General features: G+C 67.0%; 85 protein-coding genes, 1 tRNA gene and 1 pseudogene (1 of these 87 running past the window's edge). 47 read left to right on the top strand and 40 right to left on the bottom strand.

Features of this window, described 5'->3' with window-relative positions:
* Both KEG38_RS32505 and KEG38_RS32500 read left to right on the top strand, forming a co-directional pair.
* Window positions 1-154, top strand: the end of a protein-coding gene (locus tag KEG38_RS32505; RefSeq protein ID WP_272423892.1) for a long-chain fatty acid--CoA ligase. It extends 1,490 nt beyond the left edge of the window; only the last 154 of its 1,644 coding nucleotides appear in the window; its start codon lies beyond the left edge, outside the window; the stop codon is at window positions 152-154.
* Window positions 155-280: 126 nt separating this feature from the next.
* Window positions 281-1,036: a class I SAM-dependent methyltransferase gene (locus KEG38_RS32500; RefSeq protein ID WP_272423890.1), complete on the top strand. Its 756-nt coding sequence runs from the start codon at window positions 281-283 to the stop codon at window positions 1,034-1,036.
* Here the strand turns inward: KEG38_RS32500 and KEG38_RS32495 are convergent.
* Entirely contained in the window at window positions 1,033-1,494 is a 462-nt protein-coding gene (locus KEG38_RS32495; RefSeq protein WP_272423889.1) for a GreA/GreB family elongation factor, read from the bottom strand. The genes KEG38_RS32500 and KEG38_RS32495 overlap by 4 nt on opposite strands.
* A gap of 48 nt (window positions 1,495-1,542) precedes the next feature.
* Window positions 1,543-2,235, bottom strand: coding sequence for a class I SAM-dependent methyltransferase (locus KEG38_RS32490; RefSeq protein ID WP_272423887.1), 693 nt, complete (start codon window positions 2,233-2,235; stop codon window positions 1,543-1,545).
* A 63-nt stretch (window positions 2,236-2,298) separates the two neighbouring features.
* On the opposite strand from KEG38_RS32490, the gene KEG38_RS32485 reads away from it, so the two are divergent.
* The 5 genes from KEG38_RS32485 to KEG38_RS32465 all read left to right on the top strand — a co-directional run bounded on the left by KEG38_RS32485 (window position 2,299) and on the right by KEG38_RS32465 (window position 11,186).
* Complete coding sequence (locus tag KEG38_RS32485; protein ID WP_272423886.1) at window positions 2,299-3,012, top strand: hypothetical protein; 714 nt, start codon at window positions 2,299-2,301, stop codon at window positions 3,010-3,012.
* Between the two features lie 40 nt (window positions 3,013-3,052).
* Entirely contained in the window at window positions 3,053-4,066 is a 1,014-nt protein-coding gene (locus KEG38_RS32480; protein WP_272423885.1) for a lysylphosphatidylglycerol synthase transmembrane domain-containing protein, read from the top strand.
* Between the two features lie 118 nt (window positions 4,067-4,184).
* Window positions 4,185-6,191 (top strand): sulfatase family protein, encoded by a 2,007-nt coding sequence (locus KEG38_RS55725; RefSeq protein WP_272423884.1) that lies wholly within the window; start codon window positions 4,185-4,187, stop codon window positions 6,189-6,191.
* 46 nt (window positions 6,192-6,237) lie between these two features.
* Window positions 6,238-8,673: a hypothetical protein gene (locus KEG38_RS32470; RefSeq protein ID WP_272423882.1), complete on the top strand. Its 2,436-nt coding sequence runs from the start codon at window positions 6,238-6,240 to the stop codon at window positions 8,671-8,673.
* A gap of 50 nt (window positions 8,674-8,723) precedes the next feature.
* On the top strand, window positions 8,724-11,186 hold the full coding sequence (locus KEG38_RS32465) for a glycosyltransferase family protein (protein WP_272423880.1): 2,463 nt from the start codon (window positions 8,724-8,726) through the stop codon (window positions 11,184-11,186).
* 337 nt (window positions 11,187-11,523) lie between these two features.
* Here KEG38_RS32465 and KEG38_RS32460 read toward each other — a convergent pair whose 3' ends face one another.
* From KEG38_RS32460 to KEG38_RS32450, 3 genes are all read right to left on the bottom strand, one after another.
* Complete coding sequence (locus tag KEG38_RS32460) at window positions 11,524-14,313, bottom strand: glycosyltransferase family protein (protein ID WP_272423878.1); 2,790 nt, start codon at window positions 14,311-14,313, stop codon at window positions 11,524-11,526.
* Between the two features lie 120 nt (window positions 14,314-14,433).
* Window positions 14,434-16,131: a hypothetical protein gene (locus KEG38_RS32455; protein WP_272423877.1), complete on the bottom strand. Its 1,698-nt coding sequence runs from the start codon at window positions 16,129-16,131 to the stop codon at window positions 14,434-14,436.
* Between the two features lie 330 nt (window positions 16,132-16,461).
* Window positions 16,462-17,424, bottom strand: coding sequence for a GDP-L-fucose synthase family protein (locus tag KEG38_RS32450; protein ID WP_272423875.1), 963 nt, complete (start codon window positions 17,422-17,424; stop codon window positions 16,462-16,464).
* An 80-nt stretch (window positions 17,425-17,504) separates the two neighbouring features.
* Here KEG38_RS32450 and KEG38_RS32445 point away from each other — a divergent pair, with 80 nt between their 5' ends.
* On the top strand, window positions 17,505-17,915 hold the full coding sequence (locus KEG38_RS32445; RefSeq protein WP_272423873.1) for a helix-turn-helix domain-containing protein: 411 nt from the start codon (window positions 17,505-17,507) through the stop codon (window positions 17,913-17,915).
* On the opposite strand, the gene KEG38_RS32440 is transcribed toward KEG38_RS32445, so the two are convergent.
* Entirely contained in the window at window positions 17,916-18,860 is a 945-nt protein-coding gene (locus KEG38_RS32440) for an NAD-dependent epimerase/dehydratase family protein (protein WP_272423872.1), read from the bottom strand.
* An 87-nt stretch (window positions 18,861-18,947) separates the two neighbouring features.
* Between KEG38_RS32440 and KEG38_RS32435 the strand changes: the two genes are divergently transcribed.
* The gene (locus KEG38_RS32435) at window positions 18,948-19,970 is read left to right on the top strand and encodes a glycosyltransferase family 2 protein (RefSeq protein ID WP_272423870.1); all 1,023 of its coding nucleotides are present in this window, start codon (window positions 18,948-18,950) and stop codon (window positions 19,968-19,970) included.
* Between the two features lie 444 nt (window positions 19,971-20,414).
* Window positions 20,415-20,609: a hypothetical protein gene (locus KEG38_RS32430; RefSeq protein WP_272423869.1), complete on the top strand. Its 195-nt coding sequence runs from the start codon at window positions 20,415-20,417 to the stop codon at window positions 20,607-20,609.
* Between the two features lie 19 nt (window positions 20,610-20,628).
* On the opposite strand, the gene KEG38_RS32425 is transcribed toward KEG38_RS32430, so the two are convergent.
* Entirely contained in the window at window positions 20,629-23,253 is a 2,625-nt protein-coding gene (locus KEG38_RS32425) for a hypothetical protein (RefSeq protein ID WP_272423868.1), read from the bottom strand.
* Between the two features lie 136 nt (window positions 23,254-23,389).
* Between KEG38_RS32425 and KEG38_RS32420 the strand changes: the two genes are divergently transcribed.
* The 4 genes from KEG38_RS32420 to KEG38_RS32405 all read left to right on the top strand — a co-directional run bounded on the left by KEG38_RS32420 (window position 23,390) and on the right by KEG38_RS32405 (window position 27,537).
* Window positions 23,390-23,542 carry a hypothetical protein gene (locus tag KEG38_RS32420; protein ID WP_272423867.1) on the top strand — a complete coding sequence of 51 codons (153 nt, stop codon included), beginning with the start codon at window positions 23,390-23,392 and terminating at the stop codon, window positions 23,540-23,542.
* Between the two features lie 162 nt (window positions 23,543-23,704).
* Window positions 23,705-24,862, top strand: coding sequence for a hypothetical protein (locus tag KEG38_RS32415; protein ID WP_272423866.1), 1,158 nt, complete (start codon window positions 23,705-23,707; stop codon window positions 24,860-24,862).
* Window positions 24,863-24,930: 68 nt separating this feature from the next.
* On the top strand, window positions 24,931-26,727 hold the full coding sequence (locus tag KEG38_RS32410) for an AMP-dependent synthetase/ligase (RefSeq protein WP_272423865.1): 1,797 nt from the start codon (window positions 24,931-24,933) through the stop codon (window positions 26,725-26,727).
* A gap of 54 nt (window positions 26,728-26,781) precedes the next feature.
* On the top strand, window positions 26,782-27,537 hold the full coding sequence (locus KEG38_RS32405) for an HAD family hydrolase (RefSeq protein ID WP_272423862.1): 756 nt from the start codon (window positions 26,782-26,784) through the stop codon (window positions 27,535-27,537).
* Here KEG38_RS32405 and KEG38_RS32400 read toward each other — a convergent pair.
* The 3 genes from KEG38_RS32400 to KEG38_RS55720 all read right to left on the bottom strand — a co-directional run bounded on the left by KEG38_RS32400 (window position 27,491) and on the right by KEG38_RS55720 (window position 32,797).
* Window positions 27,491-28,831, bottom strand: a complete 1,341-nt coding sequence (locus tag KEG38_RS32400; RefSeq protein WP_272423860.1) for a hypothetical protein — start codon at window positions 28,829-28,831, stop codon at window positions 27,491-27,493. The genes KEG38_RS32405 and KEG38_RS32400 overlap by 47 nt on opposite strands.
* Before the next feature lie 214 nt (window positions 28,832-29,045).
* Entirely contained in the window at window positions 29,046-31,280 is a 2,235-nt protein-coding gene (locus KEG38_RS32395; protein ID WP_272423859.1) for a hypothetical protein, read from the bottom strand.
* Entirely contained in the window at window positions 31,277-32,797 is a 1,521-nt protein-coding gene (locus tag KEG38_RS55720) for a DUF1501 domain-containing protein (RefSeq protein ID WP_272423857.1), read from the bottom strand. The genes KEG38_RS32395 and KEG38_RS55720 overlap by 4 nt, the downstream gene beginning before the upstream one ends.
* Window positions 32,798-33,202: 405 nt before the next feature.
* Here KEG38_RS55720 and KEG38_RS32385 point away from each other — a divergent pair, with 405 nt between their 5' ends.
* The 4 genes and pseudogenes from KEG38_RS32385 (at window position 33,203) to KEG38_RS32370 (ending at window position 37,623) form a co-directional block, all read left to right on the top strand.
* The gene (locus KEG38_RS32385; RefSeq protein ID WP_272423856.1) at window positions 33,203-34,144 is read left to right on the top strand and encodes an AgmX/PglI C-terminal domain-containing protein; all 942 of its coding nucleotides are present in this window, start codon (window positions 33,203-33,205) and stop codon (window positions 34,142-34,144) included.
* Between the two features lie 50 nt (window positions 34,145-34,194).
* The gene (locus tag KEG38_RS32380) at window positions 34,195-34,416 is read left to right on the top strand and encodes a thioredoxin domain-containing protein (RefSeq protein WP_272423855.1); all 222 of its coding nucleotides are present in this window, start codon (window positions 34,195-34,197) and stop codon (window positions 34,414-34,416) included.
* 12 nt (window positions 34,417-34,428) lie between these two features.
* Window positions 34,429-34,764: pseudogene (locus tag KEG38_RS32375) on the top strand (peroxiredoxin family protein); the annotation flags it as partial.
* A gap of 255 nt (window positions 34,765-35,019) precedes the next feature.
* The gene (locus tag KEG38_RS32370) at window positions 35,020-37,623 is read left to right on the top strand and encodes an AAA family ATPase (RefSeq protein WP_272423854.1); all 2,604 of its coding nucleotides are present in this window, start codon (window positions 35,020-35,022) and stop codon (window positions 37,621-37,623) included.
* Window positions 37,624-37,707: 84 nt separating this feature from the next.
* Here the strand turns inward: KEG38_RS32370 and KEG38_RS32365 are convergent, their stop codons facing one another.
* The 3 genes from KEG38_RS32365 to KEG38_RS32355 all read right to left on the bottom strand — a co-directional run bounded on the left by KEG38_RS32365 (window position 37,708) and on the right by KEG38_RS32355 (window position 39,857).
* Window positions 37,708-38,547 (bottom strand): STAS domain-containing protein, encoded by an 840-nt coding sequence (locus KEG38_RS32365; protein ID WP_272423853.1) that lies wholly within the window; start codon window positions 38,545-38,547, stop codon window positions 37,708-37,710.
* A gap of 192 nt (window positions 38,548-38,739) precedes the next feature.
* Complete coding sequence (locus KEG38_RS32360; RefSeq protein WP_272423851.1) at window positions 38,740-39,147, bottom strand: hypothetical protein; 408 nt, start codon at window positions 39,145-39,147, stop codon at window positions 38,740-38,742.
* Window positions 39,144-39,857 (bottom strand): hypothetical protein, encoded by a 714-nt coding sequence (locus KEG38_RS32355; protein WP_272423849.1) that lies wholly within the window; start codon window positions 39,855-39,857, stop codon window positions 39,144-39,146. Before KEG38_RS32355 ends, KEG38_RS32360 begins: the two co-directional genes overlap by 4 nt.
* Window positions 39,858-40,017: 160 nt before the next feature.
* Here KEG38_RS32355 and KEG38_RS32350 point away from each other — a divergent pair, with 160 nt between their 5' ends.
* The 5 genes from KEG38_RS32350 to KEG38_RS32330 all read left to right on the top strand — a co-directional run bounded on the left by KEG38_RS32350 (window position 40,018) and on the right by KEG38_RS32330 (window position 44,105).
* Window positions 40,018-40,896, top strand: coding sequence for a Rieske (2Fe-2S) protein (locus tag KEG38_RS32350; protein ID WP_272423848.1), 879 nt, complete (start codon window positions 40,018-40,020; stop codon window positions 40,894-40,896).
* A gap of 117 nt (window positions 40,897-41,013) precedes the next feature.
* The gene (locus tag KEG38_RS32345; protein WP_272423846.1) at window positions 41,014-41,217 is read left to right on the top strand and encodes a hypothetical protein; all 204 of its coding nucleotides are present in this window, start codon (window positions 41,014-41,016) and stop codon (window positions 41,215-41,217) included.
* 24 nt (window positions 41,218-41,241) lie between these two features.
* Window positions 41,242-41,583, top strand: coding sequence for an SPW repeat domain-containing protein (locus KEG38_RS32340; RefSeq protein ID WP_272423845.1), 342 nt, complete (start codon window positions 41,242-41,244; stop codon window positions 41,581-41,583).
* A gap of 64 nt (window positions 41,584-41,647) precedes the next feature.
* Complete coding sequence (locus tag KEG38_RS32335; RefSeq protein WP_272423843.1) at window positions 41,648-43,510, top strand: hypothetical protein; 1,863 nt, start codon at window positions 41,648-41,650, stop codon at window positions 43,508-43,510.
* A gap of 37 nt (window positions 43,511-43,547) precedes the next feature.
* Window positions 43,548-44,105 (top strand): hypothetical protein, encoded by a 558-nt coding sequence (locus tag KEG38_RS32330; protein ID WP_272423842.1) that lies wholly within the window; start codon window positions 43,548-43,550, stop codon window positions 44,103-44,105.
* Between the two features lie 22 nt (window positions 44,106-44,127).
* Here the strand turns inward: KEG38_RS32330 and KEG38_RS32325 are convergent, their stop codons facing one another.
* From KEG38_RS32325 to KEG38_RS32295, 7 genes are all read right to left on the bottom strand, one after another.
* Window positions 44,128-45,075 carry an RluA family pseudouridine synthase gene (locus tag KEG38_RS32325; protein WP_272423841.1) on the bottom strand — a complete coding sequence of 316 codons (948 nt, stop codon included), beginning with the start codon at window positions 45,073-45,075 and terminating at the stop codon, window positions 44,128-44,130.
* Window positions 45,076-45,118: 43 nt separating this feature from the next.
* Window positions 45,119-46,492, bottom strand: coding sequence for a hypothetical protein (locus tag KEG38_RS32320; protein ID WP_272423840.1), 1,374 nt, complete (start codon window positions 46,490-46,492; stop codon window positions 45,119-45,121).
* 62 nt (window positions 46,493-46,554) lie between these two features.
* Window positions 46,555-48,171, bottom strand: coding sequence for a hypothetical protein (locus KEG38_RS32315; protein ID WP_272423838.1), 1,617 nt, complete (start codon window positions 48,169-48,171; stop codon window positions 46,555-46,557).
* A gap of 98 nt (window positions 48,172-48,269) precedes the next feature.
* Complete coding sequence (locus KEG38_RS32310; RefSeq protein WP_272423837.1) at window positions 48,270-49,661, bottom strand: Stp1/IreP family PP2C-type Ser/Thr phosphatase; 1,392 nt, start codon at window positions 49,659-49,661, stop codon at window positions 48,270-48,272.
* A 113-nt stretch (window positions 49,662-49,774) separates the two neighbouring features.
* A complete protein-coding gene (locus tag KEG38_RS32305; RefSeq protein WP_272423836.1) occupies window positions 49,775-50,566 on the bottom strand; it encodes a thioesterase family protein in 792 nt (263 codons plus the stop codon).
* A gap of 42 nt (window positions 50,567-50,608) precedes the next feature.
* Complete coding sequence (locus KEG38_RS32300; RefSeq protein WP_272423835.1) at window positions 50,609-56,341, bottom strand: hypothetical protein; 5,733 nt, start codon at window positions 56,339-56,341, stop codon at window positions 50,609-50,611.
* A complete protein-coding gene (locus KEG38_RS32295) occupies window positions 56,338-58,152 on the bottom strand; it encodes an ATP-binding protein (RefSeq protein WP_272423833.1) in 1,815 nt (604 codons plus the stop codon). Before KEG38_RS32295 ends, KEG38_RS32300 begins: the two co-directional genes overlap by 4 nt.
* Window positions 58,153-58,250: 98 nt before the next feature.
* Between KEG38_RS32295 and KEG38_RS32290 the strand changes: the two genes are divergently transcribed.
* Window positions 58,251-58,326 (top strand) — tRNA-Arg (locus tag KEG38_RS32290).
* A 94-nt stretch (window positions 58,327-58,420) separates the two neighbouring features.
* Here the strand turns inward: KEG38_RS32290 and KEG38_RS32285 are convergent.
* From KEG38_RS32285 to KEG38_RS32235, 11 genes are all read right to left on the bottom strand, one after another.
* Window positions 58,421-59,614 carry a tyrosine-type recombinase/integrase gene (locus KEG38_RS32285; protein ID WP_272423831.1) on the bottom strand — a complete coding sequence of 398 codons (1,194 nt, stop codon included), beginning with the start codon at window positions 59,612-59,614 and terminating at the stop codon, window positions 58,421-58,423.
* A gap of 340 nt (window positions 59,615-59,954) precedes the next feature.
* Complete coding sequence (locus KEG38_RS32280; protein WP_272423829.1) at window positions 59,955-61,595, bottom strand: RecQ family ATP-dependent DNA helicase; 1,641 nt, start codon at window positions 61,593-61,595, stop codon at window positions 59,955-59,957.
* A 10-nt stretch (window positions 61,596-61,605) separates the two neighbouring features.
* Window positions 61,606-62,607, bottom strand: a complete 1,002-nt coding sequence (locus KEG38_RS32275; RefSeq protein ID WP_272423827.1) for a hypothetical protein — start codon at window positions 62,605-62,607, stop codon at window positions 61,606-61,608.
* Between the two features lie 101 nt (window positions 62,608-62,708).
* Window positions 62,709-63,620, bottom strand: coding sequence for a restriction endonuclease (locus KEG38_RS55715; protein WP_272423825.1), 912 nt, complete (start codon window positions 63,618-63,620; stop codon window positions 62,709-62,711).
* Window positions 63,621-63,747: 127 nt separating this feature from the next.
* Window positions 63,748-65,598: an AAA family ATPase gene (locus tag KEG38_RS32265; protein ID WP_272423823.1), complete on the bottom strand. Its 1,851-nt coding sequence runs from the start codon at window positions 65,596-65,598 to the stop codon at window positions 63,748-63,750.
* Window positions 65,595-66,104: an ABC-three component system middle component 2 gene (locus KEG38_RS32260; protein ID WP_272423822.1), complete on the bottom strand. Its 510-nt coding sequence runs from the start codon at window positions 66,102-66,104 to the stop codon at window positions 65,595-65,597. The genes KEG38_RS32265 and KEG38_RS32260 overlap by 4 nt, the downstream gene beginning before the upstream one ends.
* Window positions 66,101-67,099, bottom strand: a complete 999-nt coding sequence (locus tag KEG38_RS32255) for an ABC-three component system protein (RefSeq protein WP_272423821.1) — start codon at window positions 67,097-67,099, stop codon at window positions 66,101-66,103. Before KEG38_RS32255 ends, KEG38_RS32260 begins: the two co-directional genes overlap by 4 nt.
* A gap of 402 nt (window positions 67,100-67,501) precedes the next feature.
* Complete coding sequence (locus KEG38_RS32250) at window positions 67,502-68,065, bottom strand: hypothetical protein (RefSeq protein ID WP_272423820.1); 564 nt, start codon at window positions 68,063-68,065, stop codon at window positions 67,502-67,504.
* 205 nt (window positions 68,066-68,270) lie between these two features.
* Entirely contained in the window at window positions 68,271-68,438 is a 168-nt protein-coding gene (locus tag KEG38_RS55710; protein ID WP_272423988.1) for a phage integrase N-terminal SAM-like domain-containing protein, read from the bottom strand.
* Between the two features lie 368 nt (window positions 68,439-68,806).
* Window positions 68,807-69,994: a tyrosine-type recombinase/integrase gene (locus tag KEG38_RS32240; RefSeq protein ID WP_272423819.1), complete on the bottom strand. Its 1,188-nt coding sequence runs from the start codon at window positions 69,992-69,994 to the stop codon at window positions 68,807-68,809.
* A complete protein-coding gene (locus KEG38_RS32235) occupies window positions 69,991-70,293 on the bottom strand; it encodes a hypothetical protein (RefSeq protein ID WP_271916188.1) in 303 nt (100 codons plus the stop codon). Before KEG38_RS32235 ends, KEG38_RS32240 begins: the two co-directional genes overlap by 4 nt.
* 1,943 nt (window positions 70,294-72,236) lie before the next feature.
* On the opposite strand from KEG38_RS32235, the gene KEG38_RS32230 reads away from it, so the two are divergent.
* From KEG38_RS32230 to KEG38_RS32155, 16 genes are all read left to right on the top strand, one after another.
* Window positions 72,237-73,946 carry a hypothetical protein gene (locus KEG38_RS32230; protein ID WP_272423817.1) on the top strand — a complete coding sequence of 570 codons (1,710 nt, stop codon included), beginning with the start codon at window positions 72,237-72,239 and terminating at the stop codon, window positions 73,944-73,946.
* Window positions 73,943-74,401 (top strand): transglutaminase-like domain-containing protein, encoded by a 459-nt coding sequence (locus KEG38_RS32225; protein ID WP_272423816.1) that lies wholly within the window; start codon window positions 73,943-73,945, stop codon window positions 74,399-74,401. The genes KEG38_RS32230 and KEG38_RS32225 overlap by 4 nt, the downstream gene beginning before the upstream one ends.
* Window positions 74,402-74,405: 4 nt before the next feature.
* On the top strand, window positions 74,406-75,155 hold the full coding sequence (locus KEG38_RS32220) for a P-loop NTPase family protein (protein ID WP_272423814.1): 750 nt from the start codon (window positions 74,406-74,408) through the stop codon (window positions 75,153-75,155).
* Window positions 75,152-75,787, top strand: coding sequence for a hypothetical protein (locus tag KEG38_RS32215; protein WP_272423813.1), 636 nt, complete (start codon window positions 75,152-75,154; stop codon window positions 75,785-75,787). Before KEG38_RS32220 ends, KEG38_RS32215 begins: the two co-directional genes overlap by 4 nt.
* Window positions 75,784-78,687 carry a hypothetical protein gene (locus KEG38_RS32210; RefSeq protein ID WP_272423812.1) on the top strand — a complete coding sequence of 968 codons (2,904 nt, stop codon included), beginning with the start codon at window positions 75,784-75,786 and terminating at the stop codon, window positions 78,685-78,687. Before KEG38_RS32215 ends, KEG38_RS32210 begins: the two co-directional genes overlap by 4 nt.
* Window positions 78,688-78,830: 143 nt before the next feature.
* Complete coding sequence (locus tag KEG38_RS32205; protein ID WP_272423810.1) at window positions 78,831-79,529, top strand: hypothetical protein; 699 nt, start codon at window positions 78,831-78,833, stop codon at window positions 79,527-79,529.
* Window positions 79,530-79,638: 109 nt separating this feature from the next.
* Window positions 79,639-80,127 (top strand): hypothetical protein, encoded by a 489-nt coding sequence (locus KEG38_RS32200; protein ID WP_272423808.1) that lies wholly within the window; start codon window positions 79,639-79,641, stop codon window positions 80,125-80,127.
* Window positions 80,128-80,146: 19 nt separating this feature from the next.
* Window positions 80,147-81,361, top strand: coding sequence for a hypothetical protein (locus KEG38_RS32195; RefSeq protein ID WP_272423806.1), 1,215 nt, complete (start codon window positions 80,147-80,149; stop codon window positions 81,359-81,361).
* Window positions 81,362-81,390: 29 nt separating this feature from the next.
* Window positions 81,391-81,786, top strand: a complete 396-nt coding sequence (locus tag KEG38_RS32190) for a hypothetical protein (RefSeq protein ID WP_272423805.1) — start codon at window positions 81,391-81,393, stop codon at window positions 81,784-81,786.
* A gap of 18 nt (window positions 81,787-81,804) precedes the next feature.
* Complete coding sequence (locus KEG38_RS32185) at window positions 81,805-82,782, top strand: hypothetical protein (RefSeq protein ID WP_272423804.1); 978 nt, start codon at window positions 81,805-81,807, stop codon at window positions 82,780-82,782.
* Between the two features lie 171 nt (window positions 82,783-82,953).
* On the top strand, window positions 82,954-83,766 hold the full coding sequence (locus KEG38_RS32180; protein ID WP_272423803.1) for a SpoIID/LytB domain-containing protein: 813 nt from the start codon (window positions 82,954-82,956) through the stop codon (window positions 83,764-83,766).
* A gap of 222 nt (window positions 83,767-83,988) precedes the next feature.
* Window positions 83,989-89,286: a DEAD/DEAH box helicase family protein gene (locus KEG38_RS32175; RefSeq protein WP_272423802.1), complete on the top strand. Its 5,298-nt coding sequence runs from the start codon at window positions 83,989-83,991 to the stop codon at window positions 89,284-89,286.
* Between the two features lie 2 nt (window positions 89,287-89,288).
* Window positions 89,289-92,078, top strand: coding sequence for a DUF8741 domain-containing protein (locus KEG38_RS32170; protein WP_272423800.1), 2,790 nt, complete (start codon window positions 89,289-89,291; stop codon window positions 92,076-92,078).
* 5 nt (window positions 92,079-92,083) lie between these two features.
* Window positions 92,084-96,091, top strand: a complete 4,008-nt coding sequence (locus KEG38_RS32165) for an Eco57I restriction-modification methylase domain-containing protein (RefSeq protein WP_272423799.1) — start codon at window positions 92,084-92,086, stop codon at window positions 96,089-96,091.
* Window positions 96,088-96,864 (top strand): HNH endonuclease, encoded by a 777-nt coding sequence (locus tag KEG38_RS32160; RefSeq protein WP_272423798.1) that lies wholly within the window; start codon window positions 96,088-96,090, stop codon window positions 96,862-96,864. The genes KEG38_RS32165 and KEG38_RS32160 overlap by 4 nt, the downstream gene beginning before the upstream one ends.
* The gene (locus KEG38_RS32155; protein ID WP_272423796.1) at window positions 96,861-97,715 is read left to right on the top strand and encodes a hypothetical protein; all 855 of its coding nucleotides are present in this window, start codon (window positions 96,861-96,863) and stop codon (window positions 97,713-97,715) included. Before KEG38_RS32160 ends, KEG38_RS32155 begins: the two co-directional genes overlap by 4 nt.
* A gap of 17 nt (window positions 97,716-97,732) precedes the next feature.
* Here KEG38_RS32155 and KEG38_RS32150 read toward each other — a convergent pair whose 3' ends face one another.
* The 5 genes from KEG38_RS32150 to KEG38_RS32130 form a co-directional block, all read right to left on the bottom strand.
* A complete protein-coding gene (locus KEG38_RS32150) occupies window positions 97,733-98,392 on the bottom strand; it encodes a hypothetical protein (RefSeq protein ID WP_272423795.1) in 660 nt (219 codons plus the stop codon).
* 25 nt (window positions 98,393-98,417) lie between these two features.
* Window positions 98,418-99,530, bottom strand: coding sequence for a restriction endonuclease (locus KEG38_RS32145; RefSeq protein ID WP_272423794.1), 1,113 nt, complete (start codon window positions 99,528-99,530; stop codon window positions 98,418-98,420).
* A 69-nt stretch (window positions 99,531-99,599) separates the two neighbouring features.
* On the bottom strand, window positions 99,600-100,163 hold the full coding sequence (locus tag KEG38_RS32140) for a hypothetical protein (protein ID WP_272423792.1): 564 nt from the start codon (window positions 100,161-100,163) through the stop codon (window positions 99,600-99,602).
* A complete protein-coding gene (locus KEG38_RS32135) occupies window positions 100,153-101,292 on the bottom strand; it encodes a hypothetical protein (protein WP_272423791.1) in 1,140 nt (379 codons plus the stop codon). The genes KEG38_RS32140 and KEG38_RS32135 overlap by 11 nt, the downstream gene beginning before the upstream one ends.
* A gap of 25 nt (window positions 101,293-101,317) precedes the next feature.
* Window positions 101,318-101,785: a hypothetical protein gene (locus tag KEG38_RS32130; RefSeq protein WP_272423790.1), complete on the bottom strand. Its 468-nt coding sequence runs from the start codon at window positions 101,783-101,785 to the stop codon at window positions 101,318-101,320.
* 407 nt (window positions 101,786-102,192) lie between these two features.
* On the opposite strand from KEG38_RS32130, the gene KEG38_RS32125 reads away from it, so the two are divergent.
* The 7 genes from KEG38_RS32125 (at window position 102,193) to KEG38_RS32095 (ending at window position 112,579) form a co-directional block, all read left to right on the top strand.
* On the top strand, window positions 102,193-102,711 hold the full coding sequence (locus KEG38_RS32125; RefSeq protein WP_272423789.1) for a serine/threonine-protein kinase: 519 nt from the start codon (window positions 102,193-102,195) through the stop codon (window positions 102,709-102,711).
* Window positions 102,704-103,333, top strand: a complete 630-nt coding sequence (locus KEG38_RS32120) for a protein kinase domain-containing protein (RefSeq protein ID WP_272423986.1) — start codon at window positions 102,704-102,706, stop codon at window positions 103,331-103,333. The genes KEG38_RS32125 and KEG38_RS32120 overlap by 8 nt, the downstream gene beginning before the upstream one ends.
* Window positions 103,334-103,585: 252 nt before the next feature.
* Window positions 103,586-106,588, top strand: a complete 3,003-nt coding sequence (locus KEG38_RS32115) for a thrombospondin type 3 repeat-containing protein (RefSeq protein ID WP_272423787.1) — start codon at window positions 103,586-103,588, stop codon at window positions 106,586-106,588.
* A 74-nt stretch (window positions 106,589-106,662) separates the two neighbouring features.
* Window positions 106,663-108,468: a thrombospondin type 3 repeat-containing protein gene (locus KEG38_RS55705; RefSeq protein WP_308216891.1), complete on the top strand. Its 1,806-nt coding sequence runs from the start codon at window positions 106,663-106,665 to the stop codon at window positions 108,466-108,468.
* Window positions 108,469-108,474: 6 nt separating this feature from the next.
* On the top strand, window positions 108,475-110,016 hold the full coding sequence (locus KEG38_RS32105; protein WP_272423786.1) for a serine/threonine-protein kinase: 1,542 nt from the start codon (window positions 108,475-108,477) through the stop codon (window positions 110,014-110,016).
* 10 nt (window positions 110,017-110,026) lie between these two features.
* The gene (locus tag KEG38_RS32100; RefSeq protein ID WP_272423784.1) at window positions 110,027-111,154 is read left to right on the top strand and encodes a tetratricopeptide repeat protein; all 1,128 of its coding nucleotides are present in this window, start codon (window positions 110,027-110,029) and stop codon (window positions 111,152-111,154) included.
* A gap of 12 nt (window positions 111,155-111,166) precedes the next feature.
* Window positions 111,167-112,579 (top strand): NHL repeat-containing protein, encoded by a 1,413-nt coding sequence (locus KEG38_RS32095; protein WP_272423782.1) that lies wholly within the window; start codon window positions 111,167-111,169, stop codon window positions 112,577-112,579.
* A 279-nt stretch (window positions 112,580-112,858) separates the two neighbouring features.
* On the opposite strand, the gene KEG38_RS56125 is transcribed toward KEG38_RS32095, so the two are convergent.
* From KEG38_RS56125 to KEG38_RS32080, 4 genes are all read right to left on the bottom strand, one after another.
* Window positions 112,859-113,131, bottom strand: a complete 273-nt coding sequence (locus KEG38_RS56125; protein ID WP_372518204.1) for a DUF6884 domain-containing protein — start codon at window positions 113,129-113,131, stop codon at window positions 112,859-112,861.
* Window positions 113,132-113,138: 7 nt separating this feature from the next.
* Window positions 113,139-113,645: a sigma-70 family RNA polymerase sigma factor gene (locus tag KEG38_RS32090; RefSeq protein ID WP_272423781.1), complete on the bottom strand. Its 507-nt coding sequence runs from the start codon at window positions 113,643-113,645 to the stop codon at window positions 113,139-113,141.
* Window positions 113,646-113,650: 5 nt separating this feature from the next.
* A complete protein-coding gene (locus KEG38_RS32085) occupies window positions 113,651-114,592 on the bottom strand; it encodes an AcrVA2 family anti-CRISPR protein (RefSeq protein WP_272423780.1) in 942 nt (313 codons plus the stop codon).
* A gap of 186 nt (window positions 114,593-114,778) precedes the next feature.
* On the bottom strand, window positions 114,779-115,343 hold a 565-nt coding region (locus tag KEG38_RS32080), incomplete at its 5' end, for a SprT-like domain-containing protein (RefSeq protein ID WP_272423778.1).

The following is a 115,343-nucleotide window of genomic DNA, read 5'->3' as shown; positions in this document are numbered from 1 at the left end:
TGCTCACATCGAGGCGAAATTCGCCAAGTTCTGGCTGCCGGACGATTACGTCTTCATGGCGCAGATCCCGCGCACCTCGACCGGTAAGTTCCTGAAGACGAAGCTCCGCGAGCTCTACGGCGATCACCTGGAGAAGCAGGGATCGTCGGCGTAGGCGCCCGGCCCCCGGGGCGCGGGCGAGCTGCCGGACGAGGTCGCGGGCTCGTGGCGCTGGACCTCGCCCCCGGGGTCCAGTAGAAACCACGCCCCGGAACGCCCCCGCCCGCGAGGTCATCCCATCATGGACCGCTCCGCCTACGACGCCCTGTTCGCCCTCGAAAAAGACCATTTCTGGCGGGTCGCGCGCCGTACCCTGCTCCTCGAGATCCTGGAGAAAGAATTGCCGGCGCGGCGGCCCTTGCGGCTCCTCGACGTGGGCGGCGCGAGCTCCCTCATCACGCGCGAAATGCGTCGGTACGGCGAGGTGATCATGGTGGAGCCGGACGCGCAGACGGCGGCGTTCGCGCGTGACGAGCTCGGCTACGACGCGCGGGTGGGCAGCCTGCCCGACGCGCTGCCGGTGGAAGGGACCTTCGATGGGATCACGCTCCTCGACGTCCTCGAACACCTCGACGAGGAGGTTCCGGCGCTCCTCGCCCTGAAGCGCCTCCTCCGCCCCGATGGGCTCTTGCTCGTGACCGTACCCGCCCTGCCCTTTCTCTGGAGCTCCCACGACGTGTCGGTGCATCACCGGCGGAGATACGTCCGCCACACCTTGCTCGAAGCGCTGCGCGCCGGAGGGTTCGAGGCGGAGAGAATCTCTTATTTCACGTCGCTGCTGTTGCCCGTCCTTGCGGCCCAGCGGATCGGCGATCGGCTGCGGCGAGGCGTGCCGGAAAAGGCGCATTATCGGGTCGCGCCGCCTCCGGCTCCGATCAACGCCGCCTTCGGCGCGGTGATGGACCTCGAACGAGCCCTCCTCCGGCGATTCGATATGCCCATCGGATCGTCGCTCGTGGCGATCTGCCGCCACGCGGAGGCGCGCCCCTCCCGCTAACGCACTTCCGCCACCTCGTACACCTTCGTCCCCTGCGGCGTCGGAACCTCCGCTTCGTCGCCTTCCGACAAACCCATCAACGCCGCGCCGAGCGGGCTCGTCGGCGTCACCACCTGCACCTCGGTACCGCCCACCTTTACGCGTTGCCCGCCCGCCGCGGGCAACACGAAGCAGACGAGCTTCGCTCCCCGGTGCAAAAGCGTCACGAGCGCCGTCGCTGCGATCCCGTCGCCCGGCGCAAACGCGCGCACATGGATCACGCCCAGCAGCGCGAGCGACCGTTCGAGCTCCCGCGCTCGCTCGGCTTGGCCCCGCGCGATGTAGGACGCCTCGGTCGAGCGCATGTCCTTGTCGTTTTCGGGCTTGTTTTCCTCGTGTGACGCGGCCGCGGCCGCCTCGTGGGCGATCCGCGCCATCGTGGCGAGCTCGTCCGCTAGCCGCGTACGAAGCTCCTTCAAGAGTTCCTGTTTGTCGAGCTGCACCATCCGCTCCCCGTGGACGCCCCATCAAGCCACGGACGCCCCACCCCCCGCAAGCGCCACGCGGTACACGACGCCCCATTTGTCCGTCGTCCCCTCCACATCGTCGATCACCGGCACCCGGTACCTCGTGATCTCCTCGATCCCCTCGGATGGCAGATACGCGCGCCCCGGGTCCCCGAGCAGCACCGTCCTCCCCTCGGCCGCGCGCGCCTCGAGCCACGGCCAAACCACGCGCGTCATCGCCGCGTCGTAACAAACGTCCCCCGCCAGCACCACCTCCGCCCCCTCGGCCCACGGCGGCAAACCCGCGCGAACGAGCGCGTCCTCGACGTGCGCTTCCACGGTCACGCCCGCGTCCTCCGCGTTCATCGAGATCGCCACGCCGGCCAGCGGATCCGTATCCACGGCGACGACACGCCTCGCCCCTGCGCGCGCCGCGGCGATCGCGCAGAGGCCCGAGCCCGCGGCCAGATCGAGCACGGCCTTGCCACGCACGAGCTCCGGCTGATCGAGCACGAGCCGCGCGAGCGCTTGCCCGCCGGCCCAGGCAAACGCCCAGAATGGCGGCTCGATCCCGTGCGTCCGGAGAAACGCCTCCGTGGCGCGCCAGAGCGGCGTCACCTCCGTCGCCAGCCGGAGCCGGATCTCGGGCAGGAGCGGCGGCGCGCACGGCGTCGTGTTTTCCTCGATGAATCGCCTCGCATCGGCCTCGTGCATGGACGCGCGCGAGCGTACTCGATGCTTGACGCCCGCGCGGAAAAAAGGTCAGTAGGGGACCCGATGTGGGCAAACGCGCGTCCTGCCATTTACGCCGTCCTCGGTCTTTTTGCCGCGGCTTGCGGGCCCGCGAAGCCTGCGGAGAGCCCGGGCAGCGCGGCGCCCACGGTCGCGGTCGCGGAGGCCGAGCCGAGTGGTGAGCCGGTCGGGCCCGACGTCACGAGCCCCGGGGATCAGTTCGAGCTTTCGATCGGAGGCAAAGTCTACTCCGTGGCCGACGGCAAACCGTTCGAGGTGCAGATCGGCGGCGAGCGCTTCGAGGCCACGATCCGGTCGAAGCAGGTCCTGCAATACCAGGCGAACGGGATCTCCTTCCGGTATCCGAAAGAAATGACCCTGGAGGAGGAGAGGTCCACGGGCGTCACGAGCATCACGGTCGAGGCGGCCGATTCGACGTTCCTGATGATCCAGATCTATTCGGTGGACGTCGACCCCGCGACGCTGAGCCAGTCGCTCGTCGAGGGCATCGAGAAGGAGATGCGCTCGCGCGGCGGCCAGTTTCACCCGGGCAGCGGCACCACCGCGACCCGGCGCCTGCGCGGCGAGAACGTCGAGGGCACGCGGCTCGAGTTCACGCTCGCGAAGGAGTCGATGCGGACCGAGATCTACGTCCTGCGCAAGGGCAAGCTCACCATTTCGGTGCTGATCCAGCGCTCGGACGACGACGCGATCATGGCGGAGCGTCGCTTCAAGGTGATCACGGACTCGCTCCGCTGATCTTGACAGGCGGCGCTTCGTGCGAGAAACCGAGGCGCCCGTGAGCGACCCTTCCCCGAACGAGGCCTCGAAACAAGGCGCACCGCGCTCGCTCGTGCGGCTCGCCGTGCGCCTCGTGGGCCCGGTCTTGCTCGTCGTCGTGCTCCTGCGCGTGCGTGACACGCAAAAGGCGTGGGACGCGCTCCTCTCGGCCTCGCTCCTGCCGCTCGGCCTCGCGTTCTTGCTGAACGCCGGCGTCTGCTGGCTGAAAATGCTGCGCACCGGCGTGCTCCTCGCCGCCCGCGGCTATGAATACCCGCGGAAGCGCGCCTGGCTCAGCTTCCTCGCGACGATCTACGTCGGCCTCTTCACCCCGGGCCGCGTGGGCGACGTGCTCCGCGCGCAATACTTCCGCCACGACCTCGGGATGCCGTATTCCGAGGGCGTCGCCGTCGTCGTGGTCGACAGGCTCTGCGATCTTTACGTGCTCGTCGCGTTCGTGGCGATCGGCGTGGCGCGGTGGAGCTCGGTCGTCGTCGGGGATCTCGCGCTCTTCACCTGGGGCGGCGTCCTCCTCACGGCGCTCGGCCCGCTCGTGCTGTTCGTCCCGTCCTTCGCGCAGACGGCGATGCGGGCCGTTTACAAGAAAATGCCGGGGGATCCCACCGGCGAGGGCTTCGACCGTTTTCTCGTCGCCCTCCGGGCCCAGCGCCCGAGGCACCTCGCGTCCTCGGTGCTCCTCACGATCCTCGCGTTCGGCGTGAATTACCTCCAGGGGTATCTCATCGCGCAATCGCTCCACCTCGACCTCGCGGTCTATGATGTCGTCTGCCTCCTCGCGGTCGCGAGCCTGCTCGGCCTCTTGCCCATCTCGGTCTCGGGCCTCGGCGTGCGCGAGCTCTTTTTTTCGGTCGTCTTCCCGGCGCTCGGCCACCCCGCGGATACGGGCGTGATCTACGGGCTCGTGGTGTTCCTCGTGATCTATGTGGGCGTGGCGGCCATGGGGTTTGTCGGGTGGCACCTGGCGCCGCCACCGTTCGGGGACAAACCGAGTGTTCCTGGACGAACCTCTTGAGGCGACGATGGGCGCATGCCCGACACGTCTCCTCCAGCAACGCGCCCCCTTCCGGGCCAGGTGACGCCCTGCACCTCTCCCCTTGTCCGTCCCCACCCAACGTGCTTTCGTGGCATCCGTGTCCCGTGCCGATGACACGACGTTGAACAAAGCCGAGCCCCAGCGGACTTCCGTCACCGGCCCCGACGCGGTCCTCCTCGCCTGGATCACCGCGGCCGTCACGAATGCGATCACCATCACGCGGTCCTTGGCCATGCCGCCGCGCCTCGTCACGCGCGTCCTGCATCACAGCTTCGACGCCGGGCATTTCCTCGCCCTCGGCCTCGCGTGGGCCGGCCTCGTGGGCCTCCACGTTCGATTCGGCCGAGCGCGACCGCGCGCCTCCGCCGCCCTTCTCGTCGCCCTCTCGCTCGCCTTCGGCGCCCTTCTCTTGCCCGGCGACCTCAGGAACGCGGCCGAGCGGCTCGCCTCGGGCAAGGCCTGGGTGAAGCCTGCCCTGCTCGTGACCTTCGTCGCCCTCTTTTCGCTCGCCGTCCCCGTCGCCGTCCTGCTCGGCCGCCTCGCCGCGCGCCCCTTCCTCCGCTGGATCGCCATTGCCAGTGGCATGGCCGTCCTCTCGGTGAACCCCGTCCTCCTCGAGGGCGATTATGCGAGCGCGCGCCTCTTCGTCGCCTCCGCCGCCGTGGCGCTCGTCGCCGCGGCCCTTGCTGGCGCGGTCTTGCCGGCGCGCCTCGCCTCCCTCGCCTCCCGGCTGCGCCCGCTCCGCGTCCCGCTCCTCGCGGTGGCCTCGCTCGCCGCGGCCACCTCGCTCGTCGTCCCCCCGCGGCCCTCCGTGGTCGTGGCCCTGCTCAGCCCGTCCGGCTCGCTCCTGCCGCCATTCCTCAGCGCGCTCCAGGAGAACATGCTCCCCGAAGACGCCCCCGTGCCTCCCGAAATGGCCCCGTGGTTCGTCGACCGGAAAAACGCGCCCCCCGTCCCGCCCGGCTCGCCCCCGGTATTGCCGCCCCATCCGGCGGTCATTCTCCTCAGCATCGATTGCCTCCGGAACGATTTCCTCGCGTCCGGCAAGTACGACGACCAACTCCCCACGCTCGCCGCCCTCCGCACGCAGGGCGTGTATTTCCAAAATGCTCGCTCCGCCGGCTCGCAGACGGTCTACAGCCTCGCGTCGCTCTTCGCGGGCACGTACTACTCGCAGCAATACTGGACCGAGGTAACCGCCCCCCACGCCCACGGGCTCTGGCCCGAGAAGGACGAATCCACCCGGTTCCCCGAGCTCCTCCGCGCCGGCGGCGTCTCCACGATCACGTTCGCGGCCACGCCCTGGCTCGTCAATCGATTCGGGATCGTGCGGGGCTTCTCGGAGGAGACCTATCTCCGCCCCGGCAAGCACCACTGGCACATGGGGAAGCCCCTCGTCGACGCGGCGCTCGCGCGGCTCGGGCAGGTGCGCGACGAGCCGTTTTTCCTGTACATCCATCTCCTCGATGCGCACGCCCCCTACGACCTCGCCGGCACCTCGGGCACCGCGTTCGAGCGCCACCTCCGCGAGCTCATCCTCGTCGACGGTCACGTCCGCCGCCTGCTCGACGCGATCGAGCGCTCGCCGTTCGCCGCGCGCGCCGCCGTCGTCCTGACGAGTGATCACGGCGAGGCGTTCGGCGAGCACGGGCACTGGACGCACGCGAACTCGCTCTACGACGAGCTTTTGCGCGTTCCGCTCATCGTGCGGGCCAGGAACGTCGCGCCGCGCGTGGTCGACGAGCCCGTCACGCTCGTGGACCTCGGCCCGACGATCCTCGACCTCTTCGGCGCCGAGACCCCCGGCACCTTCATGGGCCAAAGCCTCGTGCCCTTCCTGCGCGGCGAAAGCCCCAGGCTCACGCGCCCCATCGTCGCCGAGACGCGCCTCAAGCGCGCTCTCGTCCTGCGCGACGCGACGAAGCTCATCGTCGACGATCGCAACCGCACCGTGGAGCTCTACGACCTCGCCGCGGATCCAAGCGAGACGAACAGCCTCGCGGACGACCCGGTCCGCCTCATGCCGCCGCTCGCGCTCATGCGCCGCTTGCTCGCCACACACACGCTGCGCCGCGAGGGGTACGTCACCCCGTATCGACGCTGACCCGCGCTTGACGCCGCCCCCTTCGGCGGCTACGCCCTCGCGCTCCATGGTCGAGGGAGATGCTCGGATCCAGGACCGCGTGGGCCCGCGCCTGGCCGGGGCCGCCACGACCCTCGTGCTCCTCGCCGGCACCGTCCTGTTTGGCAGGGTCGTCCACGGCCACTACCCCATTCAGAAGTGGCTCGTCTGGCATTACGCCGGCGCCTGGCTCGGCGTGCTCGTCGTCCTCGCCGCCTCCTACGGCCTCGGCCACGTCCTCGTCCGCCGCGCCTTCTCCTTGCGCCTCCCGCTGTGCGAGCACGCGATCACCGCCCTCGCCGTCGGCGTCTTCGGGTACGAAATCCTCGTTTTCCTCGCCGGCATTTTCCAGCTGTATCGCGCGCCGACCTTTTTCCTTTTGCCGCTCCTCCTCCTCGCGGCCGTCTCCGTGCCCCTCGCGCGCCACCTCGCTCACGTGCGCCGCGTCCTTGCGCGGGCCTCGCGCCGTGCGCCGCGCCTCTCGACCGGGGCGATCCTCGCGCTCGCGTTTGGCCTCCTCGGGCTCGGGCTCGTGTACGTCAACGTCCTCACCCCGCACAATATCCAGTTCGACGCGCGGTGGAAACACATGGCGCTCGCCGAGGATTACGTCCTTCACGGCGGCGTGCACCCCTCGATCGAGGGCTTCGTCTTCTCGGCGCGTCCCCATTTCAGCTCGTACCTCTACACCTGGGCTTTCCTCCTGCCCGGCGGCCGCCTCTTCGACCGCATGGTCCTCGCGGCCCATCTCGAATTCGCGATTTTCCTCGTCACCACCGTCTTCTTCCTCCCCGTGCTCGTCCGGCGCCTCGTCCCGCGCGCCGATCCTCGCTGGATCTGGGCCGTCCGGTTCCTCTTCCCGGGCGTGTTGCTCTACGACAGCTCCGTCAGTGGCGGCGCCGATCACGTCGGGGCCATGTTCGCCGTGCCGATCGCGCTTTGCCTCTTCCGTGTCCTTCGCGACCTCGATCCGCGCCGCGCCGCCCTCCTCGGCCTGCTCGCGGCGGGCGCGGCGCTCACGAAGGAGACCGTGGCGATCATGCTGGTCCCCTTCCCGGCGCTCGCGCTCCTCGTGCAATCGATCCGCGCCGCCAGAAAGGCCCGCAGGGAGGGAAAACCCGCGCGCCCCGCCCTCGCCGCCCCGCTCGTCTTCGGCCTCGCCGCCCTCGTCGCGACGTCGCCGCTCTGGCTGAAGAACTTCGTCTTTTATGGCGACCCGGTCTATCCCCTCTCGCACCGCTTCCTCGACCTGCACCCATTCTCGGAGGACGCGGCCTATCGATTCCAGTACGGATACCTGGAGGGGAAGATGTGGGCGCCTTCGCGGGACCTCCAGGGGCTCGCCGAGACGGTGAGCGCGCTCGGCCTCTTCTCCTTTTTGCCGAATGATTGGAGCAAATTCCACGGCGACGTCCCCGTCTTCGGCTCGCTCTTCACGCTCCTGCTCCCGTCCCTGCTCCTCGTGCGCGTAAACAAGCGCGTCTGGCTCCTCGTCGTGTGGATCCACGTGGCGATCTTCACGTGGTATGCCGTCAACCACCAGGACCGTTACCTCCAGGCGCAGCTCCCGCTGATGGCGGCCGTCACCGCGGCGCTCGCGCTCTCCCTGTACCGCGCATCGGGCCGCCCGGCGCGGGCCGCGCTCTTCGGGCTCGTGGGATTGCAAGTGGTGTGGGGCGGCGACGTCTACTTCTTCCAGACCCACGTTTTCGCGAAATCGCCGCCCAAGCAGGTGATCGACCTGCTCAGCAGCGGATTCGACCAGAAATTCGAGGAGCGTTTCGCCGTCCAGAACCGCTTTCAGACCGTCGGCGCCCAGATCCCGCCCGGATCACGCCTGCTCCTGCACCTCATGCACACCCATCACGGCCACCTCGGCACGGGCGTCCCGACGGTGCTCGACAATTACCTCTGGCAGTTCGGTATCGAATACGGCCGCGCCGGCTCACCCGAGGGTGTACGCAAGCGCCTCCGCGAGCTCGGCGTCACACACGCGTTCGTCGCGCCCGAAAAAGAGAGCGACGGCTCGAACTCGATCGCCGCCGACATCCTGTTCTGGGAATACGCGCGGAGCGGGCTCGAAGAGCGCCGCATCGTGGAGGGCGGCATCCTCGGTCGCGTGACGGACGCGCCGATCACGGCCCTCTTCCGCGACGTGGCCCTCGTCCTCGGCTGCTCGAAGGATGCGCCTCCGCGCGGGCTCTATCGCGTGACGGACCTGCACATCCTGCCTTATGGCCCGAAGGCGCGCGAATTCCCGGCGCCGCAAGCAGAGGCCGCCACGAAAGAGGCGGCGGAGAAGCTTCTCCCGGTCACGGAATACGCGGTCCTCGAGAAGCAATGTTACGAGCAACAAAAGCCCACCGAGCTTCTGGAGCGCTTCGAACAACTCGTCGAGCGCAGGAGCCACGGCGCGTGGAAGAAGCTGGAGATCTGGGCACGCAAGCGCGAGGGCAGCGACTGAGCCGGGATCCAGCTTGACGCAGGCAGGGCCGGCGAGTACCTCCGTCGCCAATGGAATCGGTCGAAACGGCGGAGTCGGTCGGACCTCCCGCGCAGAGCGGACGTCTCGCGCGCTTGCGTCAGGCCCTGGTCACGCTGGCGCTCGTGGCGGGGATCGGCGTCTTCGGTTGGGTGGTCCACCAACACTACCCGATCCCGAAGTGGCTCTTCTGGCGGTACGCCGGCTACTGGCTCGGCACCCTCGTCGTGGGAATCGCCAGCTACGGCCTCGGCCACGTCGCGCTCCATCGGGTCTTCCGGGTGCGGATGCCGCTTCTCGAGCATGCAATGGTCTCGATGGCGCTCGGGGTCTACGGCTTCGAGATCCTGATGTTCATCATCGGCCTGCTCGGACTCTACCGCACGGCCACGTTTTTCGTCCTGCCCGTCGCGCTCCTCGCCGCCGTCGCCCTGCCGCTCTACCAGCACGCGCTTCACATCCGCCGCGTCTTCGCCCGCTCCGCCCCGACCCGGCCCAAACTCGGGCCGGCCGCGCTCGCCCTCGCGTTCGGCCTGCTCGGCCTGGGGATGATTTATTTTTACGTGATCACCCCATCGAACATCCAGTTCGATTCGCGGTGGAAACACCTGGCCCTCGCCGAGCAGTACGTGGTGCAGGGCGCCATACGGCCTGCGGTCGAGGGGTGGGTCTTCACGGCCCGCCCGCATTTCACTTCGTACCTTTACACGTGGGCCTTCCTCGTCCCCGGGCGCCTCTTCGACAAGATGACGCTCGCCGCGCATCTCGAGTTTGGCCTGTTCGTGATGACGACCGTCGTCGGCATCCCGGCCCTCGTGCGGCGGCTCGTGCCGCGCGCCGATCCTCGCTGGATCTGGGCCGCGCGGTTCCTCTTCCCCGGCGTCCTGCTCTACGATAGCTCCGTCTGCGGCGGCGCCGACCACGTCGGTGCGATGTTCGGGACGGCGGTCGTGCTCGTCCTCTTCCGCGCGCTGCGCGACCTCGACCTCCGGTACGTCTCGCTTCTCGGCGTCCTCTGCGCGGCCGCGGCGCTCACGAAGGAGACGGTGGCCATCATGCTCGTGCCGGCGCCGCTCGCGCTCGTCGTGATTCGAGGGGCCATGCTCGGGGTGCAATCGTTCCGGGGGCGCGCCGAGCCCAATCTCGGGCGCCGCTGGCTCGTCGCGCCGCTCTTGCTCGGCGGCGTCGGGCTCGCAGCGAGCTCGCCGCTATGGCTCAAAAACTTCCTCTTCTACGGCGACCCCTTCTATCCGCTGCTCGGCGCCAAGCTGCACGCGCACCCCTTCACGGACCAGGCCGCGTATCGATTCAAATACGGTTATGCCGAGGGCCTGCTCTGGAAGCCGACCCGCGATCTCAAGGGGCTCCTGCAGACCCTCGTCGCGCTCGTCGATTTCTCGTTCGTCCCGAATGACTGGCCCAAGTTCCACGGGAAGGTGCCGGTCTTCGGCTCGATGTTCACGCTGCTGCTCGGCTGTCTCCCCTTCCTGAAGAAGGCGAAACGAATCTGGCTCGTCGTCCTGCTCGTACACGTCGGCATCTTCATCTGGTACTCCGTCCATCACCAGGACCGCTACCTCCAGGCGCTCATGCCCTACATGGCGGCAGTCACGGCGGCGATCGCGCTTTCCGTGTGGCGCTCGTTCGGCACGGGCGCGCGTGTCGCCCTCGCGACTTTGTTCGGGCTGCAAATCGTGTGGGGCGGCGACGTATACTTCATCCAGACGCACGCCCACGCGCGCTCGCCGCTCAAGAACAGCATCGACCTCCTGAGCGCCGGTTTCGAGAAGAAACACGACGCGCGCTTCGGCATCCAGCAGCATTGGCAGGAGGTCGGCCAGGCGACGCCGCCCCAATCGCGGCTGCTGCTGCATATCTGGCCCGACCACCACGCCCACCTCGGGACGATGCGGCACACGGTGCTCGACGCCTACCTCTGGCAATTCGGCGTGGAATACGGCGCGGCAGGCTCGACCGAGGGGGTCCGCACGATGCTGCGCGATCTCGGCGTGACGCACGTCCTCGCCGAGCCCGATAAGGAGAGCGACGGCGCAAACTCGATCGCAGCCGATCTTCTCTTCTGGGACTTCGCCACCCATCTCCGCGAGCGCAAGACCATCGGCCAGGGGCTGCTCGGCAAGGTCCCGGAGGAGCCCATCCAGGCGCCCTTCGACGACCTGACCGCGGTCCTGAGCTGCACGGCAAAGGCGCCGGCCAAGGGCCTCTTCCACGTGCGGGACCTGCGCGTCCTGCCCTTTGGCCCGATCGGCTTCCCCGCACCGATCAAGCCCGCAAAGACCAAGGAAGAGGCCGAAGCCCTCCTCGCACATGCCCACTTCGTGGTCCTGGAAGAGGGCTGCAAAGAAATCGGCAAACCCGCGGGCATCACGCGCGCCTTCGACCTCGTCACGCACCGCCGGCGTTACGGGCCCTTCAATGCGATGGAGCTCTATCGCCGCCGCCCCGGCCTCTCCGCAATCCCCCTCCCGCCCTGAGCGTCTGGGGGGCGCTTCGCTGGGGCGTTGCCCCAGGCCCCACCAGGGGCTATCCGCCCCTGGACCCGGACCAGCGCAAGCGCTGGACCCGGGGTCGATGAACTGCGCAACGCGCAGTTCATCGAACAGGCCGAGTCAAGACCAGCTACAACCCTGCCAACCAAGACCGCCGTGACTGGCAACGTTGTCCCTGGTCTTGCCACCGGCCCGTGGAAGAACTGCGCGGAGCGCAGTTCTTCCCCAATGGTCCAGGGCTTGCCCTGGTTCGGGTCGAGGGGCGAACAGCCCCCGCGGGGCCCGGGGCAGAGCCCCGGCGCGGCGGCCGCCAGAAGAAACCTCAGTTCACGCGTGCGGCCTGCGGGGGTGCGGCCATGAGCACGTCATCCGCGAGGATGTGCCCCCAGTTCCCGTTTGACTCGTCCACGATCACGACGCGCCCTTGCTTGCCTGCGTATGCGCTCGTCGACAGCTCGGTGGGCCGGAGGATCTCGTCGTTCTTGCCGCAGGATCGCGCCACGATGCGCCCGTCGACCTCCAGGCCTACGAACGTCTTCTGACAATCCTTGCCGCCGCCTACGAGCACGTGAATGGGCTGGCCGTCGAGTGTCAGCATCGGGAGCGCGACCTTGCCCTTTGCTGCGTCGCCGCCGTGGTATCCGTTCGCGAGCGCGCGGCCGAGGAAGCCCGTGATCTCCTGCTGATTGCCTGTCGGGCCTGTCGCGGGCGCCTTGCCGAACGCCGTGCCTGTGATTTCGGTCCCCTCGGGGAAGACCTCGTCGAAGCTGTAATGGATGGCGAATCGCGCCGCGAATGCGATCACGTCGGGATCGTTCTCCGGTAGCTCGGTGAGAGCTGCGCGGAACAGCTCGACCCCATTGCCCGGCACGCCCGACCGGAGCCGCGCGCGGATGTCTTCCTTTGTCCCGCTGGACCAGTGAATCCCGTCGATGTAGAGACCGCTCCCGGGCGCCTTGTCCTCGTCGACGATCCGGAGCGACGCGCGGCGACCCTGCAGATCCTCGATTTGCCAGGCCTCGGGCACGAGCTGCCGGTCGGCGCGCGGGCGTGCCGTGCGCTGGGTCGCGCCATCGACCACGAGCTCCACGCGCACGCCGGGGCTCGATTTGCCGCCGAGCGCGAAACGAAGCTCCGGCTTTGCGAGGACGCCGAGATCGATCTCCAGGGTCCCCGTGCCGCCTCCCGCGTCTGGCAGCGAGACGAGCAGACTCTTGCCCGTCGCGCCCATGCGCCGCATCTTCTCGATGCGCAGCCCCGCGCCTTTCATTGCTGCGCCTGCGGGCAGATGGCCCTCGAAATCGGCGACCTCGCCGATTTGCCCCCGGAGCTCGCCGAGCAGCTTCTCCCGGTCCGGATGGCGCTCCAGGAAAACCTCGTAAAACGCGAGCGACTCGAGGAGATCGCTCCGCGTGCCCGTGCGCGCGAGCACCGCGATGTCGCGCGCCGGATCCGGGATCTGGGTGTTCTTGACGGTGCGCAGCGCCTTCACGAGGTCGGGGTCCCAGCGCAGGAAATGGAACGTGCTCCCGTCGACGTTCGCGCGGGTCTCCTCCTTGAACTTCTCGCCCCAGGGATTGCCGAGATCCACCACCGCGCCCTCGGCGAGCAAATCCTCCAGCGAGCCGCGCTTCTCGTGCCCCGGCCGCCCGCGCTTCTCGATCGACTTGTGCGCGATGCGCCGGTTCGCGAGACCGTATGCGTCGACGATCGGCAGATCCGCGTACCAGCCTACGAGGCCGATGCAATCGATCGAGAGCTTGGGCCGGAGCCCGCGGGCGATGAACGTCTTGTGCACGCGCTCGCCCATGCCCGCGTAGATCGAGCCGGATTCGAACGGAAAGACGTTCTTCACCGGGTAGAACGTATTCTCCTCGGCGAGGTTCCAGCGCTTCTCGTAGGGCTTGAGCACGCGGACGGGCAGGACGGCGACCGCGACGGCGAGCGCCGCGACCGAGCCGACGAGCGCCCGCGCTGGCCCGGCGAGCTCGCGCAGCCGATACCGGAGCGAGACCTCGGTCCCGACCGCGAGGATCGGCAGCAGCGAGACGAAGAACCGGTGCTCCATGAAATCGCCGCCGACCTTCACGACGTAGCGGCCATAGACGAGGAGCGAGAGCAGCGCGAAGATCCGGAGGCGCGTCTCGGCCCGATTGCGAGACCGCCCGGCGAGCGCGAGGAGGAAGAGCGGGATCCAGATCACCGCGCCGCTCGTGAAGAGGAAATGCGTCGCGTAGACGAGACCCTGCGACCAGTACGTCAGGTTCCCCGACTTGGCGTAATAGGTATTCGGAAAGAAATCGCCGTACGCGCGCCAGCGCCAGAGGAAATACGGAACGTAGAACAGGACGAGCGGCGCGCCGTACGCGAAATACCGGCGGAGATCGAGCCGCTTCCAGAACGGCCGCTCCTCGTGGTGAATCAGGTCCTCGGCGACGATCGCGAGGCCCATGCATCCGTAGAGGAGCAGGTGATCCGGCCGCGTGAGCGCGGCGGCGATGAATGCGAGCCCCGCTCCGAATGCGCCATTCTTGCGGAGCGAGGCCCACATGCCCACGGCCACGAGCATCGCGGCGGGCATCGTTTCGAGGCCCGACGAGGCGAACGTATAAAACGGCCGACTCCCGGCGAGGCAAAGCGCGGCGAACGGAATGATCGCGGGCTTCGGGCTCGCCTTGCGCACGACGAGCGCCACGAACACGATCGCAAACACGTACGCCGCGAGGTTGCCGAAGAGCCCGGCGTGCGGGATCGAGACCCGGACCTTGGCGAGCAGCCCGAGCACCAGCGTCCACAGAAAATTCGTGTATCCCTCGACCCACTCGCCCGGGTTGAAGACGAGGCCCTCGCCGCGCGAGAAGTTGCGCGCGTATCGGAACGAGATGAACGCGTCGTCACACAGCCATCGGATCTTCCACGCGAGGGCGAGCCCCGCGCCGATCCCACCGAGGAGGACGATCGCGTAAAGGACGCGCTTGACGACCGGGGAGACGCGGCCGGCGAGGAAACGCTCGAGGAAGAGCAAGAGGACCGCGCCGAGGATCAGACCGGCGAGCAGGGGCAGGCTGGCCTTGATGGCTTCGGCCGCGGCGACGACGATTTCGAGGAGCATCGAGGAAAGATCCAGGCAAACGGGCGGGATCCGTCGCCCGCGGGCGGGAGACTAGTACATCCAGGGGCAAGTTGCAGGGGGGTCGTGCGCGCCGCGGCCCGCGCGTATCCCTGACCGCCTCTATTTCCGCAGCCGCTCCGCGACCGAGGTGTGCACCGCGATGTACGCCGGCAGATCCTCGTGGTCGTCGTAGATCACCTGATAGCCGTACTTCGACAGCCACACGGGCGGCCTCCCCGCGTCGAAGATGATCACCGGCGGGGTGAGGTTGCACCTCTGTTCGAGCTCCTTTGCGTGCTCGATGATGTACTTGAGCTCGATATGCACCCCGTGCACGAGGCGCTGCTGCGCGCGCGCGGGCACGCAGTTCGCGAGCTCCTTCGACGATAGGTTGTACTGGTCGAGGAAGTGCAGCGCGCCGTAATACTTCTGCACCACGTGAAACGGCACCATCCCCGCCTGGCCCGAGATGAACGAGAGGGGCTGCTCGCGCGTCGGGCCGAGCTTTTCGAGCGTCTCCAGGAACGCGGGCAAGAGCTTCGCGTCGCGGCGGTGCGGGCGGTTCGCGATCTCCGGGAACGAGAAGGCCGCCATGCCGGGTTTCTCGCGGGCCGCGCGTGCCTGTTTCCTGGCCTCGGCCCACCTGTGGCTCATGTTCAACGGCGACCGACCAAAATCGATCACGGCGTTCACGTTGAGCCAAAGCAGCGTCGCGCCGAACAGAAAGCCCACCGCCGCCGCCCGCTCTTGCGACGCGCGGTCGATCGCGAAGAGCATGAGCACGACGTACGCCGGCATGGCGGGCACGAGGAACCGCGCACCCGTCATCCAATCGCCCCCGCTCATCAGGACGAACGCCGTCGAAGCGAACGCGAGCGCCGCCGTGAGCACCACGGACATCGGCAGCCGGCGCTTCACCACGCCCCAGGCGACCATACCGAGCGCCACGCAAAGGAGGGGCACGTATGCCGAATTCGTCTCTTGGAAGCCCGCTTGCGCGTAACGAAGCCCGTTGTCGAAGTCGAAGCCCCCCGATTTCATGCTCGCGGGGTTCGGCACGGCGCTGCCGAAGGCCACCTTCCGCGACACGGCCAGCACGACCACGGGCGTGATCGCCGCGCCGAGGACGTGCAGGCTCCGAAGAAAACGACGCCGCGCCTCTGCCGTCTTGTCGAGCGTGCGAAGCAAAAACGAATACGTCGCCGCCGTCGCCGCGAGCGCCAGCAAAACGACGGGCGACTCGGGCCGCGCGCCGGCGAAACCCGCGGAGACGAGGACGACGGGCGCGAGGGCGCGAACGGTCTGACCACGCCCGGCCGTTTCGCTCGGCTCGCTCTCGACGTACCGGGCGAGCACGAGCACGGCGAGCACGCCGAAGAGCGCCGTCATCGACGTCTCCATGCCGCTCGTGCTCCAGTACAGAAAACACAGGCTCGTCGCGAGCAGCGGCGCCGCGAGCGGCGAGAGCCGCGGGGACACGCCGCGCGCGAGGACCGTCACGACCCCGAGGGCGAGCGCCGCGCAGCCGATGCTGGTGATCCAGCCGAGGATCGGCGCCCCCGCGCCCGTGAGCTTCTCGGCGAGCGCCAGCCACACCACGAGCGAGAAGCTCGAGCTTTGCTCGATGGGGGCCCCATTGTAGTTGACGATCGCCCCGAACCGGGCGAGCGCATGGGAGACCCAGAACGTGATGTGGCTATCGTCATGCCCGGCCGACGGAAAGTAAGTGGCACCGAACACGACGCCGAGCAGGAGCCCCAGAACGAGCCCGACCCAGGGGGCATGCTCGCGCAGCCGTTGCAAAAGACGCGTGATCATAAGGACCTTCGTTCGTGCGGGACAAGCGGAAGTGCGCGGTCTCTTACCACAAGTTCCTCTCCCCGAGGCCCTCCAGCGTCACCTACCCCCGTGCATCGTCGGGAAGAGGCCGAAACCTCCCTCACCTACCCCCGCTCACGGCGTGAGCTCCTCGAAATTCGGATCGATCCTGCCCCCCGACACCCCGTGACCTCGGCAAGATCACGTCTGCTCTGACCCCGCTCGGCATCCGCGCGGGCAAAGATCGCACATGCCTACCCTCACGTGTTCCCGGGAGCCCACGAGGATCACGCCTCATCTGGCCCCGCGCAGCCGCAGAGCGGACCAGGATCACGATTTTTCGACGATCCGGCCCCGATTCTCCTCGTACCAGCCGATCGTCTTCGCGAGCCCCTCTTCCAGCGCCGTCCGCGCCTCGAACCCGAACCATTCGCGCGCCCGCGACACGTCGAGCATCCGGCGCGGCTGACCGTTCGGGCGCGAGGTATCCCACACGATGTCCCCGTCGTACCCGCACGCCTTCGCGATCGTCGCCGCAAGATCCCGCATCGACACCTCGCGCCCCGCGCCGAGGTTCACCGGCTCCTCGCCGTCGTACCGCTCCGCCGCCCGCACGAGCCCCTCCGCCGCGTCCTCCACATAAAGGAACTCCCGCGTCGGCGACCCGTCGCCCCAGAGCACGACCGACCGCTCCCCACGCAGCCGAGCCTCCACGAACTTCCGGATCATCGCGGGGATCACGTGGGAATCCTCGAGGTCGAAGTTGTCCCGCGGCCCATAGAGGTTCACCGGGAAGACGACGACAAACTTCGACCCGAACTCTTTCCGGTACGCCTGCGCCATCACGAGCAGCGCCTTCTTGGCGATCCCGTACGGCGCATTCGTCTCCTCCGGATACCCGTTCCAGAGGTCCTCCTCCCGGAACGGTACCGGAGCAAATTTCGGATAGGCACAAATGGTACCGGCGACAACAACCTTGGGCGTCCCTGCGCGCCGCGCTTCTTCGAGGACGTGCAGGCCCATGGCCATGTTGTCGCGGAAGAAGGTGCCGGGATGGCGGCGATTCGCGCCGATGCCGCCAACACGCGCGGCCAGATGCAAGACGAGGTCGGGGCGGTGCGTTTCGAAGAGAGATCGCGTCGCGTGGGCGTCCGTCAGATCGAACTCGGCCGAACGGGGGACCACGATCTGCCGCGCGCCACGCGCTTTCAGCACTTCCACGACGTGCGAGCCGAGGAACCCGGCGCCGCCCGTGACGAGGATCTTGGAGTCAGAGAGAGGGAACATCGGCATGGGAAGCACGACCTTAAAGAAGGCGATACCACCCTCACGCGCTCGGCGCAGCACGTCGATCGAGAAGTAGCGAGGAGCACATGCCGCGCAGAGTCCGCCCCAAGAAGCTCTTCCTCACGATCGGCGAGCGCTTGAAGGCATTCCGGCTCGCCGCCGGGCTGACCCAGGAGGAAGTGGCCGAAGGTCACGCGCCCGGCGAGTCGTTCGCCAACAAGGGTCACATTTCGAGCATCGAGCACGGGCTCGCGAACCCCACCGTCGAGACGCTGCAACGTATCGCCGAGGCGCTCGAAGGAGACGTGGAGCTCGTCGACCTGGTCATCGACCCCGACGAGAGTTTACGCCACGCGGTCATCGCGCTCTCGCGGACGCTGCCCGACGAGGTGCTCGGCGAGATTCTGGTGAAATACGGGCCGGTGCCGGAGCTCGTGCCCCGAAAGAGGAAACGCACGCACCATCGGGCAAGCGGGGCGCGGCCGAAGGCGCGGTGACTAGGTCCGGGAATACCAGTCCACGAATTTGCGGATCCCCTCGCGAATCGCCGTCTTCGGCTCGTACCCGAGCGCCGCGCGGGCCGCGCCGATGTCCGCGATCGTGTGCTCGACGTCGCCGACGATCGAAGGACCACGATGCACGCGCGCGGGCTTGCCGAGGGCCTCGGCGAGCAGCGCGACGACCTCGTTCAACGTCGTCGGCGTACCCCCGGCGCCGAGGTTGTAGACGCGGTAGCCCTCGCCGACCTGATCGATCGCGCGCACCGTGCCGTCGATCACGTCGTCGACGTAGGTGTAGTCGCGGCTCGCCTCCCCCGTGCCGTAGAGCTCGATCGTCTCGCCGCGATCGATGGCGCGGCAGAACGCGTGAATGGCCATCTCGGGTCGCTGCCGCGGTCCGTAGACCGTGAAATAACGGAGCGACGTGACCCCGAGGCCGTGCGTGTGCACGAGGGTGCGAAGCACGAGCTCGGCGGCGCGCTTGCTTGCGGCGTACGGGCTCATCGGCTCGTCGGCGCGGTCGTCCTCGGCGAAGGGCAGGCGCTTGCTCGCTCCGTAGACCGACGAGCTCGACGCGAACACGAAACGGGTGACACCCCGCGCGCGGGCGAGCTCGGCGAGGCGTATCGTGCCCTCGACGTTCACGCGCTGGTAACGCGACGGCGCGGCGAGGCTCGGGCGCACGCCCGCGAGGCCCGCGAGGTGAACGACGGCGTCGAAGTCCGTAGCCGAAAGGAGATCCGTGACGGCGGCGTCGTCGAGGAGGTCAGCCTCGACGACGTGGGCGCGGCCTCGGATGCGGGCGAGATTTCGCTCCTTGATCGAGCGTGCGTAGAAGGGATCGAAGCTGTCGAGGCCGACGACGGTGTCGCCTCGATCGAGGAGACGTTCCGCCAGGTGGGATCCGATGAACCCGGCGATGCCGGTCACGAGCAGCTTCATCGCGGGCGCGAGGGTAGCACCCCGATCTCGCCTTGCCTGCACTCCGAGCCCTCGTGCGGACGGACCGTTCTGCTATCCTCCGCCGCCGTGAGCGCCGTGGACATCACCCAGCCCTCTCCGGGCGAGCCTGCTGCCTTCGCCCTGGCCCGAAAGGCGGCCGAGAGCCCGGTGGTCATCCTGCCGCGCGTCTCGCTCGTGGTCCCGGGCCTGAACGAGGGAAAGAGCCTGCCGGAGCTCGCGCGGCGCATCCACGAGGCGCTCGCCGGCAAGGAGCAGTACGAGCTCATCTTCGTGGACGACGGCAGCACGGACGACTCGTGGGCCGTGATCAAGCGCCTCGCCTCGGAGAACCCGACCGTGCGGGGCGTGCGCCTGCGGAAAAACTTCGGCAAGGCCCAGGCCCTCACAGCGGGCTTTCGCAAGGCGCGCGGCACGATCTTCGTGACGATGGATGCCGATCTCCAGGATGACCCGGCGGACCTGCCGAACTTCCTCACCAAGCTGGAGGAAGGTCACGACGTGGTCGTCGGCTGGAAGGTGCAGCGGCTCGATCCGACGAACCGCCTTTTCCTCTCGCGGATCTTCAACGGCACCGTGGGCATGGTGACGGGCGTGAAGCTGCACGACATGAACTGCGGCTTCAAGGCGTACCGGAGCGAGGTGATCCGCTCGATCCCGATCTACGGCGACCTGTTCCGGTTCATCCCGGCGCTCGCGGCGTCGCAGGGCTTCAGCGTCACCGAGATCCCGATCAAGCACCACGCCCGCAAGTACGGCTCTTCGCGTTACGGGCTCGAACGGATCCTGCGGGGCTCGTTCGACCTGCTCAGCGTGCTCTTCCTGACGCGCTACCAGAAAAGGCCGATGCACCTCTTCGGCTTCGCGGGCCTGACCCTCGCGGGGATCGGCATGCTGATCGAGCTCTACCTGACGGTGCTCTGGTGCTTCGGGCACAAGATCGGCGACCGTCCGCTGCTTTTGCTCGGTGTGCTCATGATCGTCACGGGCATCCAGCTCTTCTCGATGGGCTTCATCGGCGAGTTCCTGACGTACCAGAGCCAGACGCGTCACCTCGAAGACGAGCCGCCGATCCGCGAAGAGATCCTCTGATCCCCGCCGCGTAACCACGCGGGCAGGCCGCACGCTCCCGGGCACTGCGCGCTTTTCGCGCACCCCACGATCCGAGCCGCGAGCGTGCAGGATCTCCACTCGCATCCGCATTGGATGCGACCTCTCAGTTCTCCCCAACGTTGACGCGCCGCACGGCAGGCGTCCCCCGACAAACCTTCCGCGCGCGCCCTCGTTCGCGGCGCTCGGCTGCGCCCTGGCTGGATGAACCTTGCTCGAGCGCGCGCGTTTCCACGCGCTGGCCGTGAGCTTGCATGGGCAGATCCCGCGCGCGATCCACGTCCACGAACTGCGAGGCTCAAGCCCATGGCGCTCGATCTATCGATCTCCCACGGACAACGTACGGCCCTTGGTACACAGCCCGACACGAGCGGGCCCAGCGATGCCCGCCCTCCATCGGCGACCCGAGCGGAGGACGTCTCCCCGGTGACGCGAGCGCTGTCCCTCGCGCAAGCGCTGGCCGACGCGCTCGCCGATACCCGTGGCTTCGGGGTCAATGCAGCAGCGCAGCACGAGCTCTCGCTAGCGCACTCGCTCGCCTCGCACGTCGTCGACATTCTCGAGGGCCTGCCGCCCGACTCGGTACGGTCGAGGACGCCCGCCCCCGACGCCGAGGAATGAACTGCACGACGCCCTCACGTCACGACGGCGGCCCCGCCTCGATCGCCCGCCGGTAGCGCTCCCGCCGCGTCCCATCCTTCAAAATCTCGTAGGCCTCGTCGAGCACCTCGATCACGAGGCGCACATCGCTCTGGAGATCGGCCGTCGCCGCCGTGAGCAGGCGCGAGGGCTCGAAGAAGCGCCGGAGCTCCAGGTAAGCCCGCCGGATTTCGTAATTCGTCGCCGTGCGCCCGATGCCGAGCAACGCGAAGTAGTCGCCGTCCTCGACGAGCGCGACCCGCGCCCGCACCCGCATGCGGACCGCCTCCTCGTCGAGCGGATCCTCCGCGAGCCGTCGCTCGGCCGTGGCAGGCCGCACCGGCGTGAGCGCCGCGAGGACCTCCAAACAAACGAGCGCGTAGAGCAGCGGCATCATGTCAGGCCCCGATCGGGCCGCGAGCTCGCCGACGGTCGTGCCCGGCGCCTGCCCCACGAGCGCCGCTTCATCAGGCAAGAGCGCACACTCGGAGAGGAGCGTCATGCGCGTGCCTGCGTCGAACCGCGCAGCCGCGCCGCCGAGGCGCGCGACCGCGACTTCGGGCGGAATCACGCGCCGGACGATCTCCACGAAGACCTCGGCCCCCGTGGCGCCACCAAACACGTTGGGCTCGGCACGCAGGCGGCCCGGCGGCTCGGCTTCGAGCTCGAGGGTGCCGGACTCGATGAGGATCGCCCTGCCGATGATCCACTCGGCATGCGCGCGGAGGACGGGCCAGAGCGCGTCCTGCTGGAGAAATCCGTGCGCGATGAGCGCCGCGCCCGCATGCCGGCCCGAAGGCGGGAGCTTGCCGGCGAGCCGATGCGCGACGTCCCGCTCGAGGTCGCCGCGGGCCGAAAGGAAGGAGAGGAGCGCCTCGTCGGCGACGCCCGATCCAGCCGTGACCACGTCGCCGTCCTGCAAGACGACACGACGCACCGCGCCACCTTCGTGCACCGCGAGCGAGCCCGTGACGCGGCTGGCGATCGCGCGGGCGAGGGCGCGCGGCGCGTCGCCGGGGCCGAGCACCGTGGGTTGCGGGCTGCGCGGGCCCTGCGAGGAATGCGCCGGCTGCGCGGACGGAACCGGCGCCGGCGGCGGGGGCACGGGCGGAGCGAGGCGCACCGACGGCGGCGGGGCATCGGAACCGCGGCCGAGGAGGCTGGGGGCCGTGGGCGGGCTCAGGGGGTTTGGGGGCGTAGCTCCGCTCGCCGGAGCGTAGCCCCCAAGCGTGGGAGGGTTCGAGGGCGTAGCTCCGCTCGCCGGAGCGTAGCCCCCAAGCGTGGGGGGGTTCGAGGGCGTAGCTCCGCTCGCCGGAGCGTAGCCCCCAAGTGTAGAAGCGAGGCGCGGCATGCCACCCGGGACCGTCCACCGGGACGGGAAGACCGTCGGCGGCGCGATGTCGATCAAGGGCTCGATCACGGGCGGCGGCGGGCGCGGCGGCGTGGGCGCGGATGCGGGACGCGGCTCGACCGAGCGGGTGGCCGTGGTCGTCTCCGTCGGCCGGACCGGCGTGCCCGCATCGTCCGCGACCACGATGCGACTCGCGCGCGGCTCCCAGGCCGTCGCGGGGGCCTCCGAGGAAACGGCGCGGACGTCCGGCGAGCGCGGCGTCGATCCCGCGGGCGCGCTCCTCCCTGAAGACTCGCTCGGCTGCGGCGCGGACGGCACGTCGAGCACGAGGTCGCCTACGCTCGGCGGCTCGATGGATCCGGTCGAGGACACGGGCGGGTTTGGCGCGGTCGTGTTCCCTTCGGCCAGGGCAAACGAGCCGGTCGTGATGCTGAGTGCGTTTGGCCCCGTGCCCGGATCGATTCCGCCGGTGCCGAGGTCCGACTGCGAGCTATCCGCCTCGGCGTCGAGCGGCTCTTCGAGGATGGCGAGGAACTCGTCGGCGAGGATGAGGTCGAGCTCCTCCTCGACGGCCGCGGCTTGTGGAGGCGTGGACGACGAAGGCGTCTCCGCGAGCACGCGTTGCTCGGCCGCGGCGAGCATGTTCATGAGCTCGGGCGAGAGCTGCATGGGGTGCGGGGGCAGGAGCGTCGGCGGCGATGGCCCTTCGCTCTCGTCGGGCGGGAAGATCGACACGCCCATCTCGGCGATCTCGGGCGCGCCGGGGAACGCGGACTGGAAGGCTGGCGGGAAGGAGCTGGTACCGTCGTCGAGCAGACCCGGGGGCACGGTCTCGCCGGGGCGGATCGCCCGGGCGCCGCGGTCGTCGACGATCGAGTCTTCGTCGAGCGGGGCTGGGTCGGCGAGCGCGGCGATCTGGGCGACGATGGCGTGGATGTCGAGCGGTCGCGCGAAGGAGCGACCTGCGGCGGAGTGCGCGCCGATCTCGGCGGCGCGCATGCGGCTCCCCAGACAAACGAGCTCGGCGTCTTCTCCACCGGGCAGCTCGCGCAGCCGCTCGATGGCGTCACGCGCGCCGGGTTGATCGATGTCGACGAGCAGGACGCGCGGCGACTCGTCGAGCACGCGTGCTTCGAGCCGCTCGATCGGCGCGAAGGCCACGGCGAAGCCTTGCGCGCGCAGCGCCGACGCGATCGTTTGCCCTTCCGCGGAGGCATCCGCGATCAGGATCACGTCGCGACGCGGCGTGTTCGGGGCTTCCTCCATCGCGGGCACGGCGTGATCCTTCGACCCGATGCGCCAGGCTGTCAACGCGTGGCCCTGGGGTCATCCCTTCCTACGTCCAAGGCGGCGTTCGTTCCAACATTTGGGCCGCCCCGCTCAGTGTATCCGGTGATAAGACGAAAGGCGCATGTCCGCCTTCGGCACCCCCCGAGAGCTCGCGCTGGTGGCCTTCCTGGTCGGGCTCGTGGTCATCCACTCGATCGTCCCGCGGATCGGCGAGGCCATCGGTGGTCACTTCGAGCGCAAAGCCAAGGGGACAGGCCCGTCGAAGGGCGCCTGAGCGAAACATCACCGCCGAACCTAGCATTCTGCATTTGCAGAACGTAGCGTCGGAGCATGAGCACGACGTGGTCTCTCGCGCGGGAAGCAGCCTGGCGCGCGCGACGTGTCCCGCGAAAGCCGACGCGCGCGGTCTCGTGAAAAACGTGGTAGGGCTCGGCCCGTGCAGACGCGCACGCGCAACGCCCTCGTCTTCGCGGCCGCCGCGGCGGTGGTCGTCGCGGCCGTCGTCTGGGTCTGGCAAAAACGCGAGATGGCCCGCCCGCTGCCCGGGACGCTCGACGCCATCCCCGAAGGCGCGCTCCTCGTGGCCACGGCCGACCTCGGCGCCTTGCGGCGCTCGGGCGCCTTCGCGCCCCTGCTCTCCGAGACCCGCGAAATCCCCGGCCTCGGCAAGGTGCGCGACGTCTGCGGCTTCGACCCCATGGCCGGCCTGACGGAGCTCGGCGTGGCCGTGCCCGCGTCGGGCGGCGACGGCGACTTCGGCCTCGTCGCCTCGGGCGCCATCGACCCGGACGCCCTGCTCGCCTGCGCGAGCAAGGTCATCGAGGCGCGCGGCGGCCGCTCCGTGGTGAACCCGATCGGCGCGTTCCGCACGGTGCGCGATGCGAAGCAGTCGACGAGCGGCGCGGAGATCGCCGTGCGCGAGGGCGGGCCCATCCTGCTCGGCGCGGGCAACTACCTGCGATCGATGATCGACGCGGCGGAGGGCCGCGTGCCTTCCGCGCGGGCCGACGGGGATCATACGAAACTCGCGTCGGAAGTGGGCCCGGGCGCGCTGCGCGTGACCGTGGTGCTCACGCCGGAGCAGCGACGCACGCTGCTCGAAGAGATCGCGCTGAGCGGGGCGCAGGGCTCGCCGGCGGCGTCGGTCGTCGGGCTCGGGCTCTCGGTTTCGATCGGCGAACGTGTGGGTTTGTCGGGGGTCGTGGCCTGCGACGCGCCGGCCCCATGTGCCGATCTGGCGAAAATCTTCGACGGAAAACGCGCCGCGCAGGCGGACGACACGCTCGTGCGCCTGATGGGCCTCGGGTCGATCCTCGAGCGGCTGCGGATCGGCTCGGAGGGCTCGCGCATCTCGGCGCGCGTGGACATGTCGACGGACGAGGCGACCGAGCTCGTGACGCGCGTGATCGCCTTGCGCGCCGCGGCAGGACGGCCCAAGTCCCCGATCGAGGAAGACCGGAAGGATCCGCCCCCGCCAAACCCAAAGCCGGCGCCAACGCTCGGGGGCTCCGCTCCGCCGAGCGGAGCTGTGCCCCCGAACCCCCCGTCGGAAAACCCGGCGGCGGAGCCGGCTCCGCCGCCGAAGCCGCGCTGAATCTTACGGCAGCGTTTCCGTTTTCGGGTGGAACGAACGGTGGGCCGCTCGATTAGACTGGCGTCGCCATGACTACGCCGAACGACACCATTCCTTCCCGGCTCTTCAAGCAAGCCGAACGCAGGCCCGACGCGCCTGCCCATCACATCAAATCGGGCGGCGTCTACCGGCCGAAGAGCTACCGGGAGCTCGCGGACGAGGTCAAACGCCTGGGCAAGGCGATGATCGCGCTCGGCCAGAAGCCGGGCTTCACCGTGTGCATCCTCGGCTTCAACCGATCCGAGTGGGTCGCCTTCGACGTCGCGGCCATGGCCGCAGGCGGCGCGCCCGCCGGCATCTACACCACGTGCTCGCCCGAGGAGGTCGCGTACATCGTCCACCACGCCGAGAGCGAGATCGTCCTCGTCGAGAACGCCAGCCAGTGGGCGAAGATCGAGAAGATGCTCGGCGAACTGCCGCACCTCAAGCAGGTCGTCACGATGCGCGACGCGCCGCACATCGATCACCCGCTCGTCGTCTCGTACGAGGCGTTCCTCGACAAGGGGAAGTACGTCTCCGACGCGGACTTTTTCGCGCGCATCGCGGCGCTCGAGCCGCAGGGACTCGCGACGTTGATTTACACCTCGGGCACGACGGGGCCGCCCAAGGGCGTGATGCTCTCGCACCAGAACCTCGTGTGGACCTCGGACACGTCGCAAACGCTCGTGGGCGGTACGGCACAGGACTGCGTGCTCTCGTACTTACCGCTCTCGCACATCGCGGAGCAGATCTTCTCCATCCACGGCAGCATCACGATGGGCGGAGCGGTCTACTTCGCCGAGAACATCGACAAGGTCCCGGACAACCTCAAGGAAGTGCAGCCGACGCTCTTCTTCGGTGTCCCGCGCATCTGGGAGAAGTTCCACGCGGGCGTCCAGGGCAAACTCAAGGAAGCCACGGGTGCGAAGAAGGCGCTCGTCGAGTGGGCGATGGACATCGCGCGCGAGGCGACGGCGGTGAAGATGCGCGGCGGGCAGCCCGCGGGCGCGCTCGGTCTCCAGTACAAGCTCGCGCAGAAGCTCGTGTTCACGAAGCTGAAGAGCGCCATCGGGATGTCGCGCGCGCGCACGTGCGTGTGCGGCGCCGCGCCTGTGTCCAAGGAGATCCTCGAGTTCTTCGCGAGCCTCGACATCATCGTCTCCGAGGTCTACGGCCAGAGCGAAGACACGGGCCCGACCACGTTCAACCGGACGAACAAGACGAAGCTCGGCACGGTCGGCACGACGCTCGACGGGATCGAGGTGAAGATCGCCGAGGATGGCGAGATCCTGGTGAAGGGCCCGAACGTGTTCCTCGGCTACTACAAGGAGCCGCAAGCGACGGCCGACACGCTCGTCGACGGCTGGCTACACTCCGGGGATCTCGGGCAATTCGACAAGGACGGCTTCCTGTCGATCACGGGCCGCAAGAAGGAAATCATCATCACGGCCGGCGGCAAGAACATCGCCCCGAAGAACATCGAGGCGGCCCTGAAGAACCACCCGCCCATCGCCGAGGCCGTGGTCATCGGCGACCGGCGCAAGTACCTCACCGCGCTCGTGGTGCTCGATCCGGCCGCCGCCGGCGAGCTCGCGGGCGCGCCTGGGGCGGATCTGGCGAAGCTGCGCGAAGACCCCGCGGTGGTGGCTGCGGTCCAGAAGGCGGTCGACAGTGTGAATTCCACGCTCGCTCGCGTGGAGACCGTGAAGAAATTTCACATCACGGACCGCCCCTTCACGATCGAGAACGGTGAGCTCACGCCCACGTTGAAGCTCAAGCGCCGCGTGGTCTACGACCGCTACGCCCGCGAGATCGACCGCATGTACGAGGGCGCGCAGGACGCCTGAGGCCAAAGGCAAGCTCGCCGGGGGCCTCCGCTCCGTGCTAACGGAGCGTGCGCCATGCACGCCGTCACCTTCGACTTCGGACAAACCCTCGCCGCCCTCGACGCGGAGCTCACGGCCGCCCGCCTCGCCGAGCGGAGTCTATCGTTCGACCCCCAACGAATCCAGGTCGCCCTCCCCGACGCATGGCGCGTCTACGATGACGCCATCCACCGCGGCCTCGGCGGTCATCCCTGGAAGATCTTCATGCGCGCGCTGCTCGAACGCGCGACCTCGTCGCCACTCGACGAGGAAGCGCTCGCGGGCGCCGTGGACTTCCTCTGGTCCGAGCAGCCGCGGAAAAACCTCTGGCGACGCCCGATCCCCGGCATGCTGGAGCTCGCGGAGGATCTCTCCGACGCGGGTGTGCCCGTGGGCATCATCTCGAACTCGGAGGGGCGACTGGCCGAGCTCGTCGCGGAGCTCGGCTGGGACGATCGGTTCCTTGTGATCGCCGACAGCGGCCGGCTCGGCATGGACAAACCCGGCCGCCCGATCTTCGCGTGGACCGCCGAGCGGCTCGGCAGGTCGCTCGATCGGATCGTGCACATCGGCGACTCGCTCGCCGCCGACGTGGAGGGCGCGCTCGGCGCGGGGATGCGCGCGGTGTGGTTCGGCGGAGATCCGAAGCGCGCGCTCGGCGAGCGAGCGCGCGTCGCGAAGGATGCGAGCGAGGTGCGGAGGGCGCTCGTCGAGTTCGGCGTCGCGGCCGCGAGCGAGCGCGTGCCTACTCGAGTTTCGCCCCGGCCTGGATCCAAGTCGCGATCGACTTGATCTCCGCGTCCGTCAGCGGCTCGCCCGAGAGCGGCATGAGGCTCGTCATGTTCGCACGCCCTTCACAGTGCGGATCGACCTTGCAGAGCAGATAACTCGCCGCCGGTTGTCCCGGCACCACACGCTGCGCGCCCGTCTGCACGCTCGACGCGTTGATCACGTTCGCCAGGAACGTCTCCGCGTCGGGCGACAGATCCAGATCGCCCGCCTTGTCCGTGCTGTCGTGGCACTTCGACGTCGCGCAGCGCGAGCCCATGAGCGTGCGCACGCTCCCCCACGTGCCGGCCGTGTTCGGATCGGGCGCGTCGGGGTCGGGGGGACAATTTCCGTAGTCGATCGGTTCGAGGATCGACGGATCGCCCGGCTTGGTATCCGGCTTCATCCCGCGGATCCAGCACCACACCGCGCGCGTCGAGAGCGCGGTCCACGTGCGCTGGAGGAGCGGCATGCGCGGGCCGAGTTCGTCCGAGAGGAGCCGCTTGTAGAGGTAGCTCCGCCCCGGATCCCCCGGCGCGACGAGCGACCACGGCGTGGCCGAGGGATGCGCGTTGCCGTTGCCGTTCGCGTCGCCGACGCGCACCCGATCGAGATCGGTCACGCGTACGTCGAGGAAACCTTTCAGCGACGCGGGCGACGCGCCGAGGTTCACGATCACGCTCGTCGGCGAACCGCCCGCCGCGAACGACGCGCCGTCGAGCGGCACGCTGAGCACCTCGGCGCCTGCGTCGTCGAGCCTACGGATGCGCGCGCCGTTCGCGTCGAGCGACGGCGGCGCCGCGGCGAGCCGCAGCTCCACGCTCGCCGGCGGGAACGACGCGTTCTTGTCGAGGACGACCTGCAAGATCTCCCGCTCTTGCCCGCCGATCACGAGTTTGTCCCCGGGCCGCTCGCACTCGTCGGGCACGAGGCTCGGCTCGGCCGCCGTGATCTGGCAGGGCGCGTTCACGAGCGCGAGCATGTCCTTCACACCGCCGAGCTCGGGGTACTGCCGCGACGAATGGCACACGCCCTGGTTGAGCGAACACGTCTGCGCGACGCCGAGCGCGTGCAGCGACGCGATGTTCGGGTAGATCGCCTCCGCCGGATCATCGCTGCCGCCCGCGCCGCCGCCGCTTCCGCCGCTGCCGCCCGTGCTGCCGCTGCCACCGGCGCCGCCGCTCGCGCCGGCGCCGCCGCTACCGTTTCCGCCCTCGCCGCCGGTGAGGTCGACGTCCTCGTCGGCTCCGCATCCGACCGTCACCACCAGGGCGATCGAGAGTGCCCCGATCGCCCTGACTGCCCGCGACAAACCCATCCCGGTCGTCCTTTCAACGCTTGGGGCTGCGCTCGGACAAGCCGAGCTACGCCCCAAACCCCTCAACGCTTGGGGCTGCGCTCGGACAAGCCGAGCTACGCCCCAAACCCCTCAACGCTTGGGGCTGCGCTCGGACAAGCCGAGCTACGCCCCAAACCCCTCAACGCTTGGGGCGTAGCTCGGACAAGCCGAGCTACGCCCCAAACCCCTTCCGTCACTGCTTCTTCGCGGTGATCGTACTCGGCCCGCAGGTGATCGTGTACGGCGCGCCGATCTGCCCCGCGACGAACGACACGTATCCGCACGTACCCTCGTACGAGATCTCCGGCGGCGTCAGCTTCGGCACGTCGGTCGCGTCCTTCGCCACGACACCGCCGAGCATGAACTGCGGCGCCGCCACGAGGACGCCGCAGAACGAGCGCAGCTTCGCATCGAGGCCCGAGAGGTTCGTGTCATCGAGCGTCGTCTTCACGAGCGCCTCGATCTGCGGCTTCTCGGTCACCGGCTCGACCCACGGCTCGCCGACGAGCCGATCCTTGAGCGCGATCACCGCGTCGCCGACGGTCGCGCCCGGCGTCGCCTGCGCCCGCGACACGATCTTCGAGACGAAGTCGTTCCCGCTGAGCGCCTTGCACGCGCCGTACGTCGCCTCCCACGAGAGCCGCCCCTGGAAGTCGAGCCCGCGGAAGCCTGGCTCCGCGTCCTTCAGCGCGAACCCGATGGCGAGCTGGAAGCTCTCCTCCGAGCCGTCTTGCGGATACTCGCTGTAGCTCGGCCACTCCATGGCGCGGTGCAGGCTGCGACGCAGCGGGCGCGACGAGATCGCGAAGACGCCGTCCGCGGGGCTGTTGCCGCGCCGGCCGACGTCCTTGTCCGCGATCGTCCACGGATCGAAGATCCGCGGCACCTCGTAGGCCGCGCTCCCGCAGCCCTCTTCCGGCGCCTTCAGGTTGAAGGCCGGGTGCGCGAGGATGTCGGCGAGCAGCTCGCGCAGCGAGAAGTGCGACGCGACGAACTTCTCCGTGAGTCCCATCAGGATGTCGCGCTGCACCTCAGTGCGCGGGAAGTAGTTCGCGATCGTCAGCCGCGTGCCCATCACCTCGGCCCACACGACGTCGACGATGTTCTGCGCGACCATGTACGCGAACGCCTCGTCCGAATCGGCGAGCTCACCCCCGGGCAAACGCACGAGCCCGTGGGCCGCGAGCTGATCCACGCCGCGCTTGAGCGCGCGTTCGAGGTCCCACACGCTCGCGCGGCGGCCCTTGTTCGGTGCTTCGGGTGTCGAACGGATTGAGCCGAAGTACGTGTCGACGCCGAGCGGATCGTCCTCCGTCGGCACGCGGAAGTTGCCGCACGCGTTGCCGCTCCAGCCGTAGGGCGGTGTCCCGCCGCCGTCGCCGACGCCCCAGTAACGCAGCATCGACAGGGCGCGCATCTCGTCCGTGCCCTTCGTCTCCTGCTCCTCTTCGGGATGCACGCCGACCGAGTTTCCGTAGAGCGCGACCTCGAACAGACCCGGCACGGGCCACGCCCGGTTCAGCGCCGGATCGTCGCTGTACGTGACGGAGTACTCGCTGTTGTGGCAGGTCAGACAAACCCGATCACGATGCAGGTAGGCCCGCTCGAAGATCGTGCCGAAGTTCTGCCGCCGCGCGCGCTCCATCTCGTATTCGCCCACGTTCGCGCCCGAGTACGGCTGCGACATCATCGCGAAGAGGTTCGCGCGATACACGGGCGAGAGGTCGTCGAGCTCGAGCGCCGACGAGAGGAGCTGGTTCATCGTGAACCCGGGGTTCGGCGGGTTCTTCGCGTTCGCGTCGTTGTCGCGCACCCACGCGGCGAGGTTGCCGTTGTCGAACGCCGCGGCCGGCGGCGAGCCGTAGCACTGCTGCAGCGACTTCGTTTCGATGCGGTTCACGCGCAACGTGTCCATGAAGAAGTCGCTCCAACGCTGCCGGAACGCGTCCTCGCGCATGAGCGCGCGGGCCACGAGCTTGCGCGCGTTCACGAGGTCCTCGCCGTAGGGCGGAAGCGCGCCGCCGAGCTCGCCGAACTTGCCGGCGGCCTCGAGGTCTGCCTTGCGGATCGCCGTGATCGCGTCGGTGTACGCGTTCACCTCGGCCTGGCCCCACGGCTTGCGGCCGCTCACCGCGACGATCGCGCGGCGCACCCACGCTTGATCACTCGCCTGGCACTCGGTCCACACGTGCTCGGGCGTGTGCGGCGTCGGGTCTCCACCCTCACCGCCGCTTCCACCCGCGCCGCCGACATCGCCTGCGCCGCCTTCACCACCGCTGCCGCCGCTGCCAGCGCTCCCGCCGACGCCGGGTCCCGAAGGCTCGGACGGGTTCGTCCCGCCGCTACATGCGGGCGCTGCGGCCATCGCGGCCGCGCACGTGATCGCCAGGGTGAGCGTCGAGAGCCCGGAAAAACGCCTGGTCTTCATGCCACCACCCCCAGCTGCCGCTGCTGCACGAGTTTCGCGGCCTCGATCTCCGTCGTCGCGCCCGGCACGTCGGAGACGTTGAAGCTCTCCTGCGCGAAGGGCCAGATGCCCAGCGAGAGCAGCGCGGCCATGCGGTTCTCCTGCGGCGTCGACGCGATCGTCGCGCGCCCGTCCTCTCCGCACGCGCCGAACACGCCCTTGCCCGAGGGCCGCACCGGCCCGCCGATGAACACCACCGGGAAGCCGTACGGCCAGTGATTTCGCCCCTCGCTGCCTTGCTTGAACGGCGTACGCCCGAACTCCGTGGTCAGCACGATCAGCGTCTTGTCGAGGTCGAGCTTCGCCGGGTTGTTCTCGCCCGGCGCGTTCACCACCGAGAGCAGCTGCCTCAGCGTGTGCGACAGGTTCCGCGCCTGCGTGAACGAGTTCTCGCCGTGCGTGTCGTACCCGCCGCCGCCGTCGGCCGAGATGAGCCCTGTGTCGACGATGCACACGTACCTCGCGGGCACCGTCGGGTGCCGGAGCAGGTGCGCCGCGAGCTTCAGGTTCATCGTCATCGCGTCGGTGTTCGAGTTGTCCCCGCAGTTCGCCCCGGGGATCTTCGTGAAGAACTGCGGCTCGAGCACGCCCTGGATCGCCTGCGCGTTCGCGATCGAGCTCGACGCCGCTTCGAGCTCGCCGAGGCGCGGCGCGCGCAGCGGATTGCCTTGCCCCCGGAAGCGCAGCCGCTCGTGGTACCGGTCGATGTAGCCCTGCATCAGCGCGTCGTACTGCGCGCGGTTCTGCCCGATCGTCCCGCGGGCGAGCAGGCTCGTGAGGTCACCCGCCGCGTCGACCTTGATGGCGAGCGGACGCGCCGCGCCGGGGTGCATTCCGATCGACACCACGCTGCGAACGTTGTCCGTCGGAAGCCCGTTCGCGCCGTTCGACATGAGCGCATACGAGTACGGCGCGCGCCCCGGCTCGTTGAACCGTTCGAGGAAGTAACGCTGCACGTGCGCGCCGAGCCCCGAAAACGCCGGATGCCCGAGCCCACGGCCGCCGAGCATCATGGGGATCGCGCCCTCGTGTGGCTCGAGGTCGTGCGCCGAGATGGAGACGCGCGTCCGTTCCATCACATCGGGCCGCTCGCGCAGGGGCATCACGAAGGGACCGAGGTGCACGGCTTGGCCCATCGAATCGGCCGCGAAGGGCTCGGTCAGCGGGCCTTGAAACGCACACTGGTCGACGGCGGCCTGCACGTGACCGGACTGCAGGTACGCGTGCCACTGCGTCCCGCTCGCCTCTCCGAGCGACGGGACGCAGTAAAACGACTCGTACTGGCTCACGCCGCCGTAAAGAAAGATCTCGAGGATATTTTCGGCCTGCAGCTCGAGCGGCAGCATGGCGCCCTCGGCTTCCTTCGGCACCTCTCCGAACGCGCGTGCTTGCCGCATGCCCCAGAGCGATACGCCGAGGCCGCTGGCGGCCGTCGCGGCGACGAGCCCTGCGCCCTTGAGAAATTCGCGACGCTTCACGTAAGCCTCCAAGTCAACGTGCCCGGACGAACCCTGCCGTCCGGCACGTGTCTACGTTCTCTTGCGCGGAACGGGTGGTCAATCAAGTTTTCAACGTCCCGCCGGAACGTTCTGAAAACAGCATCGTTGGTGCCGCAACGTCACGCGTACGCCCCCATCCATTCCGACAGGAGCGTGAAATGCCATGCCCATTGAAGGCACACGAAAGCGACGATACGCGCCGCGGCATGCAGCAGGACGGATAACGACGCCACGACGACAACGTGCTCGGGTGCGGCGAGAGCGTGCTCGGCGGGGGCGGGCGGCGCAGGTTCGTGGAAAATCCCGACCGACGGGAAGGGTCTGCATTGCGCATTCCCGGGGTCGCCTTGACGCACCCCGGCGTGCCTCCTAGCATCCGCGCCGATGCTGCGCGTCCTTTGGCCCTCGTCTCTCGCTCTCCTGCTCGTCGGCTGCGCCGGCGCCACGCCGCCGCCCGACGCGCCGCCGAACCCGGAGGCGAAAGCCCCGCCCGCCGAGGCGCCGCCCGCGCCCGAGGCCAAGGCCGAACCCCCGAACAAGGAAACGAACGTGATCGGAGCGCTCGACGCCCCGGTGGGGAAGCTCGAGCCGGCCGAAATCCAGAAGGTCATCCGCGGCAACTTCAAAGCGTTGCGGGCTTGTTACGAGGAGGGCCTGCAAAAAACCCCGAACCTCGAAGGTCGCATCGCGGTCAAGTTCGTCATCGGCAAGGACGGCAAGGTCAGCCAGGCCGCGGAAGATTCGCCTGCAACCCTCCCCGATCCCGATGTCGTGAAGTGTGTCATCGCGGCCGTCGAAACCCTGACGTTCCCCGCGCCCGAGGGCGGCGTCGTCAAGGTCGTCTATCCGATCATGTTCTCCCCGGGCGGCGGCGACGCAATGAGCAATTGCAAGAAAACCGCCGAAGAAAAAGACGGCATTCGCACGGTATCGATCGTCTGCGACAAGCAAACGCTCAAGGTCACGGACATGCCCGTGCGGGCCGTGGATGAGAAATTCGCCGACGCGATCCTGACCGGATTCGAGCAGCAATCGCCGAAGATGCGGAGGACGCGCGGAAAACCGACGATCGCCGACAAACCCGGATGGTCCACGCTCGTCGACGGACAAACCTGGGTCTCGACGCTGCTCGTCACCGAGGTGACGAAGGGACGCGCGCTCGTCGTCTCCTGCCTCGACGAGACCGGCGGCACGAGCTCCGGCCGGTGCGACACGCTGGTCGAGTTCATCGTCAAGCGCGAGGCCACCGCGGGCACCACGCCCTCGCCGTCGCCCACGCCGAAGCGGCCGCTGCCCACGGGGACGGCCACCGGCAGCGGCTTCTGACGTTTTTCCAGGGCTTGCCGCCTCGGGCACGCCCCTGTATGCTCCCGCTCATGTCCGCGCCGATCCGCGCTTCGCGCCGCCTCTTCCTCCTCGGTGCCGCGCTCCTCACCGTCGCTTCCGGCTGCACCCTGAAGACGCGCGGACCCGCGCTCGCGACCTCGGCCCCGGCGCCCGCATTCTCGCTCCCGTCGCACACGGGCGAGACTGTCACCCTGGCGAGCCTCACCCAGAAAGGCCCCGCGGTCGTGGTGTTTTACCGCGGCCACTGGTGACCGTACTGTCGTAGCCAGCTCGGGCAGCTGGCAAGAATGAATGATCGATTCCGGAGGCTCGGCGTGGGCGTCGCGGCGATCAGCGTCGATTCCGAGGAGGAGTCCCGCGAGCTCGCCGCGAAGCTCGACGTACATTACCCGCTCTTGCGGGACGACGGCTTGAAGACCGCGCTCGCGTACGGCGTGGCCATGCAGGGCCAGGACATCGCGGTCCCCTCGACCTTCGTCATCCTGCCGGAGGGTCGGATCTTCTTCCGGCAGATCGGCGAGAGCATGGCCGACCGACCGAGCACCGCCGAGCTGCTCGATATCGTCGACCGCGCGCTCGTGGAATCACGGCGCCATTGAGCCTGGAAGCGCCGGGAGGGGTGGGAGGTAGTTCGAGGCGGGACATCCAGCCGGACACGCGTCGTCCTCCCTCGGCGGTGGCATCCGTTTCGCTGCCGAACACGCGCCATCCGATGACGGGGGACGGTGTCGTCTGTCCAGCATTCCAAGGCCTAACGGGTCGGGTCCGCTCCCTCCTCCGCGCGTGCGCTTCCCCCCCGTCCCCGGCCGAAAACTTGTCCCACGCCCCGCGTCCGTGAGACCCCCCTCCCCACCATGACGATCCCCCGCTCGCAGGCCGAGCTCGTCACGCTGCGCAAGCTCGCCCAGGACCTGGCCGCTGCGCGCAAGGAGCGCCCGACGAGCGTTCACCTCCTCGCCGCCATCGCCTCGCGCGACGGCCAGGCCGGCGAGCTTCTGCGCGAGCGGCGCCTCGACGCGGACGCGCTTCTCAAGGCAGGTCGATCCTTCGACGAGGACACGCCCGATCCCCTCGCCCGCGCCGCCGTCGCGGCCCGCGAGCTCGGCAAGCGCGCACCTCTCGGCGAGCCGAACGCCCTGCACCTGCTCCTCGCCATGCTCGCGGACCGCGCCTCCGCCGCGCACCGCGCCCTCGTGCAGGCCGGCGTGGATACGGGACGGCTGCGCACGGCGGCCATGCAACTCTCGCTCGGGGTCGTCGCAGCCCGGCGCGTGCCGCAAACGGCGGGCGGAAAAACCACGGAGGCCGAGCCCCGGCCGGCCCCGCGTACGCCCAAGCGGATCGACCTCGACAAACCCACGCCGACGCTCCCGAAGCGGCCGACGGGCACGGGCGTGACGGTCCCGCTGTTCCCGCCGCCGGGTCGGCTCGGCCAGGAGCAACGTCCGCCCACGAAGACGCCTCCGGTCCCTCAGGCCGCGACGCCCTCGCCGCCGCCGCCGCAGGCCACCGCGACCGCGACGCCGATCCCGCTCCCCACGCCTGCGCCCGCGAAGCCGGCCGAAAGGGACCGGAAAACCAAGGCGCGCGAAAACCTCGGCCCCGGGCCCACGATTCCGGAAGGCCATCCGCTCGCGCTCGATCGGGCGAAGACGCCGACGCTCGCCGCGCTCGGGAAAAACCTCACGCTCGCGGCTTGCCTCGGGGAAATCGATTCCGTGATCGGCCGGGACGCCGAGGTCGACGCGGCGCTCGATATCCTGGCCAAGAAAAACCAGAATAGCTGCCTGCTCGTGGGTCCGGCCGGCGTCGGAAAAACCTCGGTCGCGCGTGGCATCGCCGAGCGCCTCGCCCGCGAGGCCGATCGAGACCCGTCCGCGGCGCGGCTCTTCGTCGAGGTCGCGGTCTCCGAGCTCGTCGCCGGCACCGGCACGCGCGGCGCGCTCGCCGAGCGCATGAACGCGATTTTGCGCGAGATTCGCGAGGAGGGGCGCGCGATCATCCTCTTCGTCGACGAGATCCACGAGCTCTTCTCCGGCGGCCTCGACGAGGCCACGGCCGAGATCAAGCTCGCCCTCGCCCGCGGCGATCTCCGCCTCGTCGGCGCCACGACGCCCGAGGAGCACCGGCGCACCTTCGAGCCCGACCCCGCCCTCGCGCGGCGCTTCTCGGTCGTCGAAATCGAGGAGCCGGACGAGGAATCGTCCTTCCTCCTCTGCAAACAGGTTTGTCAGGGCCTCGGCGCCCACCACGGGCTCGGGTACACGGACGAATCGATCGCGTCGGCGGTTTCGTGGTCCGTGCGATATCTGCCGGGCCGCGCCTTGCCCGACAAGGCGATCGGGATCCTCGACCTCGCTGGCGCCCGCGCCCGCAGGCGCGCCGGGGCCGGAAAGCTCCCGCCGGTCGGACCTCCCGAGGTCGCCGAGGTCCTCGCGAGCCTCGCCGACATCCCCGAGGAGCGGCTGCTCGAGACCGACCGCGAGCGAATGCTCAATTTGGAAAAACTGCTCGCCGATCGGGTCGTCGGTCACACGGCGCCGCTCGCCCGCATTGCGAGGGTTCTTCGCCGCAATGCCGCGGGCATTCGCGCGGATCGGCCGCTCGGCACGTTCCTCCTGCTCGGTCCGACGGGCGTCGGCAAGACGGAGACCGCGAAAGCCATCGCCGAGGCGCTCTTCCATTCGGCCGACGCGATGACGCGGCTCGACCTCTCCGAGTACAGCGAGGCGCACGCGACGGCCCGGCTCATCGGCGCGCCGCCCGGGTACGTCGGGCACGAGGCCGGCGGTCAGCTCACGGAGGCCGTGCGCCGCCGCGCCTACCAGGTGATCTTGCTCGACGAGATCGAAAAAGCGCACCGCGATGTGCTCGAAGCCTTCCTCCAGGTCTTCGACGAGGGCCGCATGACGGACGGCCGCGGCCGCCGGGTCGATTTCACGAACACGGTCATCGTGCTGACCTCGAACCTCGGCGCGGCCGAGGCCGGGGCGCTGAAGAGCGAACGTTCGGTCGGGTTTTCCCGCGGCGTGACGCAGGTTTCACCGGACAAGCTCGAATCCGCGATGCTCGCCGCCGCACGCGGGGCGCTGCCGCCGGAGCTCTACAACCGCATCGACGAGGTGCTCGTCTTCGGTCCGCTCGGCAAGGCCGAGGTGAAGGAGGTCGCGCGGAGGCTGCTCGCGGGACTCGGCCGCGGGCTCGAGGAGAAGGGCATCCGGCTCGACGTGGAGCCCGCCGTGCTCGACGTGCTCATCGCCGAGGGCGGCTTCGACGAGGGGCTCGGCGCGCGCCCCATGAAGCGCGCGATCATGCGCCACGTCGAGGCGCCGATCGCCGAGATGATCCTGCGCGGCGAGCTGCCTTCGGGATCGGTCGCGCTCCTCTCGGTCGATCGAGGGCAGATCGTCGTCGACGCGGTGGACGAGGCCGCCGGCGAGCTCGCGACGGGCGCTTGAGAAGCACGAAAGCCCTTCCCCAGCAGGGAGAAGGGCTTTCGTGAGAAATTCTTTCGACTTCGTACGAATTGCCGCGCCGCGCGGCTACACCCCGATGTCCTCGGACACGGGCAGCGACGCCGGCACCGTCGACGGACTCGCCGAAGCTTCCGGCCGCGGCGGCCGCTGGCGGCGCTCGCCGCGGCTCACCGTGCGGTCTTGACCTTCGTCCTTCGAGGCTTGCGCCTTCTTGTCCTTCTCGCCTTCGCCGGGCTTCTTGCGCAGGCTGATGCGATCGGCCTCGCGCATGTTGAGGCAGGCGCGCAGGCCGTCCTTCAGCGTGCGCAGCGTCATGAGCCCGCCGAGGTGCACGCCGATCTCCACGAGCGTGCGCGCCACGTCGGGGCGCACGCCCGTCAGCACGCACTTCGCGCCGAGCAGCTTCGCCGCGTGCGTCAGCCGCACGAGGTGCGCGGCCGTCATCGTGTCGACCACGTCGACGCCCGTCAGATCGATGATCACGTACTCCGCGCCGCGATCCGCGATCCGCTGCAGGAGCTTCTCGGTCATCTCGGCGGCGCGCGCGCTGTCGATCGCGCCGACGAGCGGCAGCGTGAGCACGTCGTCCCACACGTCGATGATGGGCACGCTGAGCTCGCGGATCGCGATGCGCTGCCGCTCCACGGTGGCGAGTTGCTCTTCGAGATCGCGCCGCGACGACTCGAGATCACTCATCGCCTTGTCGTGCTCTTCGCGGGTCTGCTTGAGCTCCCGCAAAAGCACGAGCAGGCTCTCTTCGAGCGCCCCGAAGCGGTCCTCGGTCAGCGCGCCGGAGAGCCCGATGGCCTCGTCGAAGGCCCCGACGGAAGCGAGCGAGAGCGCCTCCAGGACGCGCTCGATCCGCTTCCCCTCCACCACTACCGACTCGTCGGTTGTGTCCGTCATCCCCGATGGTCTCCGATGCGTCCCTCCTACATACGGGAAGATGCCCATGAGCATCAAGATCCACCTGATGCCCGCGGTGCGTGAAATTGTGCTTCCCCAGAATTTGCCAGGGACAGCATCCGCAGACAGCGGAAATCCGGCCGAGGGCGGGGGGCAACGGCGGAAGCCGCGGCACCCCCGGGTGGTGGGTCTTCAGGGAAGCGAGAGCACCTTGACGTCGATCGTTGCATTGGCATCGGTCGACGTGAGGGTGACCGTGGCGTCGCCGGGCTTGCCCCCGACGAAGATGAAGACGGAGCGCGGCTCGTCGGCGGGATACCGCTGGTAGGCGTCGCCCGGCGCGAGCAGATCCACGAAGCCGGGCATGACGCGCACGATGTCCGGATCACTCGAGGTCGCGGTCGCGTTCTCGCAAGGGCTGTTCCGGTAGGTGCACTCGATCGCGAGCGCGATGCCTTCCGAGAGGCGCACGTCCTTCTCGGTGCTGTCGAGCTCGGCGACGGCCGTGGGCGGCGCGACGGTGAGCGCGATGAGGTTGGGTTCGCAACCCGCGGCAAACGCGGCGGCGGCGAGGAGCAAAAGGGAGGCGCGAGGGCTCACGGCTTCACCTCCAGCACGGTCAGCGCGACCGCGACCTCGATGTCGAGCGCCTTGACGGTGACCGTCGTCTCGCCCGGGGCCTTGGCGACGATGCGTCGACTGCCGGGCACGCCCTCGTCGAGCATCAGGACCACCTCGGGATCCGCTTCGAACGCTGCGTCGAGCTCGCCGAGCAGCCGCTGCGGGCCGCGGTGCGGCGCCGCGACGAGGGTGAGCTCGTCACCGACGAGCATCTCCATCGCGGCGGGCAGAGGCGAGGTCTGAAGGCCTCCGGTGGTCACGCGGTGGAGCCGCAGCGCGTCCGCCTCCGCGACCCAGACGTGAAGAAAATCCACGACCAGATCGCTGCTCGACGCTTGGGGCTTCGGATCGCCTTCGGCGTCCTGCGCCCCAACCCCCGCCGTCGTGATGAGCATCGACGCGAGCCCGGGCGCCTGGGCGTGGATGCGGGCGTCGTCGATCGTGAAGATGGCCGGGTTTGCCGAGACGAACGAGAGTGGTGGCGTGGCCGCGCCCTCGGAGGTCACGGAGACCTGGATCGGCAAGGCGGCGCCTTTGGCGATGGGGGCGTCGATGCCGGAGACGGCGCAGACGAGCTCGCTCGGGGGGCAAGCCGCGGTCGTGTCGGTCTGGCCGAGCGCGCCGGACGAGCCCTGGGCACATCCGGTCGCGAGCGCGAGGAAAGGAAGCAAAAGTCGGGTGAATGGCATGGCCTGTCGACGATAGCAACCGCCATGCCCCGCACGAAATCACGAAATCGCTCGAGACCGGCGGCCCGGAAGGCAGGGCACGAACGTCATGGCCGGCGCGGTGATTGCACAGCGAGGCGTGTTCGGGGGAGTGGCCCCCGAAGCACGAAAGGGGAACGGGATGGCGACGTCACTCCTTACGACGGTCGAGAATCGATCGGGCGTCGATACACTCGCTGAGGCCGTGCACCGGCCGGTCCAAGCGGTCCTGCAAAAGCGCCCGGAGCTCCGGACCACGCTCGACGGGACGTGGCTCGGGCACCCGCTCCACGCGGCACTCTCCGATTTCCCGGTCGGCGCGTGGGCGACGGGGGTCGTCCTGGACATCGCCGGGCTCGGGCGACGGAAAAAGGGGCTCCACGACGCGGCCTTCACCGCGCACGCCTTCGGTCTGGCGGCCGCGGGCGCGGCAGCGATGGCCGGGCTCGCGGACTGGAGTTACCTCGACGGCAAGCCGCGGCGCGTGGGCTTCGTGCACGCGGCGTTGAACATGGTGGCGGCCAGCCTCTTCGGCATCTCGCTGCTCCTGCGCAAGAACGGGCGGCGCGGGGCGGGCATCGCCGCGTCGACGGCGGGCTTCGGCATCACGCTGGGCAGCGCTTGGCTCGGCGGGGTCATGTCGTACCATTACGGCATCGGCGTGAGCCACCGGGCCTTCGAGCAAGGCGGGCCCTCGGGCTTCGTGCCGGTGCTGCGCAATGACGAGCTCCCCGAAGGGCAGCTCCGCCGCGTCGTGGCCGAGGGCGCGCCGATCCTGCTCGCCCGCGCGAACGGCCGCGTCCACGCGATCGGCGATACCTGCACGCACCTCGGCTGCTCGCTCAGCGCGGGCCGGCTCGACGGCGAGCGCGTCGTGTGCGCCTGCCACGGCTCACAGTTCCGGCTGCGCGACGGCCGGGTGATGGTCGGCCCCGCGACCGACTCGGAGCCCCATTACGAGACGCGCGTCCGCGACGGCCAGATCGAGGTCCGGAAATCGGGCCTCAATGGTGCTTCGTAAAACGCATCCAGCGCATTCCCCAGCCGCAGCCGGGTTCGTCCGCCGCGGCTGGGCCTACGTTTGCATCGGAACGTCGGGGACGCCGCCTCGCGGCACGAATCGCCCACGGAGCAAGGAATGATCCGTACCGAAAGCGTGGCCGATCACCATCGAAAGGCCGCCGAGCATTTCGAGAACGCAGCCGTGCACCATCGGATGGCCGCGGAGCAGCACGAGCGGGGGAACGAGGCCGAGGCCATCCGGCACGCGATCGAGGCTCGGCGGTATCACGAGCAGGGAATGCGGCACGAGCAGGAGGCCGAGAAGCGGCACGCGGCGTGAAACCAATCGCCCGAGGAGAACACCATGACATGGCCCCGATGGATCAATGTCGCACTGGGTATCTGGCTACTCATCGCCCCGGCGGTGCTCGGATACGTCGACGCATACGCAGTGAACAATGACCGTCTGCTCGGCATCCTGATCGCGGCCTCGGCGATCGTCGCCCTCTGGGCGCCGAAAGCGCGCTTCGTGAATGTCGTGCTCGGCATGTGGCTGATCATCGCGCCGTTCGTCCTCGGTTACCTCGGCGGGAAGGCCGTGGCGAACGACATCGTGGTCGGCATCGCCGTCGCGGTCTTCGCCTTCCTCCCGAGCCGCGCCATCACGCGCCCCACCACGAACGCGAGACCGGGCGACTTGAGCTGACCCCGTCAGGCCAGGCGACACCCAGAACTTGGCCCGTGACCTCACCCCGTGGGAGGTCACGGCCATGTCCATTCGTGTCGCCCGGCCTTGGCTCGTGGGCGCAGGCCTCGTCCTCGGCCTCGTCACGCGGTCGGCACCCGCCCTGGCGTGGGTCGACGTGCACGTCGCGGGCGACGACGTGCGGGTCGACGTGAACAAGGACGGCTCGGCCCGCGTCGAGCACAAGATCACGCTGCGTGTCTCCGGCGGGCCGCTCAAGTCGATCGACCTGAAAGGCGTCGACGCCGACGCCGTCCCCGAGCCCGACGGCTACGTGGTCCCGGGCCGCGACGCCGCCACGAACTCGCTCGCCTCGGCCGCGCCCATCACCACGGAGATGCTGCCGCCGCCGAGCCGCCCGCGCGACGACGGCCAGCCAAACCCCTCGGCCATGCGCATCCGCTTCGACGCGGACAAGGGTTTGTCGCGGGGCGTGTTCGTGGTGTTCGTCCGGTACCGCACCGAGCTCTTCCGCCGCGGCCTCGTCCAGCGCGACGGCTCCATGGCCCGCCTCCGCTGGACCGGGCTCGCGTGGGAAGACGGCTTCGACTCCGCGCGCGCCACCTTCGTCCTGCCCGCCGGCCCGACCGAGCCGCGCCCCGACGAGGCCGGCGTCGCCGCCGATCCCGCGGGCGAATCCGCCGCGCCGCCCTCGGTCCTCTCCACCGTCCGCCGCGCCACGGGCCGCGACGAGCTCGAACTTTTGCGGCCGTACGCGCCGAAAGCCGAGACCATCACCTGGCTCGTCCGGTTCGACGCCCGCGCCCTCGACGTCACCGCGCCGAAAGCCGAGCCGACCACCGTCGCGTCCCCGGGCCCTTCGGCGCTCGCCCCGGATCGCCGCACCTTCGTGCTCCTCGGCGGGGGCCTTGCGTTTGTCCTGTACGCCCTGCTCGTCGCGGTCAAGACCCGCGAAGTCGAGCGGGCCGCGCGCGCGGCCGGCGCCGAGCCTCGGCCCTTGATCCCGGCCCCGCTTTTCGTACGCGCCACGGGCGCGGGCCTCGCGCTCGTCGGGGGCCTCGCCTTGCAGCTCACTTTGCCCACGGGCACGGCGGGCGCGCTCCTCGTCGCGCTCGCCTCGGCGTTCGCCGCGTTCCGGGCCCCGCGCTGGATCCGCGCCTCCTCGCTGCGCGGCCCTGGCACGTGGCTCCCCATCTCCGAGGAAGAGGCCTTCGCCCGCGCCGCGCGTCCCCCCGCGCGTGATGGCCTGCTCGACGTCTCCACCCGCGCCGGAAAAGCCCTCTTCGCGCTCGGCCTGCTCCTCCTCGGCGCGGCCGTATATCTCGTCTCGGGCACGTCGATGTACCACGCCGAGCTCTTCGCCTACGACGCCGTGGCCCTGCTCGCGCTCTTCTGCACGGGCCGGCTCGCGGAGTTGCCGCCCGACCCGGTCGCCTCGGCCGCGCCGCTCCTGCGCGACGTGGCCAAGCGCGTCCGCAAGGCGACGAAAAAGGCCGGCGAAGAGGTCCGTATCGTCCCGCGCATCCGGGTACCCGAGGGCAGCGCGAAGGCCGACGAGCTGCGGCTCGCCGTGGTCCCGCGCTCGCCACTCCCGGGCTTTTCCGGGCTCGAGGTGGGCGTGGTGCTCACGCCGGCCGCGGGCTCGACGTTGCGCTCGCCCGAGGTGCTGCTCCGCGTGACGACGGGGACGGCGTGCGAGGAAGCGGTGGAGGCCATCGCGCAGCAGGGCCGATCGCAGCGCGGAAAGCGCTCGACGGAGCGCGCGATCACCCTCGTCCCGCGCTTGCCGACGGCGTGGATGACGGCCGACCTCGTCACGCGGCTCGTGGGCCTTTTGCGTGAAGGTCGCAAGGCGGCGGAGGAGCGCTCGGGCATTCGGCGGTCTGCCCAGGTCGTCGCGGTCTCCGAGGACGGTCGCGCGGCTTGACGCCGGGCAGGTTTTCCCGCTTGCTTCGAGGGCGCCCGTGACCGCCCCTTCCGAAAAACCCCCTCGCCTGTTCGCCCGGATCGCCGCCGCCGCGTTGCTCCTCGGGCTCCTCGGATTCCTGGTGACCGCGCAGAGCGGCTCGAAGACGCCAGCCTCGCCGCCAGGTTCAGCCGAAGCCGACGCGCCCGCGCCGGCCGAGCCGTTCGGCCCGCAACCCGCGCCGCCCGATCCGTCGCTCGTCGCATTGCTGGACGGGCTGACAGTAGGGGCCGAGGTGAATGGGTGGAAGGTGGTGAACTTCTACCCGACGAACGAATCCGTCGTGTGGGTGGAGCTGCAAAAAGGCGAGGTTTTCTTCTCGGTGGGAATCGGCCCGAAAGGAACGGGCAAACCGCCGCCGCCGATCCAGACGGAGACGTACGAGGTGGGGTATGGAATGCCGAGGCCGCGCAATGCGGGGATTCCCACGCAGGAGATGACGGCGGCGGCGGAGCTGGTGGCGGCGAGGATCCGGAAGCGGGAGAAAGAGGTTCCGCGGCCCGAGGGGGTTTGGGGGCGTGGCTCGGCTGGTCCGAGCGAAGCCCCCAAACGTTGAATGCGGCTTTGAAAGGGCCGGCTCAGCCGCCCTCTTCCCCCACGATCCCCGCAATGTCCCCCGGCAGCGGCGAGCTCGCCGTGAACGCCGGCACCTTCGCATCCCCGCCCCACGTGATCCGCGACGCATGCAATGCATGCCGCGAAAGCCCCGGCACGCTCTGCCCGCCGTACAGCGTATCCCCCGCAAGCGGATGCTCGATCGCCGCGAAATGCGCCCGGATCTGGTGCCGCGTCGCCTTCCCGGCCCGCGCCTCCACGAGCGCCCATTCTCCCCGCTCCGACAGCTTCCGGTACGTCGTGTGCGCCGGCCGCGGTGCATACCGCTCCACGTCGCGCGGATGCACGCACGGATACACCCGACGCCGATCCTTCGGGTGCGGCGCCAGCGGAATCTCGATCGTCCCCGTCTCCGGCAAATCCTTCGCCGCGCAGACCAGCAAATACCGTTTGTCGAGGCGCTCCTCCTTGATCGCCCCCGTCAGCACCTCGAACGCCTCCCGCGTCCGCGCCGCCAGCACGAGCCCGCTCGTCTCCGTGTCGAGCCGATGGCACAGCCCCGGCTCCCGCGCCGAAAAACCGATCCCCGCGCACTCCGGATACCGCGCCACGAGCGCGTTCGCGAGCGTCCCACGCTCCCCCGGCTCGAGCGGCGCCGTCGGTTGCCCCGCCGGTTTGTCGAGGACGACCACCTGGCTCGTCTCGAACACCACCACGAGCGGCGCCTCCGCGTCCGGCACCGCGCCGCCTGCGAGCGACGCCGGCTCAAGCTCGACCGAGACCACGTCCCCCGCGCGCGCCACGTCCCCCTTCGACACCCTGCGCCCGCGCTCGCCTCCGCCCTCGTGCAAGCGGACCTTGCCGGCCTCGAACAGCCGCTTCGCCCCCGCTCGTCCGAGCGTCGGCATCACCTCGAGCAGGAGCTTGTCCAAACGAACCCCTGCCTGCGCCTCGTTCACCGTGATCTTCATGGTCTTCCGTGATGTCCGCCGCCCGCGACGAACGATCGCTGCTCTAGCGCAACGTCCCGCTCCACGATAGCCCCACGACGGGCGCGCGCCGCTCTCCCACCTGGCTTTGCCCGATCACCCCGAAGATCGGCAGCATCCCCGGGGCCGCCCCGTGCGCCTGCTTCCGCGATTTTTCTGACGCCTCCGCCTTCGGCCTCGTCATGAACCACCCGATCGCGGCCCCTGCGAGCGCCATGCCGCCCGTCATCCCGATCCAGACCCGCTGCTGCGTCTCGTTCGGCCCGTCGAGCAGGAGCGGGCTGCCGAGCGCCGCGCCGCCGAGCCCGCCGAGCAGCGCCCCGAGGTCCATCGCCACCACCCGGTTCGCCGGAGGCCGCCAGTGCACCGCCAGCGCCGCCGCCCCGAGCCAGCCGAGCCCCGCGCCGTACCCCATCCCCGCGAGCGGAAAGCTGTCCACGTTGCCCCGCACGAGCCCCTCCGTCACGCCCCCGAGCACGAGCCCGAGCCCGCCGCCCGAGTGCGCGAGCAGCGCCCCGCCCTCCGACATCCCGCGCAGCGCCAGGCCCAGCGTCGAGATCGAAAGCCCCATCGTCCCCGCCACGAGCCCCGCCGTCCACTGCTCGCCCTCGGCCCACGCCGTGCCGAACCGGCCCGCGTAGATCAGGTGCCCCGCGATCGACGGCCACCACGCGCCCGACGCGACGAACCACGCGGATCCCACCCCGACGTCCCACTCCTCCGCGGCGAGGATCGACATCACGAGCCCGCCCCCCGCGCCGACCGCGAGCAGCGGATACAGAAGCCGCGGATCCTCCGAGCCACTCGCCCGCTGGATCGAATACCCGAGCACCCCGCCGAAGAGCGTCGCGTTCACCGCGAGCGCCGTACGTCCCGCGCTCTTCGCGGGGACCGTCAGCGTCCCCTCGGGCGCGCGCCCCGGCTCGGCTCGCCGCGCCGGCTGCGAGCGCAGCCCCGTCACGAGATCGCGCAACATCACGACCGCGCGCACCGAAAGCTCGTCGCGGCTCACCCGCTCGATCCGCACCCGGAGCTCGGGCGACGACGCCTCCGCGAGCACGATCCGCAGCTCGATCTCGCCGTCCCGCGCCTTCACGCTCGGCACGATCAGCGTGCCGCCGAGCGAGCTCGAAAGCGCCACGAGTTCGGCCTCGTCGTCGGGCGCTGCGCCGCGCTGTGCGCCGCGCTGATCGAGATCCAGCACGAGCCCGAGATCCTGCGCCGCGTCCGCGAGCAGCGCGTCGAGTTGCCCCGCGATCGGCACGAGCTCCGCGCCTTCGCCGGGTTCGCCCGTGCTCCCCGGACGCCGCCGGATCTTCGTGGGAAACAGGACGGCGGAGCTACGCGAGGGCTCTGCGCTCGCGCTCGCCGTGCCGTTCGTCCGCGGGGCATCGGCCAAGGCGGGGCTCGCGGATCCGAGCGCCGCGACGACCACCAGAAGCCGAGCCGCGCGGCTGCCTCTCAGAACATCACCACGCCGCTCGCGAAGACGTCGAAGGTGTTGCTGTCGCCCACCCAGAACCGCCTCCCGACTGCGTTGATCGTGGGCCGATAGTTCGGGTTCGGAATACCCGTGGCGGTGATCAGCTCACCACCACCCGAAAGATCGGTCTTGAAGTTGCAAGGCCCCGTGGCCCCCGGGTTGTCCTTGAACGACGGGTTGCACGGCTGATCCGCCGTGATCCCGTGCTTCTGGTCATGCGTGAACCCGAAGCCCAGGTTGAACTTCACGTACTCGCTCGCCTGCCACGTCACCGACGCTTGCCCGCGGATCGTCGCGTATTGCTGCACGTCGGTCAGACCCGTCACGTACGTCTTCTGCGACTGCGGATCGATGATCGAGTGCGCCTGCTCCATCCCGGGCTGCGCGTCCGGGTTGTAGGCGGGGTTGGCCATGTACTTCGCCCACTGCGGCTGACGCAGCGAGGCCGCCGTGCTCGCGCCGAGCGCGTCGTAGATCTCCGAGTAATCGCGGCCCTCCGACGTGTACGTGCCCTGCACGCGCAGATCGAAGGTGAGTCGGCCGAACTTCTCGCGGTTCTCCCACGGGATGATCATGAGGCCGAGCGTCATCGTGCCCCGGATCGGCGGACGGTTCACGAGCGAGCCCTCGAGATCCGTGATGCCGTAATCCGAGTCCTCCTGCTGGAACTCGAAGAGCGCGGAGAACCCGCCGTACGGTTCGAGGTACTTGATGCGCTTCGAGACGAGCGTGTGCACCTCGAGCCCGATCGTGCCGCGCGTGACGCCGGCATCACGCTCGGAGACGTCGAAGCCTTCGAGGTTGTTGTTGGGGTCGTTCGGAGCGGTAACGTCCCGCTGCCCGTTGCGGTTGATGTCCGACGGGTGCGCGCACTTGAGCTGTCCCGAGGGCGCGTCGGGGTTGCACGCGTGCATGGGCGTGCCGAGCGAGAAACGACCCTCGACGCCGAAGAGCAGCGTGGGCTTCGTGCGATCGCGCGCCTGGTTCATGAACGCGCTCGTATCGATGCCGACTGCGAGATACTCGAGGCCGCTGCGATCGGGCGAGTTGAACGGCAGGCTGAAGAGCTGCTCGCCCGGCGCGCCCTGAAGCACCACGCTCTGCACGCGATCGCTGCCGTCGAGGCCCGTGAGCTCGCGCGAGTTGTTCAGGATGATCGGCGCGCGGAAGTAGAGCGCGAGATCCTTGTAGAGGCCGATGTCGACGCGCGGGATGAGGCGCGAGGTCTGCTCGCTGAACTGCGCCACGTTCATGAGGTTCGACGTGAACCCGCCCGACGTGAGCCCCGGCCCGAAGACGTTCGTCTCGCGCTGAATCTTCGCGCTCTTCGTCGAGTACTGGAAGCCGAGACTGATCGCGATGTCGAACGCGTCGCCCTCGTCGAAGGCGTCGATCACGTTCACCACCTCGCCGGGCTCCTGCATCACGCGCGGCTCGGTGGCGCTGCGCGGTTCGTCCGCGAACGCGCCCGTCGTCACGAGCGACGACGCGAGCCCCAAAGCGAGGGTGAGCGCGAGCGAGACAGGCGATCCCAGGCCCCGACGCCCGAGGCGAAAGCCATTGCCCTTGCGATCGCAGAACGTTGCGCCTTCCATGGCAGACCTTTCCGTTGGACGGACGCTACCGGCGCTGGGGCGAACGTGTCAATTGGAACTACCAGGAAACCCGTATGCCCCAGGCGGCGCGGCCCTTCTCAGGCCCCGGGGAGGGGCGATGGGTCCGAGGGGGGCTCGGGGAGGAAGCTGTCGCGGGGACGCGGCTCGGTGATGGGCGCGTCGTCCATGCCCGGCTCGATCTCGTCCGGGAAGATCGCGTCCGTGATGTCCTCCGCGTTGAGCTCCTCGCGCGCCGAGCTGAGATCACGCGAGGTCTGATCGAGCCTGTCCGCGAGCACGCCGAGGAACTGCCAGAGCAGCTTCACCGCGAGCTCGTGCTCCTTGCGCAGGATCTCGAAGAAGTCGTTCCGGTGCAGCACGATGAGCTCACTCGGCTCGATCGCGGTCACCGTCGCCGATCGCGGCATCGCGCGGATCAGTGCCATCTCGCCGAAATGCTCGCCCGGGCCGAACTCGTTCAGCACCGTCTCGCCGCGGCTGACGCGCACCTGGCCCGAGAGCACGATGAAGAGCTCGTCGCCGCGATCGCCCTCCTGCACGACGATCTGATCGACGTCGTAGGAGACCACGTCCGCGACCTGCATGATCCGGAGCATCTCGCGCTCGGACAGGCGCGAGAAGAGCGGCATCTTCGCGAGCACCTCGCGCTTGAGGTGCAGGCGCCGCGCCCGCGTATCGTCCTGTTTGTCGCCGGCGCCGAGGCGAACCAGGATCGCGGTGATGTTGTCCTTGCCGCCCTTCCGGTTCGCGAGATCGATGAGCTCCCGCGTCGCCGTCTCGCCGTCGGCTTCCTCGAAGTACGGCTCGAGCTCCGCCGTGTGCGCGATGTATCCGTGCAGGCCGTCCGAGGCGAGCAGGAACTGGTCGCCGGGCAGCACCTCGATCGTCAGTGTGTCGACCTCGACCCGCTCGTAGACGCCGACGGCGCGCGTGATCGCGTTCTTCTGCGCGACCTTCTCGATCTGGTCGCGCGTGAGCTTTCCGCGCTTGATGAGCTCGTTGTAGACCGTGTGATCTTCGGTGATTTGCTGCACCTTCCCGCCGCGCAGGAGGTAGATGCGGCTGTCGCCGACGTGCGCGATGAAGCCGTGCGAGGCCACGATCAGGAGCGCCGACAGCGTCGTGCCCATGCCGCGCTTGTTCGCGTCTTGTTTCGCCTCGTCGTGGATCTTCGCGCACGCTCGCTGCACGGCGAGCTCCAGCATCGCGAGGATCTCCTTGGCGCCTGCCCGACCGCTCACGCCCTCGCGGGAGTACTTCTCGACGACGTCCTTGTGCTTCTTGACTTCCTCGTGGATGATCCGCACCGCGAGCGCGCTCGCCACTTCGCCGGCCGCATGCCCGCCCATGCCATCCGCGACGATGGAGAGCGCAAGCTTCTTGTCGACGAGGAAGTTGTCCTCGTTGTGATCACGTACGCGGCCTACGTCCGTCGCGGCGTAGAACTGGATGTTTTCGGACAGCGCCATCGGACGCGAGGCTACCACGGGGAGTCGAGCGCCCACCACCCCCTGCCCGGTTCGCCCGATCCGAGGTGGTGAGCACCCATCCGCCGCCCGGTCCGGCGTCGCCGCGCCCTATGTCAACGAATCGTGGCGATGGTCTGGTGGTTCAGCGCCAGGAGCTCGCCGTCCTCGGTCCAGAGCTCTCGCCGTTCGACAGCATATCCGTCGGCCGCGACGAGCACCTGGCCGCGGTGATACAGCGGCGCGTCAGGTTTGACGCGGTCGAACGGCGGAAAGAGCTGAAGCGTGAACGAGACGGTGCCGACGGGGCGCGGCTCGGGCATGACGGAAAACGACGCGGGCCAGGTCGCGTCCGCGAGCGCCGTGAGATACGCAGCGTCGAGCCTTGGGCACGGCGGACGCAGGCGCACCCAGGTCTCCGTGACCGGTGACGAATGCCCCGAAAAAGGCAGCGGACCGGTCACGCGATACTCGAAAAACTTCGCAAAGGTCGGCCATTCCTGGGAAGGCAAGGGGGCGACGTCATTCCACGGAGTGGGGCGCGGCGGCGTGATCGTGCGGAGCGTCGTGGTATCGGTCCGCGAACGCGCGAGAATGCCGACGGCGTGCGAGATCACGGTGCCTTCTTGCACGATACGCGCCGCCACGGTCGTCATGCCGGAGCCGCGGCGCAGGACCTCGACGAGCACCTCCGCAGGCCCGGCGAGCAGCGGCCCGCAGAGCTCGGCCGTCAGCGAACGCAGAGACCTCTCCGCGTCGTCCTCCATCGATTCGATGGCCCGCACGAGCACGGCAAGACAAAACCCTCCGAACGCGCCGCGCCCCTGCTGCCAGCCATCCGGGACGTCGAGCGAACATCGGCCCGGCGCAACGACGCGCGGGGTCGTAAGAGCGACGAAATCAACCATGGGATCGGGCACTTGTAGCACGCGCCCAGCCCCATGCGCACGTCAGAGCGGCTCACCGCGGAGCAGCGACAGAAGGACGCGCTTCTCCGTGGCATCCGTGACGACCTCGAGGACGCGGTTGATCTCACGCACGGCCGCCGCGACGAGCAAGGTGCGGGCGCGCGGATCCTCCGTGGCTTTCGCGGCGAGCGCGCGCACGGCCGGATGCGAGCGATTCAGGACGAGCTTCCCCGATTCGGCGTCGAACCGAAGCGGCCGGCCGCTCCGCGCATACCGCACCCCCGTGACGACCTTCCCGGGCGCGAGGCCGAGTTTGTCGATCGCCTGCAAGAGCCAAGGGCCGAGCGCGCGCGTAGCCGGCTCCACCGGCTCGGGCGGATCGAAGAGCATGACCACGCGCGATACGAGCCCGCCGAACCACGAAGAAGCAGGCTCCTCTTCGATTCCGCCTTCGACCTCGGGCGCCTTGGGCTCGACAACGTCGGGCGCGACGAACGGCGTGATGTCGACGCTCGGCTGCGGCGGCGGGGTTGGCACGACAGACCCATAGATGAATGCGTGCACAGCCGCGAGCACCGCGGGCTGCATGGCCTCGGGCGGCGGCGCGGCGCGCTTCTCCAGGACGACCCCGCCGAGCTCCCGGACGATCCGCGTCCTCGCCCGGAGCACCGAAGCGAGCACGCCGCGGTCGCGCAGGACGAACGACGGCGCCTGCCCCGGAAAAACCCCTTCGCTCGTGCCCTCGCCGCGCGTGACCCACACCTCGCCTTTCGCCTCGACCTCCGCCACGACCTCGGACGCCGGCACGCGCGACCCATCGGCCGCCACGACGTCGAGCTCGCCCACGTCGCCGCCGAGGAACTTCAAAATCCACCGATACCCTTCGAGCAGCTCCGCGGGCGCGCCCTGCTCTCGGGCGGCGTCGACCATTTCGACCGTCCGCTGCAAGAGGAACTTCGTGAGCGCCCCGCGCGTCTCTGCATTTTCAAAATTCCCGACCTTGGTCGGCGCGACGAGCAGCCGCCCGCAGACCGGCACCGTGCCCTCGAAATGCTTCAGACCCGGGACCTCGTAAGGACGGGAAACCGGCTCCTTTTTCGTCGCATCCCGCACCTCGATGCGCCCCGCGCCGGCCCAGGAGGGCGAGAGCCAGAGCATTCCCTTCACGAAGAGCGGCACACCGGGGACCGGTCCGTGCACGGCGAGCTCGGCGAGAACCCGGGGCGGCGGGACAAACCACTTTCCAAGATGCTCGTTCGCCTGCCCAACGACACGCGCCCGCAGGCCCTCACGGGCCACGTGCCCCTTGATTCCGTCGAATCCGCGGTTCGTCGGGAGCGCGTCGTCGTTCACCACCGCGAGGACGGGCCAGCCGTCGCCGTCGAGCACGCGGCAAAGAAGCCGCCGCGTCGTGTGCACGTGAATCCCGCGCGCGGCCGCGTGCTCGGGCATGAGGATCCCGATCTCGCCGAGGACGCCGTCGCCGCGGAACGGGATCACCTCCAGGCATTTCGCCCGCTGCGTCGCGTCGAGGCCGATGAAATCGAGCGGCGGGGCGAGCCTTCGTTGGTCGGCGGCGAGCTCGCGCTTGAGGGCCTGCGACACGTCCTCGAATGTGGCGCGCGAACGGATCGCCTCGAGCTCCTCGACCGTGAGCGCGAGCGGCGGGCGCGGGCGCGGCGACGTGGGATAAGGCGGCGGGAAGTTGACGTACGGATACGGGGACGAACCATCCCCCTCGACGTCGGCGATCGAATGGAATCCGCCGAGGATGTCGGGGAACACGCGCATCGCGGTCCGACGCTTGGCGAGCGTCTGATCCTTGCGGGAATGGGCGCAAACGACCCGGCGGAGCGAGGTCCGCGCGAACGAGGGAAGCTCGTCGAGCTTGTCGGCGAGCGATTCGAGGTGCTTCTTCGCCGATTTCGTGAGATCCACCGCGAGGTGGCGTTTGTCCTTGTCGTCGAGCTCGACGTCCTCGACCCGCACCTTCGCGCGGAACGGGAACATCCCCTCGACGTCGAGCGCCACGACCTCCCCGCGCAACGTCTCGACCTGCACGTCCGCGCGTCCGCTCTCCGTCAGCTCGATTTCCCCCTCGTAATGCGAATTCAGCGACGCGAGATCGACCCGAAGCGCGGGATGCGCCGGCGAGCCCGGGAGCCTCGGCCGCCCGTGCGCCGCCTCGCCCGTGCGCCGCGCTTGCAAAGACGCGAGGGCCTCGCTCACGTCGACGAGCTCGTATCCCATGCCGACGAGGATCTCTCGCAAAAGATCCCCCTCCGACGAGGACGGCGCGTGCACGATCGGCGCGTCGAGCTCGCTCCCGCCGCGCGTCGGGGTTTGCCATTGCGAATAGCGCCCCCGCCCATAAAAGAGCTTGTTCGCGCCCGGGACGAGCTCGGCGAACGCGCGCTCGTCTCCTTGCACGGTGGGCCAGCGGAATTCCGCCGTGCGCAGCGCGAAATCGGCCTGGAGGATCTCGGAACGTGTGCGGTCCTGCGCCGAGACCTTGTACAGCGCGGCGACGAGGCGCAGCACCCGGATGTCCCCGAAAAACGCGACGCGCTCTCGGCCCTTCGCGCGCTCGACGAGTCCGGCCGCGAGCGAGCAGGCCGCCGAATAAACGCGCGCCTCCGCGACCGACACGCCCGCGGGCGTCACGTCCGAGAAGGGCACGACGAACGCCTCCGAGGCGAGCAGAATACGCGCCACGACGGGGACGGGCATTCCGGTGAGCTCCCGCGTGCAGAGGAGCCGCTTGTCGAGGAGAACCTCGATCTCGGCCGCGGGAAGCTCGAGGCCACGCTTCGGCAAGGCCGCCGCGACGGACATGGACGTCGCGGTTTGCTCCTCCTCGTACCAGAGCGCCGTCAGCCCCTCGGGCTCGGCGAGCGGCCCGCAAACGAAGGGATCGAGCACGGGTTTGGCGCGGAACACCCGCCGGTCGTATTCGGTACGCGCGCCTTGCCGCCGCGCTTCGAGCTCGTCCTTGGCATTCTTGGCGCGACCGCCCGCCCACCGCTCGAACGCGTACGCCTCGCGATCATCGAGACAGAGGACCGGGCGCCAGGAAAGCGTCGGAAAATCCGGCGCCGCCCGGAGGAACGGAATCATCGCCGGCTCCGGATATCGTTTTCGCACCGATTCGAGCGAGACGAGCTCCGGCCGCCCCTCCTCGTCGAGAACCGGCACGAGCGGGAGCGCCTCGATCCGCTCCGTGAGCGGGTGATTCCGGTGCCGCGTGATCGCCTCGATGACGTACGCCCGCAGCAATGGTCCCGGCGCGCCCGTCGGCGCATCCTTCAGCGCCGCGCGCGCGTCCGCGTTTCCTTCGAGCGCCCCGACGATCCGCTTCAAAAGCTCGTCGCGCACGGGCACGAGAAACGCCATGTCCCGGGTCCATGCAATTCGATCCCACGAGGGCGCGGGCACGAGCCCATCGTATTCGACGACGATCGTGGTGGGCTCGATGTACTTCTCGGTCGCGGCCACCTGGAGCAAGACCCCTGCATGGAGCCAGAGGATCTCGTCTTTCCGTGCCGGCGCGATGACCCCTCGCCCCTGCTGCACCTCGAAAGGCATCGAGGGCAAAACTTCGGCGAACGGCCCCTCCGCGCGTCGCGACGCGCAAAGCTCGTGAAACATGGCGAGCCGCGGCGTCACGGGCTCCCGGGGCTGGCGCAAGGCTCGCGCATAAGGGACGAGCGTCACGCCCCGGAACACCTTTTCGAGCCAGCCGAGCTCGAGATCCGTGACGGCGACGACGGGCCGCTTGTCCGGAGCAACCCCCGTGGTCCCTGGCGGCACGTGGCAAATGGCATTCGTGCGATCGACGTACGTGCGCAGCTCGGCGAGGCTCAGCGGGAGCCGGTCGGGATCGGGCGAGGGCCAGAAGCTCCGCGTCCAGATGGGCGTGTATGCAGAAAGCGCCGGCTCGGGTGGAGGGGTTTCGATGCCGAGCGCATCGGCCGCGAGCACGAACGCACCAACCGCCGCGCGCGCGAGCGGTCGCAATCGTTCGAGGTCCGCTGCGCGTTTTTCCTGGGCGAGCCGCTCGACGTGCGAGCCGAGCGCGAGGAGCGAGAGGCGCGTGAGCTGGAAGATGGCGAGGCGCAGCGCATCGCTGTCGTGCACGCCCTCGTAGGAAAAACGGGGCAGGATTTGCCCGTCCCAGGCAAGGGCCGCGTCGATCGCCAGCGGCAGTTTGTCCCGGTCGACGGTAATCGTGTCGATGTGCCGCCCCTCGACGTAGATCCGGATGTTCGAAGGCCGCTGCCCCGAGCCGATTCCTTCCGCGCCGAGCGCGAGCTGCCCGCGCAGCCCCCGAAATACCCCGTCCTTGACGTGGAACGTCTCCTTGACGACGTGATCCGGCTCCGCCGGCACCGCGGGCTCGCTGCGCGGTCGCGCATGCAGGCGCCGCCTGCGCTCGTGCGCGGCGTGCGCCGCCGCAATGCGCTTCTCCGCGCCGTGGATCTCGAAATCGACGAGGATCCGCTCCGCGAGGCGACCACGCGCCCAGACCACATCGTCGAGCCAGGGTTCGAGCTCCGCGGGCGCGGGCTCCTTCCCTTCGAAGACGTACACGGGGGCCTTGTCCCGCGAAAGCAACGCCATCGGCGTGAGCGGCCCGCCGACGGCATTTCGAAGCAGCGGCAATTCAAGCAGCGCCCGCGCCTGCGCTGCCACGTCCCCGCCGCGTCGAAACGCCCCCGCCGCGACACACACGAATGCGCCGAGCGCATCTTCGAGCCGCGTCTTGTCGTGATCGAGGACCTCCACGTCGGGCAAAGGTTTTCCCTCACCCGTGACGAGCGCCACGAGCGTGCGCAGCGCATCGACGAGCCCGCTCCGCGCCGCCTGCTCCGCGCGGAGCGCGAGGCCCGCATCCTCGCGTAATGCGGAGCGTGAGGCATTCGTGGGCAACTCGTCCGCGTCGACCAGCACGCGAACCGGGAGCTCGACCTGCGCGTGCGCCGCGCTCGGAAACATGGGCTCCGCCGCGAAGGGCCGCCGCAAAAGAAGGACCCCGAGCTCCAGATACTCGACGACCGGCGGCCCCGCGGGCACCGCGAGAATCTCGATGACGCCCCGCCGGATGTCCTTCTCGCGAAACCGCACGCGCAAAAGAGCCGGCGGCCGCGGCGCGAGCGGAAGTTTTTCCCCGGCCCTCCGGAGCGCGAGCGGCGCGTCGTGCATTGCATCGGCGAGGAGGCCGATCTCGCGCGGAAGCTCCCGCCGCGCCGCGCGCTTCAACGTCTCGAATCCGATACGCCGGCGCACGTGCACCCGCGTGCCCCGCTCCGGCATTCCCTTCGGCAAAGCGACCCGCTCGACCGCCGGCAGCGGCGCATCCTCGCCGGCCAGGACCGACGGAACGAACCGCACCCGCGCGGCCTTCTCCTCCCCCGCGGCGCGAAGATGAATGTCGACGAACGAAGGCCCAAGCCCGAGCGCCGCATTGACGCCGAGCGCAAGCCCCCGCAACGCGCGCCCCGAGCCCCCGGAATCCCCGAGCACGTGATCGAGCAGCCGCGGCAATTCGTTCTCCGCCACCGGCTCGCCGTCGAACACGAACACGACGTCGTCAGCGTCGTATTGCACGTCGAGGAACGTGGCCCCCGAAGCAACCGCGGCCCGCGCGATCTCTGCGGCATACAGGTGCAAATCGACGAGCAGATGCTCGCGCAGCTTGGCAAGCGCGCGCCGCGCGTCGACACGAATGCGCCCCCGGGCGAGAATCTCGCGCCCTTCCTCCCCCATTTCAGTCATGCCATCACCTTCGCCGAAGCCTCGAACAGCGAATCCGAAACCTTGCCGGACGGATCTTCGCGCGAGAGCAAGAGGATCCGCGCGAGCAGGTGCGCCGCGACAAACGCATCCTCGCGCGCCCGCTCCCGCGCGGCGAGAACGGCCTCGTGGGTGACGTCGAGAAGGAGCCCACCCCGGACCCGCTCTTCGGCCCACCCTCGATCCGCAAACCCCATCCGGCAAAGCCAAACCCCGACGCCGACGCACCGCACGTCGCCCTGGACGAGGACACAAGGCGCAGCAACGGCCGCGCTCAGCCGCGCGAGCGCCACCCGATCGGCCCGAATCCCCGCCCCACGCAGGGCCTTCTGCACGCCGAGGCAAAGCTCCCCGTCGGCCTTCGTGATTTCCTCGTTCGAAAGCTCGTGCAAGAGCAGCCAATGTTTTTCGACCGCGAGCGGCCCCGGCAAAGGCCCGCGCGCGGAGAGCGACGAGACGATGGTCGGATGCGGCACGAGCACAACCGGCTCGCCGATTTGCGCGAGCGCGCGGCCGAGCTCATCCGCGAGCGGCGCGACGAACATCTCCTTGCGCTTGAAAAGCTTCCCCTCGGAAGCGACGTGTTTCCCCTCCCAGGCCGCGACGAGCGGCAAGACGACCTCGTCCTTGGGCAAAACGAGCGGCGGCGCACAAGCCGCCTCCAGCAATGCGACGTACGAGAGGACGACATCTTCGTCGTACGGCGGCTTTGCCTTCGCGAGATCCCGCGCCGCCCGCGCGAGCCGCGAGCCGAGCTCCCGCGCGAGGGATCCCCGGACGAGGTCCCGCACCTGCGAAAGGACCCCATGAAACGCCCGGTCGCGGAGCACGTTGTCGCGGCTCAACGTATGCCGCAAATGGGGACTATCGACGCGAAACCGCACCTGCTCGAGCCCCGGAAGGAGCGGCTCGGTGGTCTCGAACAGCGTGAGCCCGCGATTGTAAAACCCCGCAAACGTGGGCTTCCCCCAGGCCGGGTCCTCGGGCGCGGGCGCCGTCGCGCAAAACCGCTCCGACCCCGCCGAAGGCCCCACGACGATCCGCTGTCCGCCCCGATGCGTCTCCACGAAAATCGGCGCCGGCACGCCGAGCGGCCCATCGATCCGACGCGCCCCACTCCCCTCGGCTCGATCCGGATCGGACACGTGCAACTCAATGGGCACAGCCGCATACCTGCACCACCGCAAGAGCGCCCCCTCGATCCGAGCCCGATGCTCCTCGAACCGAGCCGTCTCCATGGTCTGATGCAGCGAAATGATCGTCCCATTGCCGGCCCGCGGCGCGAGCCGTTCGAGCTCATACCGATGATCCCGAAACAATCGAACGCGATGGCACGCCCCATCGCGCCAGGTATCAATCTCGACGACCTCGGGATCAACGGCGAACACACTGACAAACCCGACGCCATACTTGCCGATCTTGGACGAATCTCCCTCCTTGGAGGAATTGAACAGCGTGAGCAAGGGCCCTTCGATGACGGCCCGATCCATGCCCGCGCCGTCATCCTGCACGGAGGTCGTGACACTCCCCCCCGACCGCTCGACGCGCACGACGATCGCCGTCGCCCCCGCATCGATGCTGTTCTGCACGAGCTCCCGAACGAACGCATGCGGATCGGCAAACTGCCGAACCATCTCGGCCACCGGCCCCGCCTCCGGCCTCTCCGCCACCTCACGCTTGCGCTCGGAACGATACGGCATGCCGTCCGCGAGGCTACCACAACCCCCCGCAACCCAAACCGCCCACGCCGCAAGCACGTAGCCCGAGGCCGATGGCAAGGTCGTGTCGAACACGGAAGGAGCCTCGACGGAACACGAACCGCACTTGCCCCTTGACTCGCCGACCCCGCCACGTACGATCCCGCGGTCCTTCTTCCGAGAAGGACAGCCGTGCCCCCGTAGCTCAGTGGATAGAGCAGCGGTTTCCTAAACCGAAGGTCGCAGGTCCGATTCCTGCCGGGGGTGCCAGCCGTTTCTTGATAGGTTCCGCGGACTTAGCGACCGCCGCCAGGGTCGCCCGGAAGGTTCGTCCCGGTCCCGTTACCACGCTGTTACCAGTCCGTTACCACGACCCCTTCTGGAGGCTCCCCAGCCGACGAGCGGCCTCGTCGAGGTCCTGCTTGAGGTGGTGCACGTACCTCTGCGTGGTCGACAGGTGCTTGTGACCTGCCATCCGCTGGACGACGTGGACCGGGATGCCGGCGCGGAGCCAGAGGGTGATGGCGTAGTGCCGGAGGCAGTACACCGACCACTCTTCGAGGCCGATCCGCTTTCCGACCCGCTTGAACGCGCGGTCGAGCCCGAACTGGCCCCACGGCGTGCCCCGCTTGTTGACGGCCACGTGCCCGTCTCTCGGCCCCTCCTCGACCGGAGCGAGCAGGGGCGCGAGCTGCGGAGCGATCGGGATCTCCCGCTGGCCGGTCTTCGGCGTGTGGACCTCGCCGTACGATCGGCCCTCGCGGATGCTGAGGAAGCCACCCACCGCGGCTCCCTCCTCCCGTCGTAGCTCCACATCCCTCCTGCGCAGAGCACGGAGCTCGTTCGGGCGGAGCCCGGCGAACGCCATGAGGGCGAAGGCGCGGCGGTGAAGCTCGTTCGCGCTGTCGAGGAGCTTCTTGACTTGCTCGTCCGAGGGGATCTCGAGGAGCGTCTGCTCGACGGGCTTGAGCCGCGGCAGGTTCGCCGGCAGGTCGGCGAGGTACTTCCGCTTGACCGCGAACTGGAGGACCGAGCGAAGGACGATCTGGATGTTGTTCCGTGTCGCCCGAGCTCGCTGCCGCTTGGACAGGTCGACGTCGAGCGCGGATGCGGCGGCCCCATCGACCTTGCTGATCGGATCCTCGCCGAACCTCGGGAGCAGGGTGCACTCGAGGACCGACGCGTAGCCGCGCCGGGAGGTCGGCTTCAGATCGGTGATCATAAAGGTCGACTGGTACTCGGCGACGACGTCGGCGAACGTCTTCTCGGGAGGCGAGTTCGGTTCGACAACGGCGACAGGTGACGGCGTGGGGACGTTTGCGGGTTTAGGCGCTGGCGGCGCCTTCGCCGCCGGAGCCTCCGGCGTTTCCGCCGGCTCGATCGGCTCGCCGTACTGCGCGATCAACGAGAGGAGCCGTCGCTCCTCGGCCCGGGCCGCGGCCATCGTCTGCACCTGCGCATCCTTGCGGTACCGCCCGGTGGTCCCGTCCGGCTTCGTAAACATGATGTCAATGACCAGCCGCGGCTGACCGCGGCGCGTGGCTTTGCGTACCGTCATGACCAGCTTTCCTTTCTGGTCGTTCCGGTCACTTTCGCGATGGTCCGACTGTAGCATGAGGCGCGCGCTGGCGGGACCACGCCTCCGCGGACGTGACAGGGCGCGCAGGCGTTCTCAGCAGTCGCCTTGCTCCGGCGAATCTCAGCCGATTGGCGGCACGGAGGCGAGCCTCCGACGGCGTGCCGGGCGCGCAAGTTCCTCTTTCAAGCCGTGCCGGCGTAGTCGGCCGTCCGCTGCAAGGCGCTAAACGTTGCTTCTGCCGCGCGTGGGCCGCGCACTGCAACCACGCGTCGGTCAGCAAGCCCTTGTTGGATGGCACCGATGACAATCATGCTTGGTCCTACACCGTGGCATGATTATGGCCGAGATAGGCTCGAACCGCCGAACTAGGATCACTGCCTGACTCTACCATCTGCATCAGAACACTGAAACCCTCCAGTCTCACGTTGAGCTTGGCCTGCTGGTCGGCATCGATGGCATCCAACACCGAGGCCGGAATCGACGACAAGGTCGTCAAGAACAGCGCATTCGCTGGCGTTCCGCGGAGCTTCACTTTCTCCTCTACGTAGGCGCACCATAGAACCTCGATAACCTCGGCGACGGGAACCGAGAGCTTGCGCGCAATGGCCTTGATGATTCCCGCCTTTGACGCAGACATGTACCGCCGAAGCTCATTGTTGGCGAATTTGGGTACCGGCTCGAAGCAACTCGCGTTGGACGGTCCCTTCGCGACCACTTTGATCACCCCTGCGTCCTGAAGCGCGAAAAAAGCAGCCCGCTCACAGTCGTCGTCTGCGATGTCATTGTAAGGATCGATGGACCGCAGGTCCTCGCCGTCACGCAAGACGAGCTTCGTTGCAAACATCGAAGCAACCTCCTCGCGTTTCATTAAGCTGTCTCGAATAAGGTCCGCGCGCACTTTCTTGTTGGTTTCAGTGAAGAGCAAGTATCCGCGTGACATCTTGCCGTCGCGGCCGGCCCGGCCTACTTCCTGGTAATACTGCTCGATGGACTCGGGAAGCAGGTAGTGCACAACGACCCGTACATCGGGAATGTCGACGCCCATGCCGAAGGCGTTGGTCGCGAAGACGATACGCTTCTCGCCGGTCTCGAACGCGCGCATGACCGCTCGCTTGTCCTGATCCTTACGGTCGGCGTCGAAGTAGTCACAGGGTAAGCCTTGCGCGGCGAAGTGCTCCGCGAGCTTCGCCGTACCATACTCGCCACTCTTTCGGTGCACGTAAACGATAATCTTGTCGCCCTTGTGCTCTGCGAGGATTTCAGTGAGCCGAACCTTCTTTGCTTTCTCGTTTTCGTGATGTTCGCAGCGAAGCACGAGATTCTCGCGAAAGAGCGTCGCTGTCCGAAGGACATCCGCGTGATCAATGCGGAAGTCTGTGCAGATTTCCGCTTGGTCCCTCGGGTTGAGTGTTGCCGTCAGGCAGAGCACCGGTGGCCAGGCACTCGCTCCAAAAGCGCGATCGAGTACTCTCGGAATCGCCTTATATGGCGGTCGGAACGTGTGCCCCCACTGGGAAACGCAATGCGCCTCATCGATCACCACCAGACCTACGCCACTCGAGCCTCGGCGCAGGACGAACTCGAGGAAGCCATCAGACGAGAGGAGTTCAGGAGATGCGAACAGGAACGTGGGCCCGTGACGAAGGTCAAGTTCACGCAGGGCGGCGTAGCGTCTCGGGCCGAGATCGCTCAGACTGAACGCGCGGATTCCAGATATTTCAGCGAGCCGCTGCACCTGTTGCGACATGAGCGCGACAAGAGGCGAGACGACGATCGTCGTGCCGCCTCGCCGGATGCCAGCCACCTGATAGACGAGCGACTTGCCACCGCCAGTCGGCATCATGCAGAGCGTGTTCGTACCAGAGGCTACGCGATCGATGGCCGCCTCTTGCCCGTCACGAAATCCAGGCAGCGTCGGAAAGTACTGCGCAAGGATTTGCTTGCTTGGTCGCGGGTTCATAAGCACATTCTCACATCGCCGAGTATGCCTCATCCTGGCCTCGCATCACGCTGAGATCCTGCCTGTGCTGATCACACACGTGATGAAGGAGAGCGTCGACGTAGACGTACCTATACTGAGTATCAAAGCAGAGGGACCGCTTCGCGCACTCCTCTTCAATCCGCCTTGCGATACGCAGCGCGTAGATCGTGAAGATGCGATATGGATACCAGAAGTTATGGTCCATCTTAATGTTCCGGTCGGGGTTCTTGACCTTGTCGTCCACCATCAAGAACTCTGACGTCTTACTGCGCAGACCGAAGGTGCCCATTCCAGAAAGAAAATACATGCCGTAGAGGGCGGTACCGCTCCGGTCAGGAAACACGCGTGCGTCCAAGTTGTGCAATACGCGGGTGCGAATGCCTCCGCCGATGACGCCAGGAACACCAACTTGCTCTTCCTCGACCGACTCGAATCCAATGTCATCCGGATCGTCAATTTCGGCGTACTCCGACTCGTCACCTCGGGTTCCGAGGTAGTCATTGGCAAAGAAAACGAGGTTTTCAAACTTCGTAAGCAACACCTCAGATGGCGTAAGCTTGTACCGAATGTTCCATTCCTTAAGTTCCTCTCGCTTGGACTGAGTGCACTTGCGGATCACCGGGCACTTCCGCGAGAGCATGGCCTTAAAGGAGTCTGGGTCATCCTCCCGGTATTCTCGAAGCATGTCTGTGTCGAAAAATTCACGATACTTAGGTGCCTCTTTGTCATATGCCTGAATCGCGCTCGTGAAGGAGCTAGCGTCGAAGGCCGGCGCGCTCGGTTTCTTGGGCGCGGTGAGCTTGAACGCCGGGCTCTGACCAAGGTGAGCGAGGACACTCTCGCCGTGCGGCGGCGCTTTCGACGCGACCAGGGACGGAAAGTACTTATCGAAACCGTTGGCAATGGCAACCCAGACGTCCGCGATGTGCTTCGGCTCTGCGATGTCGTTCCACTCGTGCTTCTCCTCGTCGTCGCTCCACGATTTGTACACGGTTTGCCTTCTTCCTCTACGTCACCCAGTAGCGGGGAACAAAATCCATCGTCGCGTCATAAGGTGCAGCAGGCTGCCCCCTCCGCCGCCTTGGCTCAATGCTACCTCTCCAGGTCCGATGCGCTGAGATAGGCTCGTCCGGTCTGAGACGCATGCCGTCTTATCCGACCCAGCACGTCAGAGAAGTCTCTTCCTCCCAGGGCCACCATGACGTGAGCGTAGTCGAGGAGCAGCAACTTGGTGCCCGCGTACGATGCCTCGTCGATCGCCGTTGAGGAGTACCCGGACATGGATACCATGACCCCCATTGTGTTGTCAGCCTTCTTGGAGACCTTTTGCGCTAGGGAATCGACATCGGGAGCGCCCGCTTGCTCAGCGGTAAACTTGAGTTCGACGAGATACGTGGTGCCATCAATGGTAATTGTGCCGTCGATTTGACGACCGTCCGTTACATAGGGTCGACGCGCCACAACTTCGTGGAACGCCATTAATTCATAGAACCAATCCTGAAAATCGTATCCAGCTTGCTGGGTTCCCAGTTTAGACGCCAGATCATTTAGTCTACCTTTAAGCGCACCGAGCCGACGTGTTTCTTGAGCCTGACTATCAAGAATCATGCGCTCGCGCTCTGCCGCTCGCGCAAGGCGTGTACGGGTATCAGTATCAAGCCCTCCAGCCCGGAGATGGTCATGAAGATCCTTTACGGCTTTTGTGGCTGCGCGTACTTTTTGCTCTGTGTCTTCCCAGCCCTGAAGGTCTGGGAACGCCGTCTGCTCCGCCAGCGCCTGAGCGAGTTCGATGAAGAACTGTGTGGCCTTCGGATGACGTTCGACCTCCAAGAACATCCGTTCAAGGAAGGCCCGTTTGGTCTCGTCGGCTCCCATCGTCGACGCAAATGCTTTCGAAACACCGCATGCGCGGACGAAGCGCTGCAATGCCTGCTTTCTCCAGAAAGAGGCCAGGAGGGCATCGAAAACGAGTGTCTTTAGATGGGGAGACGCGATCTGTGTCACGGTACCTCGGATCCGGTGTGATACGTATGCCGAACGCTCAGCATGCAGCGGCGGCGCGCTGCGCCGGCCGCTGCATGCTGTTGTTAGACGCCGGTGCGGTATAGGCCTTCCTGCGGGGTCCGGTGGTTCACGTGGCACCTCGCTTCTCGGGGATGAAACCGCGGCGCCCTTGGTCGTTTCCAGTGAACAGCTCAACCTTTATGCCATCGAGCATGCCATCACCTGGAAGCTGGTGGCTGTTCTCAATGATGATGACTTGAGCCTCGGTAAAGGAGGTCTTCACGCTCTGCCAGAAGTGCTTCTTGATGTCCTGCGGGAACGATGACTCGTCGGTGTCGGGCTCCTCGTAGACGAGTAGCGGGGAGTCGATGAGGACGAAGCTCGGGAACGGGCGCTCGTCCTCCATGCAGAGACGCAGGAGCGCGAGGTGAAACGCCGCCCTCGTGATGGCCCGCACGCCCTTGCCGTGGCTCTTTCTCGCGCGCCCGGAGATGACGACGTCCTGGTCGTTCTCGCTGAACGAGACGCGATCGACGTCGGGGAAGTGCCACGCCTTCAGGAGCGTCTCGACCTCCCTGGTGAACGGATCGGCCTGCGCAGTGCTTACCGCTGCACCAGCCACGTCGGTCTTCTGCCTCTTCTTCGGCTTGTTCGCCTCCTCGAGAAGTTCGTCCAGCTCCTGGATCCGCTCGAGGTATTCGATCGCCTTGCGGCAGGTTTCCGCGCGCGCACGCAGTTCGTCGACCTTCTTGGATGCCTCATCGACGCGCTGCTCCATCAGCCCCTTCAATTCCAACGAGATCGCGTCGAACTCGACTTGGCGTGCATTGCGGGCGCCTTGGAGTTGCTCGACCTCGGAGGCAGTGGCAGTCCGCGTGGCCTGAAGGTCCTTGAGCAGATTGAATGTCTTGGCCGCCTCGGCTTTGCAGGCCTGAGAGACGTCGGCCGGAGCGGGGCGCGCTTCACGATGGTCGTGGTGCTGGTGCTCGGCGAGTGCGCCGCACATCGGGCACCGCTCCTCCTTAAGCTGGTCCAGCCGAACGCCCGCTTCGGCGATCGCCTCCAGCCGTCGCAGGTCGGACTCGTATTGCTTCTGCAGCAGGTCGAACCTTGTCTGCAGCTCGGACAAGACCGCGAGCTTCGAATCGACCGCCTTCAGCGCCGTCCACGCCGTACTGCGCTTCGCCTGTAGAGGCGCGACGCTGGCCTGCGCGGCGTTGCGCTCGAAGAGAGCGGTTTGAATCGATGCCTCGATCCGCGTGAGGCGGTCTCGTTCCTCGGCGAGGGTCATCACCTCACCAAGCTCGGCGAGGCGCTCCCGGGTCGCCTTCAGCAAGCCTTCGAGCAGCTCGACCTTACCAGCCTGGCGCCCCTTCGCGACCTTCGGATCTTCCTTCGCGATGATCGAGGAATCGTCAGTGCCCGTGAGCAGGAGGCGAAACACACCGCTCTCGACCGTCTTGTGGATGACCTGCCCACTCAGAACGGGCGAGTCCTCCTTGATGATCATCTCTTCGTCGATGATGACGAGCCGGGCAATGTCGCGGAAGCTGAGCGGGCGCGTCGCACCACGCTCGTTGGTGCGCACCTTCTTCCTGCCCAGCCCCGACAGGTCGAGCAGGAACTGGGAGACCGTGTCCTCCTTGCCGCCTTGGTGTTTCGCCGCGAGTACGCGGTCCGGTTGCCCGTCGGTCTTGCAGAGGACCTCACCGCCACGCACGCTTCTCTCCAGCGAGTAGACGCGCTGGTCGCTGTTGGCCTCGATCTCGAGGACGACGGAGCTGTAGCCATCCGCTTCAGGGATCTCCTTCGGCGGGTCCCCGCTGCCGAGCGCGTAGTCGAGGCACTGCACGATGAAGCTCTTGCCGGTGTCCGAGGGACCGGCGATGACGTTCAGGCCGCGCGTGAACGTCATCTCTGCAGGCGCCCTCCCCAGCCCGACCAGCGCAAGTCGCCGAATCGCAAAGCCGAACTTCATGACGCCTCCTCGGTCCAGAGAACGGACTCCATCGAGAATTCGGCGCCCCACGTGCCGATGCGGTCGCGGACCATCGCGTCGAGCTCGGCGTCCTCGAGCAGGCCGAAGCTGTCGACCACCCAGTCAGCGCGCTCGCGGAGTCCCTTTAGGTACTCGGTGCTCAGCGTGTCGAGGAAGTCGGCGGACTTGTCGGTCGCCGCGAAGAAGATGCCGCCGTCCTTGTAGACGCGCTCGATGAGCCCACGGCTCTCGTAGAGCGTGAGGGCATGTTGCAGCACGCCGCGACGGACGAGGATTTCTCCTCCGCGATGAGGCGTTTGGGGATGCAGCCCCTCGGGGCCGCAGTCGATGTCGTCGGAGTGGACGAGGAAGTAGTCGAAGACGACGAGCCGCTGCAGCGCATACGCAGCGGGGAACGCAGTCGTTAGCACGCAGAGCGCTCGCAGGCCGATCTCGACGGGCCCGTTGAACGGCGAGATGAAGTGGCTCGGCGTCTCCGTCGTCATTTTACCCACCGGACCTTTCTGTCGTTCGCGAGTTGGTGGCAGATGCCGCCCCGGTCACGGGTGTGGATGCGCGTGGTGAGCGGGTTGCTCGTGAGCTGCAGCGCGCGGGCCGTCTTCACCACCGAGACGAGGCGACGGTAGCCATCGGCGTGATCGCCGCGCACGTCGTCCTTGATGCCGGAATGAACCTCGTCCTGTAGCTTCTCGAACTCGCCCGCAGGCAGCGTGTCGCGCGAAAAGGTACGCAAGCCCTCAGCGCTGTAGAACTCGACGCGGGCGTCATGGAAGTGCTCGCGGAGGTCTTCGCGGGACGCGAGCCCCGCGTCGAGTTCCGTCACGTCCTGCTTGAGGTGATCCGCATACGCACGTCGAAGCTCACCGACAAAGACCGCTTCGATGTCAGCCGGAACGCTCGGCGGCAGCATCGGTTCAGGGCGCGTAGGGAGTCCGCCGCCGAACCGCGCCACATACCAGCGCGTCTTGGCGTGCCCCTCGATGATGCGGAGGAGCGGCTTGGTCTGGAAGATGGAGAAGTCGAGGTTCGCGATGTGCGCCTTCATCGCGGCGTCGCACTCGACGACCTCTGTCTTGGTGATCTCCGTCCGACACGCCTTATCCCAGTTCGCGAGCAGCCCGTCACGTAGCGCGTGCGGCTTCTTCAGGAGGTTCGAGAGCGTTGGGCCGACGCCCTGCGGTGCGACGAAGAAGTAGCTCCGAGGGTACGAGTATTCGCCCTTCAGCGTGTAGTACGCGAGCTTGCCCAACTCGACCCAGGCGTCGCCGGGCGTGAGCGCCTTTTGGTAGTGCTTGCACTGGTAGTTGTCCCACGCGCCGTTGCCGCCCTTAACCGTGGCGATGACGTCGCGCCCCATGTCGCCCGCGCCGCCGCACCGCTCGACCAGTTCGTACTCGTCGCGCAGCGAGTCGACCCACTCCTGAACGAAGCGCTCCCACTGGTCAGGGCTAAAGAGCCTGACGCGGTCCTCGGGATGCACCGGAAGCCCCGACGCCACGACGTCAGCTGCCAGGCCCGGCGGCGGCGCTGGCGGCTGGGGGATAGGAACCGGAGGCGGAATCGTCCTCATGCTTTAGGCAGGGGATTCGTGTGTATGGTTAAGTCGCGCACGGTGTCGACCTTCTCTGTCTCGCGTGCGATGTGCTCGACGATTGCCCGCTGCTCTTCAGTCTGGTGACTTTGCATCGCATTTTCGTTTCGTCAATGGCATCTCTTCCGTCAATGCGCTCAGTTCTTGGGGGCGTCTAACGCCAGCTTCTGCCGCGGCGCGAAGCGACGTCGGCAGCAGGCGCTTGTTGGGCGGACACGTGGCAGTCACTCCTTCGACTCCTCGTAAACTCGCCAGCAGATCCCCGCTGCTCGTTGCCTTCACGAGAGTGTGCTACTTGTAGTATTTGTCTTTCGGATTAAAACCTCGGTGATTGTTCTTCCATGGCTCATTGATCTTCTCAATGAGGCGGCGCTGGGTTCGCGCTTTCGTGGGCGGAATCGCGCGGCCTAGTCGAAGTTCGCGCAAACATCTGATTGCGCGGTGATACGCGACAGGTGCGTGGTCATCGAACGTCGCATATATTGTGTTACCGATCTTCTCCCAGAGCAGTGCAACGCTCTTCGATTCGGAGTATTTTGCGTGCCCGATTCCTTCGCCATTGTGCTCAAGCGCAACACCATTCGAGGGCACAACCTTCAGCCCGGTTTCTTGTAGGTAGCGTTCAATTTCTTGGTCGCCAGCGACGACATCCGCGCGCGTGATCGCGCCGCCCGCCCGAGCCGAAACGGCGCGTAGAATGGCGACTATCATCATGTAGCCGTTGGGCTGAGCTACGCGCAACTCAGCCAGCCACGCCTCATTGTAACTTCGGTTAGATACGAGGAGGTTGACTCCAGTAGTTCGAGCCAGTTCTGACCACTCTAGAGCATGAGCGTCCGCAGTTAAAGAGAGCATCGTCAACTTCCTCGGCCTCGCCTTTCTTGGGGGACACCTCACGCGTATGTTGTGGACCGAGCCGCCGTCCTTTCTTCATTTTCGCTCCAACGTTGCTCGAGTTGTTGACGTCAGCCCAACTGTGTAATTAGACCGCCGCCGCGTAACCACGCCTTCGCGAACTGCATAACCCGCTTATCTCGGGGATTCGGCAGCGCCCGCATATTCATATCGCAGAATCCAGCGCGACAGGCCCATGCAAGGGCCCGCTGCGCGCGGGCTCGAGACCGGAGAGCTCGGGCATGTGGTGAAAGCGGATGAACTGGCGGATCCAGTAGAGGTATGCTTCCTCTGTGCGGCGAGAGTAATGCCGACGTCGGAGCGTCGCCTGCACGACCTTCGAGAGAGTCCCCACCTCGCGGCCCCTGGGGCGTCGTGAGCCCACTTGATCGATGCCGGGCGAAGACCCCACGAACGCGGCTAGCTGACCGGAACCTACCAACACCACCACCAAGCTCACAACAGTAAGGATCTCACAGCCCGTGTAGGATCTACAAGAGAAATCTGGAACCCTCCGCTAGCACACCGTATGCCCTGTCCGCTGCCGGGAATCCACGTTCCGGGCAACCCGGGTGGGGGGACAGCGTGAGGGGTGCGTTCATCGCGGGGGAGCAGGCTGCCGGTGGCGATGGCAGTCGTGGGCGCGTCCAGCGCACTAGCAGCCATGTCTCGGTGCCACGGCCAAACAATCACGCGATCACGTTATCCGCCGCTGTTCCATGCCGCCATCCGCCTGGCAGCATCGTCGAGATCCTGCTTGAGGTGGTGCACGTACCTCTGCGTGGTCGACAGGTGCTTGTGGCCTGCCATCCGCTGGACGACGTGGACCGGGATGCCGGCGCGGAGCCAGAGGGTGATCGCATAGTGCCGAAGGCAGTACACCGACCACTCTTCGAGGCCGATCCGCTTGCCGACCCGCTTGAACGCGCGGTCGAGCCCGAACTGGCCCCATGGGGTGCCCCGCTTGTTGACGGCAACGTGCCCGTCCCGCGGGCCCTCCTCGGCGGGAGCGAGCAGGGGCGCGAGCTGCGGGGCGATGGGGATCTCCCGCTGGCCGGTCTTCGGCGTGTGCACCTCGCCGTAGGACCGACCCTCGCGGATGCTGAGGAAGCCGCCCACCACGGCGCCGTCCTCCCGCCGTAGCTTCACGTCCTTCCTGCGCAGCGCACGGAGCTCGTTCGGGCGGAGCCCGGCGAACGCCATGAGGGCGAAGGCGCGGCGGTGAAGCTCGTTCGCGGTGTCGAGGAGCTTCCTGACTTGGTCGTCGGAAGGGATCTCGAGGAGCGTCTGCTCGACGGGCTTGAGACGCGGCAGGTTCGCGGGGAGGTCGGCGAGGTACTTGCGCTTGACCGCGAACTGGAGGACCGACCGGAGGACGATCTGGATGTTGTTGCGGGTCGCCCGAGCTCGCTGCCGCTTGGACAGGTCGACGTCGAGCGCGGATGCGGCGGCCCCGTCGACCTTGCTGATCGGATCCTCGCCGAACCTCGGGAGCAGGGTGCTCTCGAGGACCGACGCGTAGCCGCGCCGGGAGGTGGGCTTCAGATCCGTGATCATGAAGGTCGCCTTGTACTCGGCGACGACGTCGGCGAACGTCTTCTCGGACGGCGAGCCTTGTTCGACAGCGCCAGCCGGAGGCGGTTTGGGACCATTCGCAGGTTTCACTGCCGCCTTCGGCGCTACGGCCACAGCCCCCGTTTCCGCCAGCTCGAACGGCTCTCCATACTGCGCGATCACGGAGAGGAGCCGCCGCTCCTCCGCCCGGGCCGCGGCCATCGTCTGCACCTGGGCATCCTTCCGATACCGCCCGGGGGTCCCGTCCGGCTTCGTAAACACGATGTCAATAACCAGACGCGGCTGGCCGCGGCGCGTAGCTTTTCGTACCGTCATGACCAGCCTCCTTTCTGGTCGTTCCGGTCACTTTCGCGATGGCCCGACTCCAGCATGAGCCGCGCGCTGACGGGACCGCACCACGCCTCGGAGAACTTCACCCGCCACAGCCGGCCAAACTTGCGCGCCCGCACGCCGTCGAGGCTCGCCTCGGTGCCGCCATCCGACGCGCGGGTGGCGCGGCGCTCGAGGGTCTTGCGGAGGGCCGCGGTGTTCATCCCGAGGAAGGCCGCGGCGCGTTCCAGGGGGACCCATCTTGGAGGGATCGATCGTTCATGGCTGCCCTTATTGCTCGACATGGCGGGGGTCTCCTTTCGTCCCGGCTCCTTCGTCCTCGCGGCGACAGGTCGGGGTTCGAGCTCGGGAAGAGCGACCCCTCGGACCTTCTGCGCCGCGATGTCTCGTTGAACCTAGCAATGGGACGTCTTGTCGCCAGGAAAATTTGCAATCGGGTCCTGAACTCCTTCCGCCGACTTCTCCCGCCGTCGATTGCTTGCCAAGACAAACAACAAAGAGCCACTGCAAAAGCGGGGTTTGGCATCTTCACCCCCTTGTTTCGCAGGACCAAAAACGAGAAGAGCCGCTCGGCGTAACCACTTTTTCGTCGATCCGCCCCCGAGACCGCATCGAGAGCGCCCCCGAGCGTCGTCGCGCACCTTCCACGCCCTCCCCCGAGGCACTCGGCCCTGCATGCTTTGCCGACTTCCCCGCCCCTCGTGGCTCAAGCGCAAGGGCCGTGCCGCTCGCGCGTCAGCCAGGACAAACAACCCAAAGCCACCTGAAAAGTGGGAAACTTGGCGATCACCTACTGGATTCGCCGATCCAATTCCGAGAAGAGCCGCTCGAGGTAACCACTTTTTGGTTTTTCGGGCTCTCAGCTCCACGTCCCCCACCCGTAACCCTGCGAAAACACGTCGGGCTCCCCCTCGGAGACCCCCTCGACGTCGACCCGCCACAGGTTCCAGGTGGACCCACCCGCAAAATACCAGCGGCTTTCCACCGGCCCCGAGCGGCTCATCAGCGGCTTTGTAGCGGCTTTTTGAAGACGGGGTCCTCGAGCCGGCGATTCCAACGACAGCGGAGCGGAGGCTACTTTTTGGAGCGTCCCGACCGCGGGGGCGTCGATGCGCGGGAAGGCGAAACCGAGGATGACGGCCCCGCTATCCGTTTCGTGGACGGGGCCGGGGGTACCGAGGCTGACGCCGTGGAGGCCAGGAGCTCGGCGCGCTTCCTCGACGTTGGGGCCGACGGGGGCGCGACGTTCGGCTGGGGCTCGGCCCGCTCCTTCGAGGTCGGGACTCGAGAACGGGGCGCAACGCTCGGCGGGGGCTCGGCCCGCTTCTTCGACGTCGGGCCCGACGGGGCTCGTGAACGGGGCGCAACGCTCGGCGGGGGCTGCCTCTTGTTCGCCTTCCTTGCAGCCTTTGACGCTTTCAAAGCCCGCCAGAACTCCTCCAGGGCCTTTCGCACCACGTCGTTCACGAACCGCCCGAGAGGCATCTTCTTCTTCGCGGAGACCGTCAAGGCATCGTCGTACACGTCGACATCGAAGTGGATCGTCGCCCGCACGGTCTTGCGCCCGTCCTTCCGCTGCTCGGCTCGCTTCTGCACCTCACGACGCATAACCACCACTCCCCTGCGATCGACCGTACACACTAGGCTGACAGAGGAAGGCCCGTCAAGGGGTCGCCGAGGCTCGCAGTTGCACTGTTACTGTACGATGCCGCTAGCGCGGTTCGTCATTCCGAACCGAAAAACCCATGGTTCACTGCGCCCTGCTGCACGCGCGTCGGGCGTGGCGCTCCAAAAGTACCGCAAAACACCGGGATGGCAGAAGTTTGACGGTTTGACCGTGCACAGAACATCGATGCAATTCTGAAACCCGCCTCGGTGCCCGGATAAACCCAGAAACGGCATCGAACCGGCCTCAAGCTGCGAGCCGACACGACGACCGAGGGGGCCGAAATCACATGATTTCGGAAGGGGGTCTAAAATTATGACAAACCAGACACGGGCAAATCCCCGGGCAATTTGCGATCGGGCCCCTGAGAGATGGGCTGGAGGGCCCCTCGAGTGAGCCCCTGGAGGAGCGCCGAATTTGCAACAGGCCCATGTCCGAAAGCTGATTAGTTTCAGCGCCTTAACTTAGCGCGCGAGAATTTTTGGCGTCATGACGCCAGAGACTTTCTTCGTAGCGGCCATTGCGCCATTCAGCATTTCGATACACACATTCCAGAACGCCATGAAGAAGAAAGAGCCGGACGACGAGCTCGACGGGACCCCTCCGTCCGCCGAGCAGGAAGCCGAAGACTATGGAGGGCACCCTCTCTTTCCTCGACCGGAAACCGAAAGTGGTCCCGATCTCCGCCGCTTCGACATCATCCAGTTGCACCGCTGGTACGGCCCCAAGAACGAATACTACGAACGCTGTCCGCGTGACTTCCTGGGCTCCGAGCTGCGGAACTTGGAGCAGATCGTCGAGATGTTCGGCGGCCAGTGTACCTATCAGGCCGTCGCGAAGTGCAGCAAGACGCATCGCTACCAGGCGCACTCCGAGAAGTGGTACGTCGACGGTCCGCCACGAAAGCCCTTTTACGAGGAAGCTCGGCGTACTCCGCCTACCCAACCGGATCCCAATGCTCCTCATGGGCAGGGTCCCTGGGGGCAACCGCCCGGCGCGCCGCCGTGGGGGCCGCACGCGGGCCCGTATCCAGGGTATCCGCCGCATTACTACCCGCCTCCGCCTCCGGCTCCACCTCCGCCCCAGCAGCAGAGCATGGACATCCTCGGCTTGATGCAACTCTTGCTCGATCGGGACGCGAAGACTCGAGCGGCTGAAGTTCAGGCCCGAGCGCAAGTCGAGGTTGCTCAGCTCCAGTACCAGCAGTCGCTCCTGAAGCTCGCGACGGAACGGCCCAATGGATTGGAGCAGGCGCGCGAGATCTTCGAGTTCACGAAGAGCGTGCAGCCCCCCACGCCCCGCGAAGACTCGGGCCCGTGGAAGGAGGCATTCGAGGCGATGAAGGACGCGAAGGTACAGGGTGGCGGGGAGAATGGCGACGAGTTGTCCCTGACGACCCTGGCCCCGATCTTGACCAGTCTTGTGGACCTCGTGAAATCGAAGCGTGCGGAACCGCAGGCCCCGCAACCGCCCCCGCCACAGCCTGCGCCGGCTCCCCAGCCGGCTCCGCCACCGTCGGTATTCGATCCGGCGACGGGCGCGGTCTACGTGTTCGTGCCCGGAATCGGGCACTGCAGAGTGGTGGATCCGGCCACCGCGCAAGCCGCCCAGCAGCAGCCCGTCGCGCCGCCCGCGCAGCCGTTCACGCCGTCCCCGAAGCCGTTCGCGCAGCCCGCGCCCCAGCAGCCGTTCGCGCAGCCCGCGCCCCAGCAGCCGTTCGCGCAGCCCGCGTCCCAGCAGCCGTTCGCGCAGCCCCCCCGGCCGCAGCCCGCCGCGCAGCAGGCCCCGCCGGTGCCTTATCCCCAGCCGCAACCCGTCGCCCAGCCGCAGCCCGCCGCGCCGCCCGCGTACCTCCAGGCGCAGCCCGTCGTGCAGCAGGCCCCGCCGCTGGCGTATTCGCCGCCGCAGCCGGCCGCGCACCCGGTGAATGACACGTATCCGCCTCCCCCGGTCACCACCCAGGCGCCTTCGCCGCCGTTCGTACCGCGTGGCCTGCAGCCGTGGGGTCGGGTTGGCGAAACCGCCGGTGCTGCTTCGGACGACCCGTCGCAGCTCCTCTCGACCGCATTGGCGTCGATCCCGAACGGCCTGCCGCCCGACTTCGAGCAAACCGTCAGGGAGGCAATGAACTCGCCCATCGCCCAATCGATCACGAGCCATCCGAAGTTCAAGTCGATTCACGACGCTGCCAGCAAGGGCGAGCTGACCGCGGAAGAGGCGCAAGAGCAGGCGCTGACCTTCCTCAAGCGTGCCGTGGGAGGTGACTCGTGATTCGTGTCGGCGTGGTCCACTTTCCCTCGAACCTGGAGAAAGCCAGGTTCATGGCGGCGGGAAGCGTGGCGGATCTCCGCTTGCCGGAGGTGCAGCGCTGGGCGGCCGTATTCCGCAAGCTGCCGCTCGTCGAGCGTCCCGCTGCGATCCTCAAGTTCTGCCAGTATGCCATCGACTACGTCCGCGATCCGCGTCGTGAAGTGCTGGAAGATTCGGCCGTCACACTGATGCGGGGTTACGGCGACTGTGACGCGAAGGCGCGTGTCTTCGTGGCGCTCTGTCGCGCGAGCGGCGTTCCCGCGCGCGAGCATTGCGTGCGACCCGCACAGGACTTCCCGCACATTCTCGCCGAGGTGTGGGTAAACGGGCGGTGGCGCCGTGTTGATCCGACGATCCTCAATTCGTCGATCGACCGCATCCCGCCGTCGTCGACGGCCATCACGAACTACTGGTGACGCCATGAAGAAGTACCTACCGCCGCTTCGATGTGTCATCTGCCATCGCCGCAGGCCGCGAATTTGCGGTGGGTTCTGCTCGTGCGGCGCGTCCAGCTGGGAACTCGAGCCGCACGAGCCCCCGGCCGGCATCGTGGTTGACTCCCTCGACGCGTCGTTCGAGCGGTTGCGTCCCATGAAGTTTTCCTCCGTGCTTTCCGAGGCACTTGGCGGCGTGGTCCTCGGCTTGAAGATCCTCGTGGGCGGTTCGCCGGGCGCGGGGAAATCGACGCTCTGCGCGGAACTCGCATCGCAGATCGCCGAGAAGCTAGACGGGGAGGGCTACTGGCTCGACGGCGAGCAAAACAAGACGCTTGTCCAGGAGCTTTTCCAGCGGACCGGTTCGTCCTCGAGCCGGGTCAAGCTCGTGGGCCGCCGGCAGAAAGCCGGTGCGAAGATCGGCTGGCGTGATGCCCTGCAGGCGGTTCCGTCCTATGCCGCGGTGGTGATCATCGATTCGCTCCAGCGCTGGGCTACGAGCGTCGCGGAGCAAACGCTACTGCTCGAGCAACTCTCTGCCATGCCGCACACGGTGCTCGTTGTCTCACACTTCAACAAGGCAGGGCAGTTCGCGGGCCGCATCGGCAACGAATATGACGTCGATGCTACGGCCATCGTGAAGCCGAAAAGCATCGAGGTAACGAAATGTCGGTGGACACTCTGTCCCCGCGTTGTGCCTCGGCCTGCCATGGCGATGGAAGAAGGTGCCGGATGAACACCAGTCTACAGCCCCTCCGTATCAACTCGCTCCTCGCCCAGGCACTCGGCGGAGTCGTTCCGGGATCGAAAATGCTCATCGTCGGCCGTCCCGAGATGGGCATGGCGATGCTTTGCGCAGAGCTCCTCGTCAAGATCGTCCCGGCGCTGCGTCAGGGCGCGTACTGGTTGGATGCGGCACGCAACCCGTCTGCCATCTTCGGACTCGTCGACCATATACCCTTCGGCTTTTCACGGCTGGACGTCGTGAGTCAGGCCAAGGATCTCGACCCGCCTACCATCTGGCGGGAGGTACTGAGCAACGAAATGCGCCGTGGAGCTGTGGTCGTCGTCGACTCGCTCGAGCGTTGGGCATCCGGCCCTGCCGAGCAAAAAGCGTTGATCGAGCAACTCGCGATGAGGCCGGATACGGGATTCGTGCTGTCGTACGTCGACCAGAGGCCTCAGCTCGCACAGCACGTCGAAACTTTCTTCGACGCCGTGGCAATCGTGAATTCGGATTGCATCGAGGTGACACAATGCAGGTGGACGCCCGGTCCCCGCGTGGTCTCTCGGCGGCCCATGACTACCGAGGAGGTCGCATCTCGCGACGAACACAAACCGCAACAACGCAAAGGAGGCACGGGATGAAAGCCATCACGTTGTCATACGATTCCGGGGGCTGGGAAACCGGCAACCCGGAAGGCGAAGGAGAGGCGCCAGGCGAAGACACTGGCGACTTCATGGACACGCTCGCATCGCTCTTTGGCGGTGGGGGCAGTAACAACGGTTCGCCCAGTGGCGGGAGCCTCGGGGAGAGCCTGGGATCGCTCGCGGGCGCGGGGCTTGGAAGCCTCGTCGGTCCCGCGGGCACGGCCATCGGTGCGGGCCTCGGAAAGGTGGTCGGCGGCGGCGTCGAGCGCCTCGTCAAGGTGCAAACGACGCAGGCGGGTCCGGCATCCCGAGGCCCGAAGCGGCTGTCGCAAAACGAGCGGCGGATCCTTGCGAAGGGTCAGGAGATGACGAGGCGCACGGGGAACCCTGCGTATGCCGAGGAGGCTTCGCTGCGCGTATATCGGCCTGCCGAGTACCGACGCCGGCGCGCGGCCGGCACCTTGCCGACGCAAGGGCTTCCGCCTCCGTCGTCGCGCGCGCCTTCGCAGCTTCCGCCGCCCTCGCGACCGCGGATCGCGTTCCCAATGATGGCCCCGCAGTTCGAGGAGGCGCGGAGAGTCGAGCCGCCCGTCCTCGACGCGTTCGAGGAGGAATACAACGAGACCGCGGCTCCGGATCCGAGGCCGCGCCCCGTGCGGCATACGTCGGTCACGCCACTGCCGCGCGAATACATGGAGATGCTCGTCCGCGACGTCCCGACCGTCAAAAGCCTCGATCCGCGGCTCCTGCGTCTCGCCTCCGGTACGGTGAGCGTCGCGCGGGACGTCTCCGGCGTCGATCCCTCGACGGGCACGTATCATGCGTTGCCCGGAGAAACCCCGCACGGGGTCACGAAGAAGCTCACCGGGCAGGTCGAGCGTGTCGCCGAGCTGCTCGCGGCAAACCCGGGCAAACAGGAGTCGTCGCCGGTATGGAACATCCCGCCGGGGTGGCTCGTGTACGATCGCGAGACGGGTGCGCTGGCGACGGCGCGCAAGTATGTCGTTCAGCAGGGCGATTCGCCGTTCTCGATCGCGAAGAAGCTCGGCGCGAGCGCAAGGCCGAAGTGGTTCTCCGAGTTGCGCGCGGCGAACCCGCAGAAGCCCGTGAAGAACGGGAACTTCGTGTCGCTGCACTCGGGCGAGGAGCTCGGCGTTCCCGACGATTGGCCGGAGAATCCGCTGGCGGTTCCCGTCAGCGGCGCGGCGCCTCCGTCGCAGAGCACGCCGCAATTGCCGTCGTCGTCGTCGACGCCGCAGCCTCCTGCTCCGGCGCCGAGTCCCGGGCTTCCCGGTCCCGGGCAGAACTCGACGATGGACCCGGGCGCCATCCTCCAGGTGCAGCTCATGCTGGCGCGCTGGGGGCGGCGGAACCCGGCGGCCATCAATCCGAGCGACTTCGGCAACACCTACGATTTCACCTCGACGATGACGCCCCGCACCGTGCAGGCGATTCAGTCGTTTCAGCTCTGGTGGAATCGCGAGCGACCGCTGCGACCGCTGCGCATGGATGGCGTGCTCGATAACGACACGATGGCTGCGATCAAAGAGGCCGAGCAGGTCGCGAGCAGTTATCCGGGGATCCCGGGAATGCAGGTGCCGTCGCCGCCTCAGCCGGGCCCGACCACGCAGCAGTACCCGTTCCCGCAGTCCCCTCCGCCGGGATGGCCGGCCAATCTCCCGTGGCCTCCATTCCCGGTTCCGGGCCAAACCCCACCGCAGCCGCAGCCGGTTCCGCAGCAACAACAGCCGGCCCCGCAGCAGCCGCAGCCGGTTCCGCAGCAACAGCAGCCGGCCCCTCAGCAGCAACAGCCGGCCCCGCAGCAGCAGCCGAGCCAGACGGCGCCGCAGTTCCCGTTTCCGCAGTCGCCCCCGCCGGGATGGCCGCCCAATTACCCATGGCCGCCGTTTCCAATTCCCGGCCAGACGGCACCGCAGCAGCAGCCGGCGCCCCAACAGCAACAGCAGCCGGCGCCCCAACAGCAACAGCAGCCGGCGCCCCAGCAGCAGCAACAACCGCAGCAACCCCAGCAGTCGCAGCAATGGCCCTACGGCTGGCCGTGGGGGTGGCCGTGGGGATGGCCGTGGGGTCAAGTCCCGGGGCAGCAACCACAGCAGCAGCCGGCGCCGCAGCAGCAACAGCAACCGGCGCCGCAGCAGCAACAGCAGCCGCAACCGGCTCCGCAGCAAGGGCCAGCTCCTGCGCCGTTTCCGTTCCCGTTCCCCAACCTGCCGCCATGGTTGGCGATGCCCAATATACCGAACATCTCGACGACCTCGGCCCCGGCGCCCGCACCTGCGCCGACGGGGCAGACGGCGCCGAGCTCGGCCTCCCCACCGTTCGACACGCACATGCCCGAGGATCAGCGGCAGATCCTCCGCCACATCCTGCAAAACGAGACGCGCGTCGATGCCCTCATCATGGGCGCGAACATGTACGACGCCATGGGTTATCCCTTGGCCGGACAAGCATGCCGCGCCAGAGCGGTCGCACTCGCGGCGGTTCTCGATTCGCACATGCCCGAGGACCTGCGGCAGATCGTTCGGAGCATTCTCCAGAACGAGACGCGCGCCGATTCTCTCGACTGGGCCGCGAACGTATACGAGGCCATGGGGTACCCCATGGCTGCGCAGGCGCTTCGCAGCCGATCGCAGTACCTCAAGTCGGCGCCGCCCGCTCAACAGCAGTCGCCCGGACCTTATCCGATGCCGGCTCCCGTGCCGTACCCGGCGCCCGTGCCGGTTCCGGCTCCCTGGTTCCCGCCGTCGACGGATGACAACGACGAGCAGCCGCCTGTGGTGACGTATACCCCGGACGATGGCTCGCAGACCGCAGGCAACGATACGTCGTTGATGCCGATGCTCGCACTTCTGGGAGCCGGCCTGGCGTTCACGTAGTCAGAAAGGGGTTCGTCATGCCGTTGTTCTTCCTCCCCTCTTGGTGGTGGAAATGGTGGCAGCAAAAGCAGGAGCAAGAACAGGACCGGGCCCCGGTCCCCATGTTCTTCCGGTGGTATCACCGTGACGGACAAATCGCGAAAATGTCCCTCGCTTCGCTGGAGGTTGCGAAGCGAGAAGCTTGGCTCGAGCTCGACCAGAAGGCGCTCGCGCGGGTCTTCCGTGCGTTCGTCCTGCTCTCCCTCCAGGTGGCGCCGCTCTCTGCGGAGCCGCGGACGCTGGGCGAGCTCGGGCCGCATCTTTACAGCACGCCGGACCGCAACGCTGCGGGCTCCGCGATTGCACGTACTCTCGTGCTTCTCGCGCCCCGCAACGTGCTCGCGCGTTCGGACATCGTGACCGAGGAGTCCGAGAAGGGCAGCGGCGAATTCGAGACGGGCGCTGCGCCGCTGCTCATCGTCCTCCTCGCGACGGCCTCCGCCCTTGCCGCGGCCTATCTGGGCAACGTCGTGGGCGAGTCCGTTCACGCCGTGAACTTCGACGACGAGGTCACGAAACGCATGCTGTCCACGCAGGCGCGCGCGATCGAGGTGCTCTCCATGCACGTCGAGCGCGAGCGCATTGCAGGGCGCGAGCTGCCCTTCGACGAGACGGAGCGCCAGCTCCTCGTCTCGCTCGAAGACACGCAGCGCAAGCTCGCGACCCTGCAACGCAGGCCCCTTCCGACACCGTTCGAGGGGGCAACGGAATTCGCTCGCTCTGCGACGGCTTCGCTGCTGCCGCTGGGCATGCTTTTGATGGTCTCCCTGTACGTCCTCAACAACCCGCAACGGAGGAACTGAGACAATGCCATCCAACAACCGAGAAAGTACCGTGCGCGTGGACCGGAGCCTGGTCGCGGTCCCGCGCTACAAGCTGGAGAAAATCCAGCGTATGGAGCGACGCCGGCACATGGCGCGAACTGCTGGGAAGGGCGTCCTCTATATGGCCATCGTGGGCGGGATCGTCGCCTTTCTCGCGAATCTCGATGATTTGAAGCAGAGCAAGGAGGCGAAGGATCACTGGTGGCTGGTGCCGGTCGCGGCGCTGGTGATCGGATACATGCTGAAAAAGCGAGGCCACCCCTATGCGGCTGCGGTGCTCGCCGTGGGCGGCGCCCTTTTCGCGCTCGCGTACGCCGCGCATTCGAAGCAAGTGCAGGCGCAGCCCGCGCAGCAGCAGCTGCCGCCCGCGCCGAAGCAGCAGCTCGCGCCGAAGAAGGAGACGGGCGCGCCGCTCGGAGGCGGGGCGCCCATCAACATGCTCCCGACGCCCGACGGTGGGCTCTGGGTGCAGGCGCCCGACGGCCAGATCGTGCGCATCTCGCGCGAGCAGCTCGCGCCGGTGAACCAGTTCGCGCAACGCTTCATGCAGTCGCCCGCGTTTCGGCGCGCGGCGTGAACGATAGGGAGAAGAATATATGACGCACAACATCGATCCCGGGAAGGTGCAGAGCATTCTCGATGTCTTCGATCGTTTGGACGCGGAGAATGAAACCGCGGCTCCCGGCGACGACCTGGACTTCGACGACACCGCCGGCCCCGACGACGACGACGACGAGGTCGCAGGCGCCGAACTCGAGGCGGAGGACGGCGACACCGGCGACATCCGTACGTTCCAGAAGCGGGGCCGTCACCAGATCTCGCTCGAGGAGGCACGCGCTCTCCAGATGCGTGCCCGGAAGCGCGGACAGCGCGTCGGAGCGAAGAAGGTGCAGGCGAAGGTGAAGAAGCGCGCGCCGAGTGCGCCGCGGTTGCAACTCCCGCCCAACATGATCCCGCCCCAGGCCGGGACGCAACAGCTCTTCGACAAGTGGAAGCGGAAGGGCGAGCCCTTCGTCGTTCGCCAAGAGGGCCATTATTATGCCGTGGCCGAGATCCGTTGCATCTGCGAGGGCACGGCGAAGAACGCCTATTGCCGCATCCCCGCGGGGCAATACAAGTTCTTCGAGCGCGCGGTCGGCGACGACATCACGTTCCTCGGCACCGTGGCCGGGCAGGTGACGACGAACCTGACCAACCTGCAACGCCCCTCGAAGAACACCTACAACGAGCAGGATTTCCTCATCCGCTCGATTACGATGCAGGAGGCCGGCCTGCGCGTGCGGTACGACGCGAACGACATCGCGCAGATTCCAAACGTCGGCGCCGCCGAATCCGTCCTCCTGGGCCGGGCGTGGTTGTGGGATGACGCGGGCGCGTTCCTGCCGAAGGAGATTTTCCACGACTTCTCCGGCGAGAACCTCCTCTACCGCGCGCTCCGGCGCTCGGGCGTCTTGTTCTTCAATTGGGACAAGCGCCGCACCGGCGGGAATGGCACGACGCGGCAGGTGCTCATCGACCACCTCCGCAACGTGCCGGACACGAAGGTGAAGAGCCTCTCGCGCACGTCCGGCGGTGCGCCCGTGTTGCCCGTGCCCGATGGATACATCTTCACGGACAACCCCGAGCGGAGCGAGGAGGGCGCGTTCTCCGCGGTGATCATGGTCCACGAGGACATCGCGTTCCCGATCAAACCCATCGAGCTCGGCGGCATGGGACCGATGAAGCCGGTGGAGATCGGTCTCTACGTCCAGCTCTCGCTCAATGGCGTGAGCTTCGAGCATGCGAAGCGGGCCCAGGCCATTTCGGCGTGATGTCCCCTTAGCGAAGAAACGGTGATGATATGAGCGTGGCAGAGATCGACAGCGAAAAGGCGATGAACGTGGTCGAGACGGATCCAAATCGTGGACCGTCGAACCATTGCGTCATCATCATGGAGCAGCCTCCTCTCGATGGAGAAGACCCGGCTCCACGCTGGCGCGTCTCTGCCACGCTTACTTTGCGGGATGATGTGTTGGGGCCCGACCCGATCCAGGCCGATCTGCCCGTGGTCGTGATCGGGCCCCTCGTTCACAAGCGGCAGATCATGGCGGTCGCGAGATACCCGAGCCGTGTGGCGCAGTGGTCGTTTCGGTTCGAGAGCGACGACGGCAGAGCGAAGGCACGGGTGTGGTTGCACCCGGGCAACTCCACGACGGGGGAGTGCGGCATCCTCGTGGTGGCGCATGATCCGGTTTGACCGAGTCGGGAGGTACGGATGGATAAGTGGCTGCCCAACGAACGGTGGTACGACGATCTGGACGTGCTTGGTAGCGACTATTATCAGAGCACGCCTGGAATCCACCTCGACCCCGGCATGAATCCAAGCTGGCGGGGCGCGTTCCGAACCTTCATCGAGCATTTAACCGATCTCCCGTCTATTCTCTTTTGGGTGAACACCTTCGAGAAGGCGGGGCACGCCTATGCTGCGCAGGCGCTACGTGACCGCGCACATGCGCTCACGGTGCCGCTCGACATGCCGGCAGACAAGCAACCCATGGTTCGATGGCTCCTGATGGACGAGACGCGTCCCGCGCTGCTCATCGAGGCCGCCAAAGAATACGAGGCCATGGGATACAGAGCCGCAGGAAACGTCCTCCGGGACCGAGTTGCGCTCCTCCGGATCGCACGTCGGAGAGTCGTCTCGGCGCCGGAGATCGTGTCGCCGTGGATACCGAAGCCTTCGGGGGCATCGTTGCCCATTGAGCCGTGGTATGACGATCTCGATGTGCTCGGGAGCGAGGGGTACCAGAAGAACCCAGGGCTCCACCATGAGAACGCCATTCAAGGCACCGCGGCGCTCGATCTCATGGTCAAGGCCGCGAGTTACGATCTCGGCCAGATCCTGCGGTGGGCCAAGGAGTACGAATCCGCGAAACTGCCTGTCGCTGCGCAGGCGATGCGGGATCGTGCGGCCACCCTTCTGCTGCCGTTCGATCTGGGGATGTCCCAAGCGGAGCAATTTTACGCTCAGGTCCACTTCCAGTATGAGACGCGCCCCTTGATGCTGCTGGAGGCGGCTCGAGAGCTGGAAGCGCATGGCCGTGTACTTGCTGGGAATGCACTGCGTGAGCGGGCCGCCCTGCTGCGTGTAGCCAGTCGTCGGCGTCAGCCGTCCCCCGAGATCGTTTGGCCGTGGCCAGGGCTTCCCGAGGGGCAAGTACCCAAGCCGCAGCCGATGCGACCGCGGTCTTGAACGGAGGGACTCGTGGATCCTGCAGGACTGCGCTCCGAGATTCTGAATGCATGGCCCCTCGCAGTGAGGTCGCAAGGGATTACGCCGCCCGAACTGCAGGCCGTTCAGGCAGTCGTTGCTCAGATCGCATGGCCGGTCCCGGACGCGTTGCGCCGGCTGTACAGGGAGACGGTGACAGCGAAAGCGTTGAAGTGGGGCGAGATCGGCGCGGTCGCCGAGGCGCTGAAGTGGCGTAGGTGGTTGCCCATGCCGCCGCCCGATGTGCTCTGGGAGCGAAAGCGAGAGATGGCGCGGAAGCTGCGCGAGCCCATGTGGGTGCCGGTGGCGCATGCTGAGCTCGAGGAGGCGCCGGAGCGGATTCTCACGGTCGAGGGGTGGCTTTCGCTCGAGGAGGAGTATCTGCCGCGCGTGTGCGCCGGGGAGCATCTGCACGCGCACCCGGAGGCGAAGGCCGCGATCGTGATCGCGGCGAGGACGTTCGTGCTGCGGGCGATGCGGGATCATCCGACACTCGGGCGAGTGACGCCGATCAAGAATGGGGCGATGTTCCAGGCGTTCGCGCGGCGCGCGAGCGAGGAATGCGTGGCGGCAGCGCAGCGGACCAGGGGGTTCGTGATGCGGTACGGGGGCAAGTTGATTCTGGCGAATCACGTCGCGGGTGCACCGTGGCGGGAGGATGGCTCGCGGGAGCTGGATGCGTCCGGCACGGAAAAATACGTGACGTATAACTTTGGACGGAGCGGCGCCGATGTGATTCCGACGCGGCTTGCTCTGACGACACATCCCGGAAATCGAGGATGCCTGAGCCAGAACGGAGCGCACTGGCTCGGTGACCATGGGCTCGATTGCGAGAAGATCTTGCGATTCTTCTACGGAGAGGACATCAAAATCGTGCAGTTTGGGGTGCGCCAGGTGGGGAGCTTGGCGGGGCTCGTCGCCCTTGCGGCGCTCGGGGTGTTCGGGCTCGGCGTGGATGGGAAGTAGTGAAGAGGGGGGAGGAAGTCTCGACGTGCCATCAGCGCGCGCAGCGCGTCGAGGTGGGCCCATCGCTCGCGAGGGGAAAAACGCCGCGCCCAGCTCTCCGGGATCGACGGCACGTTAGGGATGATCCTCTTGTAACGTTCCCAGCACCTGGCGTAACCTGCCGTGCCCCTTTCGAGGCGCCTCTTCCGCGCCATGAGCCACCTCTGCTGACCGCCCAGACCCATGGACGTCTTCTCCCTCCGTGACGCCGTCATCGACGAGTACAAGCGCTTCGCCACCTCGTTCACGACCATCCACGCCGAGGACATCCGGCTACGGGTCGAGGCGATCTACGCACAGGAGCGCTACTGGCCCGAGCCGCTCATCCAGATCAACCCCAACTTCCAGCGCGGTGCGTCCATCACCGACCTCGTCGCCTCCGGGCTGCTCGAGCCCGGGTGCGCCGATATCTTTCGGGCCGGCGGCGGACCCCTCTTGCTCCACGAGCACCAGAAGCAAGCCATCGCGCTCGCTTACGACGGCGAGAGCTACGTCGTCACCACGGGCACCGGGTCGGGCAAATCTCTCTGCTTCTTCATCCCCATCGTCAATGCCGTGCTCGCCGAGAAGCGACGCGGCGGACCTCGACGTACGCGGGCCATCATCATCTACCCGATGAACGCGCTGGCCAACAGCCAGCTCGAAGAGCTCGACAAGTTCGTCAACAACGTTGCCGGGGAGAAGCCAATCACCTTCGAACGCTACACGGGGCAGGAGGACGCTGACACGCGGCGCCGGATCTCGGAAAACCCCCCGGACATCCTGCTCACGAACTTCATGATGCTCGAGCTCCTAATGACCCGGCAGGATGACATCGATCGACGCGTCATTGGAAATTGCGCCGGTTTGCGATTCCTCGTGCTGGACGAGCTGCACACGTATCGCGGCAGGCAGGGCGCGGACGTCGCGCTCCTCGTGCGGCGCGTGCGCGAGCGTCTCTCGCCCGAGCGGCTTCAATGCATCGGCACCTCCGCGACCATGGCGAGTGAAGGCACCTTGGAGGACAAGAGCCGCGTCGTCGCGCGCATCGCGTCAAAGCTTTTCTCGACCGACATTCCCGAGAGCAACGTCATCGTCGAGTACCTCGATCGCGCCACGGATCGCTCGAAGGACGCCGTCAAGGTTCGCCCGCAGCTCGGCGCAGCAATCGACGCCGGCATTCTCCGCAACATCACTGACGCCGCATTACGCTCCCATCCGCTCGCCATCTGGGTTGAAACCAGCCTCGGCATCACCTTTTCCGATCCCGATCAGCGCTGGATCCGCGCCCGTCCGCGCACCGTCACGCAGGCCGTGGAGGCTCTCGCCGAGGAGTCCGGCCGCGATCCCGCGGCGTGCCGCACTGCCCTCCGAGATCTGCTCCTTATCTCCAGCCAGTCGGAGAGGGATCGCACCGGCGACCCGAACGCGAGCCAGCGCAGCTTCTTCGCCTTCAAGCTTCACCAGTTCATCTCGGGCGCCGGCAATGCTTTCGCCACTATCGAGAAGCCCGGGGTTCGTACGGTCACGGTCGATGGGCAGCAGTTCTCGCCAGACGCCCCCGAAAAGCGGCTGTATCCTGTGCACTTCTGCCGCGACTGCGGGCACGAGTACCACCCCGTGCGTCTGGTGGCGGAGGGAGGGGAGAAGCGGATCCTGGCTCGTGACATCGAGGACGCCCCTCCCACGCGCCCCGACGAGGACGAATCCAAGGGCGGAGAGGCCGAGACCGAAGCGCAGAACGAAGGCGACATCTTCGGCTTCCTCACGCCGCACGCAGCCGATGCCGATTTCACGTTCGAGAACCAAGTAACGGATTACCCGGAGACGTGGCTCGATTACGATGCTGCCGGCAATCCGCGCATCAAGTCCCATTACCGGGCCGCGCGGGCCCAGGAGTTCTTCGTCGAGCCCACGGGCAAGGTCGGTTCGGGCATCCGCGCCTGGTTCATGCCCGGCAAGTTCCGCTTCTGTCTGCGTTGCGGCGAGGTTCAAACCAGCGCGGCGAAGGACCGCACCCGCCTCGCAGCCCTGTCCGCCGAAGGCCGAAGCTCCGCGACTACCATCCTCGTCGGCAGCGCGCTCCGCTGGATGCACGCCGGTGATTCGGGACTCGACCGGTACACGCGCAAGCTCCTCGGCTTCACGGACAACCGGCAGGACGCCGCGCTCCAGGCGGGGCATTTCAACGACTTCCTCTTCGTGAGCCTCGTCCGGGCGGGGTTCCTCGGCGCGCTTGAGGTCGCGGGAGAGAACGGACTGCGAAGCGAGGAGTTGGGGCTCGCGCAGCAGAAGGCGCTCGGGTTCGAGCGGAAGAGCCCCGAGATCCGCGCCGAGTGGCTGCAAGACCCTGCGCTCAAGGGGATCAATCTGATGGACGCGGAAGATACACTCCGCAAGGTGCTCGCGTACCGTGTATGGTTCGACCAACGCCGCGGATGGCGCTACACGAATCCCAACCTCGAGCAGCTCGAGCTGGTGGAGGTCGCTTATCGTGGGCTCGACGAGCTGGCGGGGGACGCCTCGTACTTCGCGAACGCGCCCGAGATCCTCCGCTACGCGTCGCCCGAGGTGCGCACGAAGGTCTACGTCCAGCTCTTCGACTATCTCCGCCAGGGAATGGCGATACGGAGCCACGTCCTCGATGCGACGGTCATCGAGCAACTGCTCGCCAAATCCCATCAGTGGCTCCGCGCGCCGTGGGGCTTCAGCCGCGACGAGAAGCCGCGTCGTGCCCGATGGCTCCTGCTCACCCCTCCCAAGCGCCGCGACATGACCCTCCGGGATGAAGACCTGATCGTCCGAAGCGGGTCGCGGAGCGCGCTCGGAAAGAAGCTGCGCTCGCCGGCACTTTGGAGGTCCGCGGCCATTCGTGACCTGAAGTCGAAGGATTTCGACCTGCTTGTCAAGGCACTGCTCGAAGCAGCCTCGGAGTTCGGTCTCGTCACGAAGGAAGTGACGCCCTTTGATGACGCGGACGGCTGGAAGCTCAATGAGGGATGCATCATTTTCCGCAAGAGCAAGCCGAACGCCGACCACGCGCGCCCCGAGGAAAACAAGTTCTTCGTCAACCACTACGAGAACCTCGCCCGCATGCTCCGGGACCCGCAGCATCCGCTTTTTGGATTCGAGGCGCGCGAGCACACGGCGCAGGTCGACGGTGAAAAACGGAAGATCCGCGAGAAACGGTTTCGCTTTGGCGACAAGGAGCAGAGCGAGCTCGCGGGCATGCAGAAGGAGCTCCGCGATGCCGACGAGGCGAATCGGTTCCTCCCGGTCCTCTTCTGCTCTCCCACGATGGAGCTCGGCGTCGACATCTCGACCCTGAACGCCGTGCACCTGCGCAACGTGCCGCCGACGCCCGCGAACTACGCGCAGCGCAGTGGGCGCGCGGGCCGCAGCGGGCAGGCCGCTCTCGTGCTCACCTATTGCTCCTCGCAGAGCCCCCACGATCAATACTTCTTCCGCGATCCGAAGGCCATGGTGCACGGCGAAGTGCGTCCGCCGCTACTCGACCTTGCCAATCGTGATCTCGTGGAGAGCCATCTTCAGGCCGTATGGCTCGCGTGCACCGAAGAACCACTCGATCCTTCGATCTCGCAGCTCCTACGTCTTTCCGATCCTGCGCGCCCCCTCCGCGAAGAGGTACGCGAGCCCATGGCACGGCCGCACGTCGTACAGGAAGCGACGGAGCGTATCAAACGCGTCCTCGCGCTCCTCGAAGAGGACCTGACCGAAGAGTTCGCGCCCTGGTATCCGGGAATCGACGATTTCGCCGCTACCGTCGCCAGTACGGCGCTCGATCGGTTCGGGAAGGCGTTCGACCGGTGGCGTGATCTCTTCGCCGCTGCTGAACAGCAACGGGACGCGGCACGGCGCATCATGGACGACTATTCGGCGCCGCCGCAGGAAAAACGCACGGCGAAGAGCCGGCACGCGCAGGCGATCGATCAGCTAGATTTGCTTCAGCAAGGAAAAGACCAGAACTCGAGCGACTTCTACACGTATCGGTATCTCGCGACCGAGGGGTTTCTACCTGGCTACAACTTCCCTCGCTTGCCGCTCATGGCATATATACCCGCCACGAACGATGGTCGCGGACGACAAACATACCTCCAGCGTCCGCGTTTCCTCGCGCTCTCGGAGTTCGGCCCGCGCAGCCTCGTCTACCACGAGGGGCGCGCCTTCCGCGTTGTGCGTGCCATGCTCGCCATCGGCCACCGCAGCGCGGGCGCGGACGCCAAGCTGCCCACGAAGGCCCTCTACATTTGCCGGAGCTGCGGGGCCGGGCATTTCAAGGACGACGCGTCGAGCTGCCACGCCTGCGGGGCTCCGCTCGGCAAGTCAGACGTCGTGAATCACACATATCGGATCGAGAACGTATCCACGCTGCCGGCGGAGCGGATCACGGCGAACGACGAGGAGCGGCAGCGCCAGGGCTTCGAGCTCCAGACGACGTTCGAGTGGGCCATCCGCGATCACGAGCCCGACGTACGCAAGGGCGCAGCGATCGACGAAAACGGCGAGGTTGTCCGCGTCACCTACGGCCCCGGCGCGACGATCACCCGGATCAACAAGGGCCTGCGTCGCCGGGCCGACCGGAGCGTCTTCGGGTTCATGATCGACCCGGTCAGCGGCTACTGGGCACGCAACGAGGACGAGGACGGGGAGCCCGATCCCACGTCCGCGGCCAAGCAGCGCATCGTGCCCTGCGTGCAGGACCATAAAAATGCCCTGCTGGTCCAGATCGCCTCGGATGGCCTCTCGCTCATCACGGCGGCTACACTCCAGCACGCACTCCTCCGCGGCATCGAATCCGTGTTCCAGCTCGAGCAAGGCGAAGTCCTCGCGGAGCCCATGCCCACGCGTGATGAAAGACATGGCTTCTTGCTTTACGAGGCCGCCGAGGGCGGCGCGGGCGTACTTACGCGGCTCGTGGCCGAGGCTGGGAAAATCGCGGAGGTCGCGCGTCAGGCGCTCCGCATCATGCACTTCGACCTACGGGAGGACGCCGACGTGCCGGGCGACCCCCACGCGCTTACCGACGTGGCCGACACCGCCTGCGTTGCCGCCTGCTACCGCTGCCTGATGTCGTACTACAACCAGCCGGATCACGAGCAGATCGATCGTCGCGACGAGCTCGCCCGGAAGCTCCTCCTCCGCCTCGCACGCGCCCGCACCACCATCGTCACCGCGCCCGTCGCGAGGAGACCGAGCTCGCGCCCCGCTGGCCCGCCTGACTCCTCGCTCACGCGGTGGCTCGACATGGCCCGCCAGAAAGGCATCCCCCCGCACGACGGCCAACCATTCACGGATGGCGACGTATCGGTTCCTCTGGTTTGGCGGAGCCATTACGTCGTGGCATCCCTGGAGGCGCTCCCGGCCTCGACCGCGGCCAAGCTGGAAGATCAGGGGTTCGAGGTGATCACGTTCGATGAATCCGAAGCGGCCTGGCCTGATGTTTTCGCCCGTCTCGCGCAGGCGCTGGGGCGCGGAGATTGACCATGACGACGTATAGCCCTGGCACCCTCGTCCGTGCACGCGGCAGGGAGTGGATCATTCTCACCGGCAGCGATGCGGAAACGCTTCGTGTTCGCCCCATCTCGGGGTCCGAGGATGACCAGACCTGGATTCACCTCGCGCTCGAGGCGGATCCGGTCACCGAGGCGTCCTTCCCGCCGCCCGATACCCAGCAGAAGGCAGGCCACGACGCGGCCCTCTTGCTCCGGGATGCGTTGCTCCTGTCCCTCCGGCGAGGTGCTGGACCCTTCCGCGGCTTTGGCCAGATCGCCGTCGAGCCCCGGGCCTATCAGCTCGTGCCGCTGCTCATGGCCCTGAAGCTCGACCCGATCCGGCTGCTCATCGCGGATGACGTTGGCATCGGGAAAACCATCGAGGCCGCCCTCATCGCGAGGGAGCTCCTCGACCGCGGTGAGATCGAGCGGATGACGGTCCTCTGCCCGCCACATCTCGTCGACCAATGGGTCACGGAGCTAGATTCACGCTTCCACATCCGCGCCGTTTCGGTCACGGCCGCTGGCGCGAGTCGGCTCGAACGTTACCTTCCGCCGAGTGAAAGCATCTTCTCGGCGCATCCGCACACCGTCGTTAGCCTCGACTACATCAAGAGCGAGCGCCGCCGCGCCGAGTTCCTCCGCGCTTGCCCTGAGTTCGTCATCGTCGACGAAGCACACACCTGCACGGCTACGGGCGCGGGGCGCCATCAGCGTTACGAGCTGCTTCGTGATCTGGTCGAGGGCAAAAGCCGCCACCTGGTGATGCTCACGGCGACACCGCACAGCGGGGACGAAGCGGCGTTTTACCGCTTGCTCGGGCTCCTCGATCGCGAGCTCCTGGGGCTCGAAGGTGCGACGGGCGAGGGGCGAGAACGGCTTCGTGACCTCCTGTCCCGGCACTTCGTGCAGCGTCGCCGGCCGGACATCGACGAGTGGAAGGAGGGCAAACTCTTCCCGCGCCGTGAGATCAAGGAGCTGACGTACCAGCTCACTGGCCAGTGGGACAGGTTTTTCCAGTCCGTGCTCGACTACTGCGCGGCGGTCGTGGACTCGGCCGGGGGCGACGAACGGCGACAGCGGCTGAACTTCTGGGGCACGCTCGCGCTTATGCGTTGCGTCTCGTCGAGCCCCGCGGCAGCGGTCCAGGCGCTGCGCACGCGCGCGGGTCTCGATGCGAACGAGGCAGAAGAGGAAGCGCTCGAAGACCGCATCTTCGACGGCCGGGCCGACGCTCTACCCGACGACGACGTCGAGCCGCCCGCAGCCACGGACGATCCCGCGCTCGCGAAGCTCATCGAGGAAGCCACGCGTCTCGCCGAGCAGAAGGGGGATCCGAAGCTGAAGCTCCTTTCGGACCACCTCGGCCAGCTCATCGCCGACAGCTTCAATCCCGTGGTTTTCTGCCGATACATCGCGACCGCCCATTACCTCGGCGAGAGCCTGAAGGGCCGTTTCCCCGGGGTCACGCTCGACGTCGTCACCGGAGAGCTGACGTCCGACGAACGCAAAGAAAAGGTCGAGCTGCTGGGCGACGCGGAGCGACGCCTGCTGATCGCAACGGATTGTTTGTCGGAGGGCATCAATCTCCAGGACTACTTCGACGCCGTCATCCACTACGATCTCTCCTGGAACCCGACCCGCCACGAACAGCGCGAAGGCCGCGTCGATCGCTTCGGTCAGGAGCGCGACGTCGTTCGGGCGACGCTCATCTACGGCGCGAACAACCCCGTGGATGGAGCCGTGCTCGAAGTCATCCTGCGTAAGGCCAAGAAGATCGGCGACGAACTCGGCGTGCCGGTGCCGCTCCCTGACGACGGACACACGTTGACGCAGGCGCTCATGCGCGCCGTCTTGCTCCGTCAGCGCAAGGAAAAGCGGCAACTGACGTTCGACTTCGGCGAGACCGTGGAGGCGCGCGCCCTCGACAAGAGCTGGCGGGACGCCGCGGAAAAAGCCAAGCGCAGTCGCACGGTGTTCGCCCAGCACAGACTCAAACCGAGCGAGGTTTTACCGGAATGGCACAAGAGCCTCGCGGCGATCGGCGGTCGTGAGGACGTGCAACGATTCACGACGCGCGCCCTCGCCCGCCTTGGCGCAGGGCTTCAGTCCTTGAAACGTGGCTTCAAGGCTCCGCTCGGAGCTCTGCCCGAGGACGTACGCGAGCGGCTCGACGCGGAGGGGATCTCCGGCACGATGCTCATCGACTTCGCGTATCCGCCTCCGCCGCATTGCCGGCCCGTACAGCGCAGCCATCCGCTCGTCTCCGTCCTCGCCGAGACGCTGCTCGAGCGCACGCTCGCGAACAGCACGGACGGGGCTTCGAGTGATCCCGGCGTGCTCGGTCGTGGGGGGTGCTGGATCGCATCGGGCGTGAATGGCCGCACGACGGTCGCGCTCCTGCGCCTCCGGCATCAGCTCGTCACGCAGAGGGCGGGACGCACGTCCACGCTTCTCGTCGAGGAGGCCACCGCGCTGGCGTGGAGCGGGACGCAGACGCTCACGTGGCTGGAAGGAACGGACGCGCTCGCGCTCCTCGCCCCGGAGCCGCTCGGCGATCCGCCGGCCCACGTGCGCGAACGTGCTGTCACGCAAGCCCTCCAGCAGCTCCCCTCGCGACGCAGCGATCTCGACGCCTTCGCCGAGCGGCGCGCGCAGGCCCTGCTCGCCGACCACCGACGTGTCCGCGAAGCCTCGGGCGCGCGTGGAAGTTATTCCGTGAAGGCGCTCTTGCCGCCGGATGTCATTGGCCTCTTCGTTCTTCTTCCGCGGGTGGATTGATCATCATGGCAGCGCGTCGCAAGACCCGGCAGCGGGAAGCCCAGCTCGCCTTCGAGGCCCTCTCCATCGAAGGGGGACTTCTTTCCCCCGATTGGCTCGCCCGTGTAGCCCAGCTCCAGGCCGGTCACCAATCCGAGGTCGACTACCGGATCCCCAAGGGCCTCAACCTGCGCGACGACATCGGCCGGTACTGGCGCATCGCGCAGGCGTACTGGAACGATTTCTCCGCCGGCCGATCGAGCGGCGCGGATCCAAGGCAGCTCACCGAGCGCTTCGTGGTCTCGCTCCTCCGCGAAAGCTTCGGCTTTGGCACGCTGTCGCAGGCGTCGCCCGTCGAGATCGCGGGCCGCACCTATCCGGTTGGTTTTTCCGCGCTCGGCCGCCGCGTGCCCGTGGTCATTGCGCCCGCGGGCAGTGGGCTCGACACGCTCGCGCCGGCCTTCGGCGACGGAGGGCGGCGTCGCAGCGCGTTCGGGCTCGCGCAGGAGCTCGTCAACGCGGACGAGGAGGCCCTGTGGGCGCTCGCCTCGGATGGGGTCACGCTGCGCATCTTGCGCGATAATGCGAGCCTCACGCGGCCGGCGTGGATCGAGGCGGATCTCGGGCGGATCTTCGCGGAGGAGCGTTATGCTGACTTCGCAGCGCTCTGGCTGCTCGTGCACGAGACTCGGTTCGGGAGGCCGGACCAGCCGCCCACCGAGTGTGCGCTCGAAACGTGGCGGAATGCGGGTCGCGAGGAAGGCACCCGTGCACGCGAGCAGCTCCGCCGGGGCGTCGAGGATGCGCTCGTCGCGTTCGGCAATGGTTTCCTCTCGCACCCGGAAAACCAGGCGCTTCGTACCGCGTTGCAGAGCGGATCGCTCACCACAAAGGACTACTTCCAGCAGCTTCTGCGGCTTGCCTACCGCTTGATCTTCCTCTTGACGGTCGAGGAGCGGGGCCTCTTGCATCCGGAATCGGTCCCCGATGCCGCGAAGGATCTCTATGCCCGCGGCTACAGCATGCAGCGCCTGCGTGCGCGGTCGGTGAAGCGCAGCGCGTTCGATCGGTTCTCGGACCTCTGGGAAGCCCTCAAAATCGTCTTCCGCGGTTTGTCTACGGGCGAGCCGCGGCTCGGGCTGCCGGCGCTTGCAGGGATCTTTGCGACCAACCAGTGCGCTGCGCTGGATGCGGCGAAGGTCGAAAATAGGCACCTTCTCACGGCGATCTTCCGCCTCTCGTGGCTGCGGGAGGACGCGGGGCTCTCGCGCGTCAACTGGCGTGACATGGGCCCGGAGGAGCTGGGTAGCGTTTACGAGAGCCTGCTCGAGCTCGTCCCGCAGATCACGCAGGGGGGCCGCGTGTTCGGCTTTGCCACAGGCGGGGAGACGAAGGGCAACGCGCGCAAGCTCACGGGCAGCTATTACACGCCCGACAGCCTGGTGCAGGTGCTCCTCGACAGCGCGCTTGAGCCCGTCGTGCAGAGCACCATCGCCGCGCATCCGCAAAATCCGGTGGACGCATTGCTCCAGCTCTCGATCGTGGATCCGGCGTGCGGGAGTGGGCATTTCCTCCTCGCGGCGGCGCGTCGCCTCGGATCGCACGTGGCGCGTCTCCAGGCGAACGGGACGCCTTCGGCCGCGCAGTATCGGCACGCGGTGCGGCAAGTGGTGGGTCGGTGCATCTACGGTGTCGATCTGAACCCGATGGCCGTGGAGCTCTGCAAGGTGAGCTTGTGGATGGAGGCAGTGGAGCCGGGGCGACCGTTATCGTTCTTGGACTCGCACGTCCGGCAGGGCAATGCGCTGCTCGGGGCTACGCCGGAACTGATGGGGAAGGGAATTCCGGATGAGGCATGGGAGCCGATCGAGGGGGATGACAAGAAGGTCGCGAGCGCGCTGAAGAAGAAGAACAAGAAGGCGGCAGGGGGGCAACGCGGTTTCGATGCGTTGTGGGCGAAGGCTGGCGAAAGCGAATCGGCTGCGGTTACACGGGCGGTAGCGGAGCTTGAGGCTGCGTCGGATGCGGAGCTAGATGCGCTGGCGCGCAAGGAGTCGCAGTGGCAGGGGATCCTCGGGTCCGAGGCGTACAAACATCAGCGGTTCGTGGCGGATGCATGGTGTGCGGCGTTCGTGTGGCCGAAGCAGGCGGGGGAGCTAGCGGAGGCGGCTCCGACGAATGAGCTGTGGAGGCAAATTCGGGATGGGCAAGGGAAGCCGCCGGAGTTGACGGTGAAGACGGTCGGGGACGTGGCGAGACAGTACAACTTCTTTCACTGGCATCTCGCCTTTCCGCAGGTGTTCGCCCGGGGTGGGTTCGATGTGGTGCTCGGAAATCCGCCATGGGAGCGGATGAAGCTTCAGGAGCAGGAATTCTTCGCGTCGCGCAGCGATGTCATTGCGAACGCAGTCAATGCGTCTGCACGAAAGAAGTTGATAGCGGCGTTGCCCGAAACCGATTCCGTGCTGTGGTCCGAGTGGTGCGCAGCAAGCCGAGAGGCGGAGGGCCAAAGCCATTTTGTGAGGCAGTCCGGGAGGTACCCGCTATGTGGAAAGGGGGACGTGAACACGTACGCATTATTTGCCGAACACAATCGAACGGTGCTCGGGTCGATTGGGCGCGCTGGGTTCATCGTACCTACTGGGATCGCGACTGACGAAGGGACGAGTGGATTCTTGCGTTCGCTCGTCGAGAATCGGGCCCTTCAACAAATCATCAGCTATGAAAACGAGGGTACGACATTCGGAGGCGTGAACAATCGGCAGTCTTTCTGTCTGTTGTCCATCTCTCGTGTCCCGGTGGAACGAACGCGGCTTACGTTTTACGTCAACCAGCCGCTCCCGGAGGGGGCTGGGCATCTCGACTTCGAGCTTGCGCCGCAAGAGTTTGCCCTGTTTAACCCCAATACGGCCAACTGCCCCACCTTCCGCACCCGGCGGGACGCTTCAATCAACCTGGTCATGTACCGAAGAGCAGGCGTGCTCTGGCGGGATGGGGACTCCGGTGGGAATCCGTGGGGGGTTCGGTTCTTGGCGATGCTCCACATGGCAAACGATTCTGGCCTATTTCGCACGCGGGCGGAGTTGGAGGCTAGCGGCTATCGCATGATCGGCAACACTTTCGAGGGACCCAAGGAGCGATACCTGCCACTGTACGAGGCGAAGATGGTAGTCGCATTCGACCATCGATACGGTACCTACGAGGGGGCCACGGAAGCACACTATAACAAGGGATTCTTGCCCCGTCTGTCCGACAAAGACCACGCTGACCCCAGGCACCTGATACTTCCCGACGCTTGGGTCCGATGCCCGGAAGTGGATACGGTTCTCCTGGGCCGCTGGGATCGCAATTGGTTGTTGGGCTGGCGAGATATCTGCCGTCGCACCGACATTCGCACGGTTATTCCATGTATAATCCCTCGTGCGGCGGTTGGCCACACGAGCCCATTGATGCTTCCGAACGCTGCGCCCGATCGCATCGCCGCCCTGTACGCGAACCTATGCAGCTTCGCCCTTGATTACGCGGCCCGACAGAAGATCGGAGGAACGCACCTCACGTACGGCTACCTCAAACAGCTTCCCGTCCTGCCTCCCTCAACTTACGACGGATCTTCCACCTGGTGCCCTGGCATCGCCCTGAGTGATTGGCTCCTGGCCCGCGTCCTCGAACTCACCTACACCGCCTGGGACCTCGAACCCTTCGCCCGCGACGTCGGCTACGACGGCCCTCCCTTCCGCTGGGATCCTGCGCGCCGATTCCTCCTCCGCGCCGAGCTCGACGCCGCCTTCTTCCATCTCTATGGCATCTCGCGCGACGACGCAGCCTACGTCCTTGAAACGTTTCCGATCGTTCGGAGGAACGACGAAAAGGAACACGGCGAATACCGCACGAAACGCGTGATCCTCGAAATCTACGACGCCCTCGCCGAGGTCACGCGCACCGGAAAACCCTACCAGACCCGCCTCGATCCTCCCCCGGCCGATCCCCGCGTCGCCCACCCGCCCGATCCCACGCGGAAGAAAGTGAGGTCATGACGAACGTGCTCCCTCCCGCGATCCTCACCCGCCTCCAAAAGGTCGCCCTCGACAACGGCTTCGACCTCGAGCTCCCCCGCCAGGACGATTGGCTCGGCTTCGCCAGCACGCAGGCGCCCCTCCGCCTGTGGCTCTCCGCCGCGCCAAATGGCCGCATCCTCGCCGCCGTCTCCCAGCACAACGTCGCCCGCGAGCTCCAGCAGCACGCAAGCCCCGTCCCGATCCCGGTCCCCGACGGCGCCTGTGCCGTCCTCACCGTGCCCGACGTCCCCGCCCTACACCGCCTCGTCCGCCGCGCCTTCCAGCTCTCGAAGACCCTCCCCGACGAGCTGCTCCACCACTTCGAGCGAACCACCGCGAACCTGCCCCGCACCACCGAGGCCGAGCGCCTCGTCGTCCAGCGGGTCGGCCAGAACCTCTACCGCGCCGCCCTGCTCGCCTACTGGGAAGGCCGCTGCGCCATCACCGGCCTACAGGTCCCCGAGCTCCTGCGCGCGAGCCACATCAAGCCGTGGGCGGACTGCGCCACGGATGCAGAGCGGCTCGACGTGTTCAACGGGTTGTTGCTTGCGCCGCATCTGGATGCGGTGTTCGACCTCGGGTTCATCACGGTGGGGGAGGATGGGAAGGTGATCGTGTCGCCGGTGTTGCCCGAGGATGCGAGGGAGATCTTGGGGCTCGATGGGGAGTTACGGGTGCGGGGGCTTGGGGAGGGGCATTGGCGGTATTTGGTGTGGCATCGGGAGAGGGTGTTTCGGAAGGAAAGGTTATGAGCGATAGCCTGAATTTGGTCGAACTCCCTTACTCCGATCGGCAGATCATCGTCGTTTCCGACGACGTTGTCGTGAAAGCCGCCCGTCGTGCAGAGGAGGAAAGTCGCGCCAAGAAGCAACCTCCTAATTGGGGAATAATCACGCAAGGCTTGGTCGCACCAATCCTTCTAGGCAGCGTCGGAGCTCTCATCGTTGCTGCGGTGGTCAAGGGAGTTGAAGCCTGGGGCAAAGCGCGAGCTAGGGGTATGCGGGTGCTGCAAGTCGCCAAAAGTGAAGCCTCGCAGCTCGTGTTCCAGCCGGGCCACCCGCGGGACGGTGTACTCTACGTCGGGCATCCTGCGAAGCCCGACCTATATTATTCCGCGGCCGAGTTTCATCGGTTCACGTTCGAGCACAAGGTATCCGAGGCGATCAATCTTCTCATGCACCTTGGAGCCACCCGAATCAGAGTGGAGAGCGTCGCTGGATGGTCCCGAGAGTTTGCTGCACGCCTAACGGTTCCTTTGGGACCCGGCGAAGCAATCGGAGGCGAGGTCGGCGGAGAGCGCTCCACTTCGAGCTCGATTCTTTACGAAGCTCGGCTACGCGGTACAAAGGCTCCACGTGTGCCCGAGCAATTGGTCTGGTACCCTCATGAACCTACTTGGCAATCGGTTGCAGGGGGACGCCTCGACTTCGGGCTGCGCGAGTTCTCGCTTGGCGTGGTTTACGAGCAGGACTACGGCATCAATGCCAAGTTCAAGGCCGATGCGCATGAGGCAGGGTTTGATCTAGGTGGTCGATTCGAGGAGCACGCGGCTACCACCTGGCGGATTGCCGGCGAGTTCGCCGAGGATGGTGGAGCGCAATAGGCCCGCGGAACGGCCCGTTACGTAGTCGCGGCAGCACCCGCCAGGCGGCCAACGATGAAGACTCCCGGGAAGATTCGGCCTTCATGACCTGGATACGTGCTGGTGAGCCCGCGAGCCTTTGCTGGGAAGGTCCAGGCGAGGATATCTGGCCCGCATTTGTCGAGGGCAGAGGCCATTTTTAGCAGGAAGTCATCCACGGTGTCTTGCGGCGAGATCGACGGCGCAACAAAGACGAGGCCTACGCGCGTCGCGCAGTCCTCGTGATTCCCACACTCGGCTTGAGCGCAAGCTTCGTCAAGTAGCTGCGTTACTGGACGTTGGACGTCCTGCGGCGTGCCAGGGAACAAAGGCTTCGCCTCGACGACGAACTCCTTGTTCGCGGTCATGAACCACAGGTCGGCGCGCCCCCACCGAGACTTCTGCGACGCAGAAAGCCTTTCCACCCTGTACTCCTCGAGTACGAGAGATCCCGGGGTGAGCCATGCCGCACCGGCCAGCGTGCTCACGCTCGCCCGCTCGTTGTACCAGTAGGGAGCATCCGTCGGACGCCCGTCTCGTATGTAATGCTCGACATGACGCTCGATGATTTCAGCCCACCGAGTCAGGACGAGTTTCCAGACGTCCAGAGCTGGGTGTAACCGGGCAACATGGTGACCATAGACGCGTTCAGGAAACATCTCGGACTCCCCTTTCGCAACATACCTATACGCGGAACGTGCCCTCGAAGTGCGTGTCGAGCAGCGCCTGGAGTTGCTGTCCGTTGATGAGCTCGACGTATTGGTGCCGTTGACGCAGCTCCACGGCCGCAGGCTGAAACGATGAAGTGGTAATGATGACTCCGCGAGCGGCTCCATGGTCTCTCAGGCACTTGACCATCGCTTCCACGACATCCTGCCCCACCAGGTTCGTCGCCTTGTAACGTTTGCACTGCACCACCACCTTGACCCGCTCGGGACCGTTCACGCGGTTCTCGGTCATCCACGCACTGACGTCCACCCCCTCGTCCCAGCTCCCTTTTCGCTGAACCTCGACGTTCTGGTAACCCATCTTCACGAGGAGCCGCCCGACGAGCAACTCGAACGATTTCGGGGCCAGTGCGAGCACGCTGCGGGGCTTGGCGAGCAAGTGCCCGACCATGACCTGGACGGCGAGCCGCTCGCGCTCGTGGGTCAGCGGCAAGAGGCAGACGCGCTCGAACGCGTCGAGCTCCCCGAAGCGCCCCAGCATCTCGATCGCAGTACACTTGATCTCTGCGGTGGAGTCGAAGGCAAGGAGACGTTCGAGCTCGGGCACGACCTCTTCCGATGCAAGTACGCGCTGGTAGGCAGGCAACGCGTTCAACGCCTCGGCGAGGATTCCGGCGTCTCCGTCCCGAAACAGCCTCAGCATGCGGTGGCCAAGTGTCGCGGTGGCGTGAAACTTAGCGGCTGCCTTGAGTGCATCCATCCGCATGTCGCGGGTCTCGGTCGCGCTGCTGGCCGCGAAGTCGAGGAGGCGCGGGCCGATGTGGGTCGCCTGTGGAAAATGAACGGCCAGAAGGCGCATGCACACGCGCCGAACGGAAGGCTCGTTGTTAGGCTCGATGCGGCGCTCGAGCTCGTTCCTGATCCGCTCCCGCTCGGATTCGTCTCGGATACCCTTGAGGGTGTCCCGGAGAAGGCCCTCGACGAGCGGTGCGTCCTGCGCGATGAAGTTCAGGAGATCGCGGGCCGCCTCGACACCCCGTCGGGTGATTTTCTCGCGCAGGTCGAGCTGCTCGAACATGTCCGCGCCGGGGCGTTGCAGCTTCAGGACGAGTTCGGAGATCGTTTCCATGGCCGTTGTCGTTCTCCCGCGCGGGGACGCAAAGGAGTGCGGGAGGTTACGACAGGAGGAGATGCTCGGTCAATCCCGTCGCCGATCGTCGTCGTCGGTAGCGGCGGCATTGGTGATCGACGCAGCCGCGGCGGCAGTGGCGATGCTCGGAGCAGTGCGATGCCCGGACGACGTGAAGAGCGGGGAGTAGCGGAACGTGATGTCTGCAACGAGGCCGTGCCCTTCGAGACGAATGGCGCGGGGGAGGCTGGGGCCGATGTGTGTCGATGCGTTGTATTGGCTTTCAGTCTCGGCGAGGTGTGAGATCACTGGTTTTAGAAAGGAGTGCAGAACCCACCGCCAATCCCAGCCCGCACGTTTGACCTTCGACCATTCGTAGTGGATTGGCATCAGCAGACTTGCACGAAGCTTGGTTCGCTCCACGCGAGGGGAGTGGCTGTGAATCGAGAGCTCCGCAAAGATACCATCGCCCAGGAGTGCGAGTACCGATCCGTCACGCAATCGAATCGACTCACCGGCTAGGATTCGACGAAGCGAGAGCCAGGCGAGGGCAAGCTCGCGGTCCGCTTCACGCCACACGCTGCCGGCAATGGTCAGGTCTTTCGCCTCCCACGATGGAACGTCACCGATCACACGCCCGAATCGCCGAAGGACCGATCCTGCATCCAGAGACGAGCCGCCGCAAGCGGGAGATGCTTCCAAGAGATCGAGCCAGCGACTCGGATCCCGCGCCTTGTTGGGATCGTAGTCGAGCAAGACACTTTGACTTTCCGCGAATTGGCCCAGAATACTCTCCTGGTCCCACTCGCAGCGTATGAATTGGTCCCGGCGCTCGGCGATGATATCTGCGAGCGGCATGACACAGCGAAAGCGCGGGGGTAGCATCAACGAAACACACCCGCAGCATCGCCTCCGGTGGGTCCTCCGCGAGCAGCGCCGCGAGCGGCGTCTTCCAGTCGTCCACCCCCTCGCGCTGGCGCACGCGCATCGTACGGGACGCCATCACTTGCGCACGAGCGTGCAGCATCGCGAGCCGCTCCTCGCCCCTGGGATCGAGGCGCTCGATCACGTGCTCGAGCAGCGGGTCGTCGAGGATGTCGTCCTCGGTCCACGTGTCGAGCTCGTTTAGCAGGCGGACCAGCGCAGGAGCCGGCATGTCGATGCGATGTACCGCAATGCGAGGATGGGTCTCGACCTTGGCGGGTAGCGCCTTCGGATTGAGGACGTGAATCACGTCCCCCACGCGCATCGCCGTCGTGTCGACGGGACGTCTACGAGCGCGGGCAAGCAGAGCTTCGAGCGCCGCCTCGTTACCTCGCTTTGCGTCGACCTCGATCTGCGCGTCGAGCGCCGCAATCTCCACCTCGATCCGCTCCCGCTCCGTCGACGTGGCCGTGATGCCCAGCTTGCGCGCCCAGCCTAGCCGGACCGCGGCGCTCTGCTTCATGCCGTTCGCGCGCTCCTCGACGCAGAGATCGACCATCAGGCGCCGCAATGCGAACGGATCGTCCGGAAGCTTCTCCTCCGCCGGCTTGATTCCACCGAGCGACGCGAGATCATGCTCCACCGTCGGCAACCGCGGGAGCTCTCCCCGCTCGGCGAACACCGAGAGCGCGTCCGCCGGCTCGAAGCGCAGCTCCCGGCGATCGAAACTCGTTACGACCCACCGCTCGAAAACGGGGAACGGGTACGGGGCGAGGACGAGCCCTTGATCCTCCGCGAGCACCATGACCCGCTCCCGGGCGCGCTCTCGCTCCTTCACGATGCGGACATCGTCGCCGAAGTCGTCAGAGGGTACGCGGCAACCATCGATACTGCTCTTCGGTGATGACCAGAACGGCCGGGAGCAGCTTGCGATGGGGCTTGAGGATCTGCTCCTCCACGGCGAGAAAGAGCTCGTCGCTCAGGGCTCGGTCGCCGGTCCACGCCGTGAGGTCGACGATGAGCTGCGCCGGCCGAGCTGCGCCCGTCTTCATGGCGAGCTCAGCGAGCCCGAGCAGCTCGTCGCGCGCGTCGGGCGGGACTTCGAGCACGTCGAACAGGAGCACGGCGCGTGCCCGATCTCCGAAGAAGAATCGCACACCTTCGGGTTGATCGTTGAAGCACCGGCTGAAGCTCGACGTGACGGTATCGAGGGTCCAGCCCTTCCCCTTGCGTGGCTCCTTGCGCTCCGACCAGCGCTCGAGCCACTCAGCCGCGAGCGCGGCCTGCTTGCGCTCTCCTACGTACCCCTTGAGCCGTTCTCCCAGCGTCATCCTCGCCTCCTCCGGGCACACGCTGCGCCGCGGACGGTCGGGTTCTAACCGCCCCAACCCGCGCCCGCTGCGTGCGGTTGCAGCGCAACCGAACGTTGCAGCGAGGACCTGCAAGGATCGGTGATGCGGCGGCCGCCTGCAAGTCTGCAAGAGGCCGAAGGGATGTGGAGGTTTCGCCTAAAGAACTGATAGCGCTAGACACGGATGGGGCGGTCTCTACCCAACTTCCGCTCATCCAAATCGCCCCACGCCGGGATGCCGAATCGGACGGCCCAAGGGATTGTTGTATGTCACACCAAGTAGTCGAGCGTCCTCGTCCCCGGCATTCTTGTTCGCAAGACGCCTCTCGTGATGAAGTTCCCATGCCGGGGCCACCTGCACGCACCACTCGAAACCAGGATCACGCCATGACAATCCGCGAGCCTGACATCCGCACCGGCAGCATCATCGCCGACAAGTACGTCGTGGAGCGGATCCTGGGACGGGGCGGCATGGGCATGGTGGTTGCCGCTCGCCATACCGGCTTGGACGAGCTCCGCGCGATCAAGTTCATGCTGCCCCACGTTCTCCGGGACGCGACCGCCGCAGAGCGATTCCGCCGTGAAGCTCAGGCGGCTTCTCGGTTGAAGAGCCAGCACGTCGTCCGGGTCTACGATATCGATCGCCTCCCGACCGGCAGCATGTACATGGTCATGGAGCACCTGAGAGGGCGGGACCTCAAGGCCCTCGCGAAGGCTCGTGGCGTCTTGCCCGTGCGCGAGGCATGCACGTACGTGCTCCAGGCATGCGAAGCCGTCGCCGAGGCACACGCCTCCGGCATCGTCCACCGCGATCTCAAGACCGCGAACCTCTTCCTCACAACGGACCCTCGCGGGGAACCGTTGATCAACGGTCCTCGATTTCGGCGTCGCCAAGCTCATCGCTGACGCGAGCCACCAGACCGAGCTCACGGATACCAAGATGGCTCTGGGGACGCCTGGCTTCATGGCGCCGGAGCAGATGCGCTCGGCGCGGCAATCTGATGGCCGCGTCGATATATGGGCGCTGGGCGTCATCCTCTACAAGCTGACGACTGGAGTGATGCCCTTTGATGGTTCGAACATGAACCAGGTGGCGTTCCGGGTCCTCTCAGCAGAGCCCGCTGCAAAGCCTTCGACACACAATCCTGCGCTCCCGCCCTCTCTCGACGAAGCTGTCTGCAGGTGCCTCGAGAAGGACCGCGAGAAACGTTTCCAAAGCGTGACCGAGCTCGCCGCTTGCTTGCGTCGTCTCGCCGAGAGCGTCCCGGCCATGCTCGGGGCAGCGGACGACGGCAGCGAAGCCATGACGCTCGATTTGACGACGCGCGTTCGCCACGCGCCAATCCCCGCAGGTTCGCACTGCCCGCCGGCCGTCCCCGCGCCGCGCCCCCCTGCTCCCGCCAAGAGCGCGACGCCAGCGCATGATGCTGCTCCGCCCCCCATCACATACATAACCCCTTTCGAGCAAGAGCTTGAAGCGGACGCCCAGGACGACGCGCCGACGCAACGACTCCCCAGACGGCGGTAGCCACGGCCCTCGGCAGCGCATACGCGTCGCGCACACGCCCCCCAGAAGTTGTACTTCTCTTCCGAATTTCGGCATACAAGCGTAGCCTCGCCGTCGAGCTACGTGCCGTCGCGCCCGAGCCACCCTCGCACTTCGCAGCCCGAACCGACTCGGGTGGTCTTCGAGGGCGCCCTTTGCGCCCGGCGAGCACATGCAACGACGAGAAGGAAGTGAGGATGTATGTCGGGCGCTCAAGCTAGGGTTCGTCGACGGTTGGCGAGGCTCTTCGGGCCGGCCGTGCTCGTGATGGCGGGGCAGGCGTGGGCAGAGCCGTCGCTGCGCGTCCAGGTGACGCAGCGTGGGGATTTTGTGCTGATCGGCAACACGCTCACGCAGGATTGCGGTGCGGGTGTCCCCGCGCCGGTCGTCGGCAGCGTCGGCACCTGCGGCACGAACACGAGCGACACTGCGCCCGACGTGTACTGGCAAGCGGACGCGTCCGCGGCCGGTCAGGCCACCGCCAGCACCATGGTGATGCCGACCGCTGCTCGCACGACCGCGAACCTGAGCCTGCCGCTCGGCGCCACCGTGACGCATGCGTACCTCTACTGGGCTGCGCGCAGTCCGACCGGGGTGGCCGATCTCGAAGTGACCCTCGATGATCCCCTGGGCGACTTTACCCACAACATCACGGCAATCGACTCCGTGATCGGGGATCCGCTCTCGAACATCAGCGGGTACTACCAGTCGGTTGCCGACATCACGGCGTACGTGCAGCAGTACCGCACGGGCCCCTACCGCGTGAGCGGCGTCGACTCGGTGGCGCTGAACAACGTCAACAACAACTCGGTGTTCGCCGGCTGGTGGATGGTCGTCGTCTACGAGCTCCAGAGCGAGCCGCCGCGCAACATTACGCTCTTCGACGGCTTCGACGAGGTCAGCAGCGAAAAACTGGACGGCATCGCGGCGACGATCTCCGGCTTCGCCGTGCCGCTCGCGGCCTACAACGCGAAGCTCGGCGTCGTCGCGTATGAGGGCGACGATCAGCAAGGGGGAGACAGCCTGAGCTGGAACGCGCTTCCGCTCTCGAACGCCCTCAACCCCGCCAACAACTTCTTCAACGGCACACGCTCGCTCCTCGGCAGCGCGGTCTCGAAAGTGGGGGATCTGCCGCAGCTCACGGGCGGCGCGCGGAGCATGAGCGGCATCGATCTCGACATCCTCGACATCACGAGCATCGTCACGCCCGGCTCGACCTCGGCCGAGCTCGTCGCGAAGACGGCGAGCGACGGCTACATCCTCGGCGGCTTCATCACCGCGATCTCCACACTCAAGCCGAACTTCACCTCGTCCGCGAAGAGCGTCGCGGATCTGAACGGCGGCGTGGTCAACCCCGGCGACGAGCTCGAGTACACGATCGTCGTCACCAACACGGGCGACGACACCTCGAAGGAGACGGTTCTCTCCGACAAACTCCCCGCCGAGGTGACCTACGTCCCGGGCTCGCTCGAGGTCGTCACGGGCCCGAACATGGGCGCGAAGACGGACGCGACGGCCGACGATCAAGGCGAGTTCGACGCGGCCACGAGCACGGTCGTCGTTCGTCTCGGCACGGGTGCGGACGCCGCTGTCGGCGGCAGCCTCAACGTCGGCGGGACGACCACGATCCGCTTCCGCGTCACCGTGAAACCCGGCGCCGGCAGCAGCATCGTGAACCAGGCACTCATCAACGCGAGCGGCGCGCAAGGCGCGCCCGCCGAGGACACGCCCACCGACGGCAACGGCAGCGATCCCGGCGCGCCTCCCACCGTGATCATCGTCGACTCCGACGGCGACGGGTTGTCCAACGACGACGAGATCGCCGCGGGCACCGATTCGAGCGACGCTGACACCGATGACGACGGCGTGCTCGACGGGCTCGAGCCGAGCCTCGGCGTCGACACGGACGGCGACGGACTCATCAACGTGGTCGACGCAGATAGCGATAACGATGGCCTCTTCGATGGAACGGAGCTCGGCCTCGACTGCAATAACCCTGCGACGAACCCTGCGGCCGCGAGCTGCATGCCCGACGCGGACATGGGCGCCACGAAGACGAACCCGATCGATGTGGATACGGACAACGGCGGCGTAGCCGATGGAGTTGAGGACTTCGACAAGGATGGCAAGGTCGATCCGGGCGAGCGAGATCCGAACGAACCGTTCGACGATGCGGACTTCGTGGACTCGGATGGGGATGGGGTCTTCGACCCCGTGGAGGTGCACTTCGGCTCGGATCCGAATGACCTGGACTCGGACGAGGATGGCGCGCTGGATGGGCAAGAGCCCGATCCGGGCACGGATACGGACGGCGACGGCAAGAAAAACATCCTCGATCCGGATAGCGACGATGACGGGTTGTTCGACGGGACCGAGATGGGCAAGGACTGCGCAAATGTAGCGACGGATCCGGCCGCTGGTACATGTATACCCGATGGGGACATGGGCGCGACGACGACGAGCCCGCTCGACGCGGACACAGACGACGGAGGCGTGGACGACGGCAGCGAGGACGTGAACGGGAACGGCACCGTCGACAATGGGGAGACCGATCCGAACGCCCCCGGCGACGACGTGGTGATAGCCGAATGCACGTCCGATATCGAGTGCGGTGATTTCAAGAGCGGCCGTGTATGCAAAGCGGGCCAGTGCGTCGACGGGTGCCGTGGTACCGGCAATGGTTGTCCCGCGGGGAAGCTCTGCACATCAGGGGACGACACGATCGGGGTCTGCGTGGCCAACCCTGCGGATCCCGATGCCGACCAGGTGCTCGTACCCTACGACAATTGCCCCGAGATGCCGAATACCGATCAGAACGATCTGGACGGGGATGGCGTCGGCGATGTCTGCGATTCCGACACCCCCCCCGTCGACATGCCGAGCAACGACGCCGATGGGGACGGTGCTCCCGATGCGGAGGACAACTGCCCGCACGCGGCGAACTCCGACCAGTTGGACAAGGATGAGGACAGGATCGGGGATGCGTGTGACGCGGATCGGGATGAGGATGGGATCCCGAACCAGGTCGACCCTTGTCCGCTCGATGCGCGGTTGTCGTGTCCGAACCCCGCTGGGGAGGTCGCAGGATGCGCGTGCCGTGCGACCGGGACGAACGAGCCCTTTGCTGCCGGGGTGCTGTCGGCGATGGTGGTAACCGCGCTGCTCGGCGCGCGTCGACGAGGCACACGTGGTCCCGGGACGCAGAAACAAAAACGTTCGGGCTCACACTGCTGTTGACCACGCCCGCGCGGCTGCTGTATCCTGGAAAAACGGGAGCGACGCAGCCAGTTCGGGGTGCGGTACGAGTGTTCATGAACAGCGGTCGGCCGTGGGCACGGTCAGGAATGAGGGCGTTCGTGGTGCGATGTTTTACCATCGTGGTCGCAGGGGTGCTGCTCCCTGCTCTGCGCCAGACCGCGATGGCTCAAACGTTTCCGCCAAATGCTTCCTGGTTGCCGCTGCAGCGAACGGATCCGATGACGATGGTCACGACTCCGATCGGCGACCCCGAGGGAGATACGGCCGGCGAGCGGGATGTCGTGGGCAATGAGCAGTTCCCGATGGCTTATGTCTGGAGCGACACGACTCATTACTACTTCCGGCTCCGGATCGACCAGACGGTACTGCCGAGCGCGACCTCCTTCGCGCCCTTCGGCTGGGGCTGCGTCATCGATACGGATTTGGACCCGTCCGATTACGAATTCAGCACGCTCGTGAGTGGCATCTCGAACCCGGACGAGGTGCGGCTCTGGGCTAACAGCACCCAGCAGACGCCGAACGATCCAGGAGATACCCCAGAGACGCTGCTCAATACATACCTCGATCCGCTCACCCTGGGCTCGATGGGATACGGGTATGCGCGGGAGGCCACGGCGGGCTCGAACTTCCCGCTCGCGACACCGACGCCGGACTTCTTCATCGACTGGGCAGTCGAGCGCAGCTCATTCGAGTCCGCTGGCGTCGGGGCGCAGGCGCCACTGCGCATTGCGTGCGGCACCGCGGCGAACGGCACGTTCCTCTCGCAGGATTACAGTGGCCCAGCGAATTTGCCGGATCTGCTTGGTGATCCGGTCGTGTGTGACCAGAGCGGTTGCGTCCTGCAGAACTGCGCGGGATTCGGGACGCCCTGTTCGGCCGGCGTGGGCGCGTGCGCGTCCACGGGCACGTACGTGTGCAACGCCGCGGGGCAGGCAGTATGCAATGCCTTCCCGCGAAAGCCCGGCGTCGAGGTCTGCGACAGCGTCGACAACAACTGCGACGGCACCATCGACGAAGGCTGTGGCGATTCCGACATGGATGGCCTGACCGACCCCGTCGAGCTCGATCTGGGCACCGATCCTGAAGACCCCGACTCGGACAACGACGGCCTCCCCGACGGTCAGGAGCCTGAGCCGGGCATCGATTCCGACGGTGACGGGGCCATCAACGCCCTCGATCCCGACAGCGACGGCGACGGCTTGCCCGACGGTGTCGACAACTGCCCGCTGACGAAGAACACCGATTTGGGCGATCTAGACGGCGATGGGGCCGGTGATGCGTGCGATGACGACGACGACGGCGACGGCGTGCTCGATCCCGTCGACAACTGCGTTCGTCACGTGAACCCGGTTCAGGAGGACGAAGACGGCGACAACCTCGGAGACGCTTGTGAGCCTGGCCTGGACAGCGACGGCGACGGCGTCGCGAACCCGTTCGACAACTGTTGGTCCGACGCCAACACCAACCAACAGGACATCGACGGCGACGGCATCGGCGATCCTTGCGATCCCGACACGCTCCCCGTCGACATGCCGACCGATGACGCCGACGAGGACGGTGTCCCCGATACGCGGGACAACTGCCCGCATGCAGGAAATAAGGAGCAGATGGACATCGACGGCGACGGTTTCGGCGACACGTGCGATGCCGATGGAGACAATGACGGCCTCCCCAACGAAATCGATCCTTGCCCCCTCGATCCCCGTTCCTCCTGTCCCAATCCCTCCGGTGAGGTCATGGACTGCACCTGCCGCGTGACCGGCTCCGGTTCGTCCCCTGCCGAATCCTCTCCCTTCTTCTGGCTCGCCCTCAGCGCCACCCTGTACGGCGCCCGCCGCCGAACCCGCCAGCGGAGGTAGCTCGCCATGCAATCGCAAAGCCTCGCCCTCCTCCCCACAGGCACGCTCTTCCACGATCGTTACGTCGTCTTACGTGGGCTCGGCGCAGGCGCCATGGGGGCGGTACACGAGGTCCGCGACCGGAAGACGCACAATCGCTGCGCCCTCAAGGTCATGCTGCCCCACGTCGTTGAGAACGACGAGCTACGGCTCCGGTTCGCCCAGGAAGCACGCATCACCGGCGATATCCTCAGCGACCACCTCGTGCGTGTCCTAGACGCCGGGTTCGATCCAACCACCTGCATGCCATTTCTCGTCATGGAGCTTCTTCACGGCGAGGAGCTCGGCCGTCTGCTCAAGCAGAAAAAGCGATTCCCGCCCGAGGAGGTCACGCTGTACCTCGCGCAGGCCGCCCTCGCGCTCGACAAGACGCACGCGGCGGGGATCGTCCACCGCGACCTCAAGCCGGGAAACCTCTTCGTCACGCATCGCGACGATGGTTCACCCTGCGTGAAGATTCTCGATTTTGGCATTGCAAAGGTTATCGCCGGAGACGCGCGAAACCAGACCACCAAGGCCATCGGCACGCCGATTTACATGGCGCCGGAGCAGATCCTCGGCAAAGGACTGATCGGGCCCGCGACCGATATCTATGCGCTCGGTCACATAGCGTACGCGCTGCTCGTCGGCGAGCCGTATTGGAGCGAGGAGTCTCGCACGCTCGAGCTCTTCCCGTTCATGCAGCAGGTTGTCGAAGGCGCGCGGGAGCCGGCAACGGAGCGGGCCGCGCGGCGCATGGCCGTGACGCTCCCGCCGGGCTTCGACGAATGGTTCCGGAAGGTGACGGCGCGGTCTCCGGCTTTGCGCTTCGATCGGGCCAGCGTGGCGGTGGCTGCGCTCAGGGCTGCGCTGGTACCGGCGAAGGCCCCGGCGCCGGCCGTCGATGCAACCATCGTGGCGCGGCCCCTGTCCCTCGAGCCAGCCGCCATGTTGCCCCAGGAGGAGGCCACCACGACGGTGCCGATGTCCGCCAGGACGTCCAAGGCCGTCGCAGAGGCCGTCACGCCGCCGGCCGAGCTTTCCACGATCATCCCGGGAAACACGTCGTTCTCGGTCACCTCACCGAGACCCTCGAGCAAATCGAGGCGGACGCTCGCCATTGGCGGCGTTGCTCTGCTCGGAATTGCAGGCGTCGGAACCTGGATCCTGCGAGCGTCGACCGCTTCTCCCGACGCGACGAGCCCTTCGGCCTCCGCCGCTGCTCCCACGGAGCAGGCAGCCTCCGCCGAAGCCAAACCCGAAGAGCGTGTCGTCCCCCCCACGGACGTACCGAAGACGACCCCGCAAGCCACGGCAACCCCGTCGTCGCCTCCGACGCTCACATCGCCCCCCGAGGCGCCCGCGACGAACCCGCCACGGGCTGCGGTCGTACCGACCCCCCCGCCTCCAGCAAAGGCAGCGCAGCCTGAGAGCGCAAAAGCGCCATCCCCGAGAGCGACGGCGAGCTCTGCACCGCCGCCCCCTGCTCCACCGAAGCCGAAGTTTGAACAGCCCGACACGATCGAATGAGGTTCTTCCAATGAAACCCGAGCCTCGCCGCCCTACCTGGTTCGTTGCTGCGACGCTCCTTCTCGGGACCGCGCTCGCTGCAGGCAGTGCCCGTGCACAGGCGACCGGGAACGACGATGCACGCGCCAACGCCCTTTTCAAGGAGGCGCGCGTCGCCTTCGACGCCGGTAATTACGCAACTGCGTGTCCGAAGTACGAGAAGGTTGTCCAGATAAAGCCGGGGCTCGGCGCACGTCTCGCGCTCGGCAACTGCTACCGTGCGCGCGGAGACGTCGTGCAGGCGCTCGAAATGTACGAGGCGATCATCGCCGACGCCCCGACGCTCGAGGCCAAGGCGACGACCCCAAAAGAGAAGGACAACGTGAAGAAGCGCTCGGCGGAGGCGCAGCAGCAAATCACGGAGGTCGAGCCCACCGTGGGCCGATTGACGATCGACGTCTCCGCAGCGCAAATTGCGCTGCAGGGGTTCGTCTTGCAGCTCGATGGGGCTCCCGTACCGCCAGAGAGGATTGGCAAGCCGAGGTGGATCGCTCCCGGAACCCACCGGATCGAGGCGTTGGCAACGGGGTTCGTCACGGAACGGCGAGAGGTCGAGGTCAAGGCGAAAACAACGCATACCCTCCAGATCCAGTTGACCGCAGAGGAGACCACGAAACCGGAAGCGAAGCCGAGCACGCCCGCCGACAAACCTGCGCCGCCGCTGCCGGAGACCAAGGCGCCGGCCTTGACCGCGCCGTCTGCGTTGCCCCCTCCCGCCTCACCCCAACAAACAGTGGACACCGCGGCACCTGGGCGCACGCCCATGTGGGCATGGGTCGCTGGTAGCCTGGGCGCGGGGGCGCTGGTGGCCGGCGCGATATTTGCGGTGAAATATGTGGACACCGTCGATGCGGCTGCAGCGGATTGTCCCGACCGCACGTGCAAGAGCCCTGGCCTGGCGGATGAATATGAAGCGCAGTGGAATCGCAACGCCGCGATGATGGGCGTCTTCGGCGGCATTGGAGCCGTCGGAATCGGTGTCTTCGTCGCCGGAGTCATCAGCGCCCGGGGAGACGCGCCGCGCGCCGCACCGGCGCTCGGGTTCACCCCGTGGGCCGGCCAACGCCAGAGCGGCATCCTCGTGCACGGAACATTCTGAGTGGAGAATCCCTTGAAGTCGACGAAGCGAAGCATCGCGGTCGCCCTGTCAGTTGTCCTACCCCTCTCCACGGCCGCGTGCGCTCCCGATCTGCTAGACCCGCCGGCCATCGCGCCGCTCGACGGACCTGTCGAGTTGATCACGGAGGGGGACTCGGTCGCGGTCGGCGGAACGGGGGCCCGTGCGCTCACGTCCCTCTCCGCACATCCGGAGGGCGGGGTCGTCCTTGCCGGTCATTTCGAGGGTTCCATTACACTCGGGAAAACGAACGAGATCATCTCTGGCGGCTCCACCGACCCGTTCGTCGCGCGTGTCGGCCCCGATGGCGCGGCCACGCTCGCATGGCACGTCACTGCCTCGGATCCGCAAGCGGCGCTCGGCGTGGCCGTGGCGAAGGACGGGACGGTACTCGTCGCGGGCGAGATGTCGGGAGCCATGAATGTGGCCGGCAAGATGCTGGAGAGCGTCAACGGGCGAGACGCGTTTCTGGTCGAGTTGTCGGCGAATGGCGACGCCGTCGAGGCGCGGCAATTTGGGGGCACCGGGTACCAGATCGCCACGAGCATCATGCCTGGGAAAACCGGCGATGTGGTGATCGCAGGCGCATTCTCGGGCAAGATCGCGCTCGAAAACCAGTCTCCGGAGAGCGTAGGGGGGTACGACGTGTTCGTCACGACGCTCGATCCGACCGGAAAGGCGCGCTGGTCGGTGATGCTAGGTGGAGAATCCGATCAGCGGACCGCTGGCATGGTGGCGGACGAGCGCGGCGACGCCTGCGTCGTGGGTGATTTCGAGGGCTCGATGACCGTCTCGGGGTTTCCCAATTCGTTCGACAGCAACGGGCAACGGAGGGTGTTCATTGCGAGGCTTGGGCCGGCGGGCAACGTGCCGTGGGTCCTCGCGCCAGTATGCACGGGCGCTGCGGAAGTTGCAGGCGTGGCCATGGACGGCGAGGGGAATGCCATCGTGGCGGGTAGCTTCGCGGGGACCCTGGAACTCGGTAATGGGCAGATTACGACCCAGGCCGAGTCTGGGGTGTTCATTCTGAAGATAGACCCGGCGGGAGACGTCCTGTGGGCACGAGCTTTCGGTGAGACAGGCCTGACGAAGGCGCGAGGGGTCGCCCTCGGCGCCGGGGGATGCGTCGCAGCGGTCGCGGATTTCACTGGGCGCGTGGAGATCGGGGATCGGAGCTTCGAAAGCAAGGGCAAGGAAGACTTGCTCGTAATCCAGCTCGATGCCTCGGGAAAGGCGCTCCGGGCCGGGAGGTTCGGTGACGAGGCGTCGCAGCGCGCGACGGGCGTGACGGTCGAGAAGAGCGGGCGGGTGACGGTGATTGGCCAGTTCGAGGGGGCCATCGATCTCGGAGGGACATCCGTGACGAGCATGGAAAACGGGGATCCGCTGGTACTCCGATTGCAGTGAGAGATGGCTTCAGGGGGTCTCCTCGTCAGGGCAGTCTGAGGCGTGATCCATCTTGTGTTTCTTCAGGCCGAACGAGCCGAGGGGAACCATGAGGAGCGAGCGTCCCGAAGCTGCTGCAGGGACGTTCGCTCCTTGAGCCACGCCACCCGCGCCCTGCACCCCTTCACCCGCCAAAGCGGCTCCTCGGGCAGGTTGTGCCAGTGTGCCCCGAAGACCAGCGCATCCGCGTACACCTGCCCCGCGAGCACGACGAGCAGAGGGAGACGGCAAACCCCCCGATCACCTCCGCGACCGTTCGCACGCCCCATCCCTCGCGGTCCCGCTTTCCGAAGGCCCGAAGGTTCCGGTCGTACGGCTCGAGCCACGCGTCGCTGCGCCGTAGAGCGCGGACACGACGCGCACGGCGTTGCATGTCGCTTCGGCGTATGCGACGGTCGCACGGAACAGGGCTGACGTGTAGAATTTTCGCGCTGGCGCAGCATGATCGAGCTTTCGCGCCGAGCAGCCCACGAGCGCAACCCGTGACGCTCCGGGCTTTGCTTGGGTAAACATCGGCGCCTCACTCAGGCCAGGCGCATTCGTCTTCGTCGATGACGAGCCGTAGCCGCTTCCGAGCGGCTCGCACCCGCGCGTACGCCCGCTCTGCCGTCATCCCGAAATCACGCGCGATTTCGGCAAGCGTCTCGCCATACAGATCGTAACGAAGCACGATCTGCCGCTCCACGTCGCCGAGCGCATCGAGGCCACGGCGCACGATTTGACGGACCTCCGGATCAGCTCCTGGGGAGAGCTTGTCGATCCCTGCCTCCGCATCGAGTACCTCTCGGCGGCGCCGTCGGTAGTTCATGACGACCCCTCGGGCGACCTTGACGAGCCATGCCCTTGCGTCGTCGCGGAGCTCCTCGGCATGACGTATCGCAATGACGAACACCTCTTGATGGAGGTCTTCGAGCGTCTGACCACTGAAACCAAACCACTGCAACTTCGCGCGGATCATAGCGGAATGCGCTACGTACAATGCCTCGATGCGCCTCCGGTTTGGCGTCGAGAGGGGATTCTCGGACATCACATTCACCCGAGCCGGATCGGTCGCACGTGGATCGGAGCATCCACATCTCCGCGCCAGTATGGCTCGACGTAGATCAACCGCCGCAACGAAAACCCAGGTCCATGCGGCTGCATCTTCCAGTGCCCCGCAACGAGCGTCTGCACGCTCAAGTTGCGCTTTCGCCCTTCGAGATAATCCCGCACCGCCGGCCGGAAGTCCTTCTCGAGCGGCTTGCCCACGCGGAAGATCATCGTTCGCGGCACCTCACCCCCGCGCCGCGCATCGGCCTTCCTCCTCCGGCCCCGCGGGCCCGCCGGTGCCGGTGCGCGCACGCGCGCGGGATCGCTCATCGCGAGACACGTATTGACGATGAGCCGGCCGATCAGCGCCGCCACACGCTCATCGCGCTCGGTCACCGTCATCGGGAAGATCGACATCTCGGTGAGGTCGTGCTCAGGCAACGAAGGCGGCAAAAGCTGGGCTGTCGTCACCCCGAAGCGCCACAAACATGCAGGTGATGCGGTCCACGCTGCGTAAGCCCACTTCTCGCTCTTTGGCTCGTGATGGACGAGAACGACACGCACGGGGGACGGCCCCTGCTCCGTGTCGATCGTGAGCAGCCCATTCGGCACCTCGATCAAGAAGACACGGAATGGAGGGCGCACGCATGCCAGCACTTCCTCGGTCACGGTCGTGGCAAGCAGGGCAGCGGCGTACGTCTCTGGGAGCTGGATCTCTGGATACCCGCATTGGGCCCACCGAGGGAGGCTCATCAGGGCGATCTGGCCGTCATAGCAGGAGGCCATCGTCTCGATCGTGAGGACGAGATCGAACTCGCGTTCCTGCGCGGGCCCCTGCGGCACGAATCGGGGCTCGCGGAGTGCATCCATCAGCCCTGGGTCGTCCTCCATGAGCGCCTCGGCAGGGATGCGATCCAGAGCACGACGCCACAACAGAACGGCCATCTCGAGCAAACATTTCTTCGTCGGAAGCTGCAATTCAGTGTTCTCCATTCAACTGCTTGAAACGCGCCACGAGCCGGCGATGACGCAATCGGCGTACGATCACAACGAGGCCAGCGAGGAGAGTGCCGCCAGGCAGGACCACGAGCGCCACGATGGCCAGTAGGCGCCAGATATTCTTCCGGCGGCTCACGTCTCGATACCTGCAACCAATGCAGCAATGGCTGGACTGGCGGATGCAAGCGCCCGCGCATGCTCACGGGCCCACGCGCCGATCAGCGCCCCGGGGGGCCGCCCCGTTGCTTTCGCGAGCACCGCCACGAGTTGCCGGTCGACCTCGCCCAAGCCCTCCAAGAGCGGATCCGAGGCCCCTCCGATCGAACTCGGCCCACCGTCGGTGCCGTCCGCACGCATGCGCGCACCGCGCCGCCGCCCCCCGGGCGCGGGGAGCTGGGCCCCGTAGTACCCCAGCGGGCGCACGTTCGACGGCCAGGAATCGGGCCGCGGGAGCCCCCCGCGCCCCTTCGGCGCCACGGGCCCGAGCCCGAGCTTCGCCCCGATCTCGTTCGCCTTCTGGCAGAACTTCGGCCCGTGGCCCTTGTAGCCATTCTCCAGGTCGTCGAGGAGTTCCGCCTGCCAGGCGTGAATCATCTCGTGAAGAAGGACATCCAGGATATACAGGAGCCCGTGCTGCTCACACCGTGGAGCGATGCGAATCCGGCTCGGAATCCCGTGGACGTCCTGCGCGACGTAG

Origin of the sequence: Polyangium jinanense, assembly GCF_028435265.1 — a bacterium.
Classification (GTDB): Bacteria; Myxococcota_A; Polyangia; order Polyangiales; family Polyangiaceae; genus Polyangium; species Polyangium jinanense.
This window is presented reverse-complemented; position numbering and strand designations above follow the sequence as displayed.

What these genes read in the sequence shown, in the direction of transcription:
- KEG38_RS32260 (WP_272423822.1), bottom strand. Translation starts at nt 66,104, where the DNA reads ATGACGACGGAGACGCCGAGCCACTTCATCTCGCCGTTCAACGGGCCC.
- KEG38_RS32170 (WP_272423800.1), top strand. Translation starts at nt 89,289, where the DNA reads ATGACGACGTATAGCCCTGGCACCCTCGTCCGTGCACGCGGCAGGGAG.
- KEG38_RS32235 (WP_271916188.1), bottom strand. Translation starts at nt 70,293, where the DNA reads ATGTCGAGCAATAAGGGCAGCCATGAACGATCGATCCCTCCAAGATGG.
- KEG38_RS32485 (WP_272423886.1), top strand. Translation starts at nt 2,299, where the DNA reads ATGTGGGCAAACGCGCGTCCTGCCATTTACGCCGTCCTCGGTCTTTTT.
- KEG38_RS32455 (WP_272423877.1), bottom strand. Translation starts at nt 16,131, where the DNA reads ATGATCACGCGTCTTTTGCAACGGCTGCGCGAGCATGCCCCCTGGGTC.
- KEG38_RS32195 (WP_272423806.1), top strand. Translation starts at nt 80,147, where the DNA reads ATGACGCACAACATCGATCCCGGGAAGGTGCAGAGCATTCTCGATGTC.
- KEG38_RS32285 (WP_272423831.1), bottom strand. Translation starts at nt 59,614, where the DNA reads ATGACGGTACGCAAAGCCACGCGCCGCGGTCAGCCGCGGCTGGTCATT.
- KEG38_RS32100 (WP_272423784.1), top strand. Translation starts at nt 110,027, where the DNA reads ATGAAACCCGAGCCTCGCCGCCCTACCTGGTTCGTTGCTGCGACGCTC.
- KEG38_RS32090 (WP_272423781.1), bottom strand. Translation starts at nt 113,645, where the DNA reads ATGTCCGAGAATCCCCTCTCGACGCCAAACCGGAGGCGCATCGAGGCA.
- KEG38_RS32280 (WP_272423829.1), bottom strand. Translation starts at nt 61,595, where the DNA reads ATGAACCCGCGACCAAGCAAGCAAATCCTTGCGCAGTACTTTCCGACG.
- KEG38_RS32165 (WP_272423799.1), top strand. Translation starts at nt 92,084, where the DNA reads ATGGCAGCGCGTCGCAAGACCCGGCAGCGGGAAGCCCAGCTCGCCTTC.
- KEG38_RS32215 (WP_272423813.1), top strand. Translation starts at nt 75,152, where the DNA reads ATGAACACCAGTCTACAGCCCCTCCGTATCAACTCGCTCCTCGCCCAG.
- KEG38_RS32440 (WP_272423872.1), bottom strand. Translation starts at nt 18,860, where the DNA reads ATGAAGCTGCTCGTGACCGGCATCGCCGGGTTCATCGGATCCCACCTG.
- KEG38_RS32490 (WP_272423887.1), bottom strand. Translation starts at nt 2,235, where the DNA reads ATGCACGAGGCCGATGCGAGGCGATTCATCGAGGAAAACACGACGCCG.
- KEG38_RS32465 (WP_272423880.1), top strand. Translation starts at nt 8,724, where the DNA reads ATGGAATCGGTCGAAACGGCGGAGTCGGTCGGACCTCCCGCGCAGAGC.
- KEG38_RS32130 (WP_272423790.1), bottom strand. Translation starts at nt 101,785, where the DNA reads ATGACGCTGGGAGAACGGCTCAAGGGGTACGTAGGAGAGCGCAAGCAG.
- KEG38_RS32150 (WP_272423795.1), bottom strand. Translation starts at nt 98,392, where the DNA reads ATGTTTCCTGAACGCGTCTATGGTCACCATGTTGCCCGGTTACACCCA.
- KEG38_RS32420 (WP_272423867.1), top strand. Translation starts at nt 23,390, where the DNA reads ATGTCCGCCTTCGGCACCCCCCGAGAGCTCGCGCTGGTGGCCTTCCTG.
- KEG38_RS32175 (WP_272423802.1), top strand. Translation starts at nt 83,989, where the DNA reads ATGGACGTCTTCTCCCTCCGTGACGCCGTCATCGACGAGTACAAGCGC.
- KEG38_RS32460 (WP_272423878.1), bottom strand. Translation starts at nt 14,313, where the DNA reads ATGCTCCTCGAAATCGTCGTCGCCGCGGCCGAAGCCATCAAGGCCAGC.
- KEG38_RS32370 (WP_272423854.1), top strand. Translation starts at nt 35,020, where the DNA reads ATGACGATCCCCCGCTCGCAGGCCGAGCTCGTCACGCTGCGCAAGCTC.
- KEG38_RS32160 (WP_272423798.1), top strand. Translation starts at nt 96,088, where the DNA reads ATGACGAACGTGCTCCCTCCCGCGATCCTCACCCGCCTCCAAAAGGTC.
- KEG38_RS56125 (WP_372518204.1), bottom strand. Translation starts at nt 113,131, where the DNA reads ATGTTTACCCAAGCAAAGCCCGGAGCGTCACGGGTTGCGCTCGTGGGC.
- KEG38_RS32335 (WP_272423843.1), top strand. Translation starts at nt 41,648, where the DNA reads ATGTCCATTCGTGTCGCCCGGCCTTGGCTCGTGGGCGCAGGCCTCGTC.
- KEG38_RS32340 (WP_272423845.1), top strand. Translation starts at nt 41,242, where the DNA reads ATGACATGGCCCCGATGGATCAATGTCGCACTGGGTATCTGGCTACTC.
- KEG38_RS32500 (WP_272423890.1), top strand. Translation starts at nt 281, where the DNA reads ATGGACCGCTCCGCCTACGACGCCCTGTTCGCCCTCGAAAAAGACCAT.
- KEG38_RS32230 (WP_272423817.1), top strand. Translation starts at nt 72,237, where the DNA reads ATGAAGAAGAAAGAGCCGGACGACGAGCTCGACGGGACCCCTCCGTCC.
- KEG38_RS32145 (WP_272423794.1), bottom strand. Translation starts at nt 99,530, where the DNA reads ATGGAAACGATCTCCGAACTCGTCCTGAAGCTGCAACGCCCCGGCGCG.
- KEG38_RS32205 (WP_272423810.1), top strand. Translation starts at nt 78,831, where the DNA reads ATGTCCCTCGCTTCGCTGGAGGTTGCGAAGCGAGAAGCTTGGCTCGAG.
- KEG38_RS32200 (WP_272423808.1), top strand. Translation starts at nt 79,639, where the DNA reads ATGGCGCGAACTGCTGGGAAGGGCGTCCTCTATATGGCCATCGTGGGC.
- KEG38_RS32470 (WP_272423882.1), top strand. Translation starts at nt 6,238, where the DNA reads ATGGTCGAGGGAGATGCTCGGATCCAGGACCGCGTGGGCCCGCGCCTG.
- KEG38_RS32395 (WP_272423859.1), bottom strand. Translation starts at nt 31,280, where the DNA reads ATGAAGACCAGGCGTTTTTCCGGGCTCTCGACGCTCACCCTGGCGATC.
- KEG38_RS32450 (WP_272423875.1), bottom strand. Translation starts at nt 17,424, where the DNA reads ATGCCGATGTTCCCTCTCTCTGACTCCAAGATCCTCGTCACGGGCGGC.
- KEG38_RS32325 (WP_272423841.1), bottom strand. Translation starts at nt 45,075, where the DNA reads ATGAAGATCACGGTGAACGAGGCGCAGGCAGGGGTTCGTTTGGACAAG.
- KEG38_RS32105 (WP_272423786.1), top strand. Translation starts at nt 108,475, where the DNA reads ATGCAATCGCAAAGCCTCGCCCTCCTCCCCACAGGCACGCTCTTCCAC.
- KEG38_RS32365 (WP_272423853.1), bottom strand. Translation starts at nt 38,547, where the DNA reads ATGACGGACACAACCGACGAGTCGGTAGTGGTGGAGGGGAAGCGGATC.
- KEG38_RS32305 (WP_272423836.1), bottom strand. Translation starts at nt 50,566, where the DNA reads ATGGTTGATTTCGTCGCTCTTACGACCCCGCGCGTCGTTGCGCCGGGC.
- KEG38_RS55705 (WP_308216891.1), top strand. Translation starts at nt 106,663, where the DNA reads ATGAACAGCGGTCGGCCGTGGGCACGGTCAGGAATGAGGGCGTTCGTG.
- KEG38_RS32240 (WP_272423819.1), bottom strand. Translation starts at nt 69,994, where the DNA reads ATGACGGTACGAAAAGCTACGCGCCGCGGCCAGCCGCGTCTGGTTATT.
- KEG38_RS32155 (WP_272423796.1), top strand. Translation starts at nt 96,861, where the DNA reads ATGAGCGATAGCCTGAATTTGGTCGAACTCCCTTACTCCGATCGGCAG.
- KEG38_RS32125 (WP_272423789.1), top strand. Translation starts at nt 102,193, where the DNA reads ATGACAATCCGCGAGCCTGACATCCGCACCGGCAGCATCATCGCCGAC.
- KEG38_RS32085 (WP_272423780.1), bottom strand. Translation starts at nt 114,592, where the DNA reads ATGGCCGTTCTGTTGTGGCGTCGTGCTCTGGATCGCATCCCTGCCGAG.
- KEG38_RS32350 (WP_272423848.1), top strand. Translation starts at nt 40,018, where the DNA reads ATGGCGACGTCACTCCTTACGACGGTCGAGAATCGATCGGGCGTCGAT.
- KEG38_RS32380 (WP_272423855.1), top strand. Translation starts at nt 34,195, where the DNA reads ATGTCCGCGCCGATCCGCGCTTCGCGCCGCCTCTTCCTCCTCGGTGCC.
- KEG38_RS32410 (WP_272423865.1), top strand. Translation starts at nt 24,931, where the DNA reads ATGACTACGCCGAACGACACCATTCCTTCCCGGCTCTTCAAGCAAGCC.
- KEG38_RS32400 (WP_272423860.1), bottom strand. Translation starts at nt 28,831, where the DNA reads ATGGGTTTGTCGCGGGCAGTCAGGGCGATCGGGGCACTCTCGATCGCC.
- KEG38_RS32185 (WP_272423804.1), top strand. Translation starts at nt 81,805, where the DNA reads ATGGATAAGTGGCTGCCCAACGAACGGTGGTACGACGATCTGGACGTG.
- KEG38_RS32265 (WP_272423823.1), bottom strand. Translation starts at nt 65,598, where the DNA reads ATGAAGTTCGGCTTTGCGATTCGGCGACTTGCGCTGGTCGGGCTGGGG.
- KEG38_RS32445 (WP_272423873.1), top strand. Translation starts at nt 17,505, where the DNA reads ATGCCGCGCAGAGTCCGCCCCAAGAAGCTCTTCCTCACGATCGGCGAG.
- KEG38_RS32315 (WP_272423838.1), bottom strand. Translation starts at nt 48,171, where the DNA reads ATGGAAGGCGCAACGTTCTGCGATCGCAAGGGCAATGGCTTTCGCCTC.
- KEG38_RS32385 (WP_272423856.1), top strand. Translation starts at nt 33,203, where the DNA reads ATGCTGCGCGTCCTTTGGCCCTCGTCTCTCGCTCTCCTGCTCGTCGGC.
- KEG38_RS32210 (WP_272423812.1), top strand. Translation starts at nt 75,784, where the DNA reads ATGAAAGCCATCACGTTGTCATACGATTCCGGGGGCTGGGAAACCGGC.
- KEG38_RS32300 (WP_272423835.1), bottom strand. Translation starts at nt 56,341, where the DNA reads ATGACTGAAATGGGGGAGGAAGGGCGCGAGATTCTCGCCCGGGGGCGC.
- KEG38_RS32405 (WP_272423862.1), top strand. Translation starts at nt 26,782, where the DNA reads ATGCACGCCGTCACCTTCGACTTCGGACAAACCCTCGCCGCCCTCGAC.
- KEG38_RS32355 (WP_272423849.1), bottom strand. Translation starts at nt 39,857, where the DNA reads ATGCCATTCACCCGACTTTTGCTTCCTTTCCTCGCGCTCGCGACCGGA.
- KEG38_RS32250 (WP_272423820.1), bottom strand. Translation starts at nt 68,065, where the DNA reads ATGCTCTCTTTAACTGCGGACGCTCATGCTCTAGAGTGGTCAGAACTG.
- KEG38_RS32310 (WP_272423837.1), bottom strand. Translation starts at nt 49,661, where the DNA reads ATGGCGCTGTCCGAAAACATCCAGTTCTACGCCGCGACGGACGTAGGC.
- KEG38_RS32190 (WP_272423805.1), top strand. Translation starts at nt 81,391, where the DNA reads ATGAGCGTGGCAGAGATCGACAGCGAAAAGGCGATGAACGTGGTCGAG.
- KEG38_RS32220 (WP_272423814.1), top strand. Translation starts at nt 74,406, where the DNA reads ATGAAGAAGTACCTACCGCCGCTTCGATGTGTCATCTGCCATCGCCGC.
- KEG38_RS32345 (WP_272423846.1), top strand. Translation starts at nt 41,014, where the DNA reads ATGATCCGTACCGAAAGCGTGGCCGATCACCATCGAAAGGCCGCCGAG.